This window comes from Klebsiella sp. P1927 (assembly GCF_018204675.1).
In the GTDB taxonomy this organism is placed as follows: Bacteria; Pseudomonadota; Gammaproteobacteria; order Enterobacterales; family Enterobacteriaceae; genus Klebsiella; species Klebsiella pneumoniae.
The window spans coordinates 4,756,356-4,871,698 of record NZ_CP073377.1; the positions used below are offsets into that span (position 1 = coordinate 4,756,356).

A 115,343-nucleotide genomic window follows, 5' to 3' on the forward strand; every position below is an offset into this window, starting at 1 on the left:
CCTTCCAGTACGCTCCAGTTCAGGGAACGATCCTCGAACGCCGAGCCGTTGAGCCCCACGCTGTGCGTGGTGTCGTTATGCCGACCATGGTTCAGGGTGTAATTTGCCGAAAGCGTCTCACCAAGCGGAATACTTAACGTCAGGGAGACGACCGTATCGCTGGATGGCCGGTTATTGCTGCTGTCATCGGTGCTTTGCACATTGCGGTTATAGGAATAGTTAATAAAGTAGGAGGCCTTGCCAATCGACCCGCTATAGCCCACGCCCACCGATTCCATACGCGAACTGTCCCAGTAGGTCTCATTGACCAACGAAAGCGAGAGCGAACCATAGCCAAACAGCGTCTGCGACAACGATGCGTCAAACCGGCCTTTCGTTCTGCCGCTCTGCGTACAGCAGTCGCGCTGTGTGGAAGAGTTATCGACAAAGTCCTGAAACGAATAATATCCCGAGGTGGAGTAGCGATAACCGGCCACGGAAAAGCTGGTGCCCGTCTGCAGAAAGCTTTTACTGAAGCGGACGCGATACGATTGCCCTTGCTCTTTACTGGTTGACGAGGCCGTATCGCTGGTTTTCACGTCGGCCCACGACTGAGAGCCATCAAACGACAGCGCACCGATAGTACCGAGGTTAAAGCCAGCGCCTAACAACAGGTTGGTATATTTATCTTCCGCCTGCTGGAAACCAGTATAAAGAGTGATGTTGCTGGTGGCGCCATAGGCCAGGGAAGACTGAATAAAGTTATATTCTTTATCGTCGGAGCTACCCGATCGCGTCCTGCCGCTGCTCAGCGCATAGTCCAGCTGGCCCTCACGTTGCAGGATCGCCAGCGACGCGAAAGGCACCACAAAGTTTTGCTCGCTGCCGTCAGACTCTTTAATGTTGACGTACAGGTCGCCGGCGCTGCCGGTGGCGTACAGATCGTTAATTTCAAAGGCGCCGGGAGCAACGGTGGTTTTATAAATGCTGTAACCATTCTGATAAACCGAGACCTCCGCGGTGGTGCGCGCGATCCCTCGAATCGTCGGCGCAAAGCCATGCAGGCTATCCGGCAGCATCTCTTTGTCCGAACTGAGCTGCAGACCGGTAAAACTCAAACTGTCGAAAATGCCGGAAGAGGTATACGTATTACCGACCACCAGCTGGCTGCGTAGGGTGTGAATATCGCGGGCAAGATAGGAGTAAACCGACTCCCAGCGGCTGTTGTTATCGCTGTGGCTATAGGTGCTGTAGTTGCGCAGGCGCCATGGTCCCAGATTCAGCCCAGGCTGCAGGCTGACGAACTGACTGTCGATAGTGGCGCCGTTATGCCGCGGCGCATTACGCTGCCCGGTGACGCTATAGTTGAGAAGACCGGCATTGATCCCCTGTTGCCACTGGCTCTCGGGAATATAGTCTCTGGGGCGATTCAGCATGGCGGCCTGCGGCACGGTAAAATCAATGCGCTGCTGGGCAAGAGATACCGAGAACGTCATCCCGGGGATCGCCGACAGCCGGGCGCAGGTTTCCCCTGCCTCGAACAACTGCGGATAGGCGGTGGTATTAATCAACCATGAATTCAGATACTCCGCGGACAGGCAGGGAGAAGCAGTCGCGCCTGCGTCATGGCTAATTTCCTGAAAAGTCAGCGAGTCTGAACTGACGTACTTATCGTTGATGTAAACATCCAGGTGATAGGTGCCCGGCGGTATGCCATCTTGCGAAAAATAGGATAGATCAACCGAAGCCGCAGGACTCTCGGCGACTTCGAGTAAATTTGGGTTGAAATATTCGCCGGCCTCCGCGCGAGAGGGTAGAGTACTTAGGCACAGAATAATAGCGACGCAGATACTTTTAGTTGAAAATAGCAGCTCAACGCTACTGAATGATAGCGGTATATTTCTTCCCTGACATACCATAATCATTAATCACGCTCCATGTGATCTCTTTTTTTCCTGTCGCCGACAGGCTACTCTGCACGGGTATTTTTAAGGTGGAAAACGGGGCAGCAAACCATGCGCCAGAAATATTTTTACCGTTAAGGCTAACCTGTGAGAAATTCATATACAGCGGTGAGTTATTTTTTACCGTCACCGACGTCCTCTCTTTCCCCCACTGTAATTTTTCAGCGTACGATTCCGGTGTATTACCTTTTAACGCAGCGGGTCGATAAATCAATTTTATTTTCGAATTAATCGCAAACTGTACGACATTTTTATCAGGTACATATTCTGTTGCCGGGATCCCTTTAATATTGAGCCAAAACATCGACTCGCGATCGTCGGGTAATTTCTTTCCTGATCGAACTACGCGGACAAATCCTTTCTCCCCGGCTTTGAGACGAAACAGCGGCGGCGTAATAATAAATGCGTCTTTGGCGGGTGAGGCTGCATCAACCACCGAGAGCCAGGACTGAACGATATTGCTGTTCTGATCTTTATTCTCAACCGTTATTACAGCGTTATTTTTCGTACCATCAAAAACCAGACGCGTACCGCCAACGACCACGCTGGCCTGCGCGAAGGAAGAAGACAGCAATAAACCGATCGCAAAAAAAGGATATCTCATATGTTTAATTTAAGGGGAATAGCAGGCGATTCCCCTTTCTCCATTCAACAAGAAGCCGAATTAATGATAGGTCACGTTATAAGTCACGGTTGTCTGAACGGTACCTTTCGTCGGATCGGCATCACCCGATTTCACCATTTTAACGGTGAACGGAATGGTTGCTGCACCCGAAGAGATATCAACATCAGAACCCTCTTCGTTATTCTTCATCACATTGCCCGCTTCGTCGAAAAGGGCCACAGCGACGCCGGTTGCCGGCTCATCAGTTGCCTGGTTTTTAAAATAATCGCTGTTCGCGGTATCGGAAACACCGCCAAAAGTGACGCGGGCGATACTGTTGCCACCTTCTTCCGCGGTCGGGCAATCAGCTAAGCTAAAGGAGAAGTTCTTGGCAGCGCCGAAGGTATACGCTTTCAGATCCGCCACTGAGGTGGTGCCCATATCAATAGCCGTTACACCGCCATCAATGGTCGCCGTACAGGTGGTATCGGAAACAATACCATTAAAGGTAATGGTGTTATCAGCCTGCGCAACGGTAGACAGCGCGCTGCAGGCAGAGAAAATCAGGGCACCCGCCAGAAATTTTTTACTCATCTTCATATTTATTCCCATATCCATTATAAACGACAATCAGTCCGTCAATTGCTTTATGCAGCGATATTAGAGAATGAAATTCAAGCAGCGCGGCGTCATGCATGTATTTACATGACATATGGTTTATGACAATTAATATTATTCATAAATAAACGACCAGCATTTGAATCCATTCAATAATACAAGCTCGCGTAAAAATAATAACTAGCATGAGGTAAGAACTCAATTATTAATGTAAAAATTGATTTTTTGCGACATAACATCGCAACGCATGAGTGGCCATACTCAAAACCATAAAAATCAAATAGTTATAAAGTTATAAAATTCGCAAAGATAATTGGATATTTATATAATATTTACCCCACAATTAAATACGGGCATGCAGAGAAACATTTAGTTACAAAGTCAGTGCTGATATAAGAATTGGCTTAATCTTTTATGATGAACCGTTAAATACATCAATAACAAAAACAGGGAATAGCCGATAGCTATTCCTCTCCTCAATATTTATTAACATTCACTCTGGCGATAATGTTAAAACAGCAGCCAGCGGACGACCGGCGCAGCCAGCACCACCACTACGCCTGACAGCATCATCACCAGGCTGGCCACCACGCCCTCCTGCTGGCCCAGCTCATACGAGCGCGCCGTTCCCGCACCATGGGAAGCCGCGCCGAACCCGGCTCCTTTCGCCATCCCCTCCCGGATAGCAAGACGTAAGAACAGCATATCTCCCACCGCCATGCCAAACACGCCGGTGATCACCACAAACAGCGCCACCAAATCGGGTTGACCGCCGAGCGGTTTCGCCGCCGCCAGCGCAAAGGGCGTGGTCACCGAGCGCACCGCCAGGCTACGCTGAATTTCATCAGACAACATAAACCCGCGCGCCAGCCATACGGAACTGGTGACAGCCACCACTACCGCCGTCACCACCCCGGCGCTGAGCGACATCCAGTGGCGTTTAATCACCGCGACATTTTCATACACCGGAACGGCAAAGGCGATGGTCGCCGGGCCCAGCAGCCACAGCAGCCAGTGGGTCTCTCCCATATAGCTCTGATAAGAGATATGGCCTACCACCAGAATCAGCACCAGCAGGATCGGCGTGAACACCAGCGGCATCAGAGGGAGTTTATGAAAACGTCGATACAGTTTTTTGTTGGCGTAATAGAGGACCAGCGTCGCCACCAGGCACAGGATACTCAGCACGGCATCGCTCATTTTTTTAACCTGCCCACTTCGTAACGATAGACCTTGTCAACGACCCAGGCGGTGGCGCCGAGCACCATCAGCGTGCTTAAGGCAATCACCAGAAATATCCGCCAACCATCGACCATCAACAGCTGGGCGTAGTTCACCACCGCGACCACCGCCGGGACGAAAAACAGCAGCATCTCCGCCAGCAGCCAGCGGGCGCCGGCGCGCACCCAGCTTACCGGTATCACCCGGCAGACGATCAGCAGCAGGAGCATCACCATGCCGACCAGGTTAGCCGGCAGCGGTACCTGCCACCTGTTCACCAGATATTGTGCGAAGATGAATAACCCGACGTAGAGAAGTACCTGTACCGGGATCTGAAGTCGTTGCGCCACGGCGGGGGCAACGCGAGCTGGCGCGAAGGCCATGTGCGATAGTCCTGAAAAAAAGAAGTCAGGCGAGCAGTATAGAGAGCCGCCGAAGCGGACAGAAATGAATTAAAATCATCGCAGGTATAGTCTCAGGGAATAATTATGGATATCCGAACGCTGCGCTATTTCGTTGAAGTGGTTCGTCAGCAGAGTTTTACTCGCGCGGCGGAAAAGCTGTTTGTCACACAGCCCACCATCAGCAAGATGCTCAAGAATCTCGAAGATGAGCTGAACTGCACGCTGTTGATCCGCGACGGCCGCAAACTACTGCTCACCGATACCGGGCGCGTCGTTTTTGAACGCGGCCAGGCGATCTTGGGCGAGTTCAGCCAGCTGGAGTCAGAGCTGAGCGATATCAACCACCTGCATAAAGGGGTGCTGCGGCTTGGCATTCCGCCGATGGTCGGGATGCTGATGGCCGAGCCGATCAGTCGCTTCCGCCAGCGCTATCCGGGCGTCGAGCTGAAGATCGCCGAGTTTGGCGGCCTGACGGTCCAGCAGGCGGTCAGCAATGGCGAACTTGATATGGCGATGACCGCCCTGCCTGTCGAGGAGGATAGCAGCCTCACCATTCTGCCGTTGTTCAATCACCCGCTGTGCGTCCTGACGCCAAGGACCGCGGAGTGGGAAGGTAAAACCTCGCTCTCGCCGGCCGAGCTGGCGTCGCATCCGCTGGTTATCTACAACGAGGAATTTGCCCTTAGCCAGCAGCTGATGCGGCTGTTTGCCGAGCATGACGTGAAGCCACGTATCGCGGTGCGCAGCGGCCAGTGGGATTTTCTCGCCGCCATGGTGCAGGCGGGCATTGGCGTAGCGATCCTGCCGGAGCCGATTTGCCAGCGTCTCGACCGGCAGAATTTTTGCTGGATCCCGTTGCAAAGCGAGCTGCGTTGGGAGCTGGGGATGATTTGGCGGGAAGGCGTATATATGTCGCGCAGCGCTGAAGCCTGGCTGACGTGCAGCAAAGCGTTCTGGCTGGAATAATTCTCTGGTGACAACGCGTTCCGCAAGGGAAGGGGTAGCCCGGGTCAGGCGCTTGCGCCGCTGCCCGGGTTTCCCCCGGTCGCGCTAACGCTTACCGGGGCTACACATTTACTGCAGTCTCGCCAGTAGTCCGAATAAGCGTCGCGCTATCCGGATTACAGGTTATTGATCTTCGATTAACAGCGCTTCCAGCAGGTCGAGATCGTGGAGCAGCTTCTGCAGCGTCTCGTTACTGATCTGCCGGGTGGCGCGCAGATGATACAGCTCGCCGCGCTCAGAGCGCAGCGCCGCCAGGCGGAAGCGGCGTTCCAGACTCTCTTCGAGCATAGAGGTTTCCACGTCGTTACGCCCATCGGCGCGCCGGCGCAGGTTACCGATCACCCGCGAACTGACTTCGGTCAGCAGTTGGGTATCGATATTCTCTTTGGTATCCGCCGCCAGACGCTCTTCCATCTTCTGGATCGCCACAATCGCCACGTCAGCCGTTGCCGCGCGCGCCAGACGCTCCTCTTTCCGCTGCTGCACATTATCGCTCGATTCAATGTGACGTAGCAGGATCGGCAGCGCAATCACCCCGACGAACAGCGAGAACAGGATCACCCCGGCGGCGAGGAAAATCAGCTCATAGCGCGCCGGAAAGACATTCCCGTCCGGCAGCAGCAGAGGAATGGAGAGCACACCGGCGAGGGTAATCGCCCCGCGCACCCCGGCAACGGAGGAGATCAGCAGCTCGCGCGTAGTCCAGGAGCCAAACTCCATCGGCTTCTTCTTCAGGAAGCGCTGACTGAGCTTACGCATCGACCACAGCCAGCCAAAACGCACCAGCATCAGCGCGGCATAGATCAGGATAATGTCGGTAAACAGCATCCAGGTCTCAACGTTGGGGTCGGCCTCCGCCGCCACCAGCGAACTGGAGAGGATATCCGGCAGCTGCAGGCCCAACAACAGGAAGACCATGCCGTTGAAGACAAACTCCAACATTGCCCAGGTGCTGTTGGCGCGCAGGCGCATGGCCAAGGGCGCGGTGCGCATCACGCCGGAACGGGTGATGGTCATCCCCGCCGCCACCGCCGCCAGGATGCCGGAGACACCGATATGTTCGGCAATCAGATAGGAGGCAAACGGCAGCAGGAACAGCAGGACAATCTGCGTGGCGGGTTCATCCCCGCCCCAGCGGCTGAGGAAGCGCATCGAGCGGCCATACGACCAGCTCACCACAAACCCGGCCAGCACGCCGCCAATCGCCACCTTCAGAAATTCTACGGTGGCGCCGCCAACGGTAAAGACCATGGTGCCCATCGCCACCGCGACGGCAAACTTGAGCGAGACCAGGCCGGAGGCGTCGTTCATTAGCGCCTCCCCCTGCAGAATGCCCATGATTTTCTTCGGTATCCGCCCTTCCCCAACGATGCCCGAAAGCGCCACGGCGTCGGTCGGCGACAGCACGGCCGCCAGCGCGAACGCCGGGATCAGCGGAATGCCCGGTACAATCCAGTAGATCAGAAAGCCGATGCCGACCACCGTCACGACCACCAGCGCTAGCGCCAGGCCGAGGATCTCGCGCCCGTGTTCAATAAATTCGCGGGTTGGCGTTTTCCAGCCGTCGGCGAATAGCAGCGGCGGGATAAACAGTACCAGAAACAGCTCTGGATCAAATTCAACGTGCAAACCAAAGGTCGGCCACGCCAGAAGCGCGCCAATGGCGATTTGCATCAGTGGAAGTGGAACCTGAAAGGGCAGTACGCGCGTCACTACCCCGGAGAGTGAGACCACAAGGGTCATGATGAGGATGGTAAAGAATATTTCCATGTGTTCCCTGTTTGCTGCGTTTTCTTTTATACCTGTAAGGCGTCGTGCCTGTGAATCATACGCTACCCAGATTAACGCAAATGGAAACAGGATGTGGCTTAAAAATAAAACGGGCGGCCTGAGCCGCCCGTGAGGAGCACGAAGGGTTTAAATCGCCCAGCCGCCGGCGTAGAACACCACCAGCGCCACAGCGATAATCACCGTGCCGAGGTTCAGTTTGCGCCACTCGCCGGAGACCAGACGGCCAATAACCAGGGTCGCGAAACCGATCATGATGCCCGTCACGATGTTACAGGTCAGCACGATAAACACCGCGGTGATCAGGCCAGCCATCGCGTCAACAAAGTCATTGAAATCGATTTTCGCCACGTTGCTCAGCATCAGCAGGCCAACGTACATCAGCGCCGGCGCGGTCGCGTAGGCCGGCACCAGATAAGAGAGCGGGGAGAGGAACAGGATCAGCAGGAACAGGACACCGACCGTCACCGCGGTCAGACCGGTTTTACCACCGGCCGCGGTACCCGCCGCCGATTCGATATAAACCGCCGCCGGCGCCGCCCCGACTAAACCGGAGAAGACGCTGCTCAGGGAGTCGGTGGTCAGCGCTTTACCGCCGTTGATGATCTGTCCGTCCTTATCCAGCAGGTTCGCCTGGCCAGCCACCGCGCGGATGGTACCGGTGGCGTCAAAGACCGCCGTCATCACCAGCGCCAGCACGCTTGGCAGCACGACCGGGTTGAGCGCGCCGACGATATCCAGGCTGCCGATCAGGGAATTACCCTGGCCATCGCTCAGGGATGGCATAGCGAAAATGCCGGAGAAATGGACGTTGGGATCGAAAATCAGGCCGACAATCGACACGCCGATAATGGTCAGCAGAATGCCGCCCGGCACCTTCATTTTTTCCAGACCAATGATCACCGCGAGGCCAATCAGCGACATCACCACCGGGAAACTGTCAAAGTTGCCCAACGCCACCGGCAAACCGTCCAGCGGGTTTTTGATCACCAGACCAACGCCGTTGGCGGCGATCAGCAGCAGGAACAGGCCAATGCCGATCCCGGTACCGTGCGCCACGCCCTGCGGCAGGTTACGCAAGATCCAGCTGCGGATGCCGGTTGCCGAGATCACCGTAAACAGGACCCCCATCAGGAATACTGCGCCGAGGGCTACCGGAATACTGATCTGCTGCCCCAGCACCAGGCTGAAGGCGGTGAAGGCGGTCAACGAGATAGCGCAACCGATCGCCATCGGCAGATTCGCCCATAATCCCATCGCCAGCGAGCCAACGCCCGCTACCAGACAGGTCGAGACAAACACCGCGGCCGGCGGGAAGCCCGCTTTACCGAGCATGCCCGGCACCACGATGACGGAGTACACCATCGCCAGAAAGGTAGTAAGACCTGCAACAATCTCCTGACGCACGGTGCTGCCGCGCGCCGAAATTTTAAACCAGGCGTCCAATGAGCCGCCGGTACGCGCTGAAGGCGTAGACATAGAAAACTTCCCCTGAAAATTTTTATCGTTCGTTGATATGCGTGGTGGACCGTCCACTGCCAGTTAAACGCGATCTCCATGTACCGAATCGCAGCGCCAGGGGGGCCGCAAAAAAGCAAACGTTTAACTCCGCGCATACACTACGGTGGTCAACCTTATCGCCTCCCCCGGACAGCAGAAAAAAGGGGGAGCGAAACAGAAAGGCAAACGATTATCCGGCCTTTAGATAACCCTTTTCAACCGATGTTTATCGTATTTCGCTAAATTTCGCTTATGACGAACAGAAAACAACCAGACGATGCGCAAACGTTATCGTCCATGCGCAATCCGCTAACAATTTTTTAGTGAGTTGCTTTCATTTATCGACGTCATCGGATCCGCTGATATCTCAGGCGCCGGGTAAGGTGAAGGGGCCGCCGCGCTCGATGGCGCGTTGCCAGGCCGGTCGCTGTTCCACTCGCTGACGCCAGGCCTCGATATGGACAAGGTCATGCATGCCGCCGCGCGCCAACAATGCCATCACCGGGAAGCTCATCTGGATATCGGCCATGCTCAGCCGCTCGCCAGCGAACCATGGCCGTGCGGCAAGATGGTCGTCAATGAACCGCGCATGGGTGGCCAGCTGCGGATCGAGCCACGTTTTCTGTATCCCCTTTCCCAGCAGCGAACCCAGCGAGCGAACGCCAAAGGGCACAGGGGGTTTGCCAAGGCTGGCGAACACCAGCTTCATTAACAGCAGCGGCATCAGCGAGCCTTCGGCATAGTGCAGCCAGAAGCGGTACTGCAGTTTGTCGTCAATTCCCTGCGGCTTCAACAACCCGCCGCTGTCCCAGGTTTCCTGCAAATACTCGAGGATCGCCCCGGACTCCGCCAGCACATAGCCGTTATCTTCCAGTACCGGTGATTTGCCCAACGGATGGATTTTTTTCAGCGCCGCCGGCGCCAGCATCGTTTTCTCCCGCTGATAGCGGACTATCTGATAAGGCAGCTGCAGCTCTTCCAGTGCCCACAGTACGCGTTGCGATCGTGATTGATTAAGATGATGTACCGTCAGCATGAGCCTCTCCCGTAGTTTGTTCAAATTAACTATAGAAACAGGCGCTCATTGCCGGGAAAATTTCAGCAAAATAGTGAGGAAAAAGCGACGGCAGATGCCATAGTTAAAGTGTCGACGCAAACCGGAACCTCCATCAACAGATTGCGCAATACTGAGGGACGTCGACGTCGGGGGAAACCCTCTCGCGAACCAGCGAGATAATGCGAAAGACCAAGACCGGAAAACAACTAAAGCGCCCAGTTGTGGCGCTTTAGTTTTATCACTCGTCTTCCAGCAGCCGGGCGCCGGTTCCCTCTTCCCCCAGTTTATCGCCCGGGTTGCGCAGCGGGCAGTCGCGTCGCGATAAACAGCCGCAGCCGATACAGCCGTCGAGCTGGTCGCGTAGCGCCGTCAGGGTATGAATGCGCCGATCCAGCTCCTCACGCCACTGCGATGACAGCATCTTCCACTCTTTTGCGCTGAGATTGTGCCCTTCCGGCAGCACGCCAAACGCGTCGCCGATAGTGGCCAGCGGGATGCCAATACGTTGCGCAATTTTGATAATCGCCACCGCGCGCAGAACGTCACGCCGGTAGCGCCGCTGATTGCCGGCATTCCGCTGACTGTGGATCAGTCCTTTACTCTCATAAAAATGGAGGGCCGAGACCGCCACGCCGGTTCGTTTTGCCACTTCTCCAGGCGTCAACAGCATTTTGATGCGGGGTGATTTCTTTTCCATAAAGCGCTTTACCTCAAGTTAACTTGAGGAATTATACTCGCCTGCAGACAAAACGACGAATCGAGAATTGAGAGAGGCCGCTTTATGTCCCATCAGGATATTATTCAAACTTTGATTGAATGGATTGATGAACATATCGATCAACCACTTAACATTGATATAGTCGCCAGAAAGTCAGGATACTCGAAGTGGTACCTGCAGCGGATGTTCCGTACCGTGATGCATCAGACGCTGGGGGACTATATTCGCCAGCGCCGCCTGCTGCTGGCGGCGGAAGCGTTGCGAACCACCCAGCGGCCGATCTTTGATATCGCCATGGATCTGGGCTACGTCTCGCAGCAAACCTTCTCCCGGGTGTTCCGCCGCGAGTTTGACCGCACTCCCAGCGACTATCGCCATCAGATCTCCGCGTGACGCGGCGGCTGAGGCACGTTCGCGGGCGCGGGAGCATTGGCTAACCACTGCATAAACTCCCGCGCCGGCATCGCTTTCGCAAACAGCCAGCCCTGGCAATACTGTACGCCGCGCTTGTAGAGCCAGCTTACCTGCTCCGGCGTCTCCACGCCTTCTGCAATCGTCTTTAACCGCAACCCGCGCGCCATCTCGATGATATGTTCAGCAATCAGGTGGCTGGTGTTGTTGGTGGTGAGCGTATCGACGAAGGTTTTATCGATTTTGAGGATATCGACGTTCAGCGCGTGCAGATTATGCAGATTCGAGTAGCCGGTGCCGAAATCGTCGATGGCAATTTCATAGCCTGCTTCGCGGAACGCCTGGATCACCGGCGTGGTCTTCGGTACGTCGATAAACCCGCGCTCGGTCACTTCGATTTTGATTTGTCCGATACAGACCGCGTAGCTGTGCGCTTTCTCACTGATCTGTGAAATCAGCCGCGCCGAATGGAAATCCGACGCAGAGAGATTGATGGCTATATACAACTGTGGATGGCTGGCCAGAAACTCACCCATTTCATAAAACAGTTCATCCACCACGTAGTCCGTGACCTGGGCAATCATGCCTTCATTTTCCGCCAGCGGAATAAACTCCGCCGGGTTCATCACCGGACCGTCAAACCCAGGCCAGCGCAGCAGCGCTTCCGCCCCAACGCAGCGGTTATTTTTAATATCGATAATCGGCTGGTAGTGCAGGCGCAGCTGGCGGCAGCTCAGAGCCCGCTGCAGCATATTGCGCGGCGAGTGATACTGTCGGCGGGTGCGCGACCACACCAGCACCAGTAAAATACTGCAAATTATCCCCAGCGGCAGCGTCAGACTGGCCTGGTCACAAAAGTTGTGATAGTAGCTGGCCCGCGAGGTGGACATAATGACGGCGATGGGGCGAATAGCGGAGCGGGCGATCGTATACACCCGGCCATTCTGATTAAAAAAGGTATCGCCTTCGCGAATTAACGCATGGAGTTCCGCGGGCTCGACATTGTTACTTACCGAGAAAAAGAGGTTGGTTTTGGTATCGAAAACGCCATAGGCTAAATCGCGGTCGCTGGCGATCACCGAGCTGTACGAGAAGGGATTAACCACCACAACATAGGGCCCCTTCTGCATATAATTCATGGCAAAGCCCGGATAAAACGGCGTGTCCCGGTAATAGTAAATCGCGACATCCGGCTTTTTGGTGTAATTAGCCGCCGGCATCCGCCAGCCGGTTTGCTGATGAACGGACGTTGAACAGATAAAGCGCTGGCCGTTAGCGTAGATCAGATCTTCCACATACAGCAGGCCGCGCACAATATGCAGTAAATAACGCTGGTGATCCGCTGAACACAACTCACCGCGATACTGGCTGGCTTTAGCCCGAGCCTGATCCGCTTCCCGGATGACCATTTCCGTTTTTTGCAGCGCCAGCTGCGAAAATGAGTGTAATTGATCAATGGTTTCGGCTTTAGCCCGCAGCTGGGCAAACCACAATGCCAGCACCACTGGCAATAAAATAACCAAACCTGTTCCGATGAGTCTTAGCGCCTTATGCGGCGCACTGTCACCCATTTACGCTTACATCCATGCGATATGCCTTAATTAAGGTAGCCCGAACACGTTAGCAATCGCGATTGCGATAGACATCAGCTGACATCCGACAGCCCTCACGAGCGTCAGTTTTACCTCTGATGGTGATGAATAATACTTATTTATCAGGTATTCGGAAGATATTCCGGCAAGATTAAGAATAGACGCGCATCTGACTCGGTTTCTCCGTGTAATAAACAAGAACAGGTAATAAAACCCGCAGAATAATAATCATTAGGCAGTGAATGAAAATATGCTTCCCGGGGTTGCTCACCAATATCCACACAAATTTCATAGTTATTAAACGCAGCAAAAGCTCATTTTTTGACTGGTGAATAAAGCGCCAAGTGTGATATAGTTCACACAAGTTGATGAAACAGAAATGGCGTTTCATCACTCTCTAGTACGCCAGTTGAGACCAGAGCGCTATGCCATCGTCAGTCGCGTCAGGTCGTCCATGGCTCCCGACTTTCTTTGAGGATAGGTTAATGGCTTCCATTACTACCAGTGTCGTATTATTGCGCTGGCCCCTGGTGAGCGCGGTACTGATGTTTCTCGCCAGCTCACTGAATATTCAGCTTCGCAAAAGCGATTACGCCGGTCTGGCGGTGATCTGCAGCTGCCTCGGCCTGGCCGCCGCCTGCTGGTTCGCCACCGGTTTGCTCGGTATCACCCTGCTTGATATAGCCAAAATCTGGGGCAATATCAAAGATGTGATGATTGAAGTCATGAGTCAGACGCCGCCAGAGTGGCCAATGATGATGACCTGAGGTTAAAAAGCTTCCCGACGGGAAGCTTTTTCGTTTTCTGCAGCCCTTATTTCCCTAATTTCGCCATCATCTCCGGACGCATAAATTTATGGATCACCACCATAAAGAGCAGCGATGGGACCAGCAAAATCAGCGCGGTAATCGACGAGACCTGATAGTTACCCGACATGCTGGCGTTATAGAGCAGCAGCGGCAGCGTGGTGATATCCGGCGCCCCGACGAAGAAAGTGCCGGTAAACTCATCCAGCGACTCCAGAAAAACAAAGATGCTGGCGGCAACGATCCCCGGCGCCGCCTGCGGCAGCACAATGTGCCAGAAGGTATACACCGGCCCGGCGCCCAGGTTACGCGATGCCCGCGCCAGCAGCGGGTCGATGGCTGAAAACGCGGCCACACAGATCCACACCGAGTACATCAGACCGTGGACGCTATGCACCAGCACCACCCCTGCGATACTGCCGTTCAATCCCCACTGATAAAACAATCTGGCAACATTCATGTATACCGTCAGGTTAGGAAAGGCCTGCGGGATAAGAAATAGCAGCATGAACAGCATCCGTAATGGCATTTTCCGCCGGGAAAGCGCATAGCCGGCGGGTACGGAAATCAGCAAACAGACCCCCACCGATAACAGAGCGATCAGCACGCTGGTTAACAGCGAGCTGGAGACATCGCTGTATGGATTGAAAACCTGATACCAGTACTTCAGCCCCCACCGGCTGGGCAGCGAATGGGGAAAATACCAGCTTTCCGCTACGGTCCAGATCAACAGGTTCAGCAGCGGACCAAACATCGCCAGCAGCATAAACAGCAGCAGCAGGGTCTGTAGCACCGGACTGGCGCGCACTTTACGGCGCCCTTTCACCCACCATGCCGAGGTTGATACGAGGGCCAGCGCTTTCATGATTCACCGCCTTTTTGCTGCAGGCTGTGGCGCAGGTAAAACCACGACAGCGCGCCGCAGATCGCCAGCGACACCACGCCAAGCGCATTCGCTACCGCGTAATCACCATAGGAATTGACGCGAAATGCCATATCCACGGTTAGCATCGTCGGGGCCCCCACGCCGATCATCAACGGTACCGACAGCACCGACATCATGGTCACCGTCGACAGCACCAGCGCCACGCCGATAGTCGGCAGGACCTGCGGCAGCATGATATCGAACAGGATCCGCGGCCGGGAGGCGCCAAGATTACGTGCAGCAAGGATCTGCGACGACTCCAGCGCCGCCATCGCCCCGCAGATCAGCAGCGTGGCAAAGGCCAGTTGCTTCCAGACAAAGGTGATCACTATCCCTTTCCATCCCAGCCAGGAGAGCGTCTCCAGCGGCGTGACCAGGTCGGCCGCCACCAGCGCATTGTTCATCAGGCCATTTTTGGCGAGAAAAGTGCGCATCATCTGGGCAACAACGATAAAAGGAATAAACAGCGGCAGGCGATACAAAAAACCCAGCAAACGCACAACGGGTCGGCAGGGTGACAGCGCAATCACTGCCGACAGGGTAATGGCGAGCAGCGCTAACAGCGCCACTGAGATCAGCACGATAAGCAGCGAAAAGAGCACATCGCTGGCGTAGAGCGCATAGACCTTGCGGAAGTGATCGAGGGTGAACGGCTGTCCCGGCGCGGTAAACGCCGAGACCAGCGAAAACCCCAGCGGATACAAAAACAGGATCGCGATCATCAGCGCCGCCGGGGCAACCAGCAGCAGATATTTTAATGAACTGGACATAATAAACCTGGCGTCAGCACAAGCAAGCGCCCGGGACGGCGGCCCGGGCTGGAAAAAGGTTTAATTAGCCACCTGGCTTTCGTAACCCTCTTTGATATCGTCAAAGTAGGGGGCGATCGGGAAGCTTTTGCCATACTTCGCCAGCGCTTCCGGCGAGATTTCGGCAAACAGCTTTTGCCAGGTCGCCGCATCCAGCTTCGGCTTCACCTGCCCGGCGTCGATGCCCGGATACCAGTTGAACTGCTTGACGATCCCCTGCGCCTGCACTTCCGGGCTGGTGGCCAGCGCGATAAAGTCGCGCGCCAGCTGCGGATTCGCCGCCTTCGCCGGGATGACGTAATACATCGGCTGGCCCGGCATGCCCGGCGCCAGTAAAGCAAGCTTGATCGACGGCGGCAGCTTGCCCTGATCTTTCCAGCTATAGAACATATCGACCCACACCGGGCCCATGGCGATTTCCCCCCGGCTCAGCATATCGAGCGTCCCGGCGTTGCCCGGGGTGAAAGTTACGTTTTTATTGAACGCCTTTAGCTTCTCATAGGCCTGCTGCCAGCCTTTTTCGACGCTTTTATCATAGGGCCCGGCGGAGAGACGCTGGGCGTCGGTCCCGTAGGCGTAGATCCAGCCCACCACAAAGCTGACGCCGGACATGCCGTTCTTGATGCCGTTATAGCCAAAAGCCTGCGGGTGTTTCTGCGTCCAGGCCACCAGCTCGTCATACGACGTCGGCGGGGTAGTGACCAGATCGCTGTTCCAGGCGATAGCGGTCTGGCTTAAGAACATCGGCATCACGTATCCGTCAACGTTAACGCCCAGCGCCTGGATGGCGCTCGGCGAACTCACCATGCCGCCGGTCTGAATATCCTGACGGTATTTTTGCAGCAATCCCTTTGCCACCTGCTCACCGCCCGCCTTCTGGTGCACTACCGCGACGTCGATATCCCACCGCTGCGCGCCGCTCTCCTGCTGGGCCGTTAGCTTCTCGCTAATTTTATTCGACCCGGCGTCGCCGGGGCCGGTACCGATCACCCGCACCTTGACGCCGGGATGAGCGGCTTCAAATTTTGGCCCCAGCCAGGTTTTTACATAATCCACCATATTCTGATCGCCCGCGGTGGCGACGTTGAGAATGGTGTCGGCCTGTGCGCCAAGGCTCAGGAAGAGGGTCGTTACGATCGCTGCTTTCGTCTTAGTCAACATGGATTGTCCCCAGAATGAACACGCTGATATCACTGTGATAGTGGTAAAGGAAAAATATGCAGGGCCGGCGTTGGCACATGGAGCCGAACGCGGCTTTTTGTCGGCCAGCACTGCGCGGCATCCGCCAGCAGCAGGCGGTCATGGCAGCGCACGCTGTGACGATACAGATTGCCCAGAAACGCGCTTTGCTCCACCACGCCTTCCAGAGCCAGTCCCTCCTGCGGCGCAGGCTGCGTTAATTCAGCGAGCGCGGCATCGGCGCTGCGAAAATAAATAACGTTGTCACCCTGCTGAGCGGCAGATAAACCGGATATTGCGGCAGCGGATAATTCACCGGAAATTATTTTATTATCGGCCCCCATAAAATCAGCGACGAAGGGCGTCGCGGGGCGTTGATATATTTCTTCCGGCGTGCCGGTTTGTTCAATACGCCCCTGATTTAATACCGCAATGCGGTCCGCCATCACTAAGGCTTCCTGCTGATCGTGGGTGACAATTAATGACGTGAACCCCAGTCTCTTTTGCAGAGATTTAATTTCATGGCGCACATTCAGGCGCACTTTGGCATCCAGATTAGATAACGGCTCATCCAACACCAGCACCTGGGGCTCTATGGCCAGGGCTCTCGCCAGCGCCACCCGCTGCCGCTGGCCGCCCGACAGTTCGGTCACTTTCACCTCGCCAAGCCCTTCGAGATTGACTATTCGCAGCAGCTCCGCCACCCGCCGCGCGATATCCGCCCCGCGCCATTTGCGCAGCTTCAGGCCATAGCCGATATTGCGCGCTACCGTCAGGTGCGGCCACAGGGCGTAGCTTTGAAATACCATGGTGATATTGCGCTGCTCCGGCGCAAGATGAGTGATCGTTCGGCTGGCAATAGCCACCTCGCCGCTTTGCACCGGAATAAAGCCGCAGAGGGCGTTCAGCAGCGTGGTTTTTCCGCATCCCGACGGGCCCAGTAGAGCAATCATCTCTCCCTGCTCTACCGCCAGATCGATATTATGTAAAACCACCTTATCGCCATAACTAATTTTAAGGCCGGAGATCTGTAAATAACTCATATTCGCTACCTGAAAGCGCTGCTGCGGCATTTTTTTTAGCAAGGTGAACACGTGTTCATTTGGCTGTAAAAAAAATGCAACGTTGACTCGACATGATGTGAGCCTACTTTGTCGGGTATTTATGACAATTTAATTAAGCGGCAAAAAATTTTGGCGAGGGTAAATGAAAATAGATGTGCTTGGCTGCGGGAGCGCCTTTTCCTGCACGCAAAATACCTCCGCGCTGCGGGTGATCGATGCGGACAACAAACAGTGGTTAATCGACTGCGGCCCCACCGTTCCCCGCGCGCTCTGGCAGCGCGGCGGCGAGGTCAACGATATCGACGCGATCTACTTCACCCACGTTCACCCGGACCACTGCACCGGCCTGACGGCGCTACTGAACCACTGGAAAAGTTATTCCCGTCAGAAGCCAGTCATTATCTACTGCCAGCCGGCGCAGCAGCCGGTGCTCATGCAGCTGGCCGCGCTGGCGAACTGGCCGCAGGCGGACCTTGGTTTCACCATCGACTGGCAGGAATGCCGCGAAGCCTGGACGTGGCAGGACTGGCAGATCCGCACTGCCCCCACCCAGCATGAGCTGAGTAATCGCGCCATCCGCATCACCATTGCCGGGCAGACGCTGTTTTACAGCGGCGATGGCCGACCGACCGCCGACTCGATAGCCCTGATGGCCGGCGCCGGGCTGGCGTTTCAGGAGTGCGCCTCGGTAGCAGCCCTGGACGATGACGCCTCGCATGGCGATTTCCCCTCCTGCCTGATGCTGTTCAGAACGCTGCAGCTCCCGGCGATGGGGCTCTATCACTGCGAGGATGCTTCTCTGTCGGCGCTAAAGCAGGCCTGTCAGCCGTGGCCGGGCTTATTCGTTTCCCGGGATGGACTCACCTTAACGCTGCCGCGTCCCACGCCCACTGACGAGACGTACCTCCTATGAACCCACGCAAACCCAGCGTCACCGCCCAGGATGTTGCCCGGCGAGCGGGCGTCTCCCGGGCAGTGGTGTCCCGGGCGTTGAGCAACAACGGCAGCATCTCTCCCGACGCCCGGGCGCGGGTACTGCGCGCCGCCGAAGAGCTGGGGTATCAGGTTAACTTCCTCGCCCAGGGGCTGAACCGTCAGCGCAGCCACTTAATCGGCGTGATCGTCTCGCGCATCAGCGATCCTTTTCGCAGTACCCTGCTTGATGCGCTGCTTAACGAGATCCAGCGCCAGGGCTTTCAGGCGCTGGTGAGCGAGATCCACAGCGAGCAGGATCTGGCGCAGACCTTGCGCCGTTTCGCTCAGTTTCGCGTCTCCGGCGTTATCGTCACCTCCGGCCAGCCGCCGGAGGCGCTGGTGAACGAGTGCGTCCAGCAGCATATTCCGGTCGTGGGCATTAATCGTCAGCCGACGATCCCCGGTGTGGATTACGTTTGTTCTGACAACGCCGCCGGCGCCGAACTGGCCGCCGACCAGCTGCTGCGCAGCGGCTGTCAGCGCTTTGGCTGGCTCAACCACCATCCTTCCACCTGGGCCGGCCGCATGCGCGGGGAAGCGTTCGGCCGGGCGCTGCAAACGCGCGGAGTGGACGTCGAACGCCACCTGGCGATCCTCGCCTGTCAGCAAGAAGGTTACGCGGGCGGGTTACAGGCTGCGGCGCTCGCCGACGAGGCGCTGGAGGGGATCTTCTGCGCCAACGCCCAGCTTGCCTGTGGCTTTCTCGATGGAATGCGCCAGCGCGGCAGAGAGGCTCCGGCGGATTTTCAGCTGATTGGTTTTGATAACACGCCGACGACCGCGCAATATAGCTATCAGCTCACCACGCTACATCAGGATGTGGCGGCGATCGCCCGCCAGGCGCTCGCCCGGCTTCTGGAGCGCGCCGCCGACCCTTCGCAACCTTCACGCACCACCTGGGTGGAGGTAACCTTAATTCACCGGCGCACGTCGCCCTTTGTTATCTGAGAGCAGGACTATGACGGAAGCACAACGAGAGTCATTATGCGCCTTGATTCGCCAGGCAGGCGCCCACGCCCAGGCGCTGCGCGATGCGGGATTACAGGTCGATAAAAAAGCGCGCCAGGACTTTGTGTCGCAGGCGGATCTCGCGGTAGAACAAGAGATTAAAGGCTGGCTGCAGGCCCACTTTCCCGAGGAGGGTTTCCTCGGCGAGGAGAGCGGTTTTGAAGGCAACGACCAGACCGTCTGGGTGCTGGATCCTGTCGATGGCACCACCAACTTTATCCTCGGCATGGATTACTGGTGCATCTCACTGGCGCGAGTGTGCCAGGGCGAGCTGTCGCTCGGCATCATTTACGCCCCCGATCGCGATGAATTTTTCTTCGCCGCCCGCGGCGAAGGCGCGTATCTCAACGGTCGGCGCCTGACGCTACGCGAGCCGGAGCCCGATGCGGTGGTGATCGGCATGGGGCGCTCCAGCCGGGCCCCGGCCAGCGACTACGCCCGGGCTATCGACACGCTGCTCGACGCCGGTCTGGAGTATCGCCGTTTTGGCGCGGGCGCCCTGATGCTGGCGCATGTCGCCGCCGGTCAGCTCCACGCCTATTATGAAGCGCATATGAACAGCTGGGATGCACTGGCAGGCATGCTATTGATTGAGGAGGCGGGCGGAACGTGCAATGCGTTTCTCGCCAATGCGGGCCTGCGGCGAGGCAACCTCGTGCTGGCCGGCTGCGCAAGCGTCCAGCCTCGACTGGCCGCCCTGCTGGCGAAATGACGTCACGCCGCCGGTGTCTGACCGGCGGCGTGGACTGGCTAACGCCAGGGTTCACTGCGGGGAATATTATTCGGGCAACGCTTAATCGTGCAAAAGGACTGGTAAAAACAGGAGTCAGACCGCTCGCCACCGGCATGGTAAGGGCACGATGGTCGCTCACGTAATTTTTCCCACTGCGCCTCGTCGTACACCGTAATATTATAGATTTTTAATGAATGATACTGGTCATTAATTAAAACTCTCGAGGAATAGAGTCTTATCGACTCACCGGGCAACAGGATTACATCAGCCTCGTACCACATGATAAATTTCAAGAAACGCAGACTGGATATAGCCGAGAAGGCGATACCAGATTGCGGGCAGATCAGGGTATTAAGAATAGTCCATTTCATATTCCTTCCTTATAAAGATGCTACAAATTATTACAATATATAGTGATAGCATTCATTGTTATAAATCGCAAGCGCCCCTGGCAATTATGTGATTTAAGACAATTCCTAACGACATACTCCATTATTAGTAACGTTTCATTTCCCTCTCTAAATTTATGGTTAGGCCTGATGAAAAACAGCCAAATTACCCTTAAAAAAGAAAATATAATAAAAAATAAGATAATATAAACTTAATTTACAATACGTCTTAGTCCCTCTGGATGAGGCCTCAGTCATTGGTATTAGATGATGCAGCACTGAGTATTACCCGCGGTTTGGCAAGAAGAGAGGATAGTAGCAGGCAGCTATTTTTTGCGCGGTTACCTCGTCGTACGCCACCAGGTCCGCGAGGCCCTCAGACCGCGCTCGGGTAAATGTCGCGGGTGTCCCGCCAGATCGCATTCCTTAGCGATAATATCGACATAGCGGTTGAGTATATTCTGCTCAATCGCTATGTCGGAGGACAGTCCACAGAATATAGCCACGCCGGTCTATCAGGCCCCGTTGGAGCCCTACCAGGTTTTGCCGATATTAAACTGAAACTGTTCGGCTTTATCACCATCGTACTTTTTAAACGGCTCTGCCCAGGAGAAGACCAGTGGACCGAGGGGAGACATCCACTGCACGGCAATCCCCGCGGAGAGACGAATATGACTCGGATCGCCGTAGTCAGGGATCCCTGCCGCCAGCGTCTGCGCGGTGTTGTGCCAGGATGTACTCCAGACCGTCCCCGCGTCAACAAACAGCGAGGTTCGCAGACTATCGGCGTACTTATCATTCACAAAGGGGGTTGGAATGATAAATTCGCTGTTCAGCACCGCCATGGCATTCCCGCCGACCGCATCAGACGAGGCGTCCAGCGGGCAGGCGCTATAGCTGCTTTCGCTACCGTTACAGCGGTAATAGGCCGCTTTAGGCCCAATGGTGTTAGAAGAAAATCCGCGCACTGACGACGAACCGCCTGCGTAAAAGTTATCGTAGAACGGCACACTTTTGCCGTCTAACCCGCCGGCATAGCCTGCGCGCAGGCGTTCCATCCAGACCCAGCGCTTGTTCTCGCTCAGCGGCAGATACTGGGCGGTGTCAAAAGAGAGTTTGTAGTAGCTATTATCCGAACCGGGGAGCGTCACTTTACCGCTCAGGCTGCTCTTGTTTCCCGCACGCGGGAAGAAGCCGCGATCGAGATCGTTGTAGCCCCATCCAAGACTCACAAAATAATCGTTGGCGCTATATTTTGCGCCGCTGTCGCCATCTTTCGTCACCACGCTGGGCTCGATTCCCCGAGAGCTGAGGTAGCGCCAGGTCGTCAGCTCCGGATCCATATTGGTCAGGCGATTATGGACATAATCCAGTCCCAGGTTCAGGGAGTTATTTTCGCTAATGGGAAACCCTAGCGTACTACCTAAACCATAGCTCTGCTGGTTATAGCTCCCGGCATCCGCATCAGAAGCATCATAGCTGTTATAAAAAATCTTTCCGCCCAGGCTGATGCCATCTACGGTAAACCACGGGTTCGTCGCCCCCAGTTCAAGATAAGACTGGTAGCTGTTGCGCGTCCCGTTGAAGCTAACGCTATTACCCGTTCCCAGCCAGTTATCCTGCGTCACGCCAAGCTGATAGCTCACGCCGCTGTCCGTACCAAATCCCAGGCCCACATTGAATGAGCCGGTGTTGCGCTCCTTCACCTTGTAGACCACATCGACCTGATCCGCCGTTCCATTGACCGGAACGATCTGCTGTTCAACGTTCTCAAAAAAACCCGTTCGATCAAGACGTACCTTCCCTTGATCGACTTTTTCGTTGTTGAGCCACGCCCCTTCCATTTGGCGCATTTCACGACGCAGCACCGCGTCCCGGGAGGTGTCGTTACCGGAAAAGCGGATCTGGCGTACCGAGTAGCGGCGGCCCGCGTTGACCTGAATATGCAGCACCACGCGGTGATGCGCATCATCGATTTCCGGCGTGGACGTCACCTGCGGCCAGGCATAACCATACTTACCAAAGTGCTTTTTGATCTCATTTTCAACCGTGGTGACTTGCGCCCCGCTATACCATGCCCCCGCCAGCGGCTGGGCAAGCGCCTCGATCTCCGGCCCATGCTGAGCCAGATCGCCTGTCACCTGAGTTCGGTCGACCCGATAACGTTCGCCTTCATTGAGGGCGATAGTGATATACAGGGATTTTTTATCTGGGGTCATACTGACCTGCGTGGACTCGATAGCAAAGCGCGCATAGCCGCGATCGAGATAAAAACTGCGCAGCGTTTCCAGATCGGCTTCCAGCTTCTGCTTCTGGTATTTTTTATCGGCTACCACGTTCCACCACGGCACATTATCACGTAGCTGAAGCTGGTCCAGGAGCGTCTCTTCCCGAAACGCCTGATTACCGATAATGTTTATTTGTGCGATTTTCGCCGAGATGCCTTCCTGAAAAACGAACGTTAAGTCAACGCGATTACGCGGTAACGGGGTCACCACCGCGTGAACCTGCGCACTGTATTTCCCCGCGCTGTAATAGAAATCCTGCAACCCCTTTTCTATTTCGCTAAGCGAATTTCGATCCAGTGCACTACCTGCAGAAATACCGGACGCGGTGAGATTTTCCTTTAGCGCATCATCCTTCACTACCTTATTCCCGGAAAAACTGACGCTGGCAATAGTGGGCCGTTCCTTAACCTGCACCACCAGCGTTTTCCCATCGCGCAGGATCTGCACATTTTCGAAATTGCCGCTCGCATACAGCGCGCGCACTGCCTCGCTGACATCTTCTGGCGTCACCGCATCTCCCGCGTGCAATGGCATACTTAATAGCGCCGCCCCGACGGTCACGCGCTGTAGCCCTTCAAAACGGATATCATCAACTTGATATGATGTTGCGGCATATAACGTTAAAGGGGCGATCAATAATCCGCTGATGATATGAGTCTTTTTTAACATGAATGTGTCGTCTACGAGATAATGAGCAATAGCAGTGTTCTGCTGGCGTTGAGCTTATTTGTTCAGGATGCATCTCTAAAATATGCGACAGAAAATAACCTGAGCGAGGCGCAGAATTACATGCAATTATGGCGACAAAATGGAGAAAAAATGGATATTAAAGCATCTTTAAAAATATATTTAATGATGGAACTTTTTCTGAAGCGCATTGTTCTAATGGCCAACACCAGTACTATATTTAGATTTTCCTGAACGTTTTATTAATAAAAAGCCCCCTTTCTTATTAATGGAAAGGGGGAAGGATCTCGTTAGGAATGATGCTCTCTGGGATCACCAGGAACAGGGAGAAAAATAACCTGCAACCCAGCAGATTTAATGAAGAGAAATTGAATAAATTATGCAATTGATATCACAACATTCTACCCCGAATTCACCGCCAGACGCCGTTGGCAAACATCTCCATATTTTCCTCAAAATAGCAGAATACAGTAGGGTCGCCTTATCAAGGCATCAAGGAAAGTCTATCGTTATCTACAATAGCCAAGCAGTGGCGCCTCGCCAGGGAAGGTGAGGCATAGGTTTCGCCATCCTGCCGCCTCCCATCATCAGCCACAGGGAACTGCGTATGACACGCTTACTCAAGACAATCTTGCCCATCATCCTCTGCGCCCTCTTCGGGTTATCGTTCGCTTCACCCACGCAGGCTGTCGCCAGTCTGCCGATCGTTCTTCCCGCGCTGACATGCGATGCGCTAAGCGCTACCGACTTCAGCGCGGCCGTTGGCGCAAAGGTCACTATCAATCACACTGAAATGCAGACCTCCGCGCAGGGAAGCTGGTGCAAGGTGAGCGCCACTATCGCCCCTGAGATTGGCGTGCAGATTGCCCTGCCGACTCAACGCTGGAGTCAACGTTTTTTGCAGGTCGGCTGTGGCGGACTGTGCGGGAGTATTAACCTGAGTCTGTCGAATGCCAGCGGCTGCCTGCCGGCAATGAACGGCGAGTTTGTGGTGGCAGCAACCGATATGGGGCACCATGGCAGTATGATGGATGCGTCATGGGCCGAAGATCCGCAAAAGCGCATCGATTTTGCCTGGCGCGCCAACCACCTGACCGCCGTGCTGGCCAAAGCGGTGATGCAGACGCTTTACCGCCAGCCGCCAAAGTATGCCTACTTTATGGGCTGCTCAGACGGCGGTCGCGAAGCATTGATGGAAGCGCAGCGCTTTCCGCAGGATTTTGACGGTATCAGCGCTGGCGCGCCAGCGGCCTTTTTCCAGTTTCAGAACTCCTTCTTCCACGGCTGGAATGTGGCCGCCAATCAGCGCCCGGACGGTACCGCTATCCTGCTGAAAAATCGCCTTCCTCTGATTCACCAGGCCGTGCTGGCTCACTGCCCGACGCTTTCCGGCGTGCAGGATGGTATCCTGCAAAATCCGTATGCCTGTCAGTTCTCTGAGTCATGGCTCCCCCGCTGTCCTGCCGATGCTCGGGACCGTTCTACCTGCCTGACGCAGGAAGAGATCGAGGTGGTGAAAAAGCTCTACCGCGGCGCTTACGACAGCCACGGCGCCCAGTTCGTCGCGGGCGGTCTGCCGCTGGGTTCCGAGCTACGCTGGCCGGTGCCCGAGACGCCGACCGGCCACTCAATGTCGGAAATGATGGTACTACCGGCTCTGCAATCCGTGCTCCTGCCAGGAGAAAAACAGAAGATCCAATCGATGCGGGATTTCCCGCTTAACCAGCAGAATTTTGACGCCGTCGCCCAACTGGCGCCGCTCTATAACGCGGCAAATACCAATCTTCATGCCTATCAACAGCGCGGCGGCAAGCTTATCCTCTGGCACGGTCTGGCCGATGACTCCGTCAGCCCGGCCTTTTCTATCGCCTATTATCGCGGCGTAGAAGCAGAAATGGGCCATGCCGCAACGGATACCTTCCTGCGGTTATTCCTGCTGCCTGGGGTAGCCCATTGCGGTAATGGCGAAGGTTACGATCAAATTGATCTCCTTACCCCGCTGATGCGCTGGACCGAGGAAGGCATCGCCCCGCAGGAGATCATGGCCGGCAAACGGGCAACAGCCGCTGCCGACCTGCCGCCGATGACAGAAAAACCAGATGCGCAAACGCAGTTTCACGGCGTGCAGAAAGTCAGTCAGCCTTACGCTGACGCCGCTCCAGCTGTTATCGCGACTCGTCCGGTGTATCCCTTCCCGGCCATTGCCCGTTATAACGGGCGCGGCGACGTGAATGACGGCGAAAATTATCATGCAGAGCAAACAACCGCCTTTGGTCATCTGCAGCTGGCAAAACCCGCCAGCGACTATATTGGCCCTGATAATCAAAAAAATTATCAGGTTCGCCACGGCACACTCACTGTTCAATAAACCCCAGGGCTCCTCATTGGGGAGCCCTGCGTTATGGGATTGGCCGCAATTATGCGTAGCAAAACGCTCCAGCAATCGGTATTAAGCGACCTGCTCTTGTGGATCGATAATAATCTGGATAAGAAACTGACCGTCGACGATCTGAGCGATATCTCTGGTTATTCCCCCTGGCATTTGTTTCGGCTCTTCCGTCATTATTTTGATCGTTCGCCAATGGAATATATCCGCCAGCAGCGCATGTCGCTGTGTTGCCGTTTATTACTGACAACGCCTGGTTACCGAATCGTCGATATTTGTATGATGGTCGGTTATGACGATCTCAGTGCGTTTAATCGTACCTTCAAAAAATATCATGCGCTCACGCCCACTCAGTATCGCTATCAGATCACGCGGCAAAAATAAGGAGGTCCCCCTCCTCCGCATCGCTGCGGTTGGGAATGGAAGGGGGACAGGGGATATTACAGAAGGGAAATAGCAGGATGCTATTATCGAACCCGGTCGGGATCAACGACCTTGCGCGACGGAAATCAGTATAAAAGGATATGTTGAGCTAATAATGTAGAGGGCGTGAAGATTTTGTCACGATTTATAACCGCCTCCTCCGCTCTCATCTGAAATAAAAAAACCGGGTCGCATTGCACCCGGTTTACTCCTCATCAGGATCATCAGAAATGAGTATTAACGCTCATAAAGAAGGTCCGCCCCGATTCGTTATAGGTCTCGGCACCCGCGCCATACAGATAAGCTCCCGTCGTCGCGTTGCCGGTCGTTTGCGCATTCCCTGCCCGGTAGTGGCGAATATCAAACAGGTTATCTATCCCGCTGGTGAAGCTCAGATTTTTGTTCACATCCCAGGTCGCACTGAGGCCGACAATGCTGTATGGGCTGACTTCGTTTAGTTCGCTGCCGCTGACCGCCTCGCTCTTATAATTGAAGCGTTTTGGTTTCTGTCGGCCATACCAGGTAAAGGTGCTCTGCAGGGAGAGATCTTCACGAACCTGCCAGCTTAGGGTCGAGTTCAAGGTAAACTGCGGGATCACTGACAGCCGGTCGCCTGTCGTCTTATTCTTGCTCTGCAGCATCCAGGTCAGGTTATTGCTCCAGTTAACCGCCTCCCCCACCGGCAGATTCAGCGTTCCTTCCAGGCCTTCCACTAACGCCTTTGGTACGTTTTCCCACTGATAGATATTGGTGGTGCCGTTGCTGGCGGTACCCACCGCCGCATACCCTGACTCAATCTTATTGTGATAGTCGTTACGGAACCAGGTGATCCCCGCCTGATAGCCATCATGCTTGTACTCAAGACCAATCTCTTTATTAACGCTGGTCTCCGCTTTCAGATCGCTATTCCCCATCAGATAGCAGGCGGAACTACTGGCATAACAGCCTTGACCGTTGCTGTAGAGAATATAGTTCGGGTTCAACTGGTAGAGGTTAGGCGCCTTGTAAGCACGGGCAATGCCCAGCTTCAGCGTCCAGTCGTCTGTCAGCTCTTGGGACAGGTTCAGTGAGGGACTCCAGTTATTGCCGACGATGCTGTGATGATCGAAGCGCAGAGCGGGTGTCAGCATGGTGCTGTCCGTTAGCGCCATATTATCTTCGGTAAACAGCGAGAAGATCTCGGCGCTGGAGTACGGGCTACGACCGGTAGCCGATACGCCATCGATAGTGCCGTAAGAGAGCGCCTGGGTTGTCGATACGCCATCTTTCATCCGCTGCTGATTCCATTCTGTCCCCAGCGTCAGATTCTGATCGACCCCCAGCGTAAACGGAATATTCACTTCACTATGTAGCAGGACATCGGCCAGATCGATATCTGAAAACTCGCTACTGGAGAAGATCCCTTCCGTACCGCCCGCCAGCCCTTCATCCATTCGCGAGTTACGGGTGTGTTCGTACTGGGCATAGCTGTTGCTGGTCACGCCATTATCCCAGCCGCCGGTCCATGTTACGCCGTAAGTTTGCCGGTAGAGACGGTTGGTCTCTTTCCCGTACATACTCTTCACCAGCGTACTGGTATTGGTGTTTTGAGTGTCGCCGGCATAGAGATTACCCTGGCGGCTGTAACCGGCCTCAAACTCCAGGGCCTGCATCGGGGCAAACTCCCAGCGCAGCTTACTGTGAATATCTTTGTTCACCACCCCTTCACGTCCGGCGGGATAAGAACCGGCGTAGGAACCGGTACGTTCCGCTTCATGCCCGGCGTTAATATCCTGTGCATCGGCCTGGGTTTTACTCAGATTACCCCAGAGATTGAAGCTGACACTGTCCGACAGCGGACCATTGAGGCTAAAGTTAGTACGTTTCGTCGCCCCTTCTTTACGGTGCTGCGGAGCATTCATATAGGTATTCCACGACCCGTGCCATTCTGGTGTGGTCGGTTTGGTCACGATGTTGACGACCCCGCCCATCGCGCCATTACCATAGCGCGCCGCCGCCGGGCCGCGGATCACATCGATATGATCGATCATCTCCGCTGGCACCCAACTGGTATCGCCGCGGGAGTCACGATCGCCGCGCCAGCCATACCGCACCGAGTTACGGCTGGTCACCGGTTTACCATCGACCAGCACCAGGGTATTCTCAGGCCCCATGCCACGGATATCAATTTGCCGGTTGTTGCCGCGCTGCCCGCTGGTAGAGTTGCCGGTCAGGTTTACCCCGGGCTGCGTACGAATTAACTCCGACACATCGCGGGCGGGGGGATGTTTGCGGATCTCTTCTGCGGTGATGGTCGACACGCCCGGCGCCTGCAGGTTCTGCCTGGCGGCGGTTATGACCATCGTCTCCTCGTGATTTTCGGCAGTGGCGGCGCTCTCGTCAGGCGTCGATTGTTCGGTCATGTTCTCTGCCGCCTGCAGCGGCACGCTACAGGCGAGCAGAGGAATGACGATCCCCAGCGGGAAGTGAGACGTGTATTTCATAGAATATGCCCTGTTTTCTGTTGCTGTCGGGCATAACGCCTTCCCCAATTGAAAAAACAATGGGATAAAATACTTGCCTCAGCGCGTCGCCAGATTTTGGCGCAGGTCAGCGCCTTCCCGGCATTAATGGGAATAAAAAAAAGCGTGAGGCATAATAAAATTAAGTGCCCTGTTTCATCATTAGAGAAAAAGCGCTGCGCGCTATTCTTTGATAGCGTAATCCAGACAGCGTGTCATTAGAGTAATGTGCCGTGTTACGGTAATAAAAATGAGATTCATTATCAAGATGATAATAATCAATATCGGAGAAAAATAAAATAAACACCAACAATCAAAAAGTTACAACAAAACAGATGGGGAGAAATAAAATAAAAACATCATCATTATTTTCTATTTATCATTAAAAACACACATTTTCGCCATATTATCTCCATAGTTAAATTAAAGATAAAAACACATTAATAGTAAGCGATAAAATGGGAGAAAACTATTTGTCGGCATTGTTATGTTTTTTACGCCCTTGTCGTTCCCAGCTAAGGAAGGTGCGAACAAGTTCCTGATATGAGATCATCATATTCATCCGGAGCGCATCCCAGAGGGACATCATGAGCCATCAACTCACCTTCGCCGATAGTGAATTCAGCACTAAGCGCCGTCAGACCCGAAAAGAGATTTTCCTCTCCCGCATGGAGCAGATTCTGCCATGGCAAAACATGGTGGAAGTCATCGAGCCGTTTTATCCCAAGGCGGGCAATGGCCGACGGCCCTATCCGCTGGAGACCATGCTGCGTATTCACTGCATGCAGCATTGGTACAACCTGAGCGACGGTGCCATGGAAGATGCCCTGTACGAAATCGCCTCCATGCGCCTGTTTGCCCGATTATCCCTGGATAGCGCCCTGCCGGATCGCACCACCATCATGAATTTCCGCCACCTGCTCGAGCAGCATCAACTGGCCCGTCAATTGTTCAAGACCATCAATCGCTGGCTGGCCGAAGCAGGCGTCATGATGACCCAAGGCACTTTGGTGGATGCCACCATCATTGAGGCACCCAGCTCTACCAAGAACAAAGAGCAGCAACGCGATCCGGAGATGCATCAGACCAAGAAAGGCAATCAGTGGCACTTTGGCATGAAGGCCCACATTGGTGTCGATGCCAAGAGTGGCCTGACCCACAGCCTAGTCACCACCGCGGCCAACGAGCATGACCTCAATCAGCTGGGTAATCTGCTTCATGGAGAGGAGCAATTTGTCTCAGCCGATGCCGGCTACCAAGGAGCGCCACAGCGCGAGGAGCTGGCCGAGGTGGATGTGGACTGGCTGATCGCCGAGCGTCCCGGCAAGGTAAAAACCTTGAAGCAGCATCCGCGCAAGAACAAAACGGCCATCAACATCGAATACATGAAAGCCAGCATCCGTGCCAGGGTGGAGCACCCGTTTCGCATCATCAAGCGGCAGTTCGGCTTCGTGAAAGCCAGATACAAAGGGCTGCTGAAAAACGATAACCAACTGGCGATGTTATTCACCCTGGCCAACCTGTTTCGGGTGGACCAAATGATACGTCAGTGGGAGAGATCTCAGTAAAAACCGGAAATAACGCCAGAAATGGTGGAAAAAATAGCCTAAATAGGCTGATTCGATGTGTTTGCGGGAAAAAAATCGGCCCAGATCCGCGAAATTTTAATCAGCGAGTCAGCTTGGGAAGAAATGACCTGCTTATTCGCACCTTCCCTAACGGCGGCCGTTCTGCTAAAATAATCACATCCCCTGCGGAGTATTCCTCCATGAACGCCTACTCGCTATCACGTCTGTTTATCGCCTGGCTCACCTGCCTCGCGACACTGTTATTCGCTCCTCTGCTGCCGGCAGTAGAGGCGGAAAAAGCGCCGCCGGCAGCAGCCGAAGACAACACGCTATCGATTCATATCGACGATATGCTACGGCCATGGAGAGGCGATTTGCCTGGCATGATCGACCGTCGTACCATTCGGGTATTAACCACCTACAGCAAGACCTTCTTTTTTATTGATAAAGGCACCCAGCGCGGGGCGACGCACGACATTTTTATCGCGCTGGAAAACGAGCTGAATAAACAGCTAGCGAAGGATAAAAAGCTCAAACAGCGCCACCTGAAGCTGCATATCGTTTTTGTGCCGGTCAGTCGGGACAATCTCTTTATCGCGCTTAATGAAGGTAAAGGCGATATTGCGGCTGCCAATCTGACTATCACGCCCTCGCGGGAAGCACAGGTCGATTTCGCCCAGCCGCTCTACAGCAACGTGAAAGAATTACTGATCTCCGGCCCGGCTTCACCGAAGGTCGACAGCCTGGAGCAACTCTCTGGTCAAACCGTCTTTGTTCGCCGCTCCTCCAGCTATTACGACAGCCTGCAAGCGCTGAACGCCCGATTTGCCGGTGAGTCGCGCCCACCGGTGATACTGGAGGCGGCGCCGGAAGCGCTGGAGGATGAAGATCTGCTGGAAATGCTCAACGCCGGGCTGATTCCGCTGATCGTCGTCGATCAGCATAAAGCGTTGTTCTGGAAACAGGTGTTTCCAAAAATTCAGGTCCATGACAATGTGGTGCTGCGCGACGGCGGCGACATTGCCTGGGCGGTACGCAAAGACAGCCCGCAGCTGCTGACGGTACTGAACAACTTCGTCAAAAAGAATCGTCAGGGCACCACGCTGGGCAATACTCTCCTGCTGCGTTACCTGAAAAATGCTAAATATGTCAAAAATGCCGCGGCGAGTAAGGAACGACGCAAATTCCTCGCGATGGTAGATGTCTTCCGCAAGTACGGCGATCGTTACGACGTCGACTGGCTGCTGATGGCGGCCCAGGGATACCAGGAGTCGCGGCTGAATCAGTCGGTACGGAGCCACGTCGGCGCCATCGGCGTTATGCAGGTGATGCCCAGCACTGGAAAAGAGCTGAAGGTGGGCGATATTAAACAGCTGGATCCCAATATCCATGCCGGCGTGAAATACATGCGCTGGATGATGGATCGGTACTATGCCGATGAGCCCATGACCCGGCTCGATAAAGCGCTGTTTACCTTTGCCTCCTATAACGCGGGTCCGGCGCGTATCGCCCGCCTGCGCACCATGACTAAACAGCGAGGATTTGACCCGAACGTCTGGTTCGGTAACGTCGAAAATATGGCGGCAGAAAAAATTGGCGCCGAGACGGTAACCTACGTCAGCAATATCTATAAGTATTACATCGCCTATCGGCTGATCGTCGATGACATGGCCCGCAAACAGAAAGCGACGGCCGTACCGCGGCAGGAGCCGGTAGCGCAGCCAGCCAAACCGCAGCCCAGCGTGGCGACAGCCGCCACCGCTCAGGTGCCCGTCATCTGAATCGCTCGTTACCGTAGGTCAAATTCCATCCTGAAATGACGGTGCAGGAATAACAAAGAAAAAGCCCCGGCGAAACCGGGGCTTTCTGCTTTCGACTGCGCAGACAGTGCGCCTAAGGCAAGCCTTAGAACGGGATGTCGTCGTCGAAGTCCATCGGCGGTTCGTTGGAAGGCGCTGCCGGGGCCTGCTGCTGCGGACGGGACTGCGCGCCGCCGCTGAACTGGTTGCCGCCCTGCGGCTGCTGCGGCTGACCCCAACCGCCCTGCTGCTGGCCGCCGCCTGCCGGTGCGCCGCCGCCCTGACGGCCGCCCAGCATCTGCATGGTGCCGCCCACGTTCACCACCACTTCGGTGGTGTATTTGTCCTGACCGGATTGATCGGTCCACTTGCGGGTACGCAGCTGGCCTTCAATGTACACCTGTGAGCCTTTACGCAGATACTCACCAGCGACTTCCGCCAGTTTGCCGAACAGCACAACGCGGTGCCACTCGGTCTGCTCTTTCATTTCGCCGGTCTGCTTGTCACGCCAGGATTCGGAAGTTGCCAGCGTGAAGTTGGCGACAGCGCCGCCACTTGGCATGTAGCGTACTTCCGGGTCCTGCCCCAGATTACCGACGAGAATCACCTTGTTTACGCCTCTGCTGGCCATGTTCGTGTCTCCTGAATACGTTTCTTAATAGTGTAAACGCGCGAGTGTACCATTTCCACGTAGCATTTTAATAGCTGCGAGGCTGATTCCAGAGATAGTACCCGGCTACGACATTGTTGCACACTCGACCCGAATTTGCATTCCGATACTGTATATTCATTCAGGTTAAATTGTGTCATAATTAGCCGTTTCTGCCGTTTGTCCTTCAAGCAAACCAGGCAATCCGTGTATCTACCTACCGGGAAAGGTGAATGGATAAGATCGAAGTTCGGGGCGCCCGCACCCATAATCTCAAAAACATCAACCTCGTTATCCCGCGCGACAAACTCATTGTCGTCACCGGGCTTTCCGGGTCTGGCAAATCTTCACTCGCTTTCGACACCCTGTATGCCGAAGGCCAGCGTCGCTACGTCGAATCGCTCTCCGCCTATGCGCGACAGTTCCTGTCGCTGATGGAGAAGCCGGACGTCGACCATATCGAAGGGCTGTCGCCGGCGATTTCCATCGAACAGAAATCAACCTCTCACAACCCCCGCTCGACGGTGGGTACTATTACCGAAATTCACGACTATCTGCGTCTGCTGTACGCCCGCGTCGGCGAACCGCGCTGTCCGGATCACGACGTGCCGCTGGCGGCGCAAACCGTCAGTCAGATGGTCGATAATGTCCTCGCCCAGCCGGAAGGCCTGCGCCTGATGCTGCTGGCGCCCATTATTAAAGAGCGCAAAGGCGAGCACACTAAAACCCTGGAAAACCTCGCCAGTCAGGGCTACATCCGCGCGCGGATCGACGGTGAGGTCTGCGATCTGTCGGATCCGCCGAAGCTGGAGCTGCAGAAGAAGCACACCATTGAGGTAGTCATCGACCGCTTCAAGGTGCGCGACGATCTGGCGCAGCGCCTGGCCGAGTCGTTTGAAACCGCGCTGGAGCTCTCCGGCGGGACCGCCATTGTGGCTAATATGGATGATGAGAAAGCGGAAGAACTGCTGTTTTCCGCCAACTTCGCCTGCCCGATCTGCGGCTACAGCATGCGCGAGCTGGAGCCGCGTCTGTTCTCCTTTAACAACCCGGCGGGCGCCTGCCCGACCTGCGACGGCCTCGGCGTGCAGCAATATTTCGATCCCGATCGCGTGGTGCAAAATCCCGAGCTGTCGCTGGCGGGCGGCGCCATCCGCGGCTGGGATCGGCGTAACTTCTACTACTTCCAGATGTTGAAGTCGCTGGCGGAGCACTATAAATTCGACGTCGAAGCGCCATGGGGCACCCTCAGCGCCAACGTGCAGAAAGTGGTGCTGTACGGTTCAGGTAAAGAAAGTATTGAATTCAAATACATGAATGACCGCGGGGATACCTCGGTGCGCCGCCATCCGTTCGAAGGCGTGCTGCATAACATGGAGCGCCGTTACAAAGAGACGGAATCCAGCGCGGTGCGCGAAGAGCTGGCGAAGTTCATCAGCAACCGTCCGTGCGCCAGCTGCGACGGCACGCGTCTGCGTCGCGAGGCGCGCCACGTGTTTGTGGAAAACACCCCGCTGCCGACCATTTCCGATATGAGCATCGGCCATGCGATGGATTTCTTCAACAATCTGAAGCTCTCCGGACAGCGGGCGAAAATCGCCGAAAAAGTGCTGAAAGAGATTGGCGATCGTCTGAAATTCCTCGTCAACGTCGGCCTCAACTACCTGACGCTCTCCCGCTCGGCGGAAACGCTCTCCGGCGGCGAAGCCCAGCGTATCCGTCTGGCAAGCCAGATTGGCGCCGGGCTGGTTGGCGTGATGTACGTGCTGGATGAACCCTCTATCGGCCTGCACCAGCGCGATAACGAACGCCTGCTCGGCACCCTGATCCACCTGCGTAATTTAGGCAACACGGTGATCGTCGTTGAGCACGACGAAGACGCCATTCGCGCCGCCGACCATGTGATCGATATCGGTCCCGGCGCTGGCGTTCACGGCGGCCAGGTAGTAGCGGAAGGGCCGTTGGAGGCCATTATGGCGGTCCCGGAATCCCTGACCGGCCAGTTCATGAGCGGTAAACGCAAAATTGAAGTGCCGAAGCAGCGCGTGCCCGCCAACCCGGAGAAAGTCCTCAAGCTGACCGGCGCGCGCGGCAACAACCTGAAGGATGTAACGCTCACCCTGCCAGTGGGCCTGTTTACCTGCATCACCGGCGTCTCCGGCTCGGGTAAATCCACGCTGATCAACGATACCCTGTTCCCGATTGCCCAGCGCCAGCTCAACGGCGCGACCATCGCCGAACCAGCGCCGTATCGCGATATCCAGGGGCTGGAACATTTCGATAAAGTGATCGATATCGACCAGAGCCCGATCGGCCGGACGCCGCGCTCCAACCCGGCAACCTATACCGGGGTGTTTACCCCGGTGCGCGAGCTGTTCGCCGGCGTACCGGAGTCTCGCTCACGCGGCTATACGCCGGGGCGCTTTAGCTTTAACGTTCGCGGTGGGCGCTGCGAAGCCTGCCAGGGCGATGGAGTGATCAAGGTCGAAATGCACTTCCTGCCGGATATCTACGTGCCGTGCGACCAGTGCAAAGGCAAACGCTATAACCGCGAAACGCTGGAGATTAAGTACAAGGGTAAGACCATCCACGAAGTGCTGGATATGACCATTGAAGAGGCGCGTGAATTCTTTGATGCCGTACCGGCGCTGGCGCGTAAGCTGCAAACCCTGATGGACGTCGGCCTGACCTATATCCGCCTTGGCCAGTCGGCGACGACCCTGTCCGGCGGCGAGGCGCAGCGCGTGAAGCTGGCGCGCGAGTTGTCCAAGCGCGGTACCGGCCAGACGCTGTATATCCTCGATGAGCCGACCACCGGTCTGCACTTCGCCGATATCCAGCAGTTGCTGGAAGTCCTGCACCAGCTGCGCGATCAGGGCAATACCATCGTGGTGATTGAACACAACCTCGATGTGATTAAAACTGCCGACTGGATTGTCGATCTCGGCCCGGAAGGCGGCAGCGGCGGCGGCGAAATCCTGGTCTCCGGTACGCCGGAAACCGTCGCCGAGTGCGAAGCCTCGCACACCGCGCGCTTCCTCAAGCCCATGCTGAAATAATTAGCGGGTAAGCTGCTGCCGGACCGGCTCCGGCAGCATTTTCACCGCCTGCTGATAAGACGCATCGACCAGGTAGTAGATTTGCGAATCCGGCAGCGAGCCATCCAGATAGACGGTGCTCCAGTGCGCTTTATTGAGATGCTGGCTGGGCCGGACATCGCGATGCTGCTGACGCAGCAGCTCAGCCAGCTCCGGACTCGCCTTCAGCGCGACCGCCGGCCGCTGGTCCTCAACCTCCTTCACCATGGCAAACAGCACATCTGAGACCTTAATCTGCGTGGCTTTCCAGTCGCTGTGGACGCTCTGCTCTGCTCCCGGTTTCGCCATGCAGTACTGTAATAACTCCGAAATTGTCATCTTTTATTCCCCCATGAGCGTCGCAACGATGCGCCGCGAACCGCCGTGTATCCGATGCTCCCCCAGCCAGATGCCCTGCCAGGTTCCCAGCCTGACGCGCCCGTCCTCGACCGGCAGCATTAGCGACACGCCAAGCATCGATGATTTGATGTGCGACGGCATATCGTCAGGGCCTTCATAGTCATGTTCATACGGCGCATTGTCCGGTACGGCGTTGAGAAAATACTGCTCCATGTCATAGCGGACGGTGGGATCGCAGTTTTCGTTGAGCGTCAGGGAAGCGGAAGTATGCTGGAGCAGGAGGTGCAGCAGGCCAACCTTCACCCCGGACAGCCCGCGGATCTGGCCAAGGATTTCGTCGGTGACCAGATGAAAACCGCGGGATTTTGGCCCAAGCGTCAGGGTTTGCTGATACCACATCATTGACTCCTTTTGCGAATGAATCCTTCTAAGTGTGCAGCAATACGTGAAAAGGTAAAACCTTCCACCCCTGATTTTGCATAAAAAAACGGCAGCGCCGTCGCTGCCGTTTATCGCGTTCAGGCGGTCATCAATATTCGGAATTGACGATTACTTCCTCGCCCAGCGCGCCAGCCATCGGCAACGGCTTATAGGAGGAGTTGGCGGCCCGCAGCACGCGGATGCCACGGGCGCCCGCTTCGCGGGCGGCGGTGATATCATTATCCGAATCGCCGTAGAAAACCTTTATCTGCTTCGCCTGCAGCCACTGGGTCTTGGTGTTTTGGCCAGGCTTATCGCCAGCGAAAATCACCGGATTCATATTGGCGGCCGGGATGAGAAAATCATCCTGCAGGGTTTTAGAAACGGTTTCGGTTTTGGTCTGGCTGCGGCCGGTGACGAACCAGATGCTGTCCCCGCGCTTCACATGCATCGCAATCAGCTGGCGCGCCACCTCTTTCGGCATGCTGAATTCATCCCAGCCATTGTTCATTTTTTCCCAGAACTGTGGGTTTTTCAGGTAATCCTCGCTGCCGGGAGAGAAGGTTTTTTGCCCGCGCCAGAAACCCGGACTGGAGAAGAGGACGGTGTCATCGATATCAAAACCGACGGCCATCGGCGGCCGCCCCAGCAGGCTGTTCTCAATTTGCGCCACCGAAACCCAGTGGATCGGCGCCTGCTCGGCCAGCTGGGCCACGTTGGTGCCAACCCACAGCGGCTGCGGCGTGGAGGCGCGCGCCACAACGGCGCTGTTCAGCGTGAACAGGAGAGAAGCCGCCGCAAGGGCGAGAGTAAGTTTGCGCATATTTATCCCTAAATCTATCAATCATTATTGTTTTCAATAATGTGCATGCTTATCAACGTCCCGACCTTACCCGCCGGCGGCATGGATGAAAAGCCTTTTTCGCGCAGATGTCATAGAAAAAGAGGATGATCACATCCGAGGGGGTTGCCCCTGCCCGTTGACCGGCAGAGACAACCTGCTGGAGAGCGGCTTACATTACCGCGGCAAAAGCTTTCGCTACCTGCTGAACATTACGTGAGTTTAACCCCGCCACGCACATGCGTCCGCTGGCAATCAGGTAGACGCCAAACTCGTCGCGCAGACGATCCACCTGCGCCGCGCTAAATCCGGTATAGCTGAACATCCCGCGCTGCTTGAGCAGGTAATCCACTTTGCTACCCGGGGCAACCTGCTGCAGCGCGTCGACCAGCGCCTGGCGCATGGTCAGGATGTGCGCGCGCATGGCGTCCACTTCCGCCTGCCAGGTGGCTTTCAGAGCTGCATCGTTCAGCACCGTCGCCACCACCTGCGCGCCAAAGCTTGGCGGGCTGGAGTAGTTGCGGCGCACGGTGGCCTTCAGCTGACCCAGCACGCGGCCCGCGGTTTCGCTGTCTTCACAGACCACGGACAGACCGCCGACGCGCTCCCCGTACAGCGAGAAAATTTTGGAGAACGAGTTGCTGACCAGCATCGGCATCCCGGCGCTGGCGATGGCGCGAATGGCGTAGGCATCCTCTTCCAGCCCCCCGCCAAAGCCCTGGTAGGCGATGTCGAGGAAGGGGATCAGCTGACGCGCTTTCAATACCTCAACCACGCGGTCCCACTGGGCTGGCGTCAGGTCGGCGCCGGTCGGGTTGTGGCAGCAAGGGTGCAGCAGCACAATATCGCGGGCCGGCAGCGTTTGCAGCGTCGCCAGCAGGTCCTCAAAGCGCACGCCGTTGGTGGCTTTATCAAACCAGGGGTAAGTACTTACTTCGAAGCCAGCCCCTTCAAAAATGGCGATGTGGTTTTCCCAGGTCGGATCGCTGACCCAGACATGAGACTCAGGAAAGTAACGTTTGAGGAAGTCGGCCCCGACCTTCAGCGCGCCCGAACCGCCGACCGTCTGAATAGAGGCAATGCGATTTTGCTTAAGCGCGGTATGCTCTGCGCCAAACAGCAGCGGCGCAATCGCCTGACGGTAGCCGCTCAACCCTTCCATTGGCAGATACAGCGAGGCGCCATGCGGCTCGGCGTTCAGGCGTGCTTCCGCTTCCGCCACCGCCTGCAGCTGCGGGATAATGCCGTCATCGTTGTAGTACAGCCCGATACTCAGGTTGACTTTGTCGCTTCGCGGGTCTTCTTTGAAGCGTTCCATCAGAGAAAGAATAGGGTCGCCGGCGTAGGCGTCAACTTTTTGAAACACGCGATGTATCTCCAGGTTTACATGGGGCAGGTTCTTACACAATAAACCGGATATGACGGCAGGTCGAGAGGATGTTGAGGGGAAAGTGACCGCGCAGCGGTATAAACCGCTTTTTTGAGCGCCGCAGGCCTGGTGCGTACCGGATCAGCCTCTGTACTATCCGGTACGCCAGAGGCTTAGTCGAGGTATTTCATGGCGACGCGGGAGGTCAGTCGCGTAATAAGTTCGTAAGCACTCACTTTCGTTATCTCGGCGATGCGCTCTACCGGGAGCCCCTCTCCCCACAGCACTACCGCGTCGCCGGCCTTATCCTGGGCCTGCGGTCCGAGGTCAACGCAGATCATATCCATCGCCACCCGGCCGACAATCGGCACTTCCCGGCCATTGACCAGTACCGGCGTGCCCGACGGTGCCGCACGCGGATAACCGTCGCCATAGCCCATCGCCACCACGCCGAGACGGGTATCGCGTTCGCTGATCCAGGTGCCGCCGTACCCGACGGGCTCCCCTGCTTTATGCTCGCGCACCGCAATCAGGCTGGACGTCAGGGTCATCACCGGCTGGCAGCCGAAATCTTTCCCGGTGGAGCGATCGTCCAGCGGCGACACGCCATACAGGATAATTCCGGGGCGCACCCAGTCGTAATGCGATTGCGGCCACAGCAGAATGCCGCCCGAGGCGGCGATAGAGCGCAAGCCCGGCTTGCCTTCGGTAAAGGTGGTGAAGATGTCCAGCTGGCGTTCGGTGGCGCCGCAGGTCGGCTCATCGGCGCGCGCGAAGTGGCTCACCACGTTCACCGGCTGGCGGACGTTTTTACACTGGCTCAGACGCTGATAAAACGCCTCGGCTTCCTCCGGGCGCACCCCTAAGCGATGCATGCCGGTATCCAGCTTCATCCACACGGTCACCGGCTCGGGGAGATCGGCTTGCTCCAGCGCCGCCAGCTGTTCGGGGCTATGCACCGCCGTATGCAGGCGCTGGGCGGCGATCACCGCCAGGTCTTCCGCAGCAAAAAAGCCTTCCAGCAGGAGGATCGGCTGGGCGATGCCCCCCGCTCGCAGGCGCAGCGCCTCTTCCAGCCGGGCGACGCCAAAGGCGTCGGCGTCGGTCAGCGTTCGCGCGGTCTCGAGAAGACCGTGTCCGTAGGCGTTCGCTTTCACTACCGCAACCAGTTTGCTGGCGGGCGCCAGTTCACGCAGACGTTGCAGGTTGTGTCGCAGAGCGCGGCGGTTGATAACTACAGTTGCCGCTTGCATTTGAATTCCTTAATAAAAGAAGGCGGAAGGATTACTCATCATCATACTGAGGACCGGCATAATTATCGAAACGCGACCACTGGCCGTTAAAGGTCAGTCGCACGGTGCCGATCGGACCGTTACGTTGTTTACCAATGATAATTTCCGCGATGCCTTTAAGATCGCTGTTCTCGTGATAGACCTCATCACGGTAAATGAACATGATTAAGTCGGCATCCTGTTCGATAGAGCCGGACTCACGCAGGTCGGAGTTGACCGGGCGCTTATCGGCGCGCTGCTCCAGCGAGCGGTTAAGCTGCGACAGCGCCACCACCGGCACCTGCAGCTCTTTCGCCAGCGCCTTCAGCGAGCGGGAGATTTCGGCAATCTCAAGGGTACGGTTGTCGGAGAGCGACGGCACGCGCATCAGCTGCAGGTAGTCGATCATAATCAGTCCGATGCCGCCGTGCTCGCGGGCGATACGCCGCGCGCGGGAGCGCACCTCCGTCGGCGTCAGGCCGGAGGAGTCATCGATATAGATATTGCGCTTTTCCAGCAGGATGCCCATGGTGCCGGAGATCCGCGCCCAGTCTTCGTCGTCCAGTTGACCGGTACGAATGCGGGTCTGATCGACGCGCGACAGCGAGGCCAGAGAACGCATCATGATCTGTTCCGAGGGCATCTCGAGACTGAAGATTAATACCGGTTTGTCCTGCAGCATCGCCGCGTTTTCCACGAGGTTCATCGCGAAGGTCGTTTTACCCATCGATGGACGGGCGGCGACGATAATCAGATCCGACGGCTGCAGGCCGGCGGTCTTTTTGTTGAGGTCGTCGTAGCCGGTATTGACCCCGGTGACGCCGTCATGGGGCTGCTGGAACAGCTGTTCGATACGGGCGACAGTGGCATCGAGGACATCGGCGATGTTCTTCGGCCCTTCGTCTTTGTTGGCCCGGCTTTCGGCGATTTTGAAAACCCGGGATTCGGCGAGGTCGAGCAGATCTTCGCTGGTTCGCCCCTGTGGGTCGAAGCCGGCTTCGGCGATCTCGTTGGCCACCGAAATCATTTCGCGCACCACCGCGCGTTCGCGCACGATGTCGGCATAGGCGCTGATGTTAGCCGCGCTGGGCGTGTTTTTGGACAGTTCGGCCAGATAGGCGAAGCCGCCCACGCTGTCCAGCTGCCCCTGACGCTCCAGCGACTCGGCGAGCGTAATCAGGTCAATCGGGCTGCCGGACTCCTGCAGGCGCGCCATCTCGGTAAAAATATGACGGTGCGGACGGGTATAAAAGTCGTCGGCAACGACGCGTTCGGCGACGTCGTCCCAGCGCTCGTTATCCAGCATTAAACCGCCCAACACCGACTGCTCCGCTTCAATCGAGTGCGGCGGGACTTTCAGCCCGGCGAGCTGCGGATCGCGTTCGCGGGTTTCTGTCTGTGGTTTGTTGAAGGGTTTATTTCCTGCCATAGCCTAACATTTCACCGATCCGGAAAAGAGCGTGACAGTATAGCGAGAAAGCCATTGCCGCTAAAGAACCCATTAAGCGTGGCAGGCCTGAGGCGGGTAAGAAAATCCGTCGCCGCCGGCGCAGGCTGTTAAGCTTACTGAATAATCTCGGAACAACACAGGAGCGAACATGGCAACACGCATCGAATTTTCGAAACACGGGGGACCGGAGGTGCTTCAGGCGGTTGAGTTCACGCCACGCGATCCCGCAGAACATGAGATTCAGGTCGAAAACAAAGCCATCGGCATCAACTATATCGACACCTATGTTCGCAGCGGCCTCTATCCGCCGCCGTCGCTGCCGAGCGGCCTGGGCACCGAGGCGGCCGGCATCGTCAGTAAAGTTGGCCATGGGGTCACGCATATTAAGGTAGGCGATCGGGTGGTGTACGCCCAGTCGGCGCTCGGCGCCTACAGCACGGTACACAATGTGCTGGCCGACAAAGCGGCGGTCCTGCCGGACGCTATCTCTTTCGAACAGGCCGCCGCGTCGTTCCTCAAAGGATTAACGGTCTGGTATCTACTGCGCAAAACCTATGAAATTAAGCCTGATGAGATGTTCCTGTTTCACGCGGCCGCTGGCGGCGTGGGGCTGATAGCCTGTCAGTGGGCGAAAGCGCTGGGGGCGAAACTTATCGGTACCGTCGGCAGCGCGCAGAAAGCGCAGCGCGCCAAAGAGGCGGGCGCCTGGCAGGTGATTAACTATCGCGAGGAGTCTATCGTGGAGCGGCTCAAGGCGCTCACCGACGGTAAGAAAGTGGCCGTCGTCTACGACTCGGTGGGGAAAGATACCTGGGAGGCCTCTCTGGACTGCCTGCAGCGCCGCGGCCTGATGGTCAGCTTTGGTAACTCCTCCGGTCCGGTGACCGGCGTTAATCTGGGGATCCTGAATCAAAAAGGCTCCCTGTACGTCACTCGCCCATCGCTGCAGGGCTATATCACCAACCGGGAAGAACTGGAGGAAGCCTGCAGTGAATTGTTTTCGCTGATCGCCAGCGGGGTGATTAAAGTGGACGTGGCTGAAAGTCAGATCTATCCGCTGAGCGAAGCGCGGCGGGCGCATGAAGTTCTGGAGAGCCGGGTGACGCAGGGTTCGAGTTTGCTGCTGCCATAAGTTGGCAGAAGGGGCAAAAGTTTAGGGCTTCCAGCTGGGAAGCCCTTACTTTTTTTAAGTTCGGCTGTATGTAGGGTACAGCGCGATGAATTCGTTAACGCGCTAATAGTGACAGATTTGCGCAGCAATGCCTACGCGGTTGTCTGCAAAATTGTTCAGGTTGTGACGCACCCCTCAATACCTTAGTAACGCCAACGGTTATTGTCGCGAAAAGCATTTCCGTTCGGGGATTTCAGCGCCCGAATAACCCACACCACCGCCACCGCCAGCAGCAGCCACGGCAGTAATTTGATCATCAAGGCGAACAACCCGCCGACGAACATCAGCGCCGTCGCCACCACGATTGCCGCGATAATCCCCAGCAGCGATACGCCGGTGACCAGCAGCATGACAAAAAATCCAATGACAAATAGCAGTTCCAGCATGGTTCTCTCCCCAAAGAATGAATACTTCACTCTGCAGGTATTACAAAAAGCATGCCAACCATAAGCTTTTGACTTTAAAACAAAACGCCCCGCGACGGTGCGCGAGGCGTGGTCAATTTCACCAGGTTTTGGTCAGAAATTAACGTTTATCTGCCACCAGCTTCAGGGCATGCTCCAGCACTGCAATATCGGCGCCGGCTTTATGCGCATTTTCGCTCAGGTAGCGACGCCACTGGCGAGCGCCGGGGATCCCCTGAAACAGCCCCAGCATATGGCGGGTAATATGGCCCAGATAGGTGCCCTTGCTGAGCTCGCGCTCAATATAGGGGTACATGGCTCGCACCACCGCTACCGGATCGGCATCCGCGCCGGCGACGCCGAAAATTTCGCGGTCGACCGAGGCCAGAATGCCCGGGTTCTGATAGGCCTCACGCCCGACCATCACCCCATCCATATGCTCAAGCTGTACTCTGGCTTCGTCCAGCGATTTGATGCCGCCGTTGATCGCCATCGTCAGATGGGGGAAATCGCGCTTCAGCTGCCAGACGCGGGGGTAATCCAGCGGCGGGATCTCGCGGTTCTCTTTTGGACTCAGGCCGGAGAGCCAGGCTTTGCGGGCGTGAATAATAAACATCTCACACTCGCCCTTGCCGGAGACCGTCTCAATGAAGTCGCACAGAAACTCATAGCTATCCTGGTCGTCAATGCCGATACGGGTTTTCACCGTGACCGGAATCGACACCACATCGCGCATCGCCTTGATGCAGTCGGCCACCAGTGGCGCATTGCCCATCAGGCAAGCGCCAAACATCCCGTTCTGCACGCGGTCGGAGGGGCAGCCGACGTTGAGGTTGATCTCATCATAGCCGCGCGCCTCGGCCAGCTTCGCGCACTGCGCCAGGGCCTGGGGATCGCTGCCGCCGAGCTGTAGAGCAACCGGGTGCTCTTCTTCGCTATAGGCCAGATAGTCCCCTTTGCCGTGAATAATCGCCCCGGTGGTCACCATTTCGGTATACAGCAGCGTATGCCGCGACAGCAGCCGCAGGAAGTAGCGGCAGTGTCGGTCGGTCCAGTCGAGCATCGGCGCGATGGAGAAGCGGTGAGCAGGGAAAACAGGTGACGTTGATTCAGGCATCATGGCGAATAAATAAGCATCCGGGTAAAAAGGGGCGCTACTATAGCATAAAGATACACCACAGGCGCATAGTGCGCCGCGCTTCGCCCCTCACCTGAAATGATTACTTTTTCCGCGGCTTGCCGTCGTGTGGACCGAAGAACTGCGGCGGATGGTCAACCCAACGATCCTGGCGCGTCGCGGCATAGCCGGGATTGAGCGGGTAATAAATGCGGTTGTACTTCTTGTTGGCCTCGCCCACCACCAGCAGACGAACTTCCTGCTCGGTGTTATTGAGAAAGGTGTGGCAGATGCCGGTACCAGCGGGAAAACCCACGCTGTCGCCGGGCTCCAGCTTCCAGAGATAGCCGTTTATCCACACTTCCGGATAGCCCTCCAGCACGTAGATGAACTCTTCCTCATCGCTCTCCGCGTGTGGATAAGAGGTGCGCCGCCCGGGCGGCAGCCGCTCGTGGTGGATCCCCAGCCGGTTGAGACGTAAACCTCGCCCCAGCGGCGCGCCGATTGAAAAACGCTCCGGGCTGTCGGGATAAGTAGCATCGTCGGGCCCTTCCAGTTCGCGCCAGTGGCGAATGCAATCAGGTCGTTTCATCGTTTTCTCCCGAAAATGAGACACTTCAGATATAGCATACCCAGGGTCGGGCGTGTTGTGATTAAATCGGACATGGTGGTTTTAGCGAGCGGCTAAGGCGTAGTCTGCTCGAGAATAAGCGGCCAGCGCTCGGGACGGGCGCCGGTGCCGACAACCTGAAGTATGACCCGTATCACCTGCCGGCTCTCGGTGTTTTCTGAGGAACGTGATAAAGTAACAGATTCAAATTCACGCAATCCGAGGATGCTCATGGATAAGACCCCTTCGCAAGAGATGTTAGCGCATGCTGAAAAGCTTTGCGCACAGCGCGGCGTACGCCTGACTCCACAGCGTCTGGAAGTGTTGCGCCTGATGAGCCTGCAGCAAGGGGCAATCAGCGCCTACGATCTGCTGGACTTGCTACGTGAAAAAGAGCCGCAGGCGAAGCCGCCGACGGTTTACCGTGCGCTGGAGTTTTTACTCGAGCAGGGTTTTGTCCATAAGGTAGAGTCAACCAATAGCTATGTGCTGTGCCATCTGTTCGACCAGCCGACCCATAGCTCGGCCATGTTTATCTGCGACCGCTGCGGCGTGGTAAAAGAAGAAGCGGCGGAAGGGGTGGAAGATATCATGCATACGCTGGCGGCCCGCATGGGGTTTGCCCTGCGCCACAATGTGATAGAAGCTCACGGGCTTTGCGCGGGCTGCGTGGAAGTCGAAGCCTGCAGCACCCCGGGACACTGCCAGCACGATCATACTATTCAGCTCAAAAAGAAAGCCCGCTGAGCGGCTGCCGCAGCGGGAAAAAGGGTTAACGGCGCGTCCGTGCGCCATTCAGACAGGCACTAACACAAATGCTTCATTCTTCGGATCAAGGAACGCTACCAGCGATAGTCGTTCTTATGCTCCCAGTCTGAGACTTCTTTCTCAGCCTGATCTTTCTCATAGCCGTAACGCTCCTGAATTTTGCCGACCAGCTGGTCGCGCTTCCCTTCGATTACGGTCATATCATCATCGGTAAGTTTGCCCCACTGTTCCTTGGCTTTACCTTTAAACTGTTTCCAGTTACCGCCGATTTCGTCTTTATTCATAATAACGTCCTCATCATTCGGTGGGTTTACAGCCCGTTTTGTGCCGGACATGGTATTAACTATAGATGAGAATGCTGGCGTCGATTCGTTATTCGGAATTTTTAACCATCGCACCGCGGGATAACGCGAAGAGGATGTTCCCGGCTTGCGCCACGCTGAGCCGGGCTATTGAATCGCCCTGTAAGCGTAGCGCGACCGGGGAAGGTCACGGCTAACGGCAATGACGGGAGATGACTAACTAAACCATGTGCCGCGTCGCCAGTGACGACGCCAGATCAGCGCCAGCGACAGGCCGCGCAGGGCGAGGAACACCGCCAGCGCCAGCCACAGACCATGGTTGCCAAGCACCGGTAGCGTAAGCAGCGTCACGGCAAACCCCGCCGCGGCGACCGCCATACTGTTCCTCATCTCAGCGCCGCGCGTCGCGCCGATAAACATGCCGTCCAGCAGATAGCACCAGACGCCGACCACCGGCAGGATCGTCTGCCAGATCAGATAGCGATCGGCCAGCTGCTGCAGGGAAGGCAGTGAGGTTAACAACGCGATAATGTACTGCCCCGCCAGGCTGTAAATCAGGGCAAACGCCAGCGCCACCATGCCGGACTGCCGGCAGGCCGCCCGCCACACCTCCAGCAACTGGCTACCGTCGCGCGCGCCGTAGGCCTGGCCGGAGTGAGCCTCCACGGCATAGGCAAAGCCATCCAGCGCGTAGGCGGTAAAGGTCAGCATGGTCATCAGTACGGCGTTAACCGCCACGATGTCGCTGCCCAGACGGGCGCCGAATACGGTCAGCGCGCCAAAGCACAGCTGCAGCAGCAGCGAGCGCAGCATGATGTCCCGATTCAACGCCAATAAACGGCGCAGATCCCCGCGCCAGGCGTTTTTCAGCATCGCCAGCGACACGCCGCGCAGCGTCAGCACCCGCTTCGCCATCAGCAGGCCAATAATGAGGGTGGCGTACTCCGCGGTGACCGTGGCCAGCGCCGCTCCCTGGACGTTCATTCGCAGGCCCATCACCAGCCACAGATCGAGCACAATATTCAACAGATTACCCACCACCAGCAGAATAACCGGCGCCCGGGCGTACTGGACGCCCAGCAGCCAGCCGAGCAGCACCAGGTTGGCCAGCGAGGCGGGGGCGCTGAGCCAGCGAATTTCGAGAAACCGTCTCGCCTGCTCAAGCACCGCCTCGCTGCCGCCGACAATATGTAGAGCGAGGTCAATTAGCGGCAGGCGAAGCAGGATAATCAGCACCCCGGCGCCCAGCGCCAGGGCCAGCGGCTGCACCAGCGCCCGCGCCAGGCGCTGCGGATCTTTGGCGCCCCAGGCCTGAGCGGTGAGCCCGGTGGTGCTCATGCGCAGGAACAGCAGCAGCATGAAGAGGAAACTGGTGGCCGTCGCCCCGACCGCTACGCCGCCGAGGTATACCGGGCTGTCCAGGTGGCCGATCACCGCCGTATCCACCAGCCCCAGCAGCGGGACGGTGATGTTGGAGAAAATCATAGGGAGGGCAAGACGCCACAGCGCTTTATCGGCAGCGTTGAGCAGCATGTTTGAGGACCTGATTGAGGAAAAACGTCGCAGCGTCACGCAACAGATGACGCTGCGCAGAGGCAGGCGCTACAGCCATTCTCCATTACGGATCACGCCAACGGCCAGACCCTCAATGGTAAAACTCTGCTGGCGCAGATCGACGACGATCGGGGAAAACTCGCTGTTTTCCGGCAACAGTTCAACGACATTGCCCTGCTTTTTCAGACGCTTCACCGTCACTTCTTCATCGATACGCGCGACAACCACCTGACCGTTACGCACATCCTGGGTTTTGTGGACCGCCAGCAAATCGCCATCCAGAATACCGATGTCTTTCATCGACATCCCACTGACGCGCAGCAGGAAATCGGCGTTGGGCTTAAACATCGACGGGTCGACCTGATAGTGGCCTTCAATATGCTGCTGCGCCAGCAGCGGCTCACCGGCGGCGACGCGACCGATCAGCGGCAGGCCTTGCTCTTCTTCCGTCAGCAGGCGAATACCGCGAGAAGCGCCGGAGACGATCTCGATCGCGCCTTTACGCGCCAGCGCTTTCAGGTGTTCTTCCGCCGCGTTTGGGGAACGGAACCCCAAGCGCTGAGCAATTTCCGCACGCGTCGGCGGCATGCCCGTCTGGCTGATATGATCCCTAATGAGATCAAACACCTCTTGCTGCCTGGTCGTTAACGCTTTCATTCCGCCCCCTGGGTGTATATACAGTTATGCTGTGAGTATATACAGCTAACGGTGATTTTGGAACCACATGGCACACAAAAATCGGCGGATTGTTCATATTTTGCGAGGGTTAGCGAAGAACGTTAGTGATAATGACTCCACAGCAGCGTTCCCCAGGTGATCAGCGCGATGATAATCGCCAGCAGAACCGCCGCCGACCCCATATCTTTGGCGCGCCCTGAAAGCTCGTGAAAATCCGAGCCGATACGGTCCACAACCGCTTCAATCGCGCTGTTGAGAATTTCGACTATCATCACTAGCAGGACCGAGCCAATCAGCAATACGCGGGTGATGGCGTCGACGTCCAGCCAGCAGGCTACCGCGACGGCCACGATAGCGGCGACGCCTTCCTGACGAAACGCAGCCTCGTTGATCCACGCCGCGCGAAATCCTTTCCAGGAGTAACCTGCCGCCTTAATGATCCGGGTTAACCCGGTGGTATTATTGGCCATCACAAAACCTTTTTACGTAAATGACGTCGATGAGTGTGCGCGTTTGCCGCGTGGTAACGGAAATTTTGCCCACTTTCTGTTATTCTTGCCGCGCATTTGCATGATTAACCAGAGGCTTCACATCGTTTATGTCCGGCTGGCAACGAATTTACTATAAATTACTGAATTTACCATTACAGGTGCTGGTAAAAAGCAAGTCTATTCCGGCAGAGCCTGCCCAGGAATTAGGACTCGATACCTCGCGTCCGGTCATGTACGTCCTGCCCTATAATTCGAAGGCGGACCTGCTGACGCTGCGCGCCCAATGCCTGGCGCATGATTTACCTGACCCGCTTGAACCGCTGGAAATCGACGGCGCCCTGCTGCCGCGTTACGTATTCATCCACGGTGGGCCGCGCGTATTTACTTATTACACGCCAAAAGAAGAGTCCATCAAGCTGTTCCACGATTACCTCGATCTGCACCGCAACCATCCGGACCTCGATGTGCAAATGGTGCCGGTTTCGGTCATGTTCGGCCGTTCGCCGGGTCGCGAGAAAGGAGAAGTCAATCCGCCGCTGCGGATGCTGAACGGCATTCAGAAATTTTTCGCCGTCTCCTGGCTCGGCCGCGACAGCTTCGTGCGCTTCTCGCCGTCCGTTTCGCTGCGCCGCATGGCGGATGAGCACGGTACCGATAAGATCATCGCCCAGAAGCTGGCTCGCGTCGCTCGCATGCATTTTGCCCGCCAGCGGCTGGCCGCCGTCGGCCCGCGTCTGCCGGCCCGCCAGGATCTGTTTAATAAACTGCTGGCCTCGAAAGCGATTGCCCGCGCGGTGGAAGACGAAGCGCGCAGCAAGAAAATTTCGCACGAGAAGGCACAGCAGAACGCTATCGCGCTGATGGAAGAGATTGCGGCGAACTTCTCATACGAGATGATCCGCCTGACCGACCGCATTCTCGGCTTCACCTGGAACCGCCTGTACCAGGGTATCAACGTGCATAACGCCGAGCGCGTACGCCAGCTGGCGCACGACGGCCATGAAATTGTCTATGTCCCCTGCCACCGCAGCCACATGGACTATCTGCTGCTCTCCTACGTCCTGTACCATCAGGGGCTGGTCCCTCCGCATATCGCGGCGGGCATCAACCTCAACTTCTGGCCGGCCGGGCCGATCTTCCGCCGCCTCGGCGCCTTCTTTATTCGCCGCACCTTTAAGGGCAACAAACTCTATTCCACCGTGTTCCGCGAATACCTTGGCGAACTGTTCAGCCGCGGCTATTCCGTGGAGTATTTCGTCGAAGGCGGCCGCTCCCGTACCGGCCGCCTGCTCGATCCGAAGACCGGTACGCTGTCGATGACCATCCAGGCGATGCTGCGCGGCGGAACCCGACCGATCACCCTGGTGCCGATTTACATCGGCTATGAGCACGTGATGGAGGTAGGAACCTACGCCAAAGAGCTGCGCGGCGCCACTAAAGAGAAAGAGAGTCTGCCGCAGATGGTGCGTGGCTTGAGCAAGCTGCGCAACCTGGGCCAGGGTTACGTTAACTTCGGCAAACCGCTGCCGCTGATGACCTATCTTAACCAGCATGTGCCGGATTGGCGGGAAGCGATCGACCCGATCGAAGCGGTTCGCCCCTCCTGGCTGACGCCGACGGTGAATAGCATCGCCGCTGACCTGATGGTGCGCATCAATAACGCCGGCGCGGCCAACGCCATGAACCTGTGCTGTACGGCGCTACTGGCCTCCCGCCAGCGTTCGCTGACCCGTGAGCAGCTCACCCAGCAGTTAGAGTGCTACCTCGCGCTGCTGCGCAATGTGCCCTATTCTCCGGATGCGACCGCCCCATCCGCTTCAGCCAGCGAGCTCATCGATCATGCACTGCAGATGAACAAGTTCGAAGTGGAGAAGGACACCATTGGCGACATCATCATCCTGCCGCGCGAGCAGGCGGTGCTGATGACCTACTATCGCAACAATATCACCCATATGCTGGTGATGCCGTCGCTGTTAGCCGCTCTGGTGACTCAGCATCGTCATCTCAGCCGCGCCGAAGTGCTGCGTCATGTGGAAACACTCTATCCGTTCCTCAAGGCCGAGCTGTTCCTGCGCTGGGAAAAAGCGGAGCTGGCCGGAGTGGTGGATGCGCTGATTGCCGAGATGCTGCGTCAGGAGCTGATCGTCGTCGATGGCGATGTCATGAGCCTCAACCCGTCGCACTCTCGCTCCCTGCAGCTGCTGGCCGCTGGCGCCCGCGAGACGCTGCAGCGCTATGCCATCACCTTCTGGCTGCTGAGCGCTAACCCGGCGATCAACCGCAGCTCGCTGGAAAAAGAGAGTCGCACCGTGGCCCAGCGTCTGTCGGTGCTACACGGCATCAATGCGCCGGAGTTCTTCGACAAAGCGGTGTTCAGCACCCTGGTGTTGACCCTGCGCGATGAAGGCTATATCAGCGACACCGGCGACGCCGAGCCGGAAGAGACCCTGAAGGTTTATCGGATGCTGGCGGACTTGATTACGTCGGATGTCCGACTGACCATTGAGAGCGTCACGCAGGACGACGCGTAACGCGGCGTTTGCTGCCCCCCGGAATGCCGGGGGGCAGCGGACAGGAGGTTACAGGTAGCTCATCGCCAGGCCGAGGAACAGCACCAGCCCGACGTAGTTATTGTTCATAAACGCTTTGAAGCAGTTATCGCGGTCGCGATTGAAGATAAGCTTCTGCTGCCAGCCAAACAGACCCGCCGCCACGAACAGCGACCAGTAATATTCCCAGCCCAGCCCATTCAGCCAACCCACCGCGCCCATCAGCGCCAGTACGGCCACCTGCAGGATACCGATAATCAGACGATCGTTTTCGCCAAACAGGATCGCCGTCGACTTGATGCCGATCTTAACGTCGTCATCGCGATCCACCATCGCATACTGGGTATCGTAGGCCACCGCCCACAGAATATTGGCGAGGAACATCAGCCAGCAGCTCAGCGGCAGCGATTCGCTGACGGCCGAGAAGGCCATCGGGATCGACCAGCCAAAGGCCGCGCCCAGCACCACCTGCGGCAGATGAGTGTAGCGCTTCATAAACGGATAGACCCACGCCAGCGCCAGCGCCGCCACCGACAGCAGAATGGTCATGGTGTTGAGGGTGAGCACCAACAGGAAAGAGAGCAGCACCAGCACGATAAACAGCGTTCGCGCCTCTTTCTCGGTAACATCGCCGCTCGGCAGCGGACGGCGGGCGGTACGCTTTACGTGACCATCAAATTTTCGGTCGGCATAGTCATTCACCACGCAGCCGGCGGCGCGCATCAGCCAGACGCCGGCGACGAATACCGCCAGGATCCACAGCGGCGGGACGCCCGGCGAGGCCACCCATAGCGCCCACAGCGTCGGCCACAGCAGCAGCAAAGCGCCGATCGGTTTGTCAGTGCGCATCAGGCGATGAAACGCCAACAGCTTATTCTGCGACAGACTCCACTCCATTTTTTCTTCCTCTTAGTACAACGGCGACGCAGGCAAAAAAAGCTCGGTCAGCAGCAGGGGTTTGCCGCTCAGCCGCAGGCGGGAACGACGCCCCCACAGCGCTGCATCGCGACCAATTTCAATAAAATCGCGGGTTAATGTCGACGACGTAAACAGGTATCGGCCCAGCGGAGTTTGCCCGAGCTGCTGTAGCGCCAGCTCCGGACCACACAGCGTCGACTCCGGCGCCACCGTGCGCCCGGCCAGCCAGGGCTCGCCATCGGCATTGAGTATAATCTCCCGCAGCCAGTAGCGCGGCTCGTCGGGCAGCAGCGCCGCTTCGTCAGTCAGCGCGTCACGGCCGATATACCCTTCGTTAACCAGGGTCACGGTGACCTGCTTTCCTTGTTGTTCAAAGCGCTGGGTCATTGAGTCCTCCAGCAGCAGCCAGTCACTTAGCGGCGGCGGCAGGGATGGCATAACGGCAAAATAGCGCAGCGCACGCAGTCGCGTAAGCGCAGGATGGGACATGCCTGATTCTCCGGTACATAACGTGAAAGCATTGTATCGCAGAATAGGCGGTTGGTGGCGGGCAAACGTCAATATACGATCATTCACGCAACAGCCATGCAACAGGCTGCCGCGCGTGCAAAAAAAGGTGCATCCCGGAGGATGCACCTAAAGGCTGTGCCTAAACATCAGCATTGTGGGGAGACGATTACCCCTTGCCTTTTACACTGCTGATAAAGGTGGAACGAGCGGATTTCGAGCCGAGGCGCTCAGCTTCGTTCATCAATTTCAGGGCTTTGTCGATGTCACCTTGTTTCACCGCCTGCTTAATACCATTGTTGAAGTAGGTTTCGGTATCGCTGAGCATCGGCTCGCTTTTGGCGGCCGGCGCCGCGGCGGCGGCTGGCGCGGCTACCGGCGCCGCGGTGTTGCCGACGGTTACCGGACCCGGGCCGGAAGAGCCGAACAGCGGCCCCACCAGCACGCTGGAAGTGCTATTAGTTTTCACTTTCAGCTTCAGCACGCCATCGGTGGTATGTTTAGCGATCGGATCCGGGATATCCGGGGCCGCATTGCCAGCGCCTTTGGCATAGGCTTTCGCCGGATCCAGCAGGGTCGTGGTCTGCTGGAGATCTTTTTCAGTGGTAAACACCAGCACATTGAGCTTTTGCTGGCCCAGCGCCGGGGTCAGGCGCATCACGCCGCCCAGGCGGTCAGCGGTCATCACGCCCGGCTGCTGATAGGTAAAGTAATTGCTGGGGAAGAACGCCGCGGGCGTCATGTTCTGGTCGAGAATCAGCACGTTCGGCGCAAAAATCTGCTTATGTTTGTTCAGTTCGCTGTCGAGCGTCAGGGTCAGCTCACCGATATTGGCCGGCACGCTCCAGGCGGCGACCGGTCCGACGATCCCCGGGACATCCAGGCGTTGACCGCCGGTAGTTAAATCAACGCTCTGCGTCTTTGATTGATCGGCAGGCGTCCAGATCAGCTGCTGCAGCGCGCTGGCTGGAATAGCCGGCGCGGCGCTGGTGTTCTGCGGTACAAAGTTAACATCGGCAAGGCTCATCCCCGGCACGCATGCCAACATCCCTGCGGATAAACACAGAGCGACGAGAGTTTTCTTCATTTTCATTCTTCTCACCTTGGATAGCATCGGTTTAGCGGTAGCCAGGCAATAGCGCGCTAACCCTGAATAATCAGGAGGGGCTGACGCCCCTCCCAGGTTACACCCGTCCTGCGGACGGTATTACCACCACACTTCCATCTGGGCACCGAAGGTAACTTCGCTGTCGTCACCGCGGCTGGAGGTGAAAGCGCCGCTTCCGCTGCTGTCTTTCGTCTGCAGACCGGAGGTGTTGCTGTAGCCCCAGTTTTCATCCCACTTCGCGTAGGTTGCGAAGATACGGATAGCCGGACGAGACCAGACGCTGTTGCCTGCCTGCCACTGTTGAGCCAGAGTAATTTTGTACTGGTTGTTGTTTTCGCTGGTACGCTGGGATTTCACGTTGTCGTAACCGATTTCCAGCTGGGTGCTCATGATCGGCGTCCATTTGTACATCGGACGGACACCCACGGTGTACCAGGTAGAACCGTTCTTGCTGTCCAGATCCACGTCCTGGTACATTGCCACGTACATCAGGCCCCAGTCATCGTTGAAGTCCATCGCGCCGTGATCCAGAACGCGGATCATGCTGCCGTTGTTATCGATGCTGGTCCCCTGAGAGTGGCCGCTGTTCCAGGAGGTCATTGCGTCAGTGGCGTACTGAACCACAAACTTGTTGAAGCCGCCCCAGATAGACTGAGTATGTTCACCGGTCCACATCCAGCCGTCTTTCGACGCGCCGTCTTCCAGGCGATAGTCATCCTGCGGGTTAGCACGGCCGTAATCGACCCCTAACTCCAGCACGCCGCCCGGGTTGGTTTCCAGACCCGCCAGACGGATATCAAAGACGTCGTTGGCAGTTTTCGCAGCATTTTTTTTGGTGTCATCGCTGGAGAAAGTATAAGAGCCGCCGCTTTCTGAGTTACGGGTAGCGGCCAGAGAGAGCTTACCGAAGCCAAGGTCAACGTTTTCCAGACCTGCACCCGGGCCGGAGATATCCCAGTAGTAGAAGTCGATCATGTGAACGTCATGACGCTGATAGAAGCGTTTACCCGCCCACAGCGTGGAGCCCGGCAGCCAGTCGATCAGGTTTTTACCCTCGATGTTGGCTTCACGGAACGCCGGAGAGGTGCTTTCCCAGTCATCTTCCTGATTCACGGAATAGGCAACGTTAGTATCGAAATAAAAACTCTTATCCCCTTCCTTCCACAGCTCCTGGCCCAGCTTCAGTTCCGCATAGGTTTCACATTCGTTACCAAGACGGTATTTACTTTGAGCGCCGGTTGCTTTGAAGCACTGTTGCTCGCCGCCGCTGCCGGTCCAGCCAATGCCGGAACGCGCGTAGCCATGGAAATCGACAGCCAGCGCCTGAGCAGACATCACGCCTGCTGCGACGGCGACCGCCAGAGGAAGTTTGCGCAGAGTAATCATCATTCTATCTCCTGAGATCATTGCTTTTCTTTGCACGCTTCGCCGGTATATCGCCAGCCGGGTTCGCGCTTTTTTAATGGGAAGCCTTACACGCCCGGCTCTTTATGCAGCCGACGACAAGCGGTGCCATCCTCACGGAATAAATGGCAACGTTCTGGCGGCAAACCGATAGCGAATGTGGCTCCCTCTTCTACCAACACCACGTCGTTCTGGCGGTAAACCAGGTTCTGACGGATGGCGGGGATCTGGATATGAATTTGCGTTTCGTGACCGAGCTGTTCGACGACCTGGACCTCGCCTTCAAGGGTTACATCGGCGATATCGCTGGGCAATAAATGCTCCGGTCGAATACCTAAGGACATATTGGCGCCCGCCTGCACGTTGGCGCTGTCCACCGGTAGCCAGATTTGCTGACGGTTCGGCAGTTCAACCTGCACCTGATCGATAGCCGTCGCGGTGACTTTGACCGGCAGGAAGTTCATCTTCGGTGAACCAATGAAGCCGGCAACGAAGCGGTCAGCCGGATAGTGATAGAGCTCCAGCGGTTTCCCAACCTGCGCCACACGGCCGGCGTCGAGGACCACGATCTTGTCGGCGAGGGTCATCGCTTCCACCTGATCGTGGGTGACATAGATCATGGTGCGGCCCAGTCGCTTATGCAGACGGGAGATTTCGATACGCATCTGGACGCGCAGGGCGGCATCGAGGTTGGAAAGCGGCTCATCCAGCAGGAAAACGCTTGGCTCTGCCACCAGCGTACGACCAATCGCCACGCGCTGGCGCTGACCGCCGGAGAGGGCTTTCGGTTTACGCTCCAGCAGATGGGCCAGCTGCAGCACTTCCGCAACCTGAGTCACCCGCTGGTTAATCAGATCTTTTTTCGCGCCGGCCAGCTTCAGGCCAAACGACATATTTTCCGCAACGGAAAGGTGGGGATAGAGTGCATAAGACTGGAATACCATCCCAACGCCGCGTTCTGCCGGTGGGATCTCGTTCATGCGGGTGTCACCGATAAACAGGTCCCCGCTGGTAATAGTTTCTAACCCGGCAATCATACGCAGCAGGGTAGATTTGCCGCAGCCCGATGGCCCGACAAACACGACGAATTCCCCTTCGTGGATATCGAGATTGATATCTTTCGATACCACCACGTCACCCCAGGCTTTCGTTACATTTCGCAGCTGTACGCTCGCCATGCCCTTCTCCCTTCGTTACAACCTGTCACTAACAGTCACATTCAAGATGGGTCGACTATGCGGCATTCATTACGCAGGTAAATCCTCCACCCCCCGGCTTTTTTATGGGGGAGGAGATGGGAGGATGAGAGATTGGCTCTCGCCGCGGGGGATGGCGGGCGGAGCGTGATTTCGTGATGGAGGCGACAAAATTGGGCGCTTTTTTCTGTGCTCCAGGACGCAATACGGCCGTTTTTGCAATGGAGATCACACAACCAGCGGGTGGGGCGTAGACCTGGGGAGGATGGAAAGGGGTTGTTAAAAAAGGAAACTCATCATCGTTAAGCCACCGAAGTGTATCCACGAGTACAACACCAAAAAGGACGGGTATATGAAAATCAAAACTGGCGCTCGCATCCTCGCGCTGTCGGCACTGACCACGATGATGTTTTCCGCCTCTGCCCTCGCAAAAATTGAAGAAGGTAAGCTGGTTATCTGGATTAACGGCGACAAAGGCTACAACGGCCTCGCTGAAGTGGGTAAAAAGTTTGAAAAAGACACCGGCATTAAAGTTTCCGTAGAACACCCGGACAAGCTGGAAGAGAAATTCCCGCAGGTTGCGGCGACCGGCGACGGCCCAGACATCATCTTCTGGGCGCATGACCGTTTCGGCGGCTACGCGCAGTCGGGCCTGCTGGCGGAAATCACCCCGGACAAAGCGTTCCAGGACAAACTCTATCCGTTCACCTGGGATGCGGTTCGCTATAACGGCAAACTGATCGCCTACCCGATCGCAGTCGAAGCCCTGTCCCTGATTTACAACAAAGACCTGGTGCCGAACCCGCCGAAGACCTGGGAAGAGATCCCGGCGCTGGATAAAGAACTGAAAGCGAAAGGTAAGAGCGCGCTAATGTTCAACCTGCAGGAACCGTACTTCACCTGGCCGCTGATCGCTGCCGACGGCGGATACGCGTTCAAGTTTGAAAACGGCAAGTACGATGTGAAAGACGTCGGCGTGGACAGCGCAGGCGCGAAAGCGGGCCTGACCTTCCTGGTTGACCTGATCAAGAACAAGCACATGAATGCCGACACCGACTACTCCATCGCGGAAGCGGCCTTCAACAAAGGCGAAACCGCGATGACCATCAACGGTCCGTGGGCGTGGTCTAACATCGATAAGAGCAAGGTTAACTACGGCGTGACCCTGCTGCCAACCTTTAAAGGCAAACCATCGAAACCGTTCGTTGGCGTGCTGAGCGCGGGGATCAACGCCGCCAGCCCGAACAAAGAGCTGGCCAAAGAGTTCCTCGAAAACTACCTGATGACCGATCAGGGTCTGGAAGCCGTTAACAACGACAAACCGCTGGGTGCCGTGGCGCTGAAATCCTTCCAGGAAAAACTGGAAAAAGATCCGCGCATCGCTGCCACCATGGCGAACGCCCAGAAAGGCGAAATCATGCCTAACATCCCGCAGATGTCTGCCTTCTGGTATGCCGTTCGTACCGCGGTTATCAACGCCGCCAGCGGTCGCCAGACTGTCGATGCTGCGCTGAAAGATGCACAGAGCCGTATCACTAAGTAAGAAAACGGCGGGTGGCGCGTGCGCCTACCCGCCCTACCACTACGGCTCGGACCGTAGGTCAGGTAAGCGAAGCGCCACCTGACAAATAAGTTTTCACCGCTGTAGAGGATGATCCCCATGGATGCCGTTAAAAAGAGACACTGGTGGCAAAGCCCGCAACTCACATGGTCTGTGATTGGCTTACTGTGCCTGCTGGTGGGTTACCTTGTTGTTTTGATGTACGCCCAGGGGGAGTACCTGTTCGCCATCATGACGCTGATTTTAAGCTCAGTTGGCCTGTATATTTTCGCTAATCGCAAGGCTTATGCCTGGCGCTATGTTTATCCCGGCCTCGCCGGCATGGGCCTGTTTGTCCTGTTTCCGCTGATCTGCACTATCGCTATCGCGTTTACCAACTACAGTAGCACCAACCAGCTGACCTTTGAGCGTGCGCAGCAGGTGCTGATGGATCGTTCCTTCCAGGCCGGCAAAGCCTATAATTTCACGCTGATCCCTGCGGGTGACGAGTGGAAGCTGGCGCTGACCGACGGCGAAAGCGGTAAAAACTACCTTTCTGACGCCTTTAAATTTGGCGGCGAGCAGAAGCTGGCGTTAAAAGAAACCGACGCCCTGCCGGAAGGCGAGCGCGCCAACCTGCGCGTGATTACCCAGAATCGCACCGCGCTGAACCAGCTGACCGCTGTGCTGCCGGATGACAGCAAAGTCATCATGAGCTCCCTGCGCCAGTTCTCCGGTACCCAGCCTCTGTATACCCTCGGCGAAGACGGGGTACTGACCAACAATCAGACCCACGTTAAATACCGCCCGAACAACGACGTCGGCTTCTACCAGTCAATTAACGCCGACGGCAGCTGGGGCAATGAGAAGCTGAGCCCGGGCTACACTGTGACTATCGGCTGGGACAACTTTACCCGCGTCTTCCACGATGAAGGCATTCAGAAACCGTTCTTCGCGATCTTCGTCTGGACGGTGGTGTTCTCGGTGCTGACCGTGGTGCTGACCGTCGCGGTGGGGATGATCCTCGCCTGCCTGGTGCAGTGGGAAGCGCTGAAAGGCAAAGCGATTTATCGCGTCCTGCTGATTCTGCCGTACGCCGTACCGTCGTTTATTTCGATTCTGATTTTCAAAGGGCTGTTCAACCAGAGCTTTGGTGAAATCAACATGATGCTCAGCACGCTGTTCGGCATTAAGCCGGCCTGGTTTAGCGACCCGACCACCGCGCGCACCATGATCATCATCGTCAACACCTGGCTGGGCTACCCGTACATGATGATCCTGTGCATGGGGCTGCTGAAGGCGATTCCGGACGATCTGTACGAAGCGTCGGCAATGGATGGCGCCGGCCCGTTCCAGAACTTCTTTAAAATTACCTTCCCGCTGCTGATTAAGCCGCTAACGCCGCTGATGATCGCCAGCTTCGCCTTTAACTTTAACAACTTCGTCCTGATTCAATTGTTGACCAACGGCGGTCCGGACCGTCTCGGCACCACCACCCCGGCCGGTTATACCGACCTGCTGGTGAGCTACACCTATCGCATCGCCTTTGAAGGCGGCGGCGGTCAGGACTTCGGCCTGGCGGCGGCTATCGCAACGCTTATCTTCCTGCTGGTTGGCGCGTTAGCGATTGTGAATCTGAAAGCCACGCGCATGAAGTTTGATTAAGGGAGATAACGATAATGGCTATGGTCCAACCCAAATCGCAGAAGCTACGTTTATTTACCACGCATCTCCTGCTACTGATTTTTATCGCCGCGATTATGTTTCCGCTGCTGATGGTTATCGCTATCTCGCTGCGCGAAGGCAACTTCGCCACCGGCAGCCTGATCCCGGATACCATCTCCTGGGAGCACTGGCGTCTGGCGTTAGGCTTCAGCGTCGAACACGCCGATGGCCGCGTCACGCCGCCGCCGTTCCCGGTCCTGCTGTGGCTGTGGAACTCGATTAAGGTCGCCGGGATCACCGCGATCGGTATCGTCGCTCTCTCCACCACCTGCGCTTACGCTTTCGCCCGTATGCGCTTCCCGGGGAAAGCGACCCTGCTGAAAGGGATGCTGATTTTCCAGATGTTCCCGGCGGTGCTGTCGCTGGTTGCCCTGTACGCGTTGTTTGACCGCCTGGGCCAGTACATCCCGTTCGTCGGCCTCAACACCCACGGCGGCGTCATCTTTGCCTACATGGGCGGTATCGCGCTGCACGTCTGGACGATTAAAGGCTACTTCGAAACCATCGATGGCTCGCTGGAAGAAGCGGCGGCGCTGGATGGCGCGACCCCATGGCAGGCTTTCCGTCTGGTGCTGCTGCCGCTGTCGGTGCCGATTCTGGCAGTCGTGTTTATTCTGTCGTTCATCGCGGCCATCACCGAAGTGCCGGTCGCCTCGCTGCTGCTGCGCGATGTGAACAGCTATACCCTGGCGGTAGGTATGCAACAGTATCTCAACCCGCAGAACTATCTGTGGGGCGACTTTGCCGCCGCGGCGGTGCTCTCCGCCATTCCGATCACGGTTGTCTTCCTGCTGGCGCAGCGCTGGCTGGTTAATGGCCTGACGGCGGGTGGAGTGAAAGGTTAATTTTTTTGTAACACCGGCCCCAAATTTCAGAGGAGGGCCGACGGTCTAGCCGCAATACACGACCCCAACCGGGTATTGTCGCCGTCGCCCTCAGCTGAAAAAGTAAGGTCAATGCCACTGCTATCCTCAACTGGACCCTACATAAATTCTATTTGTGACTGTTGGTCAGCGGCCCTGGAGGCCGCTTTTTTTTATTCGCGTTTCAGGCGATTGGAGTTACACAGCCAGAGCGTAATCACCAGGATCAGGATCGCCGCGGAGTAAATGAGCACCGCCAGCGGCGACTCATGATCGACGATAATAAGCCGCACAATTGCGGTAATACCGATATAGACGAAATAGCGCAGTGGAAAGTGAAAACCGGATTCAAAATATTTAACAATCAGCGCGATAAACTCAAAGTAGAGAAAATAGACCACCAGCCCTTCGACCAGCTTGTACTTACTCACCGGCTCCGGCGTAAACAGTACGTGCGCCAGATGCAGGGTCTCCTTTCCCAGGAACACCACCAGAATAATTCCCAGGCACAGCAGTGCCAGATTCAGCACGGCCTGCATGGCCTTCGCAACGAAATTAACCAGCGGACGATATACCGACGGCATAGTGACACCTCAAATGCATGAACGTTGTCGATCTGTATAGCGCAAAAGTGTGATCCAGATCTACCTATGATTCCTTCGCCTTACGCTATCTCCGGGCTATTGATTCGAAAAGTACGAACAAGAGAAAATTGTCCTTCCAGAAACGCTGTGAGCAGATTAACAAAAACATCCGTTACGCTTAGAACGAATCACCCCAACTAACTGAAATATAAAAAGTTTACTTTTTGACACAGGTGTATCTTAAAACCTCCCGTAAGATAAAATTTTTCTCCAAACCACAGTCTTTTTATGGTTATTAGGGTAAGTTTTTTCTTATCTTTTGTCTTAGCATTATCGCAGCTGAATAAAATTTAATTTTGGACATTAAATCATTATGAACACCGATAACGCTTCCCTGTACGTAAAATGGCTCAAACAAGAGGTCGCCCCGGCTTTAGGTTGTACTGAACCCGTCGCTATTTCCTTCGCGGCCGCCTACGCCGCACAATATCTGGATCAGCCTTGCACCAAAATTAGCGGTTTTATTTCCGCCAATCTTTATAAAAACGCGATGGGCGTCACCATACCCGGCACCACCGTTTGCGGTGTACCGCTGGCAGCCGCAATTGGCGCATTTGGCGGCGACCCGCAAAAGGGATTAAAAACGCTGGAAGATATCACTCCGCGGCACGTTGAAATGGCGCAGAAGCTGATCGCCAATAACGCCGTTGATATTGCCGTCGAAGAGACTCCGGATTTTATTCATCTCGATTTAACCCTCTCTGCTGGCGAGAATTGCTGTCGTGTCGTGGTCAAAGGAACCCACACCAACGTGGTCGAGCTTTATATTAATGGCCAGCCGCAGCCATTAAGCGAAAAACAGAATACGCACACCCAGCGCGAAACGCTGCCCACTTTCTCGCTACAACAGGCTTACGACTTTATTAATCGCGTCGACTTTAATGATATTCGCTTTATTCTCGACGCCGCGCGCTTAAACTCCGCGCTGGCGGCAGAAGGCAAAACAAAAAAATATGGCCTGAACATTAACGGTACCTTTTCTGACGCAGTGAAAAACGGCCTGATGAGCAACGATCTGTTAAGCAAGGTGATCATCAACACCGTCGCCGCTTCAGATGCCCGCATGGGCGGCGCGCCGGTGGTAGCGATGTCTAACTTCGGCTCAGGCAATCAGGGCATTACAGCAACCATACCGGTAGTGGTGGTTGCAGAGCATCTCGGCGTCGATGAAGAGACCCTGGCTCGCGCTTTGTCTCTATCTCATCTCACCGCCATCTCAATTCATTCTCGTTATACGCGCTTATCTGCGCTATGCGCAGCCTCAACCGCCGCTATGGGCGCCGCCGCCGGTATGGCCTGGCTGTTTACCCGCGATATCAACACCATTAATACCGCAATTATTAATATGGTCAGCGATATTACCGGCATGATTTGTGATGGCGGTTCCAACAGCTGCGCGATGAAAGTCTCGTCAGTGGTATCCAGCGCCTTTAAGGCGGTACTAATGGCCATGCAAAATAGCTGCGCTGGCGCCAATGACGGTATTGTCTGCGCCGATGTCGAGCAGACTATTAATAACCTGTGCCGTCTGGTGATTAAACCAATGACTCTCACCGATAAAGAAATTATCAGCATTATGGTCGCTAAATAATACCATTTCACGGGCCTGAAAGAGCAGGTCCCGATTAACGTACTCTACCCACACTATTATTTATAAATTAGCAGGTATAGCAGATGAATAAAAAAGTCATCTTCCGCGGCGCCAGCGCTATTATGCCCCTATGCATCGGCGACTTTCCATTTTCATTTATTGTCGGCGCATTAAGCGTTAGCGCGGGCATGAGCGTCTGGCAGAGTACGGCGTGGTCGGCGATCGTCATTGCCGGCTCGGCGCAAATGCTGGCACTGAATATGTTAAAAACCGGCGCCACGCTCGGCGTGATTATTTTCACCACATTAATTATCAATCTTCGCCACGTGCTGTATAGCGCCTCTATTTCCGGCAGCGTGCGTGAAGCTTCATTCTTTAAAAAATGCTTTATGTCCTATGCGCTCACCGACGAGGTGTATGCCACCACCGTCAAAGAGATGGAAGGAAATAAAAAGGAAAAATATCTGTTTTATGGTTCGGCGATGATTACCTTCTGGGCGATTTGGGTGCTGGCTGATTTTCTTGGCGCGCTGGTCGGCGCCTCGTTTCCCCACATTGAGAAATACGGTCTCGATTTCGCCATGGTCGCCGCCTTTATCGCCATCGTGGTGCCGCAAATTAAAAGCCAGGCCTGCACCGTCGCCGCGGTTGTAGCCGCCGTTTCCGGCGTGCTGTTAGTGGTCCTACCCTATTCGCTGGGTATCGTCGTCGCCTCAGTGCTTGGCGTCCTCGCCGGCCTGTGCGTCGACCTGGCGGAAGAGCGCAAGCAGATGGCAAAAACCGAATCCGATATGCCGTTAGTGGAGGCGATGGAAAATGAGTAATAGCTATTTTATCGCCCTGACGCTGGGCATGGCCGCGGTGACTTTTCTCATCCGTTTCTCGTTTATCGGCCTGGCCGGCAAGATCCAGATGTCCGAGCGGGTGACCAAAACGCTACGCTTCGTGCCGGTCACTGTTCTGCCGGCCATCATCACCATTTAGATCCTGAGCGTGAATTCCAGCATGGAGTTCGACTTAAAAAATCCGAAGGTGATCGCCGCCATCATCTGCACGCTCGCCAGCTTCCGTTTAGGTCTGGTGTGGGTGGTAGTGAGCGGCGTCGGCTCGCTGGTGTTGTTAAATTATTTTATGTAACCGTTTGAAGGATAAACCGTATGATTATTACCACCGCTGACGCGCCTGCCGCTATCGGCCCGTACGTGCAGGGCGTCAATCTCGGCGCGATGACCATCACCTCCGGTCAGCTGCCGATTAATCCGCTGGACGGCACCATGCCAGGCGATATCGCCGAACAGGCGCGGCAATCACTGGAGAACGTGAAAGCCATCGTCGAAGCCGCCGGACTCACGGTCGGGCAGATCGTTAAAACTACGGTGTTTGTCAAAGACCTGGCGGATTTTGCCGCCATCAATGCCGCCTACGAGGCCTTCTTTATCGAACACCAGGCGGCCTTTCCGGCGCGCTCCTGTGTGGAGGTGGCAAGGTTACCGAAAGATGCCGGCGTCGAAATCGAAGCGATCGCTTTCGCCCGCTAACCCCCAGGCTGGAGGGAGCGCCTCCAGCCTTCTCCCACCGATTTTTGTCGTTCCACATTGTTCACTTTACAGGCAATATAGCCGCAGAACGACGCGAGGAACGCAGCATGTTAACTATTCGACAGGCATGTCCCGAGGACGCGCCCCAGCTTAGCGCGATGGGCTATGCCAGCTATCATCACCACTTTGCTCATCTCTGGCGCGATGCCGATGAACTGGCGTTATTTCTTAAGCAAGAATATGCCGAAGATGCGCTACGTCGGAGTCTTGCGGATGCGACCCAACACTGGCTCATCGCCGAAGCCCCCTCTCCTGTTGGTTTCGCTAAATATAGCTATCAGCAGCGAATGGCTGACGACGGCAAGATTGGTACGCTGCTGCATAAGCTCTACCTGATGCCGGGGAAGACTGGCCACCGCTACGGCGAGCATATTTTTCACGCCGTCGAGACGCGAGCAAAAACGGCCGGTGAAAGTTGGCTGTGGCTGGAAGTACTCGCCGCGAATCCCGCCGCGCGCCGTTTTTACGAACGCCAGGGGATGCAGCACATCAGAGACACGATTTTCCACTCCGCCAGCCAGCAAAGCACCTTACATATTCTGGCCAAACCGATTTGAGAGGAACTATGCCTGAGCTTCGTGATACCGGCGTACGTAACGTCGTTTGTGGGGAAAATGTCGTTATTTACCAGCCCGCCAACCTCTATGATTGCCAGCTCGGCGATAACGTCTTCGTCGGGCCGTTCGTTGAGATCCAGCGGAATACCCGCATCGGCGCGAACAGTAAAATTCAGTCCCATACCTTTATCTGCGAGTACGTCACCATCGGCCAGCGCTGCTTTATCGGTCACGGCGTGATGTTTGCCAACGACCTGTTTCGCGAGGGTAAACCAAACGCCGACCGCGCCAGCTGGGGGCGGATCGAGATTGGCGATGACGTGTCGATCGGCAGCGGCGCCACGATTCTGGCCGTCAGCATCTGCGATGGGGTGGTGATAGGCGCGGGCAGCGTGGTAACGAAGTCCATTACCGAGAAAGGCGTGTGGGCGGGGAATCCGGCGAGGCTGCTGCGGCGGCTATAAATAAAAATGCCGACCAAAGGGTCGGCATTCCGTCTTAGCTGCGCAAGCGTTATGCGCGCCAGGCTTTATAACGGTTAATCAGGCCGTTAGTAGAGCTGTCGTGGCTGCTAACTTCGCTGCCGTCTTTCAGCTCCGGCAGGATGCGGTTAGCCAGCTGTTTGCCCAGCTCAACGCCCCACTGGTCAAAGGTGAAGATGTTGAGGATCGCGCCCTGGGTGAAGATTTTGTGCTCGTACAGGGCAATCAGCGCCCCGAGGCTGAACGGGGTGATCTCACGCAGCAGGATGGAGTTAGTCGGGCGGTTACCTTCGAACACTTTGAACGGCACCACGTGCTCCAGGGTCGCCGGGTCTTTACCCTGATCGCGATATTCCTGCTCAACCACTTCGCGGGATTTACCAAAGGCCAGGGCCTCGGTCTGGGCGAAGAAGTTAGACAGCAGTTTCTGATGGTGGTCAGACAGCGGGTTGTGGGTGATAGCCGGAGCGATGAAATCGCACGGTACCATTTTGGTGCCCTGGTGGATCAGCTGGTAGAACGCGTGCTGACCGTTGGTGCCCGGCTCACCCCAGATGATTGGGCCAGTCTGGTAGTCTACCGCGTGGCCGTTACGGTCAACATACTTACCGTTGGACTCCATGTTGCCCTGCTGGAAGTAAGCGGCAAAGCGGTGCATGTACTGGTCGTACGGCAGAATCGCTTCGGTTTCCGCACCGAAGAAGTTGTTGTACCAGATGCCGATCAGAGCCAGCAGCACCGGCAGGTTTTTCTCCGCCGGAGTGGTGGAGAAGTGCTTATCCATCGCATGCGCGCCGGACAGCAGCTCAACGAAGTTGTCGAAGCCCACGGAGAGAATGATGGACAGACCAATCGCCGACCACAGGGAGTAACGGCCGCCAACCCAGTCCCAGAATTCGAACATGTTGGCGGTGTCGATGCCGAACTCGCCAACCGCTTTCGCGTTGGTGGAAAGCGCGGCGAAGTGTTTCGCCACGTGCTTGTCGTCGCCCGCGGTTGCCAGGAACCAGTCGCGCGCGCTGTGGGCGTTGGTCATGGTTTCCTGGGTAGTGAAAGTCTTGGACGCCACCAGGAACAGAGTCGTTTCCGGATTCACGTTCTTCAGCACTTCGGCGATATGGGTGCCATCGACGTTAGAGACAAAGTGCATGTTGAGGTGGTTTTTATACGGACGCAGCGCCTCGGTCACCATGAAAGGACCGAGGTCGGAGCCGCCGATACCGATGTTAACCACGTCGGTGATCGGTTTGCCGGTGTAGCCTTTCCAGCTACCGGAGATAATCGCTTCGGAGAAGGTTTTCATCTTCTCCAGCACAGCGTTCACTTCCGGCATCACATCTTTGCCATCAACCACAATCGGCGTATTGCTGCGGTTACGCAGCGCGACGTGCAGTACCGCGCGGTCTTCGGTGCGGTTGATCTTCTCACCTGAGAACATCGACTTGATAGCGCCCGCCAGGTCAGTCTCTTTCGCCAGATCCTGCAGTTTAGCCAGCGTCTCTTCAGTGATGCGGTTTTTGGAGAAGTCCACCAGCATCAGATCGTCGAACGTCGCGGAAAATTTAGAAAAACGGTCGCTATCTTTGGCGAAAAGCTCGCTGATAGTGACATCTTTCATTTCGTCGAAGTGTTTCTGTAATGCCTGCCAGGCAGAGGTCTGCGTTGGGTTGATGTTTTTCATTAGCAATACTCTTCTGATTTGAGATTGTGACTTCGGTCGATTGTAGCGCCGGTGACGGAAAATTGTGATGATTTTTGTGACTTGACCCTGACGCCGGTCAGGAATCGGGTCAAAACGGAGTAAAAAGCCCCATTAGTATAGCTATCATAAGGCTTTTTTCTGTTAGCCGCAGAGGCATGAAAAATCCGCATAACCGCAGCGTTGACATAGCTGGCGTTAAGCCTTTATATATCCGCAGTGCTTACGTATTGGTAGGTATCTATTGCTCGCGCATTTCACGCTACAGCGAAAGGGTATTCGCGGGGGATATAATGTCCCTGTTCCCCCGGCCAGGTGAAAGACGTCAGTAATTGCCAGAAGAGGTGCGTTGCCCAGGTAACCGTATTGGAGGAACCAGTCCGGGGAAGATACGTGAGGGGGAGCAACGCCGAGGTGAAAGAGCGTCTGGTCACGCTCCTCGCCGGCCACAGGGGCTGAATCCCCTGGGTTGTCACCAGAAACGTTCGCAGTCGGGCGTTTCATACCCGAACACCTCAGCGCCCAAAGCGGTGAGTCGGGTCTACAAGGTGGAGCACTTCTGGGTGACATCGTAGTTGTTTATCACTCTGCGCCACCCTGTTTATCGCTCTTCCCTTGTGCCATGGCTGAATAATTTGGCCTGGCTTATTAAGACATTTTGTTGCGATCCGGCGGCGTCCAGCCCCTGCCAGGATCGGTGCTCAGGAATCGTTTTAATAAGTCAGGCCCCCTGACACGAGGTTGTTATGACAGATCTAGTCGTCGCCAAATTTGGCGGCACCAGCGTTGCTGATTTTGACGCAATGAACCGCAGCATCGATGTGGCGCTGCTCGATGCCAATACCCGTATTGTTGTGCTCTCCGCCTCTGCCGGCGTGACCAACATTCTGGTGGCCTTAGCGGGAGGGCTGGAACCCACCGAACGTTTTTCCCAGCTGGACGCTCTGCGTCAGATCCAGTTCAATATTCTGGAGCGTTTGCGTTATCCCAACGTGATCCGCGAAGAGATTGAGCGCTTGCTGGAAAATATCACGACGCTGGCGGAAGCCGCCGCGCTCGCCTCCTCAACCGCCCTGACTGACGAACTGGTCAGCCATGGCGAACTGATGTCTACCCTGCTGTTTGTGGAAATTCTGCGTGAACGCGGTATTCAGGCGCAGTGGTTTGACGCCCGTAAAGTGCTGCGCACTAACGATCGCTTTGGCCGCGCCGAACCGGACATCGCCGCCGTCGCCGAACTGACCCAGCAGCAGCTGGCGCCGCGCCTGGCGGAAGGCCTGGTGGTGACCCAGGGCTTTATCGGCAGCGAAGCGAAAGGCCGCACCACCACCCTCGGCCGCGGCGGCAGCGATTATACCGCCGCTCTGCTCGGCGAAGCGCTGAATGCCACCCGCGTCGATATCTGGACCGATGTCCCGGGGATCTATACTACCGACCCGCGCGTCGCGCCGGCGGCGAAACGCATCGACGTCATCGCCTTTGAAGAGGCAGCGGAAATGGCCACCTTTGGCGCCAAAGTGCTGCATCCGGCGACCCTGCTGCCTGCCGTGCGCAGCGATATCCCGGTGTTTGTCGGCTCCAGTAAAGAGCCTAAAGCGGGCGGTACGCTGGTGTGTAAAACCACCGAGAACCCGCCGCTGTTCCGCGCGCTGGCGCTGCGTCGCCGGCAAACGCTGCTGACGCTGCACAGCCTGAATATGCTGCACTCCCGCGGCTTCCTCGCCGAAGTGTTCGGTATTCTGGCGCGCCATAACATCTCAGTTGATTTGATCACCACCTCCGAAGTGAGCGTGGCCCTGACCATGGACACCACCGGCTCGACCTCTGCGGGCGATACCCTGCTGACCCAGGCGCTGCTGACCGAGCTCTCTTCGCTGTGCCGCGTGGAAGTGGAAGAAAATCTGGCGCTGGTCGCCCTGATTGGCAATGAGCTGTCGAAAGCCTGCGGCGTCGGCAAAGAGGTCTTTGGCGTCCTCGAGCCGTTTAACATCCGCATGATCTGCTATGGCGCCTCCAGCCACAACCTGTGCTTCCTGGTGCCGGGCGACGATGCGGAGAAGGTTGTGCAGAAGCTGCATCATAATTTGTTTGAATAAAATTCCTTAGCACGTTAAACAATACCTATAGCCGGGCTCGAACCCGGCTTTTTTATAACAACATCAACACAACCAGCTGACCTGCTCGCCGCCCATCGGGATGGCGCGGCCCGGTTCGCGTATCGCAAGGAACACAACATGCTCGCAACTCTGACGCGGCTGTTCCCGTTATGGGCACTGCTGCTCTCCGTTCTGGCCTATTACACTCCCACCACCTTCACCCCAATTGGCCCATGGGTCACCACCCTGCTGATGCTGATCATGTTCGGTATGGGCGTGCATCTGAAGCTGGAGGATTTCAAACGCGTCCTGTCGCGTCCGGCGCCGGTCGCTGCGGGGATATTTCTGCACTATCTGGTGATGCCGCTCGCCGCCTGGCTGCTGGCGCTGCTGTTTCATATGCCGCCGGAGCTTTCCGCCGGGATGGTGCTGGTCGGCAGCGTCGCCAGCGGGACCGCCTCCAACGTGATGATCTTTCTTGCCAAAGGGGATGTGGCGCTGTCGGTGACCATCTCCTCGGTCTCCACCCTCGTCGGCGTCGTGGCGACACCGCTGCTCACCCGTCTGTACGTCGACGCGCATATTCAGGTCGACGTCATGGGCATGTTGCTCAGCATTCTGCAGATTGTGGTCATTCCTATCGCGCTGGGACTGATTGTCCATCATCTGCTGCCGAAGGTGGTGAAAGCGGTAGAGCCGTTCCTGCCCGCCTTCTCGATGGTGTGCATTCTGGCGATCATCAGCGCGGTGGTGGCGGGTTCCGCCGCCCATATCGCCTCCGTCGGCCTGGTGGTGATTATCGCGGTGATCCTGCATAACACTATTGGTCTGCTTGGCGGGTACTGGGGCGGACGTCTGTTTGGTTTTGATGAATCCACCTGCCGTACGCTGGCGATCGAGGTGGGGATGCAGAACTCCGGCCTGGCGGCCGCGCTGGGTAAAATTTACTTCGGCCCGCTGGCGGCGCTGCCGGGCGCGCTGTTCTCCGTCTGGCATAACCTGTCCGGTTCGCTGCTGGCCGGGTACTGGTCAGGAAAGCCCATCGCCAAAAAAGCCGACAAGCGCTGAGTTTGATACGTCCGGGCGCAGGCCTGGGCGTGTGCCTGCTTTAGTTGCCATACAGGCTATCAGTAAAATATTCATTGCCGTACACTGGGTGCTCTGGTCTGACTGAGGGCACCACCATGGCACTCCCCCGTATTACACAAAAAGAGATGACCGAGCGCGAACAGCGCGAATTGAAAACGCTGCTTGACCGCGCGCGTATTGCGCATGGCCGCCCGCTGAGCAATGCGGAAACGAACAGCGTGAAAAAGGAATATATCGATAAGCTGATGGCGCAGCGTGAAGCGGAAGCGAAGAAAGCCCGCCAGGTGAGAAAACAGCAGGCTTATAAAACGGATAAGGAAGCGACCTTTTCCTGGTCGGCGAATACGCCGACCCGCGGCAGGCGTTAACGCCCTTTCTTTTTACGTCCCGGCTGGGTGAAACGTTTCCCGTTACCAGCCGGGCGGCCCTTATCGTTGCTATTTTCCATCTTCACCACCGGGCGCTTGATGCCGGGAGTCGCCGCTTTGGCCTTCGGCCTGGCTTTCGGCTTCGCTTCGGAAGAGGAGTTTTCAATCAGCTTGAACAGGTCGATCAGCTCGTCATCGGTTAGATCACGCCATTCACCCAAGGGGATCCCCGTCAGGCTCACGTTCATGATCCGCGTACGCTCAAGCTTCGTCACTTCATAGCCAAAGTGCTCGCACATACGACGGATCTGGCGATTCAGCCCCTGCACCAGAGTGATGCGGAAAACGAACGGCGCTTCTTTCTTTACCTTACATTTTTTGGTCACGGTCCCGAGAATCGGTACCCCCGCGCCCATGCCGCGAATGAACTCATCGGTCACCGGCTTATCGACCGTGACCAGATACTCTTTTTCATGGTCGTTGCCGGCGCGCAGGATCTTGTTCACCAGATCGCCATGGTTGGTGAGGAAGATCAGCCCCTGGGAGTCTTTATCCAGACGGCCGATAGGAAAGATACGCTTGCTGTGGTTGACGAAATCGACAATGTTGTCGCGCTCGCCATCTTCGGTGGTGCTCACAATGCCGACCGGCTTATTCAGCGCAATCAGTACCAGATCATCCGCTTCGCGCGGCTCAATCAACCGTCCGTTCACTTTGACTAAATCGCCAGGCTTCACCTGATCGCCAATAGTGGCGCGCTTGCCATTGATAAAGACGTTGCCTTGTTCAATAAAGCGGTCCGCTTCGCGACGCGAGCAGATGCCGCTTTCGCTGATGTATTTATTTAATCGGGTTGATGAGTCGGGCAGCATAGATTCTCCTGTAAAAGCGAAATATACCCTACCTTGTGGGCGAGAAAAAAGATGTGCCTTTGCGCCCTCCGGCGCAAGGTGTGATCGACTACGCCTTTTTTCACAAAAGTGTCCCGCTCAACGCCTGGCAACTTTGCATGATGAAATATCACAGAATCAGAGATTTAGCGTGCAATGCACAAAGGTGCCAATAACCCGCTATTGATAACGCAAATGTGCAAGATTATTCGCCAGATTAGGGTGATGAAATAAAAGAAAATCGCTTTAAACGGTGGCTCTAATAGGGTTATATCAGATCAACAGCACAAACCCGCGATTTGCACAAATGTGCAGGAGCCTGCAGATGACCATGGAAAACAGTGACGATATCCGGTTGATTGTCAAAATCGCCCAGCTCTATTACGAGCAGGATATGACTCAGGCGCAAATTGCTCGCGAGCTGGGGATCTATCGCACCACCATCAGTCGCCTGCTGAAGCGCGGCCGCGAGCAGGGCATTGTTACCATCGCCATCAACTATGACTACAATGAAAACCTGTGGCTCGAGCAACAGCTCAAGCAAAAATTTGGCCTGAAAGAGGCGGTGGTTGCCAGCAGCGATGGGCTGCTGGAAGAAGAACAGCTGAGTGCGATGGGCCAGCATGGCGCCCTGCTTGTCGATCGGTTGCTGGAGCCAGGCGATATCATCGGTTTTTCATGGGGCCGCGCCGTGCGTTCGCTGGTGGAGAACCTGCCGCAGGCCAGCCAGTCACGCCAGGTGATCTGCGTCCCCATCATCGGTGGACCTTCCGGTAAACTGGAGAGCCGCTACCATGTGAACACCTTAACCTACGGCGCGGCAGCCAGACTGAAAGCGGAATCCCACCTTGCCGATTTTCCAGCCCTGCTGGATAACCCGCTGATCCGCAACGGCATCATGCAGTCCCAGCACTTTAAAACCATCTCATCCTACTGGGACAGCCTGGATGTGGCGCTGGTGGGTATTGGTTCACCGGCCATTCGCGACGGCGCAAACTGGCACGCCTTCTACGGCAGCGAAGAGAGCGACGATCTCAACGCCCGCCACGTCGCCGGGGATATCTGTTCGCGTTTCTACGATATTAACGGCGGGTTAGTCGATACCAATATGAGCGAAAAAACCCTGTCGATCGAAATGGCGAAGCTGCGCCAGGCTCGCTATTCCATCGGCATCGCCATGGGGGAAGAGAAATACTCTGGCATTCTTGGCGCATTGCACGGACGCTATATTAATTGTCTGGTGACAAACAGAGAAACGGCTGAGTTATTACTGAAATAACACACAGGATATGATTTCACGCAGCACCCGCTGCGGGGGATCCCTTTATCTAAAGAAATGGGAGTGAATAATGAATACCTGGTTAAATTTAAAAGATAACGTCATTATCGTGACCGGCGGCGCCTCGGGAATTGGGCTGGCCATTGTCGATGAATTATTATCACAAGGTGCTCATGTCCAGATGATTGATATTCATGGCGGCGATCGTCATCACAATGGCGATAATTATCACTTCTGGCCGACGGATATTTCCAGCGCGACAGAGGTGCAACAGACTATCGATGCCATTATTCAGCGCTGGTCGCGTATTGATGGTTTGGTCAATAACGCTGGCGTGAATTTCCCGCGTTTATTAGTCGACGAAAAAGCACCGGCCGGCCGCTATGAATTAAACGAAGCCGCTTTTGAAAAAATGGTCAATATCAACCAGAAAGGGGTGTTTTTCATGTCGCAGGCGGTGGCGCGTCAAATGGTCAAACAGCGCGCCGGTGTGATTGTCAATGTCTCTTCGGAGAGCGGCCTGGAAGGTTCTGAAGGTCAAAGCTGCTACGCCGCGACCAAGGCCGCGCTCAACAGCTTTACCCGCTCCTGGTCCAAAGAATTGGGTAAATATGGGATCCGCGTGGTCGGCGTTGCGCCGGGGATCCTCGAAAAAACCGGTCTGCGGACACCGGAATATGAAGAGGCGCTGGCCTGGACGCGCAATATCACCGTCGAGCAACTTCGCGAGGGATATACCAAAAACGCCATTCCCATCGGGCGGGCAGGAAAGCTCTCGGAAGTGGCTGATTTTGTTTGCTATCTCTTGTCAGCGCGCGCCAGCTACATCACCGGAGTCACCACTAACATTGCCGGCGGAAAAACGCGCGGTTAAGGAGGCAGTATGGTTCACGCTATCTTCTGCGCCCACGGCCAGCTGGCCGGGGCCATGCTTGATTCGGTATGCATGGTCTACGGCGAGGTTAACGTCAGCGCCGTCGCGTTTGTCCCCGGCGAAAACGCGGCGGATATCGCCATTAACCTGGAAAAGTTAGTAAGCGCCCACACCGATGAGGAGTGGGTAATCGCGGTAGATTTGCAGTGCGGAAGCCCATGGAATGCCGCAGCCGGGCTGGCAATGCGTCACCCGCAGATCCGGGTGATTAGCGGCCTGTCGCTGCCGCTGGCACTCGAGCTGGTGGATAACCAGCATACCCTGAGCGCCGATGACTTATGCCAGCATCTGCAGGCCATCGCCAGTCAGTGCTGTGTGGTCTGGCAGCAGCCAGAAACCGTTGAGGAGGAGTTCTGATGCAAATTACCCTCGCCCGTATTGATGACCGACTGATTCATGGCCAGGTCACCACCGTGTGGTCAAAAGTCGCCAACGCCCAGCGGATAATTATCTGCAATGACGATGTATTTAACGATGAGGTTCGCCGGACCCTGTTGCGCCAGGCGGCTCCGCCAGGCATGAAGGTAAACGTTGTCAGTCTGGAAAAAGCGGTTGCGGTCTATCATAACCCGCAATATCAGGACGAGACCGTCTTTTATTTATTTACCAATCCACACGATGTTTTAACGATGGTGCGCCAGGGCGTGCAGATCGCCACGTTAAATATTGGTGGCATGGCCTGGCGACCCGGTAAAAAACAGCTAACCAAAGCCGTTTCTTTGGATCCGCAGGATATTCAGGCATTCCGTGAACTCGATAAACTGGGCGTAAAACTCGATTTACGCGTGGTCGCATCAGATCCGTCAGTCAATATTCTCGACAAAATTAACGAAACAGCTTTCTGCGAATAAAAAATAGCGCCTGTTGTGATATGCCGTAGCAGGCAGGATGACTCACACCTTAAAGGTCATAAATTATGGAAATTAGTACCCTACAGATAATAGCCATATTTATTTTTTCCTGTATTGCCGGAATGGGCAGCGTGCTGGATGAATTTCAGACCCATCGGCCCCTTATCGCCTGTACCGTGATTGGCCTCATCCTGGGCGATTTAAAAACCGGGGTTATGCTCGGCGGTACGCTGGAGCTGATCGCCCTCGGCTGGATGAACGTGGGGGCAGCGCAGTCGCCAGATTCGGCGCTGGCCAGCATTATCTCCGCCATTCTGGTGATTGTGGGCCACCAGAGCATTGCCACCGGTATCGCCATTGCTCTGCCGGTGGCCGCCGCCGGGCAGGTGCTGACCGTTTTCGCCCGTACCATTACCGTGGTGTTCCAGCACGCCGCGGACAAAGCGGCCGAGGAGGCGCGCTTTCGCACCATCGACCTGCTGCATGTCTCCGCACTGGGGGTGCAGGCACTGCGCGTGGCAATCCCGGCGCTGGTGGTCTCGCTGTTCGTTAGCGCGGATATGGTCAGCAGTATGCTCAGCGCGATCCCGGAATTCGTCACCCGCGGCCTGCAGATTGCCGGTGGTTTCATTGTCGTCGTGGGCTACGCGATGGTGCTGCGAATGATGGGCGTGAAATACCTGATGCCCTTCTTTTTCCTCGGTTTTCTCGCCGGGGGTTATCTCGACTTCAGCCTGCTGGCCTTCGGCGGCGTGGGCGTCATCATCGCGCTGATCTACATCCAGCTCAATCCACAGTGGCGTAAAGCTGAACCCGCCGCCTCCACTGCCCCCTCTGCCCCCGCCCTTGACCAGCTTGACGACTAATGGAGCCGAAAATGGAACAGAAAAAAATCACGCAAGGCGACCTGGTGAGCATGTTTCTCCGCTCCAACCTCCAGCAGGCCTCCTTTAACTTCGAACGTATTCATGGCCTGGGGTTTTGCTACGACATGATCCCGGCGATCAAACGCCTTTATCCGCTCAAAGCCGATCAGGTCGCGGCGCTGAAGCGTCATCTGGTGTTCTTTAATACCACGCCGGCGGTGTGTGGCCCGGTGATCGGCGTCACCGCCGCCATGGAGGAGGCCCGGGCTAACGGCGCGGCCATTGACGATGGCGCTATCAACGGCATCAAAGTGGGTCTGATGGGCCCGCTGGCCGGCGTCGGCGACCCGCTGGTCTGGGGCACGCTGCGGCCGATTACCGCGGCCCTTGGCGCCTCGCTGGCCCTCTCCGGCAACATTCTGGGACCTTTGTTATTTTTCTTTATTTTCAATGCAGTGCGGCTGGCAATGAAGTGGTACGGCCTGCAACTGGGCTTCCGTAAAGGGGTCAATATCGTCAGCGATATGGGCGGTAACCTGCTGCAGAAGCTGACCGAAGGCGCCTCCATTCTCGGCCTGTTTGTCATGGGGGTGCTGGTGACCAAATGGACCACCATCAATGTGCCGCTGGTGGTTTCCCAAACGCCCGGTGCAGACGGCGCCACCGTCACGATGACCGTCCAGAACATCCTCGATCAGCTCTGCCCCGGCCTGCTGGCGCTGGGCCTGACGCTACTGATGGTGCGTCTGCTGAACAAGAAAGTGAATCCGGTCTGGCTGATTTTCGCCCTTTTCGGCTTAGGCATTATCGGCAACGCCCTCGGCTTTCTGTCCTGATTATTCCGCCCCGGCGATGCCGGGGTGACGTCAACAACATAGCCCCGAAAGATGAAGGGGATGAGGTGGTTTATGCAAACAACAACGGCCCTGCGCCTGTATGGCAAACGAGACCTGCGCCTGGAAACCTTTACCCTCCCGGCGATGCAGGACGATGAGATCCTCGCCCGGGTGGTCACGGACAGCCTGTGTCTTTCCTCATGGAAAGAGGCCAATCAGGGTGCCGATCATAAAAAGGTGCCAGATGATGTGGCCACCAGGCCCATTATTATCGGTCATGAATTCTGCGGCGAAATCCTTGCCGTCGGTAAAAAGTGGCAGCATAAGTTTCAGCCAGGGCAGCGCTACGTGATCCAGGCCAACCTGCAGTTGCCCGACCGACCCGACTGCCCCGGCTACTCATTCCCATGGATCGGTGGCGAAGCCACCCATGTGGTGATCCCCAATGAGGTGATGGCGCAGGATTGCCTGCTCACCTGGGAGGGGGATACCTGGTTTGAAGGATCGCTGGTGGAGCCGCTCTCCTGCGTCATTGGCGCTTTCAACGCCAATTATCATCTGCAGGAGGGGAGTTACAACCACGTGATGGGGATCCGTCCTCAGGGACACACTCTGATCCTGGGCGGGACGGGGCCGATGGGGCTGCTGGCTATCGACTATGCGCTGCACGGCCCCATCAATCCTTCACTACTGGTAGTGACCGATACCAATAAGCCGAAGCTCAGCTACGCCCGCCGTCATTACCCCTCTGAGCCGCAGACGCTGATCCACTACCTCGACGGCCATGAGGCCAGTCGCGATACGCTACTGGCGCTCAGCGGCGGCCATGGCTTCGACGATATCTTCGTGTTTGTGCCAAACGAACAGCTGATCACCCTGGCCTCCTCGTTGCTGGCTCCGGACGGCTGCCTGAATTTCTTTGCTGGCCCCCAGGATAAGCAATTCAGCGCCCCGATCAACTTCTACGACGTGCACTACGCCTTTACCCACTACGTCGGCACCTCCGGCGGTAATACTGACGATATGCGCGCCGCGGTGGCGCTGATGCAGGCGAAAAAGGTCCAGACGGCGAAAGTGGTCACCCATATTCTCGGCCTGAACGCCGCGGGCGAAACCACCCTCGATCTGCCTGCCGTCGGCGGGGGAAAAAAGCTGGTGTATACCGGAAAAGCCTTCCCGCTCACGCCGCTGGGCGAGATCGCCGATCCCGAACTGGCAGCGATTGTGGCGCGTCACCATGGGATCTGGTCCCAGGAGGCTGAAGCGTATCTGCTGGCCCACGCGGAGGATATTACGCATGATTAACCGCGATACGCTGCTGTGCATCTCCCTGGCGGGTCGCCCCGGCAACTTCGGCACCCGCTTTCATAACTATCTGTATGACAAGCTGGGATTGAACTACCTCTACAAAGCCTTTACGACTAAGGATATTGAGGCGGCGGTAAAAGGGGTTCGCGCATTGGGTATCCGCGGCTGTGCGGTCTCCATGCCGTTTAAAGAGAGCTGCATACCGTTTCTTGACGCGATCGATCCGTCAGCAAAAGTCATCGACTCCGTCAACACCATCGTCAACGACGACGGGAAGTTAACCGGGCTAAACACCGATTACATCGCGGTCAAAAGCCTGATCGCCAGCCATCGGCTCGATACCAACGCCAGAGTGATGATTCAGGGTAGCGGCGGCATGGGGAAAGCCGTCATTGCCGCCTTCCGTGATGCCGGTTTCCGCGACGTGATCATTGCGGCCCGCAATCGCCAGCGCGGCCTGGCGCTGGCAAAACAGTATGGCTTTCAGTGGCAGCCCCTGCCCGAAGGGATCGCAGCCGAGATTCTGGTCAATGTCACACCGCTGGGCATGGCGGGGGGAGCGGAAAGCAACACGCTGGCGTTCAGCGAGGCCATGGTGGCCCAGGCCAGCGTCGTGTTTGACGTGGTCGCGTTGCCGGCGGAAACTCCGCTGATCCGCCTGGCGCAACAACGGGGTAAGCAAACCATCAGCGGTGCGGAAGTTATTGCCCTGCAAGCCGTCGAGCAGTTTGCCCTTTATACCGGCGTACGGCCGGATAGCGCGCTGGTGGCAGAGGCCTCGGCGTTTGCCAGAAGCTAGGATGTCCCTCCCGGGAAGGCGTCAGCCACGTCCCGGGAGGGCTACCTCGCCAGAAAAGAAGCGACATAAACGGAAAAATAATCCGTCTCAGTAGTCATCCCGTTCGTCGTCTTCATCCGGCTGCTCCATCACGCTGTAAGCCACCGAGCAGAACAGGCTGTTCAGACGCTTCATATCCCCCAGCAGCGCCAGGTGCAACGTACTGGTTTCGATGCTCTGCACGTTCTGCTGATGCAGACGGTCAACGTGCGCATGCGAGTAGCGGCGGTTAAGAATGCGGAACCGGTGTTTGCTGCGCCGCAGGCGGCGGGCGCTGGGCACATCGCTGGAGAAGAAGACCGACATCGCCAGCTGCAGGTTGCTGAGCAGCAGATCGTACAGCGCATCAAGCTCCTTTAACCCTTCTACCGAGAAGGCGCGCCGCGCCGCCAGCGATTTATCGGCGATCTCGCTGCCCATTCGCTCGACGATATCGGACGCCTGTTCGAGGTTTAACGACATCTCAATAATTTCCGCCCAGCGCCGGGATTCCTCTTCCGCCAGCTCATCCTTTGGCATTCGCGCCAGATAGAGCTTAATAGCGGTGTAAAGTACGTTGATATCATCCGCCATACGGCGCAGCTCTTTCTCTTGACGCGGTTCGCCATGCATCACCTTGTGCAGGCTCTCCAGCATCTGCTCCATCGCGTCACCAATGCGCAGCGTCTCACGCGCGGCATTGGCCAGCGCCAGCGCCGGGGTGTCCAGCGCCGACGGGTCGAGATGCTTGGGTTTGAGATGGTTATCCAGCTCGGGCTCATCGCGGATCAGACGCTGGCACAGCTTCGCCATCGGTCCGGCAAAGGGCACCATCGCGATGCAGCGCAGCAGGTTGTAAAAGACGTGGAAGTAGATAACCAGCTCGGACTCGGCCAACGGCAGCTTTTGCATCGCCGCGGCCAGCGGATGGACGAACGGCAGAATAATCAGACTCCCCACCAGCTTAAACAGCAGGCTGCCCAGCGCCACCCGGCGCGCCGCCGCGTTCGCCGCGCTGTTGTTAAGCATCGCCAGCAGCCCCGATCCCAGGTTGGCGCCAATCACCAGACACAGCGCCACCGGGAAAGAGATCGCTCCCGCCGCGGTCAGCGTCGCCGTTAACAGCACCGCCGCCAGGCTGGAGTAGCTAATGATTGCAAATACGGCGCCAATCAAAGCATCCAGCATGATATCGCCGGTCAGCGAGGCGAAAATCACCTGCACACCGTTCGCCTGGGTTATGGGGTGTACGGCCTGGACAATCAGCTCGAGGGCCAACAGGATCAGCCCCAGACCAATCCCCACCCGTCCAAGCTGCCCGGCGCGGGTCTGCTTGCGGCCGAGGAAGAAAATCACCCCGATAAATATCAACAACGGCGACAGCCACGACAGGTCGAAGGTCAACACCCTCGCCATCAGCGCCGTCCCGACGTCGGCCCCCAGCACCATCACCAGCGCTGGCATCAGACCCACTAAATCCTGGGCGACAAATGAGGTCACCAGCATGGTGGTGGCGTTACTGCTTTGCACCAGCGCAGTCACGCCAAGACCCGCGCAGAAGGCGAGCGGCTTTTTCTCTACGCTGCTACTGAGAACGGTACGCAGGCGAGCGCCATAGACGCGCATCACCCCGGTACGCACGATATGCGTGCCCCACACCAGCAGAGCAACCGCGGACAACAGGTGTAGCAGAGTTAACACGGAATCAGCTTCTCCTTATCGTTATAGGTTTTCCGAAGTTCAGGAACCTATCTCAGTATAAGGGGTTAACCTCAATAAAGAGACAAGGCGCTCACAGAGCGCCTTGTTTGTTGTAAGGAAAGATGACGACTAGTCCGCATCATAGCCCAGATTAGGCGCTAACCAGCGCTCGACCTCCGCCGGCGTCATTCCTTTACGCAGCGCGTAATCTTCGACCTGATCGCGCTGGATCTGCGCCACGGCGAAGTACTTGCTATCCGGATGGCTGAAGTACCAGCCGGAAACCGATGCGCCCGGCCACATGGCGAACGATTCGGTGAGCTTCATGCCGGTATGGGCTTCGACGTCCAGTAGCTGCCAGATGGTCCCCTTTTCGGTATGCTCCGGACAGGCCGGATATCCCGGCGCCGGTCGGATCCCCTGGTAGTTCTCGCGAATAAGCTCCTCATTGCTGAGGTTCTCATTGGCCGCATATCCCCAGTAAACCTTGCGCACTTTCTCATGCAGATACTCGGCAAAGGCCTCCGCCAGGCGATCGGCGATGGCCTTGATCATGATCTTGTTATAGTCATCATGCTGCGCTTCATAGGCATCCGCCAGCGCGTCCTCTTCCAGGCCGCCGGTCACGGCGAAGGCGCCGATGTAGTCCGCCTTGCCGCTCAGCTTCGGCGCGACAAAATCGGCGAGGCAGTAGTTGGCGAAGCCAACCTTCTCCGTCTGCTGGCGCAGATGATGGCTCACCGTCAGCACGTGGGTGCGGGTTTCATCGCGATAGATTTCAATATCGTCGCCCACGCGGTTGGCCGGGAACAGACCCACCACGCCCCGCGGGTTCAGGGTTTTCTCTGCGCTCAGCTTATCCAGCAGCTCGTTAGCGTCTTTGAACAGGCGCTGCGCCTCTTCCCCTACCACTTCATCTTCCAGAATGCGCGGATATTTACCCGCGAGCGACCAGGTCATGAAGAACGGCGTCCAGTCGATGTAGTTGCGCAGAGTCTCGATACTGGCTTCCACCGTCTGTACTCCCAGACGATGAGCCACCGGCGGCGTGTAGCTCTCCCAGTCAAAGGCCAGATCGTTTTCCCGCGCGGCGGCAAGGGTCACCGGCGGCGTACGCGGTTTTTTACGCCCATGCTGGATACGCACCGTTTCATACTCTTTGCGCGTGCGGGCGACAAACTCGTCGCGCTGCGTGTCCGAGAGCAGCGCAGACACCACGCCGACGGTGCGCGAGGCGTTCTGTACGTAAACGGTCGGGCCGCTGTAGTTCTGCTCGATTTTCACCGCCGTATGCGCTTTCGAGGTGGTCGCGCCGCCTATCAGCAGCGGGATGGTAAAGCCCTGGCGCTCCATCTCTTTCGCCACATTAACCATCTCGTCCAGCGATGGGGTAATCAGCCCGGAAAGACCAATTAGATCCGCGTTTACCTCTTTGGCCGTTTTGAGAATTTTATCCGCCGGGACCATCACGCCAAGATCGATGATTTCGTAGTTATTGCACTGCAGCACCACGCCGACGATGTTTTTGCCAATGTCATGAACGTCGCCTTTTACCGTGGCAATCACCATTTTGCCGTTACTGGAGCCCTGCTCTTTACTGGCTTCAATAAACGGCTCAAGGTAGGCCACCGCCTGTTTCATTACACGGGCGGATTTCACCACCTGCGGCAGGAACATTTTGCCTTCGCCGAACAGATCGCCGACCACGTTCATGCCGTCCATCAGCGGCCCTTCAATGACCTCAATCGGGCGGGCGGCCTGCTGACGCGCTTCTTCGGTGTCCTGTTCGATAAATTCGGTAATGCCCTTCACCAGCGAATATTCGAGGCGTTTTTTCACTTCCCAGGTGCGCCACTCCGCCTGCTGGGCATTCGCGCCGTCGTCCGCTTTGCTGCCGCGATATTTTTCCGCCAGCTCAAGTAACCGTTCGGTACTGTCATCGCGGCGGTTGAGGATCACGTCTTCGACCGCGTCGCGCAGCTCGCCCGGGAGGTCATCATAGATGGCCAGCTGACCGGCGTTGACGATCCCCATGTCCATGCCGTTGCGGATCGCGTAGTAGAGGAATACGGCGTGGATCGCCTCACGTACCGGGTCATTACCGCGGAAGGAGAAGGAGACGTTGGAGACCCCGCCGGAGATTAGCGCATGCGGCAGCTCGCGTTTGATGTCTTCGCAGGCGCCGATAAAGTCCTGTGCGTAGTTGTTATGCTCTTCGATACCGGTGGCGACGGCAAAGATATTGGGGTCGAAGATAATATCTTCCGGCGGGAAGCCGACCTCTTCGGTTAGGATTTTGTAGGCGCGACGGCAAATCTCAATTTTACGTTCGCGGGTGTCGGCCTGACCAACCTCGTCGAAAGCCATCACCACCACCGCGGCGCCGTAGCGGCGAACCAGTTTCGCATGGTGGATAAAGGATTCGACGCCCTCTTTCATCGAAATCGAGTTAACGATGCCTTTGCCCTGAATACATTTCAGGCCCTTTTCAATGACTTCCCACTTGGAGGAGTCGATCATGATCGGCACGCGGGCAATGTCCGGCTCGCCGGCAATCAGGTTAAGGAAACGCACCATCGCCGCTTCCGCGTCGAGCATCCCCTCGTCCATGTTGATATCGATAATCTGCGCGCCGCTTTCCACCTGCTGACGCGCAACGTCCAGCGCTTCGCTGTACTTCTCTTCTTTAATCAGCCGCTTAAATTTCGCCGAGCCGGTGACGTTAGTTCGTTCACCGACGTTAACGAACAGGCTATCGTCGCCGATATTCAACGGCTCCAGGCCGGCGAGGCGGCAGGCCACCGCAATTTCCGGCAACTGACGCGGCGGCAGGCCCGCTACCGCCCGGCTCATGGCGGCGATATGCTCCGGGGTGGTACCGCAGCAGCCGCCAACGATATTGAGGAAACCGGCTTCCGCCCATTCGCGAATTTGCGTCGCCATGGTGTCGGCGTCCAGATCGTATTCGCCGAAGGCGTTGGGAAGGCCGGCGTTCGGGTGCGCGGTGACGTAGCATTCGGCAATGCGCGACAGCTCCTGGACGTACTGCCGCAGCTCGTCCGGCCCGAGGGCGCAGTTCAGACCAAACGATAAGGCTTCGGCGTGACGCAGCGAGTTATAAAAGGCTTCGGTGGTCTGTCCGGAAAGCGTGCGGCCAGAGGCATCGGTAATGGTCCCGGAGATCATCAGCGGCAGGTCAACGCCTAACGCCTCCAGCTCCTCTTTCACCGCATATATAGCCGCTTTAGCGTTCAGAGTATCAAACACCGTTTCAATCAGGATCAGATCCACGCCACCTTCCACCAGCGCCCGGGTGGATTCGCGATAGGCGGCCACCAGCTGGTCAAAGGTAATATTACGGAACGCCGGATCGTTCACATCAGGCGAGATAGAGGCGGTGCGGTTGGTCGGGCCAAGCACGCCCGCGACATAGCGCGGTTTTTCCGGCGTGCGGGCCGTCCAGGCGTCGGCGCTGGCGCGGGCCAGCTTCGCCGCGGCAAAGTTGATCTCGGCCGACAGGGATTCCATCTGGTAATCCGCCATCGCGATGGTCGTCGAGTTAAAGGTGTTGGTCTCAATGATATCCGCGCCGGCCTCGAAATAGGCGTCGTGGATCTCGCGGATCACTTCGGGTTTGCTGAGCACCAGCAGGTCGTTGTTGCCTTTCAGGTCGCACGGCCAGTCAGCAAAGCGCTCACCGCGAAAGTCCTGCTCACTCAGACGATAGCCCTGGATCATGGTGCCCATGCCCCCATCCAGAACCAGAATACGTTCTTTTAACTGCTGATGCAGTTGCTCAACTTTGCTGCTCACACTTGCTCCCGACAACGCTCGACTCAGGCCAAATAGCCAACAAACCATACTGGCATAAACCACCGGAGCGGAAAAGACAACAACGGGCAATATGAGACATGTTCAGCTTCACTCCTCCGATGAGTCCGGTTGTGATTGCATTATTGCCAAATAAAACGAAAATTATTTCCACGATACAGAAAAAGGAGTTCGCGATGGCCACAACCCCCATTCCCGCGAAACGCGGCAGAAAACCCGCGGCTGCCACTGCCCAGCAGGCTGGCGGTCAGGTTCAGTCGCTGACCCGCGGCCTGAAATTACTCGAATGGATTGCCGAGTCCCACAGCAGCGTCGCGCTGACCGAACTGGCGCAGCAGGCGGGTCTGCCCAACTCCACGACTCACCGTCTGCTGACCACCATGCAACAGCTGGGCTTCGTCCGCCAGGTTGGCGAGCTGGGTCACTGGGCCGTAGGGGCGCATGCTTTCGTGGTCGGCAGCAGCTTTCTACAAAGCCGCAATCTGCTGGCCATTGTCCACCCGATCCTGCGCCAGCTGATGGAAGATTCCGGTGAAACGGTGAATTTAGCGGTGCTCGACCAGAGCGACCACCAGGCGATCATTATCGATCAGGTGCAGTGCACCCAGCTGATGCGGATGTCGGCGCCAATCGGCGGTAAACTGCCGATGCACGCTTCCGGCGCCGGGAAGGCGTTTCTCGCGCAGCTGAGCGAAGAGCAGGTCACCAGTCTGCTGCACCGTAAAGGGCTGCATGCCTATACGCATGCCACGCTGGTCTCCCCGCTGCATCTGAAGGAAGATTTAGCCCAGACCCGCAAGCGGGGCTACTCTTTCGATGATGAGGAGCACGCGCTCGGCCTGCGCTGCGTCGCCGCCTGCATTTACGATGAACATCGCGAACCGTTCGCGGCAATCTCCATCTCAGGCCCCATCTCGCGTATGACCGATGATCGGGTGACTGAGCTGGGCGCGCTGGTGATCAAGGCGGCGAAGGAAGTGACGCTGGCGTATGGCGGGGTTAAATAAAAAAATGCCCCAGAAGGGCATTTTAAGTAGGCCTGATAAGCGTAGCGCCATCAGGCAGATCGGCGCACCTTGCCGGATGGCGGCGTAAACGCCTTATCTGGTCTACTGTCGGCGCCATAGCGCACGCTAAAACGCTGCTTGCGCCGGTAGGCGTAGACATCTTCCACATGGCCGTTTTTAATCCGCATCTGCAGTGCGCGCCAGTAGTCGGCGCGCAGCAGGTCGGCATGCATCTCTTCAAACAGTGGCCCAATGCGCGGGTCGGCGCACAGCCAGTGGCGGAACTCCTCCGGAAACACATCGCCAGGCGAAACGCTGTACCACGGCTCGCTGGCCAGCTCATCCTCCGGATAGCGCGGCGGCGGGATCTCGCGAAAATTCACTTCCGTCATATAGCAGATTTCATCATAGTCGTAGAACACCACCCGGCCATGGCGGGTGACGCCGAAGTTTTTAAATAACATATCGCCGGGAAAGATGTTGGCGGCGGCCAGCTGGCGGATAGCATTGCCATACTCTTCTACCGCATCACGCAATGCCTGGCCGTTAACCTGCTCCAGCCACAGGTTGAGCGGCACCATTCGCCGTTCAATATAGAGATGGCTGATGACGATGCGGTCGCCGAGATCGGTGAGTTTGTTCCCCGCTTCCGCCTGCAGCAGCGCCAGCAGCGCCGGCGCGATTTGCCGTTTATCCAGCACGAAATTTTCAAACTCCTGTGTGTCCGCCATCCGCCCGACGCGGTCATGCTCCTTTACCAGCTGATAGCAAGCCCGCACATGGGCGGCGGTCATCTCTTTCTGCGGCGCGAAGCGGTCCTTGATCACCTTAAACACCCGGTCAAAGCCCGGCAGGGTAAACACCAGCATCACCATCCCGCGAATACCCGGCGCTTCAATAAACTGCTCATCGCAGCGAGTAATGTAGTGTAGATATTCGCGATAGCTTTCGGTTTTGGCGTGCTTCTGACAGCCAATCGCCATGTACAGCTCGGCCGTCGTTTTACCCGGCAAGATCTCGCGCAGCCATTCCACCAGCGCGCCGGGCAACGGCGCATAAACCATAAAATAGGAACGCGCGAAGCCAAAAACGATACTCGCTTCGGCATGGGTTGTGAGGCAGGTGTCAACAAACAGCTCACCCTCTTCGCTGCGGTGGATCGGCAGCAAAAAAGGCAGCGTCGCCATCGGCATGACCAGTTTGCCCACCAGCCAGGCGGCTTTATTGCGGTAGAACAGCTCATTGGCGACCTGCAGATGACAGGTGGCGAGCAGTTCCTCCCCCAGCGCCTCCTGCAGACTGGCAATGATATAGCCGATATCCCGCGCTTTGTTTTGCCACGGTAGCCGCAGCGGCAGATCGGACAGTACTTTACCCAGCAGGTGCGACCAACCGCGTTCCGGAAAGAAATCTTTCGCCAGCGGTCGCGGGAGGGTACGAAAGGGTCGCTCGGGCTGCGAGCTGAAAATAAAGAGCCGCTCGGGGGTCAGCGAGCGGTGGTCAAACAGGCGGCAGTAGACCGAATTGAAAAAGCTCTCAGCAATTTCAAAGCGAGGGTAATCCGGTAAAAGTTGGGTGTACTGCTGTTTCACCCGCAGAAGAAAATCGACGTCGGTGCTTTTCCCTTCGGTGATGCAGCGCAGCTGCTCTACTACCAGGCCCACGTGGTGATCGTAGAGATGGATCCGCTGCTTCATCGCCTGCTGCACGGCGTGCCAGTCAGCCTGTTCAAAGCGCTGCTGCGCGCCGGAAGTGACTTCAAGAAAACGCCCATACTGCGCGTCAAATCCCTGCAATATCGTTTGGGCAATCAGTAATTCAAGACCACGCGTCATCGCTTTCCCCCATCCGGCGCCACGTCATGCCGGAAGGCGCGCTCGCTTATCCGGCCTGCGTCCTCTTGCAGGACCGGTCAGCGTCGCGCCACCGGGCATGGCTTAAAACTGCTCTTCTTCGGTCGAGCCGGTCAGCGCCGTTACCGACGAGGTACCACCCTGGATAATGGTGGTGACCTTGTCGAAGTAGCCGGTGCCCACCTCCTGCTGATGCGAGACGAAGGTGTAGCCTTCCGGCCCGGCGGCGAATTCCGGCTGCTGCACTTTCTCAACATAGTGGCGCATCCCCTCACCCTGAGCGTAGGCATGGGCGAGGTCGAACATGTTGAACCACATGCTGTGGATCCCCGCGAGGGTAATAAACTGGTATTTGTATCCCATGTCCGACAGCTGCTGCTGGAAGCTGGCGATGGTTTTATCATCAAGATTTTTCTTCCAGTTAAACGACGGCGAGCAGTTATAGGCCAGCAGTTTGCCCGGGAAACGCGCATGGATAGCCTCGGCAAAGCGGCGCGCCTGCTCGAGATCCGGTTTCGACGTTTCACACCACACCAGATCCGCATACGGCGCGTAGGCCAGCCCGCGGCTGATCGCCTGCTCGATCCCGGCGTGGGTGCGGAAGAACCCTTCGCTGGTGCGATCCCCGGTAATAAACTCACGATCGTACGGATCGCAGTCTGAGGTAATTAAATCCGCGGCGTCGGCATCGGTACGGGCGATGACCAGCGTCGGGACCCCCATCACGTCGGCCGCCAGACGCGCCGCCACCAGCTTCTGAATCGCTTCCTGAGTCGGAACCAGCACTTTACCGCCCATATGGCCGCACTTCTTCACCGATGCCAGCTGATCTTCGAAGTGAACAGCCGCTGCACCGGCTTCAATCATCGATTTCATCAGCTCAAAGGCGTTCAGGACGCCGCCAAAACCGGCCTCCGCATCCGCCACGATCGGCAGGAAGTAGTCGATAAAGCGCGGATCGTTCGGTTCAATTCCCGCTGACCACTGGATCTGATCGGCGCGGCGGAAGGTGTTGTTGATCCGATCCACCACCGCCGGTACCGAGTTGGCCGGATACAGCGATTGATCCGGATACATGCTGGACGCCAGGTTAGCATCCGCCGCCACCTGCCAGCCGGAGAGATAAATGGCTTCGATACCCGCCTTCGCCTGCTGCAAGGCCTGGCCGCCGGTCAGCGCGCCGAGACTGTTGACGTACCCTTTTTTCGCCTCCCCGTGCAGCAGACGCCACAGTTTCGCCGCGCCAAGCTGCGCCAGCGTGCATTCCGGATTCACCGAGCCGCGTAACTTCACCACCTCTTCCGCGCTGTAGGGACGGGTAATGCCTTCCCAGCGCGGGTTCGTCCATTCTTTGTTTAATTCTTCGATTTGTTGGGTACGGGTTTTCATGTGCAGATGCTCCATATAATTTCCTGGCTCCCCAGGCTCATAGGTGAAGGACTAAATGGCGAACCACACCATCTGGCGATTAGGCCAGCAGGCGGTAGCCCGGCAATGTCAGAAAATCAATTAGCTCGTCGGAGGTGGTGATCTGCTCCATCAGTCGCGCCGCATCGTCAAAGCGGCCGTGGCTGAAGCGGTGCTCTCCCAGCTCCTCCTGAATCACCATCAGCTCTTCCGCCAGCCACTGGCGGAACAGCGCCTTAGTGACCGGGGTACCGTCGTTCAGGGTTTTCTGATGATGGATCCACTGCCAGATAGAGGTGCGCGAGATCTCGGCCGTTGCGGCGTCTTCCATCAGGCCATAAATCGGTACGCAGCCGTTGCCGGAGATCCACGCTTCGATGTACTGCACCGCCACGCGAATGTTGGCGCGCATTCCGGCTTCCGTGCGTTCGCCCTCACAGGGAGCCAGCAGTTGTTCAGCGGTAATTGGCGCATCCTCGCTCCGGGTGACCGAGAGCTGATTCGGCTTATCGCCCAGCACGCGGTCAAACACCGCCATGGCGGTATCCGCCAGGCCCGGGTGGGCGATCCAGGTCCCATCGTGACCGTTGTTTGCCTCCAGCTCTTTATCGGCGGTGACTTTACTCAGCACCTGGCGGTTACGTTCGGTATCTTTGCTCGGGATAAACGCCGCCATACCGCCCATCGCAAACGCGCCGCGTTTGTGGCAGGTCTTAATCAACAAGCGTGAGTAGGCGCTGAGGAAGGGTTTATCCATCGTCACCACCTGCCGGTCCGGCAGTACGCGATCCGGATGGTTTTTCAGCGTCTTGATATAGCTGAAGATGTAATCCCAGCGGCCGCAGTTCAGGCCAACAATATGGTCGCGCAGCGCATGCAGGATCTCATCCATCTGGAACACCGCTGGCAGCGTCTCAATCAGCAGCGTGGCCTTGATGGTGCCGCGCGGCAGGTCAAAGCGATCTTCCGTAAAACTGAAGACATCGTTCCACCATGCCGCCTCCTGCCAGGCCTGTGTTTTTGGCAGATAGAAGTAGGGACCACTTCCTTTCGCCAGCAGCGCCTGGTAGTTATGAAAGAAATAGAGCGCAAAATCGAACAGGCTGCCGGGGATGGCCTCATTACGCCAGGTCACATGCTTTTCCGGCAGATGCAGGCCGCGCACACGGCATACCAGCACAGCGGGATTGGGCTGCAACTGATAGATTTTGCCGGCCTCGTTGGTGTAGCTGATGGTTCCGTTCACGGCATCGCGCAGGTTGATTTGACCATCAATGACTTTGCGCCAGTCAGGCGCCAGCGAATCCTCAAAGTCCGCCATAAAGACTTTGACGTTGGCATTCAGCGCGTTAATGACCATCTTGCGCTCGACGGGGCCGGTGATTTCCACGCGGCGATCCTGCAAATCAGCCGGGATACCGCGAATAGTCCAGTCGCCATTTCTAATGGAAGCAGTTTCCGAAATAAAATCCGGAAGCTGCCCGTCGTCAATAGCCTGCTGTTGCTGCAAACGAGCGGCCAGCAGCTTATTGCGCGCCGGCGTAAAGCGGCTCACCAGTTCCGTCAGAAATTCTACCGCCTCAGGCGTTAAGATCTGCTTCTCCTGCTCGCCATAGGGCTGACTAAAGGCCAGTTCATCGGTGATTGTCGCCTGCTGCGTCATTGTGCTGCTCCTCTTGGTTGATCCGCTGGAAGCGAGCGAAAGATCGTTGTGCAGTTTTCGCTAAGCACAATTAAGACTACTCAATTAATTTCCAAAATCAAAAACAATTTCCATTTTAATTTTAATTTATCATTAACACATTGATAACAATGAAATTAAAGTTATCCTCGCGTATGAAGTGAATTTCGGAAATAAAAAAGGCACCCGAAGGTGCCAGAGGCAAAATGCTGAAACGCTTTAGGATCGTCTCACGTAGAGTATTATTCCAGCGTCGGATTCATATGACGCAGATCGTATGGCGTAATCTGGTAGACGTAATAGTTAAGCCAGTTAGCGAACAGCAGATTGCCGTGGCTGCGCCAGGTGGCGCGCGGTTTGTTCTGCGGGTCGTTTTGTGGGAAATAGTTATGAGGTATCTCAGGGTTCAAACCGGCTTCCACATCGCGGAAATATTCGCTTGCCAGGGTATTGGCATCGTACTCCGGGTGGCCGGTGACAAAGGCGATGCGCTTATCTTTGCTGGCGAACAAATACGCATCGCCCTCTTCCGTCTCCGCGAGGATCTCGAGATCGGTATAGTCGCGAATAAGTCCGGCCGGAAAATCAGCATAGCGTGAGTGCGGGGCCAGGAAAGAGTCGTCGAAACCGCGGGTCAGTAAGGCGTGCGGATGAAGAATATGGTGTTCATAGACGCCGGAAATCTTTTCGGCGCGGGTCTGCTTGGGAATGCCGTACAGAATGTTCAGCGCGGCCTGAACCGCCCAACAGACGAACAGCGTCGAAGTGACGTGATCCTTGGCCCACTCCAGCACCTGTTTGATCTGCGGCCAGTAAGCAACATCGTTAAACTCAACCAGGCCTAAAGGAGCGCCGGTAACAATCAGGCCGTCAAAGTTCTGATCGCAGATCTCATCGAAATTACAGTAAAAGTTATTCAGATGCTCCGCAGGGGTATTACGCGACTCGCGCGCATCGATACGTAATAACTGGATATCCACCTGCAGCGGAGAGTTTGATAGCAGACGCAGGAACTGGTTTTCCGTCTCGATTTTCTTCGGCATCAGGTTGAGGATTAACACCTTCAGGGGGCGGATTTCCTGAGTCGTTGCACGTGTTGTCGTCATTACGAAGACGTTTTCATTGCGCAAGAAATTGACGGCTGGCAGCTCGTCCTGCACCCGAATTGGCATAACTGTATTACCTCATAGCATACGTATAAACGTTTAGACATCCAGATAGCTGAAGATAACCAGGAATCGGGTGAATGTCGAGTCTGCATGTTCACGGTGAGAAAATTTCACGGCGCTTGTTGAGTTAGAATATAAGAATGTAGAAAAGGAGAAAGTATGGTTATTAACATCCGCCGTTCCCGGCCTGATGAAGGGGATAAACTGACTGCGATCTGGTGTCGGTCGGTCGACGCCACGCATGATTTTCTGACAAAAGCGTATCGAAAGGAGCTGGAGGAGATGGTACGCGCATTTTTACCGGAGGCTCCGCTGTGGGTGGCGGTTAATACGGAAGACCAGCCGATCGCCTTTATGCTGCTGACCGGAGAACATATGGATGCGCTGTTCGTCGATCCGGATGTCCGCGGCTGTGGCGTGGGGAAGTTGCTGATTGAGCATGCGCTGTCGTTAACGCCGAAGCTGACGACCAATGTAAATGAGCAGAATGAACAAGCGGTCGGGTTTTATCAGAAGATGGGTTTTAGGGTGACAGGGCGCTCTGAAACGGACGATCTGGGGCAACCGTATCCGTTATTGAATTTGATGTATGAGCAGCAGGCTGAAGCAGACTACGATTGACGTCGGTAACTTTGCGGCATTGATGTCCCCTCGGCCAGCAGGTGGCCGAGGATCTGTAGCCCCGGTAAGCGCAGCGCCACCGGGGGGACATACCCGCACGCTGGCCGGACGACAGAAACGCAAAAAGCCCATCCGGCAGGATGGGCTCTTCACTTGTTTGATGCCTGGCAGTTCCCTACTCTCACATGGGGAGACCCCACACTACCATCGGCGCTACGGCGTTTCACTTCTGAGTTCGGCATGGGGTCAGGTGGGACCACCGCGCTAGTGCCGCCAGGCAAATTCTGTTTTATCAACACGTTTCACCAACGTATCGATTAATCTGTATCAGAGCTGAAAATTCTCTCAAATCCGCCAAAACATCTTCGGCGTTGTAAGGTTAAGCCTCACGGTTCATTAGTACCGGTTAGCTCAACGCATCGCTGCGCTTACACACCCGGCCTATCAACGTCATCGTCTTTAACGTTCCTTCAGGAGACTTATAGTCTCAGGGAGAACTCATCTCGGGGCAAGTTTCGTGCTTAGATGCTTTCAGCACTTATCTCTTCCGCATTTAGCTACCGGGCAGTGCCATTGGCATGACAACCCGAACACCAGTGATGCGTCCACTCCGGTCCTCTCGTACTAGGAGCAGCCCCCCTCAATTCTCCAGCGCCCACGGCAGATAGGGACCGAACTGTCTCACGACGTTCTAAACCCAGCTCGCGTACCACTTTAAATGGCGAACAGCCATACCCTTGGGACCTACTTCAGCCCCAGGATGTGATGAGCCGACATCGAGGTGCCAAACACCGCCGTCGATATGAACTCTTGGGCGGTATCAGCCTGTTATCCCCGGAGTACCTTTTATCCGTTGAGCGATGGCCCTTCCATTCAGAACCACCGGATCACTATGACCTGCTTTCGCACCTGCTCGCGCCGTCACGCTCGCAGTCAAGCTAGCTTATGCCATTGCACTAACCTCCTGATGTCCGACCAGGATTAGCTAACCTTCGTGCTCCTCCGTTACGCTTTGGGAGGAGACCGCCCCAGTCAAACTACCCACCAGACACTGTCCGCAACCCCGGTCAGGGGCCAACGTTAGAACATCAAACATTAAAGGGTGGTATTTCAAGGTTGGCTCCACGCAGACTGGCGTCCAGGCTTCAAAGCCTCCCACCTATCCTACACATCAAGGCTCAATGTTCAGTGTCAAGCTATAGTAAAGGTTCACGGGGTCTTTCCGTCTTGCCGCGGGTACACTGCATCTTCACAGCGAGTTCAATTTCACTGAGTCTCGGGTGGAGACAGCCTGGCCATCATTACGCCATTCGTGCAGGTCGGAACTTACCCGACAAGGAATTTCGCTACCTTAGGACCGTTATAGTTACGGCCGCCGTTTACCGGGGCTTCGATCAAGAGCTTCTCCTTACGGATAACCCCATCAATTAACCTTCCGGCACCGGGCAGGCGTCACACCGTATACGTCCACTTTCGTGTTTGCACAGTGCTGTGTTTTTAATAAACAGTTGCAGCCAGCTGGTATCTTCGACTGGTCTCAGCTCCATCCGCAGGGACTTCACCTACACACCAGCGTGCCTTCTCCCGAAGTTACGGCACCATTTTGCCTAGTTCCTTCACCCGAGTTCTCTCAAGCGCCTTGGTATTCTCTACCTGACCACCTGTGTCGGTTTGGGGTACGATTTGATGTTACCTGATGCTTAGAGGCTTTTCCTGGAAGCAGGGCATTTGTTACTTCAGCACCGTAGTGCCTCGTCATCACACCTCAGCCTTGATTATCCGGATTTGCCTGGATAACCAGCCTACATGCTTAAACCGGGACAACCGTCGCCCGGCTAACATAGCCTTCTCCGTCCCCCCTTCGCAGTAACACCAAGTACAGGAATATTAACCTGTTTCCCATCGACTACGCCTTTCGGCCTCGCCTTAGGGGTCGACTCACCCTGCCCCGATTAACGTTGGACAGGAACCCTTGGTCTTCCGGCGAGCGGGCTTTTCACCCGCTTTATCGTTACTTATGTCAGCATTCGCACTTCTGATACCTCCAGCATGCCTCACAGCACACCTTCGCAGGCTTACAGAACGCTCCCCTACCCAACAACACATAGTGTCGCTGCCGCAGCTTCGGTGCATGGTTTAGCCCCGTTACATCTTCCGCGCAGGCCGACTCGACCAGTGAGCTATTACGCTTTCTTTAAATGATGGCTGCTTCTAAGCCAACATCCTGGCTGTCTGTGCCTTCCCACATCGTTTCCCACTTAACCATGACTTTGGGACCTTAGCTGGCGGTCTGGGTTGTTTCCCTCTTCACGACGGACGTTAGCACCCGCCGTGTGTCTCCCGTGATAACATTCTTCGGTATTCGTAGTTTGCATCGGGTTGGTAAGTCGGGATGACCCCCTAGCCGAAACAGTGCTCTACCCCAGAAGATGAGTTCACGAGGCGCTACCTAAATAGCTTTCGGGGAGAACCAGCTATCTCCCGGTTTGATTGGCCTTTCACCCCCAGCCACAAGTCATCCGCTAATTTTTCAACATTAGTCGGTTCGGTCCTCCAGTTAGTGTTACCCAACCTTCAACCTGCCCATGGCTAGATCACCGGGTTTCGGGTCTATACCCTGCAACTTAACGCCCAGTTAAGACTCGGTTTCCCTGCGGCTCCCCTATACGGTTAACCTTGCTACAGAATATAAGTCGCTGACCCATTATACAAAAGGTACGCAGTCACACCCGAAGGTGCTCCCACTGCTTGTACGTACACGGTTTCAGGTTCTTTTTCACTCCCCTCGCCGGGGTTCTTTTCGCCTTTCCCTCACGGTACTGGTTCACTATCGGTCAGTCAGGAGTATTTAGCCTTGGAGGATGGTCCCCCCATATTCAGACAGGATACCACGTGTCCCGCCCTACTCTTCGAGTTCACAACCTGTGCATTTTGGTGTACGGGACTATCACCCTGTACCGTCGGACTTTCCAGACCGTTCCACTAACACACAAGCTGATTCAGACTCTGGGCTGCTCCCCGTTCGCTCGCCGCTACTGGGGGAATCTCGGTTGATTTCTTTTCCTCGGGGTACTTAGATGTTTCAGTTCCCCCGGTTCGCCTCGTTAACCTATGTATTCAGTTAACGATAGTGCAACGAATTGCACTGGGTTTCCCCATTCGGACATCGCCGGCTGTAACGGTTCATATCACCTTACCGACGCTTTTCGCAGATTAGCACGTCCTTCATCGCCTCTGACTGCCAGGGCATCCACCGTGTACGCTTAGTCGCTTAACCTCACAACCCGAAGATGTTTCACTTCTGATTGCGAAAATTTGAGAGACTCGAACACACATTGACTGTGTGTCGTTTCAATTTTCAGCTTGATCCAGATTTTTAAAGAGCAAATATCTCAAACGTCACCCGAAGATGAGTTTTGAGATAGTTCGGCACGCGTCTTTCACTCACGAACCAGCAAGTGGCGTCCCCTAGGGGATTCGAACCCCTGTTACCGCCGTGAAAGGGCGGTGTCCTGGGCCTCTAGACGAAGGGGACACTGAAGTCTCAATCGCAAGACGCCTTGCTTCTTTACGTTCATCAGACAATCTGTGTGAGCACTACAAAGGCAGGTTCTTTAAGGTAAGGAGGTGATCCAACCGCAGGTTCCCCTACGGTTACCTTGTTACGACTTCACCCCAGTCATGAATCACAAAGTGGTAAGCGCCCTCCCGAAGGTTAAGCTACCTACTTCTTTTGCAACCCACTCCCATGGTGTGACGGGCGGTGTGTACAAGGCCCGGGAACGTATTCACCGTAGCATTCTGATCTACGATTACTAGCGATTCCGACTTCATGGAGTCGAGTTGCAGACTCCAATCCGGACTACGACATACTTTATGAGGTCCGCTTGCTCTCGCGAGGTCGCTTCTCTTTGTATATGCCATTGTAGCACGTGTGTAGCCCTGGTCGTAAGGGCCATGATGACTTGACGTCATCCCCACCTTCCTCCAGTTTATCACTGGCAGTCTCCTTTGAGTTCCCGGCCGGACCGCTGGCAACAAAGGATAAGGGTTGCGCTCGTTGCGGGACTTAACCCAACATTTCACAACACGAGCTGACGACAGCCATGCAGCACCTGTCTCACAGTTCCCGAAGGCACCAAAGCATCTCTGCTAAGTTCTGTGGATGTCAAGACCAGGTAAGGTTCTTCGCGTTGCATCGAATTAAACCACATGCTCCACCGCTTGTGCGGGCCCCCGTCAATTCATTTGAGTTTTAACCTTGCGGCCGTACTCCCCAGGCGGTCGATTTAACGCGTTAGCTCCGGAAGCCACGCCTCAAGGGCACAACCTCCAAATCGACATCGTTTACGGCGTGGACTACCAGGGTATCTAATCCTGTTTGCTCCCCACGCTTTCGCACCTGAGCGTCAGTCTTTGTCCAGGGGGCCGCCTTCGCCACCGGTATTCCTCCAGATCTCTACGCATTTCACCGCTACACCTGGAATTCTACCCCCCTCTACAAGACTCTAGCCTGCCAGTTTCGAATGCAGTTCCCAGGTTGAGCCCGGGGATTTCACATCCGACTTGACAGACCGCCTGCGTGCGCTTTACGCCCAGTAATTCCGATTAACGCTTGCACCCTCCGTATTACCGCGGCTGCTGGCACGGAGTTAGCCGGTGCTTCTTCTGCGGGTAACGTCAATCGATGAGGTTATTAACCTCACCGCCTTCCTCCCCGCTGAAAGTGCTTTACAACCCGAAGGCCTTCTTCACACACGCGGCATGGCTGCATCAGGCTTGCGCCCATTGTGCAATATTCCCCACTGCTGCCTCCCGTAGGAGTCTGGACCGTGTCTCAGTTCCAGTGTGGCTGGTCATCCTCTCAGACCAGCTAGGGATCGTCGCCTAGGTGAGCCGTTACCCCACCTACAAGCTAATCCCATCTGGGCACATCTGATGGCATGAGGCCCGAAGGTCCCCCACTTTGGTCTTGCGACATTATGCGGTATTAGCTACCGTTTCCAGTAGTTATCCCCCTCCATCAGGCAGTTTCCCAGACATTACTCACCCGTCCGCCGCTCGTCACCCGAGAGCAAGCTCTCTGTGCTACCGCTCGACTTGCATGTGTTAGGCCTGCCGCCAGCGTTCAATCTGAGCCATGATCAAACTCTTCAATTTAAGTTTGATGCTCAAAGAATTAAACTTCGTAATGAATTACGTGTTCACTCTTGAGACTTGGTATTCATTTTTCGTCCGAGGACGTTAAGAATCCATGTCACTTTGAGTGCCCACACAGATTGTCTGATAAATTGTTAAAGAGCAGTTGCGACGCGCTTTAGCGCTCTGTCGCGAGGTGGCGTATATTACGCTTTCCTCTTTCAGAGTCAACCCGTTTTTCAGGATTTTTCTCTGCAACCGAACCGGCTGTTTGTGTGAAGTGATTCACATCCGCCGTGTCGATGGAGGCGCATTATAGGGAGTTCTCGAGCGTCCGCAATAGAAAAATGGCAGAAAAATGACTGACTGCTGCATTCCCCAGCAAAACCCCGCTTTATACCTCGTTACACACAGAATTATCCACAAGAGAGCGTAAAAACATGACCGCTAGCCCCATGGATCGCCAGCTATATAGAAGGAGAATCACCGGCCTGGAGAGAAACATAAAAATTCGCGAGCGTTGCGCAAACGTTTTCGTTACAATGCCGCGCTATGACACGGATGCCCGGTTGGGTGCGTTAGGTGAGTTTTTAGGCAAAAGCTCACCTAACGCTCTCTGTAATGTTCAAATCCTGGGGATTTAATACCATGCAACAACGTCGTCCAGTCCGCCGCGCTCTGCTCAGTGTTTCTGACAAGGCCGGTATCGTCGAATTCGCGCAGGCGCTTTCCGCTCGTGGTGTCGAGCTGCTGTCCACCGGCGGCACCGCTCGCCTGCTGGCAGATAAAGGCCTGCCGGTTACCGAAGTCTCTGACTACACCGGTTTCCCGGAAATGATGGATGGACGCGTGAAGACCCTGCATCCGAAAGTACACGGCGGCATCCTCGGTCGTCGCGGTCAGGATGACGGTATCATGCAGCAACACGGTATCGCGCCTATCGATATGGTTGTCGTGAACCTTTACCCGTTCGCCCAGACCGTCGCTCGTGAAGGGTGCTCGCTGGAAGACGCGGTGGAAAACATCGATATCGGCGGCCCGACTATGGTGCGCTCTGCAGCGAAGAACCATAAAGATGTCGCCATCGTGGTTAAGAGCAGCGACTACGACGCCATCATTAATGAGATGGACGCCAACGAAGGTTCCCTCACGCTGGCCACCCGCTTCGACCTCGCCATTAAAGCCTTCGAACACACCGCCGCTTACGACAGCATGATCGCCAACTACTTCGGCAGCATGGTTCCGGCCTATCACGGCGAAAGCAAAGAAGCCGCTGGCCGCTTCCCGCGTACCCTGAATCTGAACTTCATTAAGAAGCAGGATATGCGCTACGGCGAAAACAGCCACCAGCAGGCGGCTTTCTATATAGAAGAGAATGTAAAAGAGGCCTCCGTGGCGACCGCCACTCAGCTGCAGGGCAAAGCGCTCTCCTATAACAACATTGCCGATACCGATGCGGCGCTGGAGTGTGTAAAAGAGTTCAACGAGCCGGCCTGCGTTATCGTTAAGCACGCCAACCCGTGCGGCGTTGCCGTCAGCGACTCGATTCTTGACGCCTACGATCGCGCTTACAAAACCGACCCGACCTCCGCGTTCGGCGGCATCATTGCCTTTAACCGCGAGCTGGATGCTGAAACCGCGCAGGCGATCATCTCTCGCCAGTTCGTCGAAGTGATCATCGCGCCGTCCGCCAGCGAAGAAGCGCTGAAAATCACCGCCGCGAAGCAGAACGTCCGCGTACTGACCTGCGGCCAGTGGGATACTCGCGTTGCCGGCCTCGATTTCAAACGCGTTAACGGTGGTCTGCTGGTTCAGGACCGCGATCTCGGCATGGTCACCGCAGGTGAACTGCGCGTGGTCAGCAAACGTCAGCCAACCGAGCAGGAACTGCGCGATGCGCTGTTCTGCTGGAAAGTGGCGAAATTCGTCAAATCCAACGCCATTGTGTATGCCAAAGATAATATGACCATCGGCATAGGCGCCGGTCAGATGAGCCGCGTCTACTCGGCGAAAATCGCCGGAATTAAAGCCGGTGATGAAGGTCTGGAAGTGAAAGGTTCCGCCATGGCCTCTGACGCTTTCTTCCCGTTCCGCGACGGCATCGATGCCGCAGCCGCGGTAGGCATCACCTGCGTTATTCAGCCGGGCGGCTCTATCCGTGACGACGAAGTGATTGCCGCCGCTGACGAACACGGCATCGCCATGATCTTCACCGACATGCGCCACTTCCGCCATTAATTCATGGAGCAGCAGATGAAAGTATTAGTAATCGGCAACGGCGGGCGCGAGCACGCGCTGGCCTGGAAAGCGGCTCAGTCGCCGCTGGTTGATACCGTCTATGTCGCGCCGGGCAACGCCGGTACCGCTCTGGAGCCGTCGCTGCAAAACGTCGCCATCGGCGTCACCGATATTCCGGCGCTGCTTCGCTTCGCGCAGGATGAGAACATCGATCTGACCATCGTTGGCCCGGAAGCGCCGTTGGTCATTGGCGTGGTCGACGCGTTCCGTGCCGCCGGGCTGAACATCTTCGGGCCAACCGAAGGCGCCGCGCAGCTGGAAGGCTCAAAAGCCTTCACCAAAGATTTTCTCGCCCGTCATCATATTCCGACGGCGGAATACCAGAACTTCACCGAAGTGGAGCCTGCGCTGGCTTATCTGCGCGAGAAAGGCGCGCCGATCGTCATCAAAGCCGACGGTCTGGCGGCGGGTAAAGGCGTTATCGTGGCGATGACCCTCGAGGAAGCCGAAGCGGCGGTCAAAGATATGTTGGCCGGCAACGCCTTTGGCGACGCAGGCCACCGCATCGTGATTGAAGAGTTCCTCGATGGCGAAGAGGCTAGCTTTATTGTGATGGTCGACGGCGAGCACGTCCTGCCGATGGCCACCAGCCAGGATCACAAGCGCGTCGGCAACGGCGATACCGGCCCGAACACCGGCGGGATGGGGGCGTACTCCCCGGCACCGGTGGTTACTGACGAAGTCCACCAGCGCACCATGGAGCGGATTATCTGGCCAACCGTGAAAGGCATGGCCGCTGAAGGCAACACCTATACCGGTTTCCTCTACGCCGGTCTGATGATCGACAAGCAGGGCAACCCGAAGGTGATTGAGTTCAACTGCCGCTTTGGCGACCCGGAAACCCAACCGATCATGCTGCGCATGAAGTCCGACCTGGTCGAGCTGTGCCTCGCCGCCTGCGCGGGCAAGCTGGACGAGAAAACCTCCGAGTGGGATGACCGCGCGTCGCTGGGCGTGGTGGTTGCCGCCGGCGGCTATCCGGGCAGCTACAATACGGGCGATGAGATCTACGGCCTGCCGCAGCAGGAAGTCGCAGACGGTAAGGTCTTCCACGCCGGCACCAAACTGTCTGACGACCAGCGCGTGGTCACCAACGGCGGGCGCGTGCTGTGCGTCACCGCGCTGGGTGACTCCGTAGCGCAGGCGCAGCAGCGCGCCTATCAGCTGCTGACCGACATTCGCTGGGACGGTAGCTTTAGCCGTAGCGATATCGGCTGGCGCGCCATCGAACGTGAAAAGGCTAACGGCTAAGTTTCGCCAGCAGCGTTTTGCGCGTAATGCCTAACTGACGGGCGGCTTCAGTTTTGTTGCCGCCCGTTTTTTCCAGCGCCGCCAGAATCACCTCTTTCTCCACTTCCACTAACGGCTGAATTCCTCCCTCCTCGCTCCCGCCTGATGGCAGCGGCGTACCGGCGATCGCCAGGGGCAGTTCTCGCTCAGAGATATAGTTTCCGGTCAGTAGCACCACCGCCCGCTCCACCGCGTTTTCCAGCTCGCGAATATTGCCCGGCCAGGGGTAGTGGATCAGCAGGTCCATCGCCTGTGGCGTGAACCCTTTTACCGTCTTACGATTGCGTTCGGTATAGCGTTTGAGAAAATGCTGCGCCAGCTGCGGAATATCTTCCCGTCGCCGGCGCAGCGGCGGCATATCAATAGTTACGACATTCAGGCGGTAATAGAGATCCTGGCGAAAACGCCCGGCGCTCACCTCCTCCGCCAGATTACGATGGGTGGCGGCGATAAGCCGCACATCAACGGCAAGCGTCTGGTTGCTGCCGACCCGCTGCACCTCCCGCTCCTGAATTGCCCGCAGCAAGCGGACCTGCATCACTGGCGAGATATCGCCTATCTCATCAAGAAACAGCGTGCCGCCATCCGCTTCGACAAAGCGTCCTTCCCGCCGCCGATCCGCCCCGGTAAACGCCCCTTTTTCATGGCCGAAGAGTTCCGACTCCAGCAGTGACTCATTCAGCGCCGCGCAGTTGAGCGTGACCAACGGCTTGTCACGACGCTCGCTGCAGGCGTGGATGGCGTGCGCCACCAGCTCCTTACCGGTTCCCGACTCCCCATAAATCAGCACCGTCGCGTCCGAAGGGGCCACCAGCGTAATATCGTTAAGAAGCGCCTGCATCGCCGGGCTGTCGCCAATCATGCCCCACCGTGAATCCGTCGCAACGCTGGGGTCGCTCTCGCTCTGCCGGGTGTGCGCCAATGCCTGAACCAGCGTCTGCTGCAGGGTGTCAAAATCCAGCGGTTTAACCAGATAATCCAGCGCCCCGGACTTAATAGCTTCTACCGCCGTACCGACGCTGGAAAACGCCGTCATGATCAGCACCGGTATCGCCGGGTTATAGGCCTTAATCTCTTTTAACGTTGCGATACCGTCCATCTCCGCCATACGGATATCGCACAGCACCAGGTCGAAGACCTGCTGATGGATCTGCTCCAGCGCCTGCAGGCCGTTGTGAGCCAACCCCACCTGATAGCCCCAGCCGCGCAGCAGCGCCTGCAGGATCGTGCAGTGGCTGATGTCATCATCAACGACCAGAATCTGTACTTTATCGCTGCTCATCTTCCCTCCGTTGAGCATCCACCGGTAACCAAAGCGTAAATATCGCTCCAGCTCCCGGCTGACTTTCGGCGCGGATCGTCCCGCCATGTTGTTCGATAATATTCTGCACTACGGCCAGCCCCAGCCCGGTGCCGTCCGCCTTGGTGGTGAAATACGGCGTGAAGATAGCCTGTAACTCTTCATCGCTCATCCCCTTACCGCTATCCGTGACGACGATTTTCACCCGCTGACGATCGGCTTCGCTTGCTGTTACGCGAATGACGCCGTCACGGCCAATCGCCTGCATTGCATTCAGGTACAGATTCAACAGCACCTGATTCAGGCGATCGGGGTCGGCGCTGATCGTGGTTAACTCAGGTCGCGGAGTAAATTGCAGCGCGATCCCGCGGCTCTGCGCATCCTGGCTTACCAACTGCAATGAGTGGCGGATAAGCGCGTTGATATCGACTGTCTGGTAGTTTAGATGGGCGGGCCGGACCAGCTCCAGCAGCTCGCTGACCACCCGGTTCAGGCGATCAGCCTCTTTGGCCATCACCTGGGCTAACTGATGCGACTCGCCGCCAGGCGACGTGCGCTCGGCAAAATATTTCGCCAGCCCTTTAATCGACGAGAGCGGGTTGCGGATCTCGTGCGCGACCCCCGCCGCCAGATGGCCAAGCGCCACCAGCTTTTCCTTGCGGGCCATCGCCTCCAGCAGCTGTTTCCGCGAGCGACGATAGCGGCGGAACCAGAACTGAGCGAGGATCGTCGCCGCTATCACCAGCGCGGCGGCACCCAGCATGATGGCCATATTCCGCTGCCCGCGGGCCTGCGCGGCATCCAGCTCGCGGCTATCAAAGGCGATAAAAATTACCTGCGGGACGGTGGCCTGAGCCAGGGCGCTATTGCCGCGGTTCATCATTCCCATATGGTGGCCGCGGGCCGGATTAAGCGGGCGAAAATGGCGATAGATCTCCAGCGCCGGCTGCGGTTCGCTAAGCCGGCGCCAGCGGGCCTGTTCGCCAACCGCTAACGCACGCATCTGCGCCGGGCTATACAGCGTTTTACCCACCTGCTGCGGATCGCTATGGGCGATAATTTTACCGTTTTCATCGGTCACCGCGAACCACAGGACGCCCGGTTGCCAGGCCATCTCTTCCAGCAGGGCCTGCAGCTGCGCATGATGCATACGCATCCCCATCCCGACGCGCGTGCCGGACTCCAGCGCGCGGATCAGCACGCTCCCTTTCTCTTCAATGGTTTGTCGGGCAGCGGTCGTCTCGCGACCGTAGTCGCGGACGATCATCGCGGAGAACAGCATGACCAGCAGCACAACCGTGCCGGTCAGCAGCCAGCTCAGCGCGCCAGCGGCGGCGTCCCGGGAGAGAGATTTGATCTTCATCGGCGAGTCCTTGTCATCTCTTTTTCACTATCTGCAGGCTCCTTCAGCAGAAATCATGCCATGTTTCCGCGCGGCCAATCCTGCTCTCAAACATATCGCCTGCGCTTAAGCGAGTAAAAATGACTCGCCTGACCCTGGCGGAACGGGTCATTTTTACTCGCTCTCCTCGGCAAAGGCTTCGGCAGGCCGACACAGACGGGCTTTTTCAGACTGGCATGGAAGATGCAATACCGAGGGAAACCACACAGGAGAAAATGCCATGAAACGGAACCGTACCTTACCTCTCGCCCTCGTTACCTTTGCCGCGCTGACCTTCGCCAGCAACGCGGCCTGGGCCAACCACCACTGGGGCAACAATAACGGGATGGGCAACCAGGGCTACAGTCAGCTGACCCAGGAGCAGCAGGCTACCGTGCAAAAGCTGCATAACGATTACTATGCGCAAACCAGCGCCCTGCGCCAGCAGCTGCAGTCCAAACGCTATGAGTACAATGCGCTGCTCACGGCGCAAAAGCCGGACAGCGGGAAGATTGAAGCTGTCGCTCAGGAGATGGAAGGCTTACGCCAGAAGCTGGATCAGCAGCGGGTGAAGTTTGATATCGCCCTGGCTGAGGCAGGCGTTCCCCGCGGCGCAGGAATGGGATATGGCGGCTGTCGCGGTAGCGCCGGCGGTCATATGGGCATGAACCACTGGTAAAGGTTAGAAGCTTTTTTCCGTCGGCTGCCAGGTGCAGAAGTTTTCATTGGCGACCAGCAGCAGTTGAGAGCCTTCCGGCGCCTCCAGCCAGGCAATGCTCACAGCGGCGGAAGCGTGGCTCTGGCGGCGTTCAATGTGCGCCAGGGCCCGGCTATCGAGGTCGGGCGTAACCGTCTGCCCTTCGCAGGTCAGCACGGTATGCGCGGCAGCGTTCCAGCGCCCCTGCCGCAGGACGACCCGCCCCTGGCGGAGGGCGTCGCTGGTCTGGCGGATCTGTTCGGCGCGATAACGATATAGCGCGACCTGGTCGCTGGAGAGCTGCTGCTTCTGCCCGTCCACTTCCCGTTGCATAAAGCTCAGATCGCCCTGCGCGTCGAAACGGGCGCGAATATGTTCCGGCGGTTTGCCATAGACATTGAGTTCGATAAGCGCCAGTTGATCGCCCTGCCAGCGATATTCGCTGGTCGAGGTGTCCCCGTGACGCCACGGGCTGAAGGCGGCGAGAAGATGGACTTCATCGCCAGAATCTTTACGCCAGATGCGCATCGCTCCCTGATTGTCCGCATATCCGCTGGCGGTAAACGGCGGTAGCGACGTGTCGTGGCTGCAGGCAGTCAGCAACAGGATGCCCGCCAGCGCCAGAGGCCGGCGCCAGACAGACAAAAGGGGCTTAATAGCCCCTTCGATAAAACTGTTCACTGCCACGCGGTCTTACTTAACTGCGTCTTTCAGTGCTTTGCCAGAAACAAATGCCGGCACGTTAGCTGCAGCGATTTTGATCTCTTTACCGGTCTGCGGGTTGCGGCCAGTACGCTCAGCGCGGTGGTTCACTTTGAAGGTACCGAAACCAACCAGTTGAACAGCATCACCTTCTTTCAGAGACTCAGTAATTGCAGCCAGGGTAGATTCCAGGGCAGCTTTAGCCTGTGCTTTGGACAGGTCAGCTTTGTCCGCAATTACATCAATCAGTTGAGTCTTGTTCATAAGTTATCCTTACAATGTGTTTATCGCTTGCTAAGCATCGAGTGCGACGGAAATGCCAAAAAAGCACCCTCCTGCATACACGCACCGATAGCCACTTTTTTTCGCCCTCCAAATGTAGACCAGACGGGGGGCGGAATGGAAGCCTTCAGACGCTACAATTCAGGCGGTAAATCACGTTTTCTGGTCTCACTGCTGAAAATTTATACCAATATTGCTCTCGCCAGCCTCGCGCAGGTCCGCGCGCAGGCCTTTTATCAGCTCAAGATCACGCTCTTCACAGTCGGCCAGCAGGCGGAAAATTTCCCACTGAATATCCCATTCCTGCTCTACCGCCGGATTCGCTTTCAACTCTTCGTCGGTCATTTCGCGACCTTCCTGGGTCATTTCCAGCATCGCCACGGTGGTGATGGAGGTCTTGCTCACCTCGATCGCGTGCTCGAGCGTTTCGCCGCTCAGACGAGAATGAATCAGTTCACTCAACGCCACGCAAGCGTCTATGGCCGGATAGACACCGTACATGTCGAAATCATCTGCCGCCGGGATCGCCTCTTCCAGCTTCTCCAGCTGGCTGTCGAAATTCACCTTCGCATCTTTAACCGTCAGCGTTTCCCAGATCAGGTCCAGGATACGACGATAAAGCAGGCCGTCGCCAAACTCGGTTTGCTTGCAGAACATCGCGTAGTTGGGATACATACGTTCGCACAGGCAGGCCATAAAAGTGACATGCTGCCAGCTTTCCAGCTTCTCCAGGCGCAGGTGAATCGGGTTTTGTAACATGATGAATTCTCGAAGTCAGAAATTAGGCGCAGTGTACCTGAATCAGCTGTGATTTGCTTGCCAACGCACAAACGACGGACGACGGGACGCCACCGCATCGGCCCAGCGCGTCGGCTCGGGCAGACGGTAGCCTCGCATGCAACGCTCAACCCACATTAAAGCGCTGTCCATGCCTACCCGGTGGCCGGTGCTAATAAACAGCGGGTTGCAGCGCACTTTGCTGCGCCAGACCCAGGCCAGTTGCTCATTTTTATCCATCAGCGGGGCCAGCGCGCCAGGCTCATCACCCAGGTCGCCGATTTTGCCGCACAGGCGTTTTTTCGCCACTCCGATAGTCGGCACATCAATCATCAGGCCAAAATGGCTGGCGACGCCCAATCTCCGGGGATGAGAAATGCCGTGTCCGTCAACGAAGAGCAGGTCCGGTTTTTGCGAAAGCTGCTCCCACGCCGCCAGCAGCGCAGGCGTTTCGCGAAACGAGAGAAAGCCGGGAATATAGGGCATAGAGGTGGCGACCCGCGCCACCTGATACTCCACCAGCTCAAGCTCAGGCCAGGTCAGCAGCACCATCGCAGCCCGGGTGATCTCCCCTTCCTGCTCAAACCCGACGTCCGCGCCGCCGATCAACGCCGGCGGGTCGCGATCCAGTCGATCCGCACGCTCTACCGACGCGGCTAACTGTTGCTGTTGGGTACGTAGTGCGGCTAAATCCATAGGGCTTATCTCCTACTGGTGATAGGGTGCGGACAGACGGTGCACAGCCTCAACAAAGACGCCCGCATGCTCGGGGTCAACGTCCTGATGAATACCGTGTCCAAGGTTAAAGACGTGGCCTTCCCCCTGGCCAAAGCCGGCAAGAATGGTCGCCACTTCTTCTTCAATACGCGGGGCGGACGCATAGAGCATCGACGGATCCATATTGCCCTGCAGCGCTACTTTGTTACCCACGCGACGGCGGGCATCAGCAATATCGGTGGTCCAGTCGAGACCCAACGCATCGCAGCCGGTCTCCGCCATCGCTTCCAGCCACTGACCACCGCCTTTGGTGAACAGGGTCACCGGCACGCGGCGGCCTTCGTTTTCCCGCAGCAGGCCATCGACGATCTTATGCATGTAGTAAAGGGAGAACTGCTGATAGTCGCGGCCGGTCAGCACCCCGCCCCAGGTGTCAAAAATCATCACCGACTGCGCGCCGGCTTTGATCTGCGCGTTGAGATACAGGGTAACGCTCTTCGCCAGCTTATCCAGCAGCGCATGCAGCGCCTGCGGCTCGGCGTACATCATCTTTTTAATCACGGTGAAGGCCTTGCTGCTGCCGCCCTCCACCATGTACGTAGCCAGCGTCCATGGACTACCGGAAAAACCGATCAGCGGCACTTCGCCTTTCAGTTCGCGGCGAATGGTGCGCACGGCGTTCATTACATAGCCCAGCTCCTGCTCCGGATCCGGGATCGGCAGCTTGTCGACGTCGGCTTTACTTTTTACCGGCGAGGTGAAGCGCGGACCTTCGCCAGCTTCAAAGTACAGCCCCAGCCCCATGGCGTCCGGGATGGTCAGGATGTCCGAAAAGAGGATCGCCGCGTCCAGCGGGTAACGGCGCAGCGGCTGGAGCGTCACTTCGCAGGCCAGCTCGGCATTTTTACACAGCGACATAAAGTCGCCCGCTTGCGCACGGGTGGCTTTGTACTCCGGTAAATAGCGGCCCGCCTGGCGCATCATCCACACCGGGGTGACATCAACCGGCTGACGCAGCAGCGCGCGCAGGTAACGATCGTTCTTCAGTTCGGTCATTTTTACATTCCTTTAGCGTTGATACGCCCAGTGTAACATGTCACTCGAACTCTGCCCGACACATCGCGACGGTATCTTCGATTAGCCGCCGCGCCACTGTCCCCGGCGGCGGCAGAAGCGGCAGGTCGTCATAGCGATACCAGTCCGCGGTCAGTAACTCTTTTTTGTCGACCACGATCTCGCCATCTGCGTAATCCGCCATAAAGGCGGTCATCAGCGACTGCGGGAACGGCCATGGCTGAGAGGTCACGTAACGCAGATTTTTTACCCGAATACCGCTCTCCTCCATCACCTCGCGAGCCACCGCCTGCTCAAGGGTTTCGCCGACCTCGACAAAGCCGGCCAGCACGGTGTGCACGCCGTTGCGATGGCGCGTATGTTGCGCCAGCAGGATCGCATCGTCGCGACGGATTGCCACGATAATGCAGGGGGCAATTTGCGGGTAGTAACGTTCGCGGCAGTGGCTGCACAGCATCGCCCATTCGCTTTTGCTGGCATGCATCGGGTGGCCGCAGTAACCGCAAAATTTATGCGAGCGATAAAATTCGGCGAGCTGGATCCCCCGCCCAGCCAGCTGGAAGAGTCCCGGATCCTGATCCAGCACCTGGCGCAACGATCCCATGTCATGGCGACGATCCTGGCGCACCATCCACACGGACTCGCCCTGCCACTCGCCAATATGCAGCGCATGCTGGCCGACAAGATCGAAATTAACCGCTTCGCCATGTGGTAATTCTCCACCAGGCAACCATAATTTTTGTTCGTGACTGACAACCCACCAGCCGCGATCTAATTTTTCAATAATACGATCCATATCTATTGCACTACCTTTGCTTCACTGGCATGTTGTTAACATTATATTTACATTTTGGTGAGCAGATTTAAATCAAAACTAGCGGAGTCAATCATGCTAAACCAGCTGGAAAATCTGACGGAGCGCGTTGGCGGTAGTAATGAACTGGTCGATCGCTGGCTACAAGTGCGTAAGCATCTGCTCGTGGCTTACTACAACCTGGTTGGCCTGAAACCGGGCAAAGAGTCGTTTATGCGGCTAAACGAAAAGGCGCTGGATGACTTTTGCCAAAGTCTGGTGGATTACCTCTCATCCGGTCATTTTAGTATTTATGAACGCATTATTGGCGAAATGGAAGGCGATACCCCTCTTTTAGCCGCCACCCGGCTTTACCCGCAGCTGGAAGCCAATACCCAGCAGATGATGGACTACTACGATACCTGCCTCGAAAACGCCATCGATCACGATAACTATCTTGAATTTCAGCAGGCGCTGTCGGATATCGGCGAGTCGCTGGAGGCGCGTTTCGCGCTGGAAGATAAACTGATCGCCCTAGCTGTCGCCCATAACCTGAGCAATGACGTGCGCGATAATATTGCGCCGACCGCTTGAGTTGTGAACCGTTAACGCGTAATTTACGTACATTATCCCTCTGCGGAGGGATTTCATCTTGTCGGAGTGCCTATTTTCCATGCGCAGGCTAACGTGGAAAAGGCTGAGACCGTTAATTCGGGATCCGCGGAACCTGATCAGGCTAATACCTGCGAAGGGAACAAGAGTAAACTGCTGTTCGCGTCAGTCCGTCAGGGCCGATCGCATCTGTTACTCCATCCGTCGTCTGACAAGCCATGTCCTTTTTTAACTGGAATGCGCTATGTCTACTACCAAACTAACCCGTCGGGAACAACGCGAGCACGCGCAGCGATTCATTGATACGCTGGCGGGTACCGCTTTTCCTAATTCACGCCGCATCTATGTTCACGGCTCACAAGCGGATATCCGCGTCCCGATGCGTGAAATTCAGCTCAGCCCAACTCTCGTCGGCGGCGATAAAGATAACCCCCGGTACGAAACCAACGAACCGATCCCGGTGTATGACACCTCCGGGCCGTATGGCGACCCGGATATTAGCATTGATGTCCGCCAGGGGCTGGCAAAGCTGCGCCAGCCGTGGATCGACGCGCGTAACGACTGCGCGCCGCTCAGCGAACGCAGCTCGGCCTATACCAAAGCGCGGCTGGCCGACGACGGTCTCGATGAGCTGCGCTTCAGCGGCCTGCTGACGCCCAAACGCGCCGTCGCTGGCAAATGCGTTACCCAGCTGCACTACGCCCGCCAGGGGATAGTCACCCCGGAGATGGAGTTCATCGCCATTCGCGAAAACATGGGTCGCGAACGTATCCGCAGCGAGGTTCTGCGCCAGCAGCACGCAGGTGAAGGCTTCGGCGCCCACCTACCGGAAAACATCACCCCCGAGTTCGTTCGCGATGAAGTGGCCGCCGGACGCGCCATCATCCCCGCCAACATCAACCACCCGGAGTCTGAACCGATGATTATCGGCCGCAACTTCCTGGTGAAAGTGAATGCCAATATCGGCAACTCGGCGGTGACCTCTTCCATCGAAGAAGAGGTCGAGAAACTGGTCTGGTCAACCCGCTGGGGCGCCGACACGGTGATGGACCTCTCCACCGGCCGCTATATCCACGAAACCCGCGAGTGGATCCTGCGCAACAGCCCGGTGCCGATTGGTACCGTGCCGATTTACCAGGCGCTGGAGAAGGTCAACGGCATCGCCGAGAATCTCACCTGGCAAGTCTTCCGCGATACCCTGCTGGAACAGGCCGAGCAAGGCGTCGACTACTTCACGATTCACGCCGGCGTACTGTTGCGCTACGTCCCGATGACGGCGAAGCGCCTGACCGGTATCGTCTCGCGCGGCGGCTCAATCATGGCTAAGTGGTGCCTGTCGCATCATCAGGAAAACTTCCTCTACCAGCATTTCCGCGAAATCTGCGAAATCTGCGCCGCCTATGACGTGTCGCTGTCGCTGGGCGATGGCCTGCGCCCCGGCTCCATTCAGGATGCCAACGATGAGGCGCAGTTTTCCGAGCTGCGCACCCTCGGCGAACTGACGAAAATCGCCTGGGAATATGACGTGCAGGTGATGATTGAAGGCCCTGGCCACGTGCCGATGCAGATGATCCGCCGCAATATAACCGAACAGCTGGAGCACTGCCACGAAGCGCCGTTCTACACCCTGGGGCCGCTCACCACTGATATCGCGCCGGGCTACGACCATTTCACCTCCGGTATCGGCGCGGCAATGATCGGCTGGTTCGGCTGCGCCATGCTGTGCTATGTCACGCCGAAAGAGCATCTCGGCCTGCCCAACAAAGAGGATGTCAAACAGGGGCTGATTACCTACAAAATCGCCGCCCACGCCGCCGACCTCGCGAAAGGCCATCCCGGGGCGCAGATCCGCGACAACGCGATGTCAAAAGCGCGTTTTGAATTCCGCTGGGAAGACCAGTTCAACCTCGCGCTCGACCCGTTCACCGCGCGGGCCTATCACGATGAAACCCTGCCGCAGGAGTCCGGCAAAGTCGCCCACTTCTGCTCCATGTGCGGGCCGAAATTCTGTTCGATGAAAATCACTCAGGAGGTCCGCGACTACGCCGCGAAGCAAAGTATAGAAGCCGGCATGGCCGATATGTCGAATAACTTCCGCGCCCGCGGCGGCGAAATCTACCTGAAACAGGAGGAAGCCTGATGTATCAACCTGATTTTCCACCCGTCCCGTTTCGTCTCGGACTCTACCCGGTGGTGGACAGCGTGGCGTGGATTGAGCGCCTGCTCGAAGCTGGGGTACGTACCCTTCAGTTACGCATCAAAGACCGGCGCGACAGCGAAGTGGAGGATGACGTGATCGCCGCCATCGCCCTTGGTCGCCGCTATCACGCCCGACTGTTCATTAACGATTACTGGCAGCTGGCGATTAAGCATCAGGCCTATGGCGTGCATCTCGGACAAGAAGATCTGGAAACCACCGATCTGAGCGCTATCCGCCAGGCCGGGCTGCGTCTTGGCGTCTCTACTCACGATGATATGGAAATTGATGTCGCCCTTGCGGCGCGCCCCTCTTACATCGCGCTAGGTCACGTCTTCCCGACGCAAACCAAACAGATGCCTTCCGCGCCGCAGGGCCTCGAGCAGCTTGCCAGACATATTCAACGCCTGGCGGATTACCCCACCGTAGCGATCGGCGGAATTAGCCTGGAAAAGGCGCCGGGGGTACTGGCGACCGGCGTCGGCAGCATCGCGGTGGTCAGCGCCATCACCCAGGCGGCGGACTGGCGGGCAGCGACCGACCAACTGCTGGCGCTGGCGGGAGCGGGCGATGAATGATCACGACTTTATGCGCTATAGCCGCCAGCTGCTGCTGGAGGATATTGCCATCGAAGGGCAGCAGAAGCTGTTAGCCAGTCGAGTGCTGATTATCGGCCTTGGCGGGCTGGGCTCCCCGGCGGCGCTCTATCTGGCCGGGGCTGGCGTCGGGACGCTGACCCTGGCCGATGACGACGCGGTGCATCTCAGCAACCTGCAACGGCAGATCTTGTTCACCAGCGCGGATATCGATCGGCCAAAAGCCGCAGCGGCACAGACCCGGCTCAGCCAGCTAAACCCGCAGATCAAACTGGTAGCGCTCCAGCAGCGCTTAAGCGGCGAGGCGCTACGCGCCGAAGTGGCGAAAGCGGACGTGGTGCTGGACTGTACCGATAATATGGTCACCCGCCAGGCGATCAATGCCGCCTGTGTGGCCCTCGATACCCCGTTAGTAACCGCCAGCGCCGTGGGCTTCGGCGGTCAGCTGATGGTGCTCACCCCGCCCTGGAGGCAGGGCTGCTATCGCTGCCTGTGGCCGGAAAGCGATGAACCGCAGCGCAACTGCCGCACCGCGGGGATCGTCGGCCCGGTGGTCGGCATGATGGGCACCCTGCAGGCGCTGGAGACGATTAAGCTGCTCAGCGGCATGGCGACGCCGCGCAACACCCTGCGGCTGTTCGACGCCCGCACCAGCAACTGGCGCGCCCTTGCGCTACAGCGCTCCCGGAGCTGCCCGGTGTGCGGAGGGCGGCATGCAGATCTGGTTTAACGACGAGCCGCTGGCGTGCGCCGACAATCTCAGCGTCAGCGCCCTGCTGACCCAGCTCGAACAGCAGCAGCCGGGCGTTGCGCTGGCGCTCAATCAACACATCCTGCCGCGCGACCGGTGGGAAGATCATCTCTTGCAGGAAGGCGATCGGGTCCTGCTTTTTCAGGTTATCGCTGGAGGCTGACATGTTACGTATTGCAGACAAAACGTTTGAATCCCATCTTTTCACCGGTACCGGCAAATTCGCCGCCCCGGAGGTGATGGTTGAGGCGATTCGCGCCTCGGGCAGCCAGCTGGTAACCCTGGCGATGAAGCGCGTCGATTTACGCCAGCGCAATGACGCCATCCTCGCCCCGCTGCTGGCGGCGGGGGTTAACCTGCTGCCGAATACCTCAGGCGCCAAGACGGCGGAAGAGGCGGTGTTTGCCGCCCGCCTGGCGCGGGAAGCCCTGGGTACCCATTGGCTGAAGCTGGAGATCCACCCGGACGCCCGCTGGCTGCTGCCCGACCCGATTGAAACCCTGAAAGCGGCGGAGCTGCTGGTCCGCGAAGGGTTCGTGGTGCTGCCCTACTGCGGCGCCGATCCGGTGCTGTGTAAACGACTGGAAGAGGTGGGCTGCGCGGCGGTGATGCCGCTGGGTGCGCCGATCGGCTCCAATCAGGGGCTGGAAACCAAAGCCATGCTGGAGATTATTATCGAGCAGGCGACGGTCCCGGTGGTGGTCGACGCCGGGATCGGCGTCCCGAGCCATGCGGCGCAGGCGCTGGAGATGGGCGCGGACGCGGTGCTGGTCAATACCGCCATTGCCGTCGCCGACGACCCCGTGGCCATGGCCCGCGCCTTCCGTATGGCGATCGATGCCGGATTACTGGCGCGTCAGGCCGGACCGGGGGCACGCAGTACGCAGGCGCAGGCCACCAGCCCGCTCACCGGATTCCTGGAGGCGCTGGCATGAAAACCTTTAGCGATCGCTGGCGGCAGCTGGAGTGGGACGATATCCGCCTGCGCATCAACAGCAAAACCGCCGCCGACGTCGAACGGGCGCTGGCGGCCAAACAGCTCACCCGCGATGATATGATGGCCCTGCTCTCGCCTGCCGCGGCCAATTACCTTGAACCGCTGGCCCAGCGCGCGCAGCGCCTCACCCGGCAGCGCTTCGGCAATACCGTCAGCTTCTACGTGCCGCTGTATCTCTCCAACCTGTGCGCTAACGACTGCACCTACTGCGGCTTCTCGATGAGCAACCGCATTAAGCGCAAGACGCTGGATGCCGCCGAGATTGCCCGCGAGTGCGCCGCAATCCGCAACCTGGGCTTTGAGCATCTGCTGCTGGTGACCGGCGAACATCAGGGTAAGGTGGGAATGGATTATTTCCGTCAGCACCTACCGGCTATCCGCAGCCAGTTTGCCTCGCTGCATATGGAGGTGCAGCCGCTGGCGACTGAAGAGTATGCCGAGCTGAAAACCCTGGGGCTCGACGGGGTGATGGTCTATCAGGAGACCTATCATGAAAGCATGTACGCCAAACACCATCTGAAAGGAAAAAAGCAGGATTTCTTCTGGCGGCTGGATACGCCGGATCGCTTAGGCGCGGCGGGGATCGATAAGATCGGCCTTGGCGCGCTCATCGGCCTTTCCGACAGCTGGCGAGTGGACTGCTTTATAGTCGCTGAGCACCTGCTGTGGCTGCAGCAGCGCTACTGGCGCAGCCGCTATTCGGTCTCCTTCCCGCGCCTGCGTCCCTGCGCCGGCGGTATTGAACCGGCTTCGCTGATGGATGAGCGCCAGCTAGTGCAAACTATCTGCGCCTTCCGCCTGCTGGCGCCAGAGGTTGAGCTGTCGCTATCCACCCGCGAATCACCCTGGTTCCGCGACCGGGTGATCCCGCTGGCGATCAATAACGTCAGCGCCTTCTCTAAAACCCAGCCCGGCGGCTACGCCGACGATCATCCGGAGCTCGAGCAATTTGCCCCGCACGACGATCGCCGCCCTGAAGAGGTCGCCAGCGCGCTGGCCGCCCGCGGCCTGCAGCCGGTATGGAAAGACTGGGATAGCTGGCTGGGACGCGCTTCGCAAACCTCATGATGTACAGTGTAAACGCCTGATAATTTTGCGCGCCTGCACGAGAGATGAAAAACGGAGGCTGGCCCGCCCGACGCCGTTTTTCTATTCTGCCCGGGTCAGCAGCGGACGCTGACCAGGGCGAACCTTTTCTTCCTCATTTTCGCCCTGCCTCTCCGCGCTGAGCAGAGGCCTGCACATTATCGCCGAATATAAATCACGATACATGAAGGCCTCAGAGTTATAATTGAGCAATAGTGAACTGATTCGATCGGCAGGCGTCCCAGACGCAACCTGCGTTCGGACCCATGGTTTATACATCCGGGACGATTAACGATTCATGGCTCTACACAATAGAAAGCTCTCTTTTACGACGCCGATCGTCGTGGGGTTTGCCGGTATTTTGCTCAGTTTTATGCTGATCGCTATTTTTGTGACTCTGGCGCAACAGAAAGATTTTCTCGAAGATTATCACGATATTAACCGCAATTTTACCCATAACCTGGCGATCAACTATACGGAAACCCTGCTGCGGGAAAATGATTTTATCCTCGGGCGCGCAGCCGCCTTCTTTGCCCGCAATGACGAACTGAATCGCGCAGTCAATGTGGAGCCGGAGAAAGGGTTAACCACGCTGATGCAGTTACAGAACATGATGCCAAGCGTCTCATCCATCTCGCTGGCGGATACCGAGGGCCACTATCTGCGCGCCCCGGAGGTGCTGGAAAACGAAGACAGCCGGGCTTTCGATCCCAAAACGCGGCCCTGGTTTATCAAA

At 56.7% G+C, this 115,343-nt stretch carries 101 protein-coding genes, 1 tRNA gene, 3 rRNA genes, 1 pseudogene and 2 riboswitches (2 of these 108 cut by a window edge); of the genes and pseudogenes, 49 read left to right on the forward strand and 57 right to left on the reverse strand.

The features are described 5' to 3' along the window. The 5 genes from KB892_RS23775 to KB892_RS23795 form a co-directional block, all read right to left on the reverse strand. Positions 1-1,904 carry the 5' portion of a fimbria/pilus outer membrane usher protein gene (locus KB892_RS23775; RefSeq protein ID WP_004167902.1) on the reverse strand. It extends 676 nt beyond the left edge of the window, so 1,904 of the gene's 2,580 nt are visible here — the first part of the coding sequence; its start codon is at positions 1,902-1,904; its stop codon lies beyond the left edge, outside the window. Next, entirely contained in the window at positions 1,858-2,547 is a 690-nt protein-coding gene (locus KB892_RS23780; protein WP_004151735.1) for a fimbrial assembly chaperone, read from the reverse strand. Before KB892_RS23780 ends, KB892_RS23775 begins: the two co-directional genes overlap by 47 nt. 60 nt (positions 2,548-2,607) lie before the next feature. Next, complete coding sequence (locus tag KB892_RS23785) at positions 2,608-3,165, reverse strand: fimbrial protein (RefSeq protein WP_004192602.1); 558 nt, start codon at positions 3,163-3,165, stop codon at positions 2,608-2,610. Between the two features lie 510 nt (positions 3,166-3,675). After that, a complete protein-coding gene (locus tag KB892_RS23790) occupies positions 3,676-4,365 on the reverse strand; it encodes an LrgB family protein (RefSeq protein ID WP_002885088.1) in 690 nt (229 codons plus the stop codon). Next, the gene (locus tag KB892_RS23795) at positions 4,362-4,769 is read right to left on the reverse strand and encodes a CidA/LrgA family protein (RefSeq protein WP_002885086.1); all 408 of its coding nucleotides are present in this window, start codon (positions 4,767-4,769) and stop codon (positions 4,362-4,364) included. The genes KB892_RS23790 and KB892_RS23795 overlap by 4 nt, the downstream gene beginning before the upstream one ends. 105 nt (positions 4,770-4,874) lie before the next feature. Here KB892_RS23795 and KB892_RS23800 point away from each other — a divergent pair, with 105 nt between their 5' ends. Continuing rightward, positions 4,875-5,756 (forward strand): LysR family transcriptional regulator, encoded by an 882-nt coding sequence (locus KB892_RS23800; RefSeq protein WP_002885085.1) that lies wholly within the window; start codon positions 4,875-4,877, stop codon positions 5,754-5,756. A gap of 162 nt (positions 5,757-5,918) precedes the next feature. On the opposite strand, the gene KB892_RS23805 is transcribed toward KB892_RS23800, so the two are convergent. From KB892_RS23805 to soxR, 4 genes are all read right to left on the reverse strand, one after another. Beyond that, on the reverse strand, positions 5,919-7,565 hold the full coding sequence (locus tag KB892_RS23805) for a Na+/H+ antiporter (RefSeq protein WP_002885082.1): 1,647 nt from the start codon (positions 7,563-7,565) through the stop codon (positions 5,919-5,921). A gap of 147 nt (positions 7,566-7,712) precedes the next feature. Continuing rightward, positions 7,713-9,062, reverse strand: a complete 1,350-nt coding sequence (locus tag KB892_RS23810) for an NCS2 family permease (RefSeq protein ID WP_002885079.1) — start codon at positions 9,060-9,062, stop codon at positions 7,713-7,715. A gap of 388 nt (positions 9,063-9,450) precedes the next feature. Then, a complete protein-coding gene (locus tag KB892_RS23815; protein WP_002885078.1) occupies positions 9,451-10,119 on the reverse strand; it encodes a glutathione S-transferase family protein in 669 nt (222 codons plus the stop codon). Positions 10,120-10,378: 259 nt separating this feature from the next. Further along, the gene (soxR, locus tag KB892_RS23820; RefSeq protein WP_002885077.1) at positions 10,379-10,837 is read right to left on the reverse strand and encodes a redox-sensitive transcriptional activator SoxR; all 459 of its coding nucleotides are present in this window, start codon (positions 10,835-10,837) and stop codon (positions 10,379-10,381) included. Positions 10,838-10,921: 84 nt separating this feature from the next. Between soxR and soxS the strand changes: the two genes are divergently transcribed. Beyond that, on the forward strand, positions 10,922-11,251 hold the full coding sequence (gene soxS, locus KB892_RS23825) for a superoxide response transcriptional regulator SoxS (protein ID WP_004151738.1): 330 nt from the start codon (positions 10,922-10,924) through the stop codon (positions 11,249-11,251). On the opposite strand, the gene KB892_RS23830 is transcribed toward soxS, so the two are convergent. Continuing rightward, on the reverse strand, positions 11,236-12,840 hold the full coding sequence (locus tag KB892_RS23830; protein ID WP_004177824.1) for an EAL domain-containing protein: 1,605 nt from the start codon (positions 12,838-12,840) through the stop codon (positions 11,236-11,238). The genes soxS and KB892_RS23830 overlap by 16 nt on opposite strands. Positions 12,841-13,346: 506 nt before the next feature. Here KB892_RS23830 and KB892_RS23835 point away from each other — a divergent pair. Next, complete coding sequence (locus KB892_RS23835) at positions 13,347-13,628, forward strand: YjcB family protein (protein WP_002885064.1); 282 nt, start codon at positions 13,347-13,349, stop codon at positions 13,626-13,628. A 46-nt stretch (positions 13,629-13,674) separates the two neighbouring features. Here the strand turns inward: KB892_RS23835 and KB892_RS23840 are convergent, their stop codons facing one another. Genes KB892_RS23840 through KB892_RS23855 form a run of 4 tightly spaced genes read right to left on the reverse strand, consistent with a single transcriptional unit; the run spans position 13,675 to position 17,623 of the window. Further along, positions 13,675-14,532: an ABC transporter permease gene (locus KB892_RS23840; protein WP_002885061.1), complete on the reverse strand. Its 858-nt coding sequence runs from the start codon at positions 14,530-14,532 to the stop codon at positions 13,675-13,677. Beyond that, a complete protein-coding gene (locus KB892_RS23845; protein WP_002885059.1) occupies positions 14,529-15,362 on the reverse strand; it encodes an ABC transporter permease in 834 nt (277 codons plus the stop codon). Before KB892_RS23845 ends, KB892_RS23840 begins: the two co-directional genes overlap by 4 nt. 60 nt (positions 15,363-15,422) lie before the next feature. After that, positions 15,423-16,562, reverse strand: coding sequence for an ABC transporter substrate-binding protein (locus KB892_RS23850; protein WP_002885055.1), 1,140 nt, complete (start codon positions 16,560-16,562; stop codon positions 15,423-15,425). Positions 16,563-16,591: 29 nt separating this feature from the next. Continuing rightward, entirely contained in the window at positions 16,592-17,623 is a 1,032-nt protein-coding gene (locus KB892_RS23855; RefSeq protein WP_004177837.1) for an ABC transporter ATP-binding protein, read from the reverse strand. A 163-nt stretch (positions 17,624-17,786) separates the two neighbouring features. On the opposite strand from KB892_RS23855, the gene KB892_RS23860 reads away from it, so the two are divergent. From KB892_RS23860 to KB892_RS23870, 3 genes are read left to right on the forward strand one after another with little or no spacing between them, the layout of a single operon-like run. Further along, a complete protein-coding gene (locus KB892_RS23860) occupies positions 17,787-18,557 on the forward strand; it encodes an MBL fold metallo-hydrolase (RefSeq protein ID WP_002885048.1) in 771 nt (256 codons plus the stop codon). Next, on the forward strand, positions 18,554-19,567 hold the full coding sequence (locus KB892_RS23865) for a LacI family DNA-binding transcriptional regulator (protein ID WP_002885046.1): 1,014 nt from the start codon (positions 18,554-18,556) through the stop codon (positions 19,565-19,567). The genes KB892_RS23860 and KB892_RS23865 overlap by 4 nt, the downstream gene beginning before the upstream one ends. Positions 19,568-19,577: 10 nt before the next feature. Then, entirely contained in the window at positions 19,578-20,339 is a 762-nt protein-coding gene (locus tag KB892_RS23870) for an inositol monophosphatase family protein (protein WP_004198387.1), read from the forward strand. 38 nt (positions 20,340-20,377) lie between these two features. Here the strand turns inward: KB892_RS23870 and iraM are convergent, their stop codons facing one another. Both iraM and bamA read right to left on the reverse strand, forming a co-directional pair. Next, complete coding sequence (gene iraM, locus KB892_RS23875; protein ID WP_002885039.1) at positions 20,378-20,731, reverse strand: anti-adapter protein IraM; 354 nt, start codon at positions 20,729-20,731, stop codon at positions 20,378-20,380. Between the two features lie 551 nt (positions 20,732-21,282). Continuing rightward, positions 21,283-23,706 (reverse strand): outer membrane protein assembly factor BamA, encoded by a 2,424-nt coding sequence (gene bamA / locus KB892_RS23880; RefSeq protein ID WP_002885032.1) that lies wholly within the window; start codon positions 23,704-23,706, stop codon positions 21,283-21,285. A 21-nt stretch (positions 23,707-23,727) separates the two neighbouring features. Between bamA and KB892_RS23885 the strand changes: the two genes are divergently transcribed. The 3 genes from KB892_RS23885 (at position 23,728) to KB892_RS23895 (ending at position 26,494) form a co-directional block, all read left to right on the forward strand. Beyond that, on the forward strand, positions 23,728-23,958 hold the full coding sequence (locus KB892_RS23885; RefSeq protein WP_002885030.1) for a prepilin peptidase dependent protein C: 231 nt from the start codon (positions 23,728-23,730) through the stop codon (positions 23,956-23,958). 373 nt (positions 23,959-24,331) lie between these two features. Beyond that, a complete protein-coding gene (locus tag KB892_RS23890) occupies positions 24,332-26,092 on the forward strand; it encodes a tannase/feruloyl esterase family alpha/beta hydrolase (RefSeq protein ID WP_004152934.1) in 1,761 nt (586 codons plus the stop codon). A 33-nt stretch (positions 26,093-26,125) separates the two neighbouring features. Then, positions 26,126-26,494 carry a helix-turn-helix transcriptional regulator gene (locus KB892_RS23895; protein ID WP_002885023.1) on the forward strand — a complete coding sequence of 123 codons (369 nt, stop codon included), beginning with the start codon at positions 26,126-26,128 and terminating at the stop codon, positions 26,492-26,494. A gap of 263 nt (positions 26,495-26,757) precedes the next feature. On the opposite strand, the gene KB892_RS23900 is transcribed toward KB892_RS23895, so the two are convergent. Next, positions 26,758-29,016: a TonB-dependent siderophore receptor gene (locus KB892_RS23900; RefSeq protein WP_002885019.1), complete on the reverse strand. Its 2,259-nt coding sequence runs from the start codon at positions 29,014-29,016 to the stop codon at positions 26,758-26,760. Positions 29,017-29,621: 605 nt separating this feature from the next. On the opposite strand from KB892_RS23900, the gene KB892_RS23905 reads away from it, so the two are divergent. Further along, positions 29,622-30,602, forward strand: a complete 981-nt coding sequence (locus KB892_RS23905; RefSeq protein WP_000019473.1) for an IS5-like element ISKpn26 family transposase — start codon at positions 29,622-29,624, stop codon at positions 30,600-30,602. 200 nt (positions 30,603-30,802) lie between these two features. Further along, positions 30,803-32,383 carry an MltF family protein gene (locus KB892_RS23910; protein WP_002885017.1) on the forward strand — a complete coding sequence of 527 codons (1,581 nt, stop codon included), beginning with the start codon at positions 30,803-30,805 and terminating at the stop codon, positions 32,381-32,383. Positions 32,384-32,507: 124 nt separating this feature from the next. On the opposite strand, the gene ssb1 is transcribed toward KB892_RS23910, so the two are convergent. After that, positions 32,508-33,032, reverse strand: a complete 525-nt coding sequence (gene ssb1, locus KB892_RS23915) for a single-stranded DNA-binding protein SSB1 (RefSeq protein WP_004151744.1) — start codon at positions 33,030-33,032, stop codon at positions 32,508-32,510. A 251-nt stretch (positions 33,033-33,283) separates the two neighbouring features. Between ssb1 and uvrA the strand changes: the two genes are divergently transcribed. Next, positions 33,284-36,109 (forward strand): excinuclease ABC subunit UvrA, encoded by a 2,826-nt coding sequence (gene uvrA / locus KB892_RS23920; RefSeq protein ID WP_004146620.1) that lies wholly within the window; start codon positions 33,284-33,286, stop codon positions 36,107-36,109. Here uvrA and KB892_RS23925 read toward each other — a convergent pair whose 3' ends face one another. The 6 genes from KB892_RS23925 to dnaB all read right to left on the reverse strand — a co-directional run bounded on the left by KB892_RS23925 (position 36,110) and on the right by dnaB (position 41,817). Continuing rightward, positions 36,110-36,466: an MmcQ/YjbR family DNA-binding protein gene (locus tag KB892_RS23925; RefSeq protein WP_002884953.1), complete on the reverse strand. Its 357-nt coding sequence runs from the start codon at positions 36,464-36,466 to the stop codon at positions 36,110-36,112. It abuts the gene before it with no gap. A gap of 3 nt (positions 36,467-36,469) precedes the next feature. Then, positions 36,470-36,886: a secondary thiamine-phosphate synthase enzyme YjbQ gene (locus KB892_RS23930; protein ID WP_002884951.1), complete on the reverse strand. Its 417-nt coding sequence runs from the start codon at positions 36,884-36,886 to the stop codon at positions 36,470-36,472. A 130-nt stretch (positions 36,887-37,016) separates the two neighbouring features. Continuing rightward, on the reverse strand, positions 37,017-37,730 hold the full coding sequence (gene aphA, locus KB892_RS23935; RefSeq protein WP_004151745.1) for an acid phosphatase AphA: 714 nt from the start codon (positions 37,728-37,730) through the stop codon (positions 37,017-37,019). Between the two features lie 190 nt (positions 37,731-37,920). Then, complete coding sequence (gene tyrB, locus KB892_RS23940) at positions 37,921-39,114, reverse strand: aromatic amino acid transaminase (RefSeq protein WP_002884946.1); 1,194 nt, start codon at positions 39,112-39,114, stop codon at positions 37,921-37,923. Positions 39,115-39,290: 176 nt separating this feature from the next. Next, positions 39,291-40,370 (reverse strand): alanine racemase, encoded by a 1,080-nt coding sequence (gene alr, locus KB892_RS23945; protein WP_002884943.1) that lies wholly within the window; start codon positions 40,368-40,370, stop codon positions 39,291-39,293. A 31-nt stretch (positions 40,371-40,401) separates the two neighbouring features. Further along, positions 40,402-41,817, reverse strand: coding sequence for a replicative DNA helicase (gene dnaB, locus KB892_RS23950; RefSeq protein WP_002884942.1), 1,416 nt, complete (start codon positions 41,815-41,817; stop codon positions 40,402-40,404). A 169-nt stretch (positions 41,818-41,986) separates the two neighbouring features. On the opposite strand from dnaB, the gene KB892_RS23955 reads away from it, so the two are divergent. Next, complete coding sequence (locus tag KB892_RS23955; protein WP_002884941.1) at positions 41,987-42,970, forward strand: quinone oxidoreductase; 984 nt, start codon at positions 41,987-41,989, stop codon at positions 42,968-42,970. A 182-nt stretch (positions 42,971-43,152) separates the two neighbouring features. On the opposite strand, the gene pspG is transcribed toward KB892_RS23955, so the two are convergent. The 3 genes from pspG to KB892_RS23970 all read right to left on the reverse strand — a co-directional run bounded on the left by pspG (position 43,153) and on the right by KB892_RS23970 (position 45,122). Beyond that, positions 43,153-43,395 (reverse strand): envelope stress response protein PspG, encoded by a 243-nt coding sequence (gene pspG, locus KB892_RS23960; RefSeq protein WP_002884940.1) that lies wholly within the window; start codon positions 43,393-43,395, stop codon positions 43,153-43,155. 139 nt (positions 43,396-43,534) lie between these two features. Further along, positions 43,535-44,533, reverse strand: a complete 999-nt coding sequence (dusA, locus tag KB892_RS23965; RefSeq protein WP_002884937.1) for a tRNA dihydrouridine(20/20a) synthase DusA — start codon at positions 44,531-44,533, stop codon at positions 43,535-43,537. A 100-nt stretch (positions 44,534-44,633) separates the two neighbouring features. Then, positions 44,634-45,122 (reverse strand): cupin domain-containing protein, encoded by a 489-nt coding sequence (locus KB892_RS23970; RefSeq protein WP_002884935.1) that lies wholly within the window; start codon positions 45,120-45,122, stop codon positions 44,634-44,636. Between the two features lie 249 nt (positions 45,123-45,371). On the opposite strand from KB892_RS23970, the gene zur reads away from it, so the two are divergent. Further along, on the forward strand, positions 45,372-45,887 hold the full coding sequence (gene zur / locus KB892_RS23975) for a zinc uptake transcriptional repressor Zur (RefSeq protein WP_002884931.1): 516 nt from the start codon (positions 45,372-45,374) through the stop codon (positions 45,885-45,887). A gap of 95 nt (positions 45,888-45,982) precedes the next feature. Here zur and KB892_RS23980 read toward each other — a convergent pair whose 3' ends face one another. Beyond that, the gene (locus KB892_RS23980; RefSeq protein ID WP_004151747.1) at positions 45,983-46,192 is read right to left on the reverse strand and encodes a CsbD family protein; all 210 of its coding nucleotides are present in this window, start codon (positions 46,190-46,192) and stop codon (positions 45,983-45,985) included. A 65-nt stretch (positions 46,193-46,257) separates the two neighbouring features. Here KB892_RS23980 and KB892_RS23985 point away from each other — a divergent pair, with 65 nt between their 5' ends. Next, positions 46,258-46,407 carry a hypothetical protein gene (locus KB892_RS23985; RefSeq protein WP_004219133.1) on the forward strand — a complete coding sequence of 50 codons (150 nt, stop codon included), beginning with the start codon at positions 46,258-46,260 and terminating at the stop codon, positions 46,405-46,407. Positions 46,408-46,426: 19 nt separating this feature from the next. Here the strand turns inward: KB892_RS23985 and dinF are convergent, their stop codons facing one another. The 3 genes from dinF to KB892_RS24000 form a co-directional block, all read right to left on the reverse strand. Beyond that, entirely contained in the window at positions 46,427-47,743 is a 1,317-nt protein-coding gene (dinF, locus tag KB892_RS23990) for an MATE family efflux transporter DinF (protein WP_004151748.1), read from the reverse strand. 69 nt (positions 47,744-47,812) lie between these two features. Next, positions 47,813-48,421, reverse strand: coding sequence for a transcriptional repressor LexA (gene lexA / locus KB892_RS23995; RefSeq protein ID WP_002884822.1), 609 nt, complete (start codon positions 48,419-48,421; stop codon positions 47,813-47,815). A gap of 122 nt (positions 48,422-48,543) precedes the next feature. Further along, positions 48,544-48,912, reverse strand: a complete 369-nt coding sequence (locus KB892_RS24000; RefSeq protein WP_002884819.1) for a diacylglycerol kinase — start codon at positions 48,910-48,912, stop codon at positions 48,544-48,546. Positions 48,913-49,040: 128 nt separating this feature from the next. Between KB892_RS24000 and plsB the strand changes: the two genes are divergently transcribed. Beyond that, positions 49,041-51,464 carry a glycerol-3-phosphate 1-O-acyltransferase PlsB gene (plsB, locus tag KB892_RS24005; protein WP_062955054.1) on the forward strand — a complete coding sequence of 808 codons (2,424 nt, stop codon included), beginning with the start codon at positions 49,041-49,043 and terminating at the stop codon, positions 51,462-51,464. A gap of 48 nt (positions 51,465-51,512) precedes the next feature. Here plsB and ubiA read toward each other — a convergent pair whose 3' ends face one another. The 5 genes from ubiA to malK form a co-directional block, all read right to left on the reverse strand. Continuing rightward, complete coding sequence (gene ubiA / locus KB892_RS24010) at positions 51,513-52,379, reverse strand: 4-hydroxybenzoate octaprenyltransferase (protein ID WP_002884808.1); 867 nt, start codon at positions 52,377-52,379, stop codon at positions 51,513-51,515. 12 nt (positions 52,380-52,391) lie between these two features. Beyond that, entirely contained in the window at positions 52,392-52,889 is a 498-nt protein-coding gene (gene ubiC, locus KB892_RS24015; RefSeq protein WP_002884807.1) for a chorismate lyase, read from the reverse strand. A gap of 187 nt (positions 52,890-53,076) precedes the next feature. Next, on the reverse strand, positions 53,077-54,000 hold the full coding sequence (gene malM / locus KB892_RS24020; protein WP_072353987.1) for a maltose operon protein MalM: 924 nt from the start codon (positions 53,998-54,000) through the stop codon (positions 53,077-53,079). Between the two features lie 114 nt (positions 54,001-54,114). Beyond that, the gene (locus tag KB892_RS24025) at positions 54,115-55,404 is read right to left on the reverse strand and encodes a maltoporin (protein ID WP_094890059.1); all 1,290 of its coding nucleotides are present in this window, start codon (positions 55,402-55,404) and stop codon (positions 54,115-54,117) included. A gap of 83 nt (positions 55,405-55,487) precedes the next feature. Then, positions 55,488-56,597, reverse strand: a complete 1,110-nt coding sequence (gene malK / locus KB892_RS24030) for a maltose/maltodextrin ABC transporter ATP-binding protein MalK (protein WP_002884743.1) — start codon at positions 56,595-56,597, stop codon at positions 55,488-55,490. Positions 56,598-56,967: 370 nt separating this feature from the next. Here malK and malE point away from each other — a divergent pair, with 370 nt between their 5' ends. The 3 genes from malE (at position 56,968) to malG (ending at position 60,725) form a co-directional block, all read left to right on the forward strand. Beyond that, on the forward strand, positions 56,968-58,158 hold the full coding sequence (malE, locus tag KB892_RS24035; protein ID WP_002884740.1) for a maltose/maltodextrin ABC transporter substrate-binding protein MalE: 1,191 nt from the start codon (positions 56,968-56,970) through the stop codon (positions 58,156-58,158). A 117-nt stretch (positions 58,159-58,275) separates the two neighbouring features. Next, a complete protein-coding gene (gene malF, locus KB892_RS24040) occupies positions 58,276-59,820 on the forward strand; it encodes a maltose ABC transporter permease MalF (RefSeq protein ID WP_002884726.1) in 1,545 nt (514 codons plus the stop codon). A gap of 14 nt (positions 59,821-59,834) precedes the next feature. Further along, positions 59,835-60,725, forward strand: a complete 891-nt coding sequence (gene malG, locus KB892_RS24045) for a maltose ABC transporter permease MalG (protein WP_002884725.1) — start codon at positions 59,835-59,837, stop codon at positions 60,723-60,725. A 191-nt stretch (positions 60,726-60,916) separates the two neighbouring features. Here malG and psiE read toward each other — a convergent pair whose 3' ends face one another. Beyond that, positions 60,917-61,327, reverse strand: a complete 411-nt coding sequence (gene psiE, locus KB892_RS24050; RefSeq protein WP_002884721.1) for a phosphate-starvation-inducible protein PsiE — start codon at positions 61,325-61,327, stop codon at positions 60,917-60,919. Between the two features lie 373 nt (positions 61,328-61,700). Between psiE and KB892_RS24055 the strand changes: the two genes are divergently transcribed. The 6 genes and pseudogenes from KB892_RS24055 (at position 61,701) to KB892_RS24080 (ending at position 65,597) form a co-directional block, all read left to right on the forward strand. Further along, positions 61,701-62,978: an L-cysteine desulfidase family protein gene (locus tag KB892_RS24055; protein WP_004151750.1), complete on the forward strand. Its 1,278-nt coding sequence runs from the start codon at positions 61,701-61,703 to the stop codon at positions 62,976-62,978. An 83-nt stretch (positions 62,979-63,061) separates the two neighbouring features. Beyond that, positions 63,062-63,802 (forward strand): AzlC family ABC transporter permease, encoded by a 741-nt coding sequence (locus KB892_RS24060; protein WP_002884644.1) that lies wholly within the window; start codon positions 63,062-63,064, stop codon positions 63,800-63,802. Further along, positions 63,795-64,115 (forward strand): annotated as a pseudogene (locus KB892_RS24065) (AzlD domain-containing protein). The gene KB892_RS24060 and the pseudogene KB892_RS24065 overlap by 8 nt, the downstream one beginning before the upstream one ends. 20 nt (positions 64,116-64,135) lie before the next feature. Next, positions 64,136-64,516 (forward strand): Rid family detoxifying hydrolase, encoded by a 381-nt coding sequence (locus tag KB892_RS24070; RefSeq protein ID WP_002884637.1) that lies wholly within the window; start codon positions 64,136-64,138, stop codon positions 64,514-64,516. Between the two features lie 107 nt (positions 64,517-64,623). Continuing rightward, positions 64,624-65,133, forward strand: a complete 510-nt coding sequence (locus KB892_RS24075) for a GNAT family N-acetyltransferase (RefSeq protein ID WP_004153543.1) — start codon at positions 64,624-64,626, stop codon at positions 65,131-65,133. 8 nt (positions 65,134-65,141) lie between these two features. Continuing rightward, a complete protein-coding gene (locus KB892_RS24080; RefSeq protein WP_002884634.1) occupies positions 65,142-65,597 on the forward strand; it encodes an acyltransferase in 456 nt (151 codons plus the stop codon). A gap of 49 nt (positions 65,598-65,646) precedes the next feature. On the opposite strand, the gene pgi is transcribed toward KB892_RS24080, so the two are convergent. Then, positions 65,647-67,296 carry a glucose-6-phosphate isomerase gene (pgi, locus tag KB892_RS24085; RefSeq protein ID WP_002884631.1) on the reverse strand — a complete coding sequence of 550 codons (1,650 nt, stop codon included), beginning with the start codon at positions 67,294-67,296 and terminating at the stop codon, positions 65,647-65,649. Between the two features lie 349 nt (positions 67,297-67,645). Then, a riboswitch (Lysine riboswitch) is annotated at positions 67,646-67,881 on the forward strand. A gap of 179 nt (positions 67,882-68,060) precedes the next feature. On the opposite strand from pgi, the gene lysC reads away from it, so the two are divergent. The 3 genes from lysC (at position 68,061) to KB892_RS24100 (ending at position 70,867) form a co-directional block, all read left to right on the forward strand. After that, positions 68,061-69,410, forward strand: a complete 1,350-nt coding sequence (lysC, locus tag KB892_RS24090; RefSeq protein WP_004146591.1) for a lysine-sensitive aspartokinase 3 — start codon at positions 68,061-68,063, stop codon at positions 69,408-69,410. Between the two features lie 138 nt (positions 69,411-69,548). After that, entirely contained in the window at positions 69,549-70,478 is a 930-nt protein-coding gene (panS, locus tag KB892_RS24095) for a ketopantoate/pantoate/pantothenate transporter PanS (RefSeq protein ID WP_002884627.1), read from the forward strand. Between the two features lie 116 nt (positions 70,479-70,594). After that, the gene (locus KB892_RS24100; RefSeq protein ID WP_002884625.1) at positions 70,595-70,867 is read left to right on the forward strand and encodes a YjbD family protein; all 273 of its coding nucleotides are present in this window, start codon (positions 70,595-70,597) and stop codon (positions 70,865-70,867) included. Here the strand turns inward: KB892_RS24100 and rluF are convergent. Next, a complete protein-coding gene (gene rluF / locus KB892_RS24105) occupies positions 70,864-71,739 on the reverse strand; it encodes a 23S rRNA pseudouridine(2604) synthase RluF (RefSeq protein ID WP_002884619.1) in 876 nt (291 codons plus the stop codon). The two genes, KB892_RS24100 and rluF, sit on opposite strands and share 4 nt — an antisense overlap. A 349-nt stretch (positions 71,740-72,088) precedes the next feature. Between rluF and KB892_RS24110 the strand changes: the two genes are divergently transcribed. From KB892_RS24110 to KB892_RS24145, 8 genes are all read left to right on the forward strand, one after another. Beyond that, on the forward strand, positions 72,089-73,036 hold the full coding sequence (locus KB892_RS24110; RefSeq protein WP_002884616.1) for a sugar-binding transcriptional regulator: 948 nt from the start codon (positions 72,089-72,091) through the stop codon (positions 73,034-73,036). 70 nt (positions 73,037-73,106) lie between these two features. Continuing rightward, positions 73,107-73,910 (forward strand): SDR family oxidoreductase, encoded by an 804-nt coding sequence (locus tag KB892_RS24115; RefSeq protein ID WP_002884614.1) that lies wholly within the window; start codon positions 73,107-73,109, stop codon positions 73,908-73,910. 9 nt (positions 73,911-73,919) lie between these two features. Next, on the forward strand, positions 73,920-74,327 hold the full coding sequence (locus KB892_RS24120; RefSeq protein WP_002884611.1) for a PTS sugar transporter subunit IIA: 408 nt from the start codon (positions 73,920-73,922) through the stop codon (positions 74,325-74,327). Beyond that, complete coding sequence (locus KB892_RS24125; protein ID WP_004151751.1) at positions 74,327-74,821, forward strand: mannose/fructose/sorbose PTS transporter subunit IIB; 495 nt, start codon at positions 74,327-74,329, stop codon at positions 74,819-74,821. The genes KB892_RS24120 and KB892_RS24125 overlap by 1 nt, the downstream gene beginning before the upstream one ends. A gap of 65 nt (positions 74,822-74,886) precedes the next feature. Beyond that, positions 74,887-75,687 (forward strand): PTS mannose/fructose/sorbose transporter subunit IIC, encoded by an 801-nt coding sequence (locus tag KB892_RS24130; protein ID WP_002884608.1) that lies wholly within the window; start codon positions 74,887-74,889, stop codon positions 75,685-75,687. A gap of 11 nt (positions 75,688-75,698) precedes the next feature. Further along, positions 75,699-76,523, forward strand: a complete 825-nt coding sequence (locus tag KB892_RS24135) for a PTS system mannose/fructose/sorbose family transporter subunit IID (RefSeq protein WP_002884590.1) — start codon at positions 75,699-75,701, stop codon at positions 76,521-76,523. A 72-nt stretch (positions 76,524-76,595) separates the two neighbouring features. Beyond that, positions 76,596-77,828, forward strand: coding sequence for an L-sorbose 1-phosphate reductase (sorE, locus tag KB892_RS24140; RefSeq protein ID WP_002884587.1), 1,233 nt, complete (start codon positions 76,596-76,598; stop codon positions 77,826-77,828). After that, a complete protein-coding gene (locus KB892_RS24145) occupies positions 77,821-78,630 on the forward strand; it encodes a shikimate 5-dehydrogenase (RefSeq protein WP_002884583.1) in 810 nt (269 codons plus the stop codon). The genes sorE and KB892_RS24145 overlap by 8 nt, the downstream gene beginning before the upstream one ends. Positions 78,631-78,717: 87 nt before the next feature. Here KB892_RS24145 and KB892_RS24150 read toward each other — a convergent pair whose 3' ends face one another. After that, positions 78,718-80,349 (reverse strand): Na/Pi cotransporter family protein, encoded by a 1,632-nt coding sequence (locus tag KB892_RS24150; RefSeq protein WP_002884582.1) that lies wholly within the window; start codon positions 80,347-80,349, stop codon positions 78,718-78,720. A gap of 129 nt (positions 80,350-80,478) precedes the next feature. Further along, entirely contained in the window at positions 80,479-84,162 is a 3,684-nt protein-coding gene (gene metH / locus KB892_RS24155; RefSeq protein ID WP_004151753.1) for a methionine synthase, read from the reverse strand. Positions 84,163-84,356: 194 nt separating this feature from the next. On the opposite strand from metH, the gene iclR reads away from it, so the two are divergent. Further along, entirely contained in the window at positions 84,357-85,187 is an 831-nt protein-coding gene (gene iclR, locus KB892_RS24160) for a glyoxylate bypass operon transcriptional repressor IclR (RefSeq protein ID WP_002884578.1), read from the forward strand. Positions 85,188-85,237: 50 nt separating this feature from the next. Here the strand turns inward: iclR and aceK are convergent, their stop codons facing one another. From aceK to metA, 4 genes are all read right to left on the reverse strand, one after another. After that, positions 85,238-87,022, reverse strand: a complete 1,785-nt coding sequence (gene aceK / locus KB892_RS24165) for a bifunctional isocitrate dehydrogenase kinase/phosphatase (RefSeq protein ID WP_002884575.1) — start codon at positions 87,020-87,022, stop codon at positions 85,238-85,240. Positions 87,023-87,124: 102 nt separating this feature from the next. Beyond that, a complete protein-coding gene (aceA, locus tag KB892_RS24170) occupies positions 87,125-88,429 on the reverse strand; it encodes an isocitrate lyase (RefSeq protein WP_002884570.1) in 1,305 nt (434 codons plus the stop codon). A gap of 79 nt (positions 88,430-88,508) precedes the next feature. Next, complete coding sequence (gene aceB, locus KB892_RS24175; protein WP_002884559.1) at positions 88,509-90,110, reverse strand: malate synthase A; 1,602 nt, start codon at positions 90,108-90,110, stop codon at positions 88,509-88,511. Between the two features lie 260 nt (positions 90,111-90,370). Next, positions 90,371-91,300 (reverse strand): homoserine O-acetyltransferase MetA, encoded by a 930-nt coding sequence (gene metA / locus KB892_RS24180; protein ID WP_004146576.1) that lies wholly within the window; start codon positions 91,298-91,300, stop codon positions 90,371-90,373. Positions 91,301-91,456: 156 nt separating this feature from the next. Between metA and KB892_RS24185 the strand changes: the two genes are divergently transcribed. Then, a complete protein-coding gene (locus KB892_RS24185) occupies positions 91,457-91,918 on the forward strand; it encodes an acetyltransferase (RefSeq protein ID WP_002884493.1) in 462 nt (153 codons plus the stop codon). Positions 91,919-92,080: 162 nt separating this feature from the next. Here the strand turns inward: KB892_RS24185 and rrf are convergent. The 4 genes from rrf to KB892_RS24205 all read right to left on the reverse strand — a co-directional run bounded on the left by rrf (position 92,081) and on the right by KB892_RS24205 (position 97,078). Further along, positions 92,081-92,196: ribosomal RNA gene (gene rrf / locus KB892_RS24190) — 5S ribosomal RNA — on the reverse strand. Positions 92,197-92,293: 97 nt separating this feature from the next. Next, positions 92,294-95,195 (reverse strand): 23S ribosomal RNA (locus KB892_RS24195). Positions 95,196-95,377: 182 nt separating this feature from the next. After that, a tRNA-Glu gene (locus tag KB892_RS24200) sits at positions 95,378-95,453 on the reverse strand. Positions 95,454-95,538: 85 nt separating this feature from the next. Then, positions 95,539-97,078, reverse strand: a 16S ribosomal RNA gene (locus tag KB892_RS24205). Together the 16S, 23S and 5S rRNA genes with 1 tRNA gene alongside form the textbook arrangement of a ribosomal RNA operon. A gap of 627 nt (positions 97,079-97,705) precedes the next feature. On the opposite strand from KB892_RS24205, the gene purH reads away from it, so the two are divergent. Both purH and purD read left to right on the forward strand, forming a co-directional pair. Further along, positions 97,706-99,295 (forward strand): bifunctional phosphoribosylaminoimidazolecarboxamide formyltransferase/IMP cyclohydrolase, encoded by a 1,590-nt coding sequence (purH, locus tag KB892_RS24210; protein ID WP_002884359.1) that lies wholly within the window; start codon positions 97,706-97,708, stop codon positions 99,293-99,295. Between the two features lie 15 nt (positions 99,296-99,310). Further along, complete coding sequence (gene purD, locus KB892_RS24215; RefSeq protein WP_002884357.1) at positions 99,311-100,606, forward strand: phosphoribosylamine--glycine ligase; 1,296 nt, start codon at positions 99,311-99,313, stop codon at positions 100,604-100,606. Here the strand turns inward: purD and zraR are convergent. Together zraR and zraS are read right to left on the reverse strand one after the other, a co-directional pair. Further along, positions 100,596-101,927, reverse strand: a complete 1,332-nt coding sequence (zraR, locus tag KB892_RS24220) for a sigma-54-dependent response regulator transcription factor ZraR (protein ID WP_002884354.1) — start codon at positions 101,925-101,927, stop codon at positions 100,596-100,598. The two genes, purD and zraR, sit on opposite strands and share 11 nt — an antisense overlap. Further along, positions 101,914-103,308: a two-component system sensor histidine kinase ZraS gene (zraS, locus tag KB892_RS24225; protein WP_002884349.1), complete on the reverse strand. Its 1,395-nt coding sequence runs from the start codon at positions 103,306-103,308 to the stop codon at positions 101,914-101,916. The genes zraR and zraS overlap by 14 nt, the downstream gene beginning before the upstream one ends. A 259-nt stretch (positions 103,309-103,567) precedes the next feature. Between zraS and zraP the strand changes: the two genes are divergently transcribed. Beyond that, entirely contained in the window at positions 103,568-104,005 is a 438-nt protein-coding gene (gene zraP, locus KB892_RS24230) for a zinc resistance sensor/chaperone ZraP (RefSeq protein WP_002884346.1), read from the forward strand. A gap of 3 nt (positions 104,006-104,008) precedes the next feature. Here the strand turns inward: zraP and KB892_RS24235 are convergent, their stop codons facing one another. The 6 genes from KB892_RS24235 to nudC form a co-directional block, all read right to left on the reverse strand. After that, entirely contained in the window at positions 104,009-104,704 is a 696-nt protein-coding gene (locus KB892_RS24235) for a DUF1481 domain-containing protein (protein ID WP_002884344.1), read from the reverse strand. 12 nt (positions 104,705-104,716) lie between these two features. After that, entirely contained in the window at positions 104,717-104,989 is a 273-nt protein-coding gene (hupA, locus tag KB892_RS24240; RefSeq protein ID WP_002884342.1) for a nucleoid-associated protein HU-alpha, read from the reverse strand. A gap of 186 nt (positions 104,990-105,175) precedes the next feature. Then, a complete protein-coding gene (locus KB892_RS24245; RefSeq protein WP_002884331.1) occupies positions 105,176-105,766 on the reverse strand; it encodes a YjaG family protein in 591 nt (196 codons plus the stop codon). A 42-nt stretch (positions 105,767-105,808) separates the two neighbouring features. Next, positions 105,809-106,480 carry a deoxyribonuclease V gene (gene nfi, locus KB892_RS24250; protein WP_004152311.1) on the reverse strand — a complete coding sequence of 224 codons (672 nt, stop codon included), beginning with the start codon at positions 106,478-106,480 and terminating at the stop codon, positions 105,809-105,811. Between the two features lie 12 nt (positions 106,481-106,492). Continuing rightward, a complete protein-coding gene (gene hemE, locus KB892_RS24255) occupies positions 106,493-107,557 on the reverse strand; it encodes a uroporphyrinogen decarboxylase (protein WP_002884329.1) in 1,065 nt (354 codons plus the stop codon). A 40-nt stretch (positions 107,558-107,597) separates the two neighbouring features. Beyond that, positions 107,598-108,371: an NAD(+) diphosphatase gene (gene nudC, locus KB892_RS24260; RefSeq protein WP_002884327.1), complete on the reverse strand. Its 774-nt coding sequence runs from the start codon at positions 108,369-108,371 to the stop codon at positions 107,598-107,600. Positions 108,372-108,464: 93 nt separating this feature from the next. Here nudC and KB892_RS24265 point away from each other — a divergent pair, with 93 nt between their 5' ends. From KB892_RS24265 to KB892_RS24300, 8 genes are all read left to right on the forward strand, one after another. Further along, complete coding sequence (locus KB892_RS24265) at positions 108,465-108,962, forward strand: Rsd/AlgQ family anti-sigma factor (protein WP_002884324.1); 498 nt, start codon at positions 108,465-108,467, stop codon at positions 108,960-108,962. Between the two features lie 52 nt (positions 108,963-109,014). Next, a riboswitch (TPP riboswitch) is annotated at positions 109,015-109,139 on the forward strand. 85 nt (positions 109,140-109,224) lie between these two features. Further along, positions 109,225-111,120: a phosphomethylpyrimidine synthase ThiC gene (gene thiC / locus KB892_RS24270; protein ID WP_002884310.1), complete on the forward strand. Its 1,896-nt coding sequence runs from the start codon at positions 109,225-109,227 to the stop codon at positions 111,118-111,120. Beyond that, a complete protein-coding gene (thiE, locus tag KB892_RS24275) occupies positions 111,120-111,755 on the forward strand; it encodes a thiamine phosphate synthase (RefSeq protein ID WP_004152310.1) in 636 nt (211 codons plus the stop codon). The genes thiC and thiE overlap by 1 nt, the downstream gene beginning before the upstream one ends. Then, positions 111,748-112,503: a thiazole biosynthesis adenylyltransferase ThiF gene (thiF, locus tag KB892_RS24280; protein ID WP_004152309.1), complete on the forward strand. Its 756-nt coding sequence runs from the start codon at positions 111,748-111,750 to the stop codon at positions 112,501-112,503. The genes thiE and thiF overlap by 8 nt, the downstream gene beginning before the upstream one ends. Next, a complete protein-coding gene (gene thiS, locus KB892_RS24285) occupies positions 112,487-112,687 on the forward strand; it encodes a sulfur carrier protein ThiS (RefSeq protein ID WP_002884183.1) in 201 nt (66 codons plus the stop codon). The genes thiF and thiS overlap by 17 nt, the downstream gene beginning before the upstream one ends. A 1-nt stretch (position 112,688) precedes the next feature. Continuing rightward, positions 112,689-113,459, forward strand: a complete 771-nt coding sequence (thiG, locus tag KB892_RS24290; protein ID WP_004152308.1) for a thiazole synthase — start codon at positions 112,689-112,691, stop codon at positions 113,457-113,459. Further along, positions 113,456-114,589 (forward strand): 2-iminoacetate synthase ThiH, encoded by a 1,134-nt coding sequence (gene thiH / locus KB892_RS24295; protein ID WP_004146303.1) that lies wholly within the window; start codon positions 113,456-113,458, stop codon positions 114,587-114,589. Before thiG ends, thiH begins: the two co-directional genes overlap by 4 nt. A 316-nt stretch (positions 114,590-114,905) precedes the next feature. Further along, positions 114,906-115,343, forward strand: the 5' end (the start) of a protein-coding gene (locus tag KB892_RS24300; RefSeq protein ID WP_004171439.1) for a sensor domain-containing diguanylate cyclase. The gene runs 1,095 nt beyond the window's last position; only the first 438 of its 1,533 coding nucleotides appear in the window; its start codon is at positions 114,906-114,908; its stop codon lies off the right edge, out of view.

Excerpts from the sequence above, each read along its gene's own strand:
- KB892_RS23780 (WP_004151735.1), bottom strand. The coding sequence starts at position 2,547 with ATGAGATATCCTTTTTTTGCGATCGGTTTATTGCTGTCTTCTTCCTTC.
- KB892_RS23785 (WP_004192602.1), bottom strand. The coding sequence starts at position 3,165 with ATGGATATGGGAATAAATATGAAGATGAGTAAAAAATTTCTGGCGGGT.
- KB892_RS23790 (WP_002885088.1), bottom strand. The coding sequence starts at position 4,365 with ATGAGCGATGCCGTGCTGAGTATCCTGTGCCTGGTGGCGACGCTGGTC.
- KB892_RS23795 (WP_002885086.1), bottom strand. The coding sequence starts at position 4,769 with ATGGCCTTCGCGCCAGCTCGCGTTGCCCCCGCCGTGGCGCAACGACTT.
- KB892_RS23800 (WP_002885085.1), top strand. The coding sequence starts at position 4,875 with ATGGATATCCGAACGCTGCGCTATTTCGTTGAAGTGGTTCGTCAGCAG.
- KB892_RS23805 (WP_002885082.1), bottom strand. The coding sequence starts at position 7,565 with ATGGAAATATTCTTTACCATCCTCATCATGACCCTTGTGGTCTCACTC.
- KB892_RS23810 (WP_002885079.1), bottom strand. The coding sequence starts at position 9,062 with ATGTCTACGCCTTCAGCGCGTACCGGCGGCTCATTGGACGCCTGGTTT.
- KB892_RS23815 (WP_002885078.1), bottom strand. The coding sequence starts at position 10,119 with ATGCTGACGGTACATCATCTTAATCAATCACGATCGCAACGCGTACTG.
- soxR (WP_002885077.1), bottom strand. The coding sequence starts at position 10,837 with ATGGAAAAGAAATCACCCCGCATCAAAATGCTGTTGACGCCTGGAGAA.
- soxS (WP_004151738.1), top strand. The coding sequence starts at position 10,922 with ATGTCCCATCAGGATATTATTCAAACTTTGATTGAATGGATTGATGAA.
- KB892_RS23830 (WP_004177824.1), bottom strand. The coding sequence starts at position 12,840 with ATGGGTGACAGTGCGCCGCATAAGGCGCTAAGACTCATCGGAACAGGT.
- KB892_RS23835 (WP_002885064.1), top strand. The coding sequence starts at position 13,347 with ATGGCTTCCATTACTACCAGTGTCGTATTATTGCGCTGGCCCCTGGTG.
- KB892_RS23840 (WP_002885061.1), bottom strand. The coding sequence starts at position 14,532 with ATGAAAGCGCTGGCCCTCGTATCAACCTCGGCATGGTGGGTGAAAGGG.
- KB892_RS23845 (WP_002885059.1), bottom strand. The coding sequence starts at position 15,362 with ATGTCCAGTTCATTAAAATATCTGCTGCTGGTTGCCCCGGCGGCGCTG.
- KB892_RS23850 (WP_002885055.1), bottom strand. The coding sequence starts at position 16,562 with ATGTTGACTAAGACGAAAGCAGCGATCGTAACGACCCTCTTCCTGAGC.
- KB892_RS23855 (WP_004177837.1), bottom strand. The coding sequence starts at position 17,623 with ATGAGTTATTTACAGATCTCCGGCCTTAAAATTAGTTATGGCGATAAG.
- KB892_RS23860 (WP_002885048.1), top strand. The coding sequence starts at position 17,787 with ATGAAAATAGATGTGCTTGGCTGCGGGAGCGCCTTTTCCTGCACGCAA.
- KB892_RS23865 (WP_002885046.1), top strand. The coding sequence starts at position 18,554 with ATGAACCCACGCAAACCCAGCGTCACCGCCCAGGATGTTGCCCGGCGA.
- KB892_RS23870 (WP_004198387.1), top strand. The coding sequence starts at position 19,578 with ATGACGGAAGCACAACGAGAGTCATTATGCGCCTTGATTCGCCAGGCA.
- iraM (WP_002885039.1), bottom strand. The coding sequence starts at position 20,731 with ATGAAATGGACTATTCTTAATACCCTGATCTGCCCGCAATCTGGTATC.
- bamA (WP_002885032.1), bottom strand. The coding sequence starts at position 23,706 with ATGTTAAAAAAGACTCATATCATCAGCGGATTATTGATCGCCCCTTTA.
- KB892_RS23885 (WP_002885030.1), top strand. The coding sequence starts at position 23,728 with ATGAGCAATAGCAGTGTTCTGCTGGCGTTGAGCTTATTTGTTCAGGAT.
- KB892_RS23890 (WP_004152934.1), top strand. The coding sequence starts at position 24,332 with ATGACACGCTTACTCAAGACAATCTTGCCCATCATCCTCTGCGCCCTC.
- KB892_RS23895 (WP_002885023.1), top strand. The coding sequence starts at position 26,126 with ATGGGATTGGCCGCAATTATGCGTAGCAAAACGCTCCAGCAATCGGTA.
- KB892_RS23900 (WP_002885019.1), bottom strand. The coding sequence starts at position 29,016 with ATGAAATACACGTCTCACTTCCCGCTGGGGATCGTCATTCCTCTGCTC.
- KB892_RS23905 (WP_000019473.1), top strand. The coding sequence starts at position 29,622 with ATGAGCCATCAACTCACCTTCGCCGATAGTGAATTCAGCACTAAGCGC.
- KB892_RS23910 (WP_002885017.1), top strand. The coding sequence starts at position 30,803 with ATGAACGCCTACTCGCTATCACGTCTGTTTATCGCCTGGCTCACCTGC.
- ssb1 (WP_004151744.1), bottom strand. The coding sequence starts at position 33,032 with ATGGCCAGCAGAGGCGTAAACAAGGTGATTCTCGTCGGTAATCTGGGG.
- uvrA (WP_004146620.1), top strand. The coding sequence starts at position 33,284 with ATGGATAAGATCGAAGTTCGGGGCGCCCGCACCCATAATCTCAAAAAC.
- KB892_RS23925 (WP_002884953.1), bottom strand. The coding sequence starts at position 36,466 with ATGACAATTTCGGAGTTATTACAGTACTGCATGGCGAAACCGGGAGCA.
- KB892_RS23930 (WP_002884951.1), bottom strand. The coding sequence starts at position 36,886 with ATGTGGTATCAGCAAACCCTGACGCTTGGGCCAAAATCCCGCGGTTTT.
- aphA (WP_004151745.1), bottom strand. The coding sequence starts at position 37,730 with ATGCGCAAACTTACTCTCGCCCTTGCGGCGGCTTCTCTCCTGTTCACG.
- alr (WP_002884943.1), bottom strand. The coding sequence starts at position 40,370 with ATGCAAGCGGCAACTGTAGTTATCAACCGCCGCGCTCTGCGACACAAC.
- dnaB (WP_002884942.1), bottom strand. The coding sequence starts at position 41,817 with ATGGCAGGAAATAAACCCTTCAACAAACCACAGACAGAAACCCGCGAA.
- KB892_RS23955 (WP_002884941.1), top strand. The coding sequence starts at position 41,987 with ATGGCAACACGCATCGAATTTTCGAAACACGGGGGACCGGAGGTGCTT.
- pspG (WP_002884940.1), bottom strand. The coding sequence starts at position 43,395 with ATGCTGGAACTGCTATTTGTCATTGGATTTTTTGTCATGCTGCTGGTC.
- dusA (WP_002884937.1), bottom strand. The coding sequence starts at position 44,533 with ATGATGCCTGAATCAACGTCACCTGTTTTCCCTGCTCACCGCTTCTCC.
- KB892_RS23970 (WP_002884935.1), bottom strand. The coding sequence starts at position 45,122 with ATGAAACGACCTGATTGCATTCGCCACTGGCGCGAACTGGAAGGGCCC.
- zur (WP_002884931.1), top strand. The coding sequence starts at position 45,372 with ATGGATAAGACCCCTTCGCAAGAGATGTTAGCGCATGCTGAAAAGCTT.
- KB892_RS23980 (WP_004151747.1), bottom strand. The coding sequence starts at position 46,192 with ATGAATAAAGACGAAATCGGCGGTAACTGGAAACAGTTTAAAGGTAAA.
- KB892_RS23985 (WP_004219133.1), top strand. The coding sequence starts at position 46,258 with ATGAGAATGCTGGCGTCGATTCGTTATTCGGAATTTTTAACCATCGCA.
- dinF (WP_004151748.1), bottom strand. The coding sequence starts at position 47,743 with ATGCTGCTCAACGCTGCCGATAAAGCGCTGTGGCGTCTTGCCCTCCCT.
- lexA (WP_002884822.1), bottom strand. The coding sequence starts at position 48,421 with ATGAAAGCGTTAACGACCAGGCAGCAAGAGGTGTTTGATCTCATTAGG.
- KB892_RS24000 (WP_002884819.1), bottom strand. The coding sequence starts at position 48,912 with ATGGCCAATAATACCACCGGGTTAACCCGGATCATTAAGGCGGCAGGT.
- plsB (WP_062955054.1), top strand. The coding sequence starts at position 49,041 with ATGTCCGGCTGGCAACGAATTTACTATAAATTACTGAATTTACCATTA.
- ubiA (WP_002884808.1), bottom strand. The coding sequence starts at position 52,379 with ATGGAGTGGAGTCTGTCGCAGAATAAGCTGTTGGCGTTTCATCGCCTG.
- ubiC (WP_002884807.1), bottom strand. The coding sequence starts at position 52,889 with ATGTCCCATCCTGCGCTTACGCGACTGCGTGCGCTGCGCTATTTTGCC.
- malM (WP_072353987.1), bottom strand. The coding sequence starts at position 54,000 with ATGAAAATGAAGAAAACTCTCGTCGCTCTGTGTTTATCCGCAGGGATG.
- KB892_RS24025 (WP_094890059.1), bottom strand. The coding sequence starts at position 55,404 with ATGATGATTACTCTGCGCAAACTTCCTCTGGCGGTCGCCGTCGCAGCA.
- malK (WP_002884743.1), bottom strand. The coding sequence starts at position 56,597 with ATGGCGAGCGTACAGCTGCGAAATGTAACGAAAGCCTGGGGTGACGTG.
- malE (WP_002884740.1), top strand. The coding sequence starts at position 56,968 with ATGAAAATCAAAACTGGCGCTCGCATCCTCGCGCTGTCGGCACTGACC.
- malF (WP_002884726.1), top strand. The coding sequence starts at position 58,276 with ATGGATGCCGTTAAAAAGAGACACTGGTGGCAAAGCCCGCAACTCACA.
- malG (WP_002884725.1), top strand. The coding sequence starts at position 59,835 with ATGGCTATGGTCCAACCCAAATCGCAGAAGCTACGTTTATTTACCACG.
- psiE (WP_002884721.1), bottom strand. The coding sequence starts at position 61,327 with ATGCCGTCGGTATATCGTCCGCTGGTTAATTTCGTTGCGAAGGCCATG.
- KB892_RS24055 (WP_004151750.1), top strand. The coding sequence starts at position 61,701 with ATGAACACCGATAACGCTTCCCTGTACGTAAAATGGCTCAAACAAGAG.
- KB892_RS24060 (WP_002884644.1), top strand. The coding sequence starts at position 63,062 with ATGAATAAAAAAGTCATCTTCCGCGGCGCCAGCGCTATTATGCCCCTA.
- KB892_RS24070 (WP_002884637.1), top strand. The coding sequence starts at position 64,136 with ATGATTATTACCACCGCTGACGCGCCTGCCGCTATCGGCCCGTACGTG.
- KB892_RS24075 (WP_004153543.1), top strand. The coding sequence starts at position 64,624 with ATGTTAACTATTCGACAGGCATGTCCCGAGGACGCGCCCCAGCTTAGC.
- KB892_RS24080 (WP_002884634.1), top strand. The coding sequence starts at position 65,142 with ATGCCTGAGCTTCGTGATACCGGCGTACGTAACGTCGTTTGTGGGGAA.
- pgi (WP_002884631.1), bottom strand. The coding sequence starts at position 67,296 with ATGAAAAACATCAACCCAACGCAGACCTCTGCCTGGCAGGCATTACAG.
- lysC (WP_004146591.1), top strand. The coding sequence starts at position 68,061 with ATGACAGATCTAGTCGTCGCCAAATTTGGCGGCACCAGCGTTGCTGAT.
- panS (WP_002884627.1), top strand. The coding sequence starts at position 69,549 with ATGCTCGCAACTCTGACGCGGCTGTTCCCGTTATGGGCACTGCTGCTC.
- KB892_RS24100 (WP_002884625.1), top strand. The coding sequence starts at position 70,595 with ATGGCACTCCCCCGTATTACACAAAAAGAGATGACCGAGCGCGAACAG.
- rluF (WP_002884619.1), bottom strand. The coding sequence starts at position 71,739 with ATGCTGCCCGACTCATCAACCCGATTAAATAAATACATCAGCGAAAGC.
- KB892_RS24110 (WP_002884616.1), top strand. The coding sequence starts at position 72,089 with ATGGAAAACAGTGACGATATCCGGTTGATTGTCAAAATCGCCCAGCTC.
- KB892_RS24115 (WP_002884614.1), top strand. The coding sequence starts at position 73,107 with ATGAATACCTGGTTAAATTTAAAAGATAACGTCATTATCGTGACCGGC.
- KB892_RS24120 (WP_002884611.1), top strand. The coding sequence starts at position 73,920 with ATGGTTCACGCTATCTTCTGCGCCCACGGCCAGCTGGCCGGGGCCATG.
- KB892_RS24125 (WP_004151751.1), top strand. The coding sequence starts at position 74,327 with ATGCAAATTACCCTCGCCCGTATTGATGACCGACTGATTCATGGCCAG.
- KB892_RS24130 (WP_002884608.1), top strand. The coding sequence starts at position 74,887 with ATGGAAATTAGTACCCTACAGATAATAGCCATATTTATTTTTTCCTGT.
- KB892_RS24135 (WP_002884590.1), top strand. The coding sequence starts at position 75,699 with ATGGAACAGAAAAAAATCACGCAAGGCGACCTGGTGAGCATGTTTCTC.
- sorE (WP_002884587.1), top strand. The coding sequence starts at position 76,596 with ATGCAAACAACAACGGCCCTGCGCCTGTATGGCAAACGAGACCTGCGC.
- KB892_RS24145 (WP_002884583.1), top strand. The coding sequence starts at position 77,821 with ATGATTAACCGCGATACGCTGCTGTGCATCTCCCTGGCGGGTCGCCCC.
- iclR (WP_002884578.1), top strand. The coding sequence starts at position 84,357 with ATGGCCACAACCCCCATTCCCGCGAAACGCGGCAGAAAACCCGCGGCT.
- aceK (WP_002884575.1), bottom strand. The coding sequence starts at position 87,022 with ATGACGCGTGGTCTTGAATTACTGATTGCCCAAACGATATTGCAGGGA.
- aceA (WP_002884570.1), bottom strand. The coding sequence starts at position 88,429 with ATGAAAACCCGTACCCAACAAATCGAAGAATTAAACAAAGAATGGACG.
- aceB (WP_002884559.1), bottom strand. The coding sequence starts at position 90,110 with ATGACGCAGCAGGCGACAATCACCGATGAACTGGCCTTTAGTCAGCCC.
- metA (WP_004146576.1), bottom strand. The coding sequence starts at position 91,300 with ATGCCAATTCGGGTGCAGGACGAGCTGCCAGCCGTCAATTTCTTGCGC.
- KB892_RS24185 (WP_002884493.1), top strand. The coding sequence starts at position 91,457 with ATGGTTATTAACATCCGCCGTTCCCGGCCTGATGAAGGGGATAAACTG.
- purH (WP_002884359.1), top strand. The coding sequence starts at position 97,706 with ATGCAACAACGTCGTCCAGTCCGCCGCGCTCTGCTCAGTGTTTCTGAC.
- purD (WP_002884357.1), top strand. The coding sequence starts at position 99,311 with ATGAAAGTATTAGTAATCGGCAACGGCGGGCGCGAGCACGCGCTGGCC.
- zraR (WP_002884354.1), bottom strand. The coding sequence starts at position 101,927 with ATGAGCAGCGATAAAGTACAGATTCTGGTCGTTGATGATGACATCAGC.
- zraS (WP_002884349.1), bottom strand. The coding sequence starts at position 103,308 with ATGAAGATCAAATCTCTCTCCCGGGACGCCGCCGCTGGCGCGCTGAGC.
- zraP (WP_002884346.1), top strand. The coding sequence starts at position 103,568 with ATGAAACGGAACCGTACCTTACCTCTCGCCCTCGTTACCTTTGCCGCG.
- hupA (WP_002884342.1), bottom strand. The coding sequence starts at position 104,989 with ATGAACAAGACTCAACTGATTGATGTAATTGCGGACAAAGCTGACCTG.
- KB892_RS24245 (WP_002884331.1), bottom strand. The coding sequence starts at position 105,766 with ATGTTACAAAACCCGATTCACCTGCGCCTGGAGAAGCTGGAAAGCTGG.
- nfi (WP_004152311.1), bottom strand. The coding sequence starts at position 106,480 with ATGGATTTAGCCGCACTACGTACCCAACAGCAACAGTTAGCCGCGTCG.
- hemE (WP_002884329.1), bottom strand. The coding sequence starts at position 107,557 with ATGACCGAACTGAAGAACGATCGTTACCTGCGCGCGCTGCTGCGTCAG.
- nudC (WP_002884327.1), bottom strand. The coding sequence starts at position 108,371 with ATGGATCGTATTATTGAAAAATTAGATCGCGGCTGGTGGGTTGTCAGT.
- KB892_RS24265 (WP_002884324.1), top strand. The coding sequence starts at position 108,465 with ATGCTAAACCAGCTGGAAAATCTGACGGAGCGCGTTGGCGGTAGTAAT.
- thiC (WP_002884310.1), top strand. The coding sequence starts at position 109,225 with ATGTCTACTACCAAACTAACCCGTCGGGAACAACGCGAGCACGCGCAG.
- thiE (WP_004152310.1), top strand. The coding sequence starts at position 111,120 with ATGTATCAACCTGATTTTCCACCCGTCCCGTTTCGTCTCGGACTCTAC.
- thiF (WP_004152309.1), top strand. The coding sequence starts at position 111,748 with ATGAATGATCACGACTTTATGCGCTATAGCCGCCAGCTGCTGCTGGAG.
- thiS (WP_002884183.1), top strand. The coding sequence starts at position 112,487 with ATGCAGATCTGGTTTAACGACGAGCCGCTGGCGTGCGCCGACAATCTC.
- thiG (WP_004152308.1), top strand. The coding sequence starts at position 112,689 with ATGTTACGTATTGCAGACAAAACGTTTGAATCCCATCTTTTCACCGGT.
- thiH (WP_004146303.1), top strand. The coding sequence starts at position 113,456 with ATGAAAACCTTTAGCGATCGCTGGCGGCAGCTGGAGTGGGACGATATC.